The sequence below is a fragment of the Pseudomonas sp. NFXW11 genome (assembly GCF_049887815.1).
In the GTDB taxonomy this organism is placed as follows: domain Bacteria; phylum Pseudomonadota; class Gammaproteobacteria; order Pseudomonadales; family Pseudomonadaceae; genus Aquipseudomonas.
The window spans coordinates 229,716-344,073 of record NZ_JAGEKI010000001.1 but is presented as its reverse complement, the minus strand read 5'-3'; the positions used below and the strand labels follow the sequence as shown (position 1 = coordinate 344,073).

General features: G+C 62.6%; 103 protein-coding genes and 2 pseudogenes (1 of these 105 running past the window's edge). 52 read left to right on the top strand and 53 right to left on the bottom strand.

Going from position 1 to position 114,358, the window contains the following annotated elements; translation table 11 throughout:
* The 11 genes from J4P02_RS01565 to J4P02_RS01515 form a co-directional block, all read right to left on the bottom strand.
* On the bottom strand, window positions 1–1,286 hold the 5' portion of the coding sequence (locus J4P02_RS01565) for a hypothetical protein (protein ID WP_426187077.1). It extends 1,090 nt beyond the left edge of the window; only the first 1,286 of its 2,376 coding nucleotides appear in the window; the start codon lies at window positions 1,284–1,286; its stop codon lies off the left edge, out of view.
* 6 nt (window positions 1,287–1,292) lie between these two features.
* On the bottom strand, window positions 1,293–3,953 hold the full coding sequence (locus tag J4P02_RS01560; protein WP_426187074.1) for a DUF6603 domain-containing protein: 2,661 nt from the start codon (window positions 3,951–3,953) through the stop codon (window positions 1,293–1,295).
* Window positions 3,954–3,995: 42 nt separating this feature from the next.
* Complete coding sequence (locus J4P02_RS01555) at window positions 3,996–6,671, bottom strand: hypothetical protein (protein WP_426187071.1); 2,676 nt, start codon at window positions 6,669–6,671, stop codon at window positions 3,996–3,998.
* A 242-nt stretch (window positions 6,672–6,913) separates the two neighbouring features.
* Entirely contained in the window at window positions 6,914–8,158 is a 1,245-nt protein-coding gene (locus J4P02_RS01550) for a TIGR02270 family protein (protein WP_426187068.1), read from the bottom strand.
* A 25-nt stretch (window positions 8,159–8,183) separates the two neighbouring features.
* Window positions 8,184–9,047, bottom strand: a complete 864-nt coding sequence (locus tag J4P02_RS01545; RefSeq protein WP_426187065.1) for a hypothetical protein — start codon at window positions 9,045–9,047, stop codon at window positions 8,184–8,186.
* A complete protein-coding gene (locus J4P02_RS01540; RefSeq protein ID WP_426187062.1) occupies window positions 9,044–9,961 on the bottom strand; it encodes a DUF4150 domain-containing protein in 918 nt (305 codons plus the stop codon). Before J4P02_RS01540 ends, J4P02_RS01545 begins: the two co-directional genes overlap by 4 nt.
* Window positions 9,958–11,022, bottom strand: coding sequence for a 3-oxoacyl-ACP synthase (locus J4P02_RS01535; protein ID WP_426187059.1), 1,065 nt, complete (start codon window positions 11,020–11,022; stop codon window positions 9,958–9,960). Before J4P02_RS01535 ends, J4P02_RS01540 begins: the two co-directional genes overlap by 4 nt.
* Window positions 11,019–12,161, bottom strand: a complete 1,143-nt coding sequence (locus J4P02_RS01530; RefSeq protein WP_426187056.1) for a DUF2169 family type VI secretion system accessory protein — start codon at window positions 12,159–12,161, stop codon at window positions 11,019–11,021. The genes J4P02_RS01535 and J4P02_RS01530 overlap by 4 nt, the downstream gene beginning before the upstream one ends.
* Before the next feature lie 11 nt (window positions 12,162–12,172).
* Complete coding sequence (locus J4P02_RS01525; RefSeq protein WP_426187053.1) at window positions 12,173–12,625, bottom strand: DUF6484 domain-containing protein; 453 nt, start codon at window positions 12,623–12,625, stop codon at window positions 12,173–12,175.
* 16 nt (window positions 12,626–12,641) lie between these two features.
* On the bottom strand, window positions 12,642–14,819 hold the full coding sequence (locus J4P02_RS01520; protein ID WP_426187050.1) for a type VI secretion system Vgr family protein: 2,178 nt from the start codon (window positions 14,817–14,819) through the stop codon (window positions 12,642–12,644).
* Between the two features lie 146 nt (window positions 14,820–14,965).
* A complete protein-coding gene (locus J4P02_RS01515; RefSeq protein ID WP_426187047.1) occupies window positions 14,966–15,907 on the bottom strand; it encodes a LysR family transcriptional regulator in 942 nt (313 codons plus the stop codon).
* A 176-nt stretch (window positions 15,908–16,083) separates the two neighbouring features.
* On the opposite strand from J4P02_RS01515, the gene J4P02_RS01510 reads away from it, so the two are divergent.
* A complete protein-coding gene (locus J4P02_RS01510; protein WP_426187701.1) occupies window positions 16,084–17,214 on the top strand; it encodes a serine hydrolase domain-containing protein in 1,131 nt (376 codons plus the stop codon).
* Between the two features lie 71 nt (window positions 17,215–17,285).
* Here the strand turns inward: J4P02_RS01510 and J4P02_RS01505 are convergent, their stop codons facing one another.
* The 3 genes from J4P02_RS01505 to J4P02_RS01495 are packed head-to-tail and all read right to left on the bottom strand — an operon-like array spanning window position 17,286 to window position 18,727.
* Window positions 17,286–17,855, bottom strand: a complete 570-nt coding sequence (locus tag J4P02_RS01505; RefSeq protein ID WP_426187044.1) for a TetR/AcrR family transcriptional regulator — start codon at window positions 17,853–17,855, stop codon at window positions 17,286–17,288.
* Window positions 17,856–17,903: 48 nt separating this feature from the next.
* Window positions 17,904–18,305 (bottom strand): PaaI family thioesterase, encoded by a 402-nt coding sequence (locus J4P02_RS01500; protein WP_426187041.1) that lies wholly within the window; start codon window positions 18,303–18,305, stop codon window positions 17,904–17,906.
* On the bottom strand, window positions 18,302–18,727 hold the full coding sequence (locus J4P02_RS01495; RefSeq protein ID WP_426187038.1) for a PaaI family thioesterase: 426 nt from the start codon (window positions 18,725–18,727) through the stop codon (window positions 18,302–18,304). The genes J4P02_RS01500 and J4P02_RS01495 overlap by 4 nt, the downstream gene beginning before the upstream one ends.
* A gap of 374 nt (window positions 18,728–19,101) precedes the next feature.
* Here J4P02_RS01495 and J4P02_RS01490 point away from each other — a divergent pair, with 374 nt between their 5' ends.
* From J4P02_RS01490 to J4P02_RS01475, 4 genes are read left to right on the top strand one after another with little or no spacing between them, the layout of a single operon-like run.
* Complete coding sequence (locus J4P02_RS01490) at window positions 19,102–19,410, top strand: hypothetical protein (RefSeq protein ID WP_426187035.1); 309 nt, start codon at window positions 19,102–19,104, stop codon at window positions 19,408–19,410.
* Window positions 19,407–19,715: a LysR family transcriptional regulator gene (locus tag J4P02_RS01485; protein WP_426187032.1), complete on the top strand. Its 309-nt coding sequence runs from the start codon at window positions 19,407–19,409 to the stop codon at window positions 19,713–19,715. The genes J4P02_RS01490 and J4P02_RS01485 overlap by 4 nt, the downstream gene beginning before the upstream one ends.
* A complete protein-coding gene (locus tag J4P02_RS01480; protein WP_426187029.1) occupies window positions 19,708–20,217 on the top strand; it encodes a transcriptional regulator in 510 nt (169 codons plus the stop codon). Before J4P02_RS01485 ends, J4P02_RS01480 begins: the two co-directional genes overlap by 8 nt.
* Window positions 20,218–20,248: 31 nt before the next feature.
* The gene (locus J4P02_RS01475; protein WP_426187026.1) at window positions 20,249–20,674 is read left to right on the top strand and encodes a GNAT family N-acetyltransferase; all 426 of its coding nucleotides are present in this window, start codon (window positions 20,249–20,251) and stop codon (window positions 20,672–20,674) included.
* Between the two features lie 55 nt (window positions 20,675–20,729).
* Here the strand turns inward: J4P02_RS01475 and J4P02_RS01470 are convergent, their stop codons facing one another.
* Window positions 20,730–21,353, bottom strand: coding sequence for a TetR/AcrR family transcriptional regulator (locus tag J4P02_RS01470; protein ID WP_426187023.1), 624 nt, complete (start codon window positions 21,351–21,353; stop codon window positions 20,730–20,732).
* A gap of 144 nt (window positions 21,354–21,497) precedes the next feature.
* Between J4P02_RS01470 and J4P02_RS01465 the strand changes: the two genes are divergently transcribed.
* Window positions 21,498–22,220: an SGNH/GDSL hydrolase family protein gene (locus tag J4P02_RS01465; protein ID WP_426187020.1), complete on the top strand. Its 723-nt coding sequence runs from the start codon at window positions 21,498–21,500 to the stop codon at window positions 22,218–22,220.
* A gap of 22 nt (window positions 22,221–22,242) precedes the next feature.
* Here J4P02_RS01465 and J4P02_RS01460 read toward each other — a convergent pair whose 3' ends face one another.
* The 4 genes from J4P02_RS01460 to J4P02_RS01445 all read right to left on the bottom strand — a co-directional run bounded on the left by J4P02_RS01460 (window position 22,243) and on the right by J4P02_RS01445 (window position 30,402).
* A complete protein-coding gene (locus J4P02_RS01460) occupies window positions 22,243–27,720 on the bottom strand; it encodes an AAA domain-containing protein (protein WP_426187017.1) in 5,478 nt (1,825 codons plus the stop codon).
* The gene (locus tag J4P02_RS01455) at window positions 27,708–28,910 is read right to left on the bottom strand and encodes a M48 family metalloprotease (protein WP_426187014.1); all 1,203 of its coding nucleotides are present in this window, start codon (window positions 28,908–28,910) and stop codon (window positions 27,708–27,710) included. The genes J4P02_RS01460 and J4P02_RS01455 overlap by 13 nt, the downstream gene beginning before the upstream one ends.
* 186 nt (window positions 28,911–29,096) lie before the next feature.
* Window positions 29,097–30,017: an NAD-dependent epimerase/dehydratase family protein gene (locus J4P02_RS01450; protein ID WP_426187011.1), complete on the bottom strand. Its 921-nt coding sequence runs from the start codon at window positions 30,015–30,017 to the stop codon at window positions 29,097–29,099.
* Between the two features lie 31 nt (window positions 30,018–30,048).
* Window positions 30,049–30,402: a hypothetical protein gene (locus J4P02_RS01445; RefSeq protein WP_426187729.1), complete on the bottom strand. Its 354-nt coding sequence runs from the start codon at window positions 30,400–30,402 to the stop codon at window positions 30,049–30,051.
* Between J4P02_RS01445 and J4P02_RS01440 the strand changes: the two genes are divergently transcribed.
* Entirely contained in the window at window positions 30,401–32,092 is a 1,692-nt protein-coding gene (locus J4P02_RS01440; protein ID WP_426187699.1) for a SulP family inorganic anion transporter, read from the top strand. The genes J4P02_RS01445 and J4P02_RS01440 overlap by 2 nt on opposite strands.
* A gap of 74 nt (window positions 32,093–32,166) precedes the next feature.
* Here J4P02_RS01440 and J4P02_RS01435 read toward each other — a convergent pair whose 3' ends face one another.
* A complete protein-coding gene (locus J4P02_RS01435) occupies window positions 32,167–32,826 on the bottom strand; it encodes a hypothetical protein (RefSeq protein ID WP_426187008.1) in 660 nt (219 codons plus the stop codon).
* A 338-nt stretch (window positions 32,827–33,164) separates the two neighbouring features.
* On the opposite strand from J4P02_RS01435, the gene J4P02_RS01430 reads away from it, so the two are divergent.
* From J4P02_RS01430 to J4P02_RS01420, 3 genes are read left to right on the top strand one after another with little or no spacing between them, the layout of a single operon-like run.
* Window positions 33,165–34,025, top strand: coding sequence for an RNA ligase family protein (locus J4P02_RS01430; protein ID WP_426187005.1), 861 nt, complete (start codon window positions 33,165–33,167; stop codon window positions 34,023–34,025).
* A 14-nt stretch (window positions 34,026–34,039) separates the two neighbouring features.
* The gene (locus J4P02_RS01425) at window positions 34,040–35,185 is read left to right on the top strand and encodes an AAA family ATPase (RefSeq protein ID WP_426187002.1); all 1,146 of its coding nucleotides are present in this window, start codon (window positions 34,040–34,042) and stop codon (window positions 35,183–35,185) included.
* Entirely contained in the window at window positions 35,182–35,583 is a 402-nt protein-coding gene (locus tag J4P02_RS01420) for a hypothetical protein (protein WP_426186999.1), read from the top strand. Before J4P02_RS01425 ends, J4P02_RS01420 begins: the two co-directional genes overlap by 4 nt.
* A gap of 166 nt (window positions 35,584–35,749) precedes the next feature.
* Here the strand turns inward: J4P02_RS01420 and J4P02_RS01415 are convergent, their stop codons facing one another.
* Window positions 35,750–36,331: a helix-turn-helix domain-containing protein gene (locus tag J4P02_RS01415; protein ID WP_426186996.1), complete on the bottom strand. Its 582-nt coding sequence runs from the start codon at window positions 36,329–36,331 to the stop codon at window positions 35,750–35,752.
* Window positions 36,332–36,487: 156 nt separating this feature from the next.
* Here J4P02_RS01415 and J4P02_RS01410 point away from each other — a divergent pair, with 156 nt between their 5' ends.
* From J4P02_RS01410 to J4P02_RS01390, 5 genes are all read left to right on the top strand, one after another.
* The gene (locus J4P02_RS01410) at window positions 36,488–37,381 is read left to right on the top strand and encodes a DMT family transporter (protein ID WP_426186993.1); all 894 of its coding nucleotides are present in this window, start codon (window positions 36,488–36,490) and stop codon (window positions 37,379–37,381) included.
* A 6-nt stretch (window positions 37,382–37,387) separates the two neighbouring features.
* A complete protein-coding gene (locus J4P02_RS01405) occupies window positions 37,388–37,786 on the top strand; it encodes an SDR family oxidoreductase (RefSeq protein ID WP_426186990.1) in 399 nt (132 codons plus the stop codon).
* 107 nt (window positions 37,787–37,893) lie between these two features.
* Complete coding sequence (locus tag J4P02_RS01400) at window positions 37,894–38,151, top strand: hypothetical protein (RefSeq protein WP_426186987.1); 258 nt, start codon at window positions 37,894–37,896, stop codon at window positions 38,149–38,151.
* A 143-nt stretch (window positions 38,152–38,294) separates the two neighbouring features.
* Window positions 38,295–38,798 carry a hypothetical protein gene (locus J4P02_RS01395; protein ID WP_426186984.1) on the top strand — a complete coding sequence of 168 codons (504 nt, stop codon included), beginning with the start codon at window positions 38,295–38,297 and terminating at the stop codon, window positions 38,796–38,798.
* Window positions 38,799–38,800: 2 nt separating this feature from the next.
* Window positions 38,801–39,310: an Imm15 family immunity protein gene (locus J4P02_RS01390; protein ID WP_426186981.1), complete on the top strand. Its 510-nt coding sequence runs from the start codon at window positions 38,801–38,803 to the stop codon at window positions 39,308–39,310.
* 65 nt (window positions 39,311–39,375) lie between these two features.
* Here J4P02_RS01390 and J4P02_RS01385 read toward each other — a convergent pair.
* A pseudogene (locus J4P02_RS01385) lies at window positions 39,376–39,474 on the bottom strand (SAM-dependent methyltransferase); the annotation flags it as partial.
* 9 nt (window positions 39,475–39,483) lie between these two features.
* Entirely contained in the window at window positions 39,484–40,113 is a 630-nt protein-coding gene (locus J4P02_RS01380) for a hypothetical protein (protein WP_426186978.1), read from the bottom strand.
* A 446-nt stretch (window positions 40,114–40,559) separates the two neighbouring features.
* Here J4P02_RS01380 and J4P02_RS01375 point away from each other — a divergent pair, with 446 nt between their 5' ends.
* Window positions 40,560–40,775 carry a hypothetical protein gene (locus J4P02_RS01375; protein WP_426186975.1) on the top strand — a complete coding sequence of 72 codons (216 nt, stop codon included), beginning with the start codon at window positions 40,560–40,562 and terminating at the stop codon, window positions 40,773–40,775.
* A gap of 102 nt (window positions 40,776–40,877) precedes the next feature.
* Here J4P02_RS01375 and gspD read toward each other — a convergent pair whose 3' ends face one another.
* From gspD to J4P02_RS01290, 17 genes are all read right to left on the bottom strand, one after another.
* Window positions 40,878–43,118, bottom strand: coding sequence for a type II secretion system secretin GspD (gspD, locus tag J4P02_RS01370; RefSeq protein WP_426186972.1), 2,241 nt, complete (start codon window positions 43,116–43,118; stop codon window positions 40,878–40,880).
* Entirely contained in the window at window positions 43,115–43,651 is a 537-nt protein-coding gene (locus tag J4P02_RS01365) for a hypothetical protein (protein ID WP_426186969.1), read from the bottom strand. The genes gspD and J4P02_RS01365 overlap by 4 nt, the downstream gene beginning before the upstream one ends.
* Window positions 43,648–44,247, bottom strand: coding sequence for a type II secretion system protein GspM (gene gspM / locus J4P02_RS01360; RefSeq protein ID WP_426186966.1), 600 nt, complete (start codon window positions 44,245–44,247; stop codon window positions 43,648–43,650). The genes J4P02_RS01365 and gspM overlap by 4 nt, the downstream gene beginning before the upstream one ends.
* Window positions 44,222–45,319: a PilN domain-containing protein gene (locus J4P02_RS01355; protein ID WP_426186963.1), complete on the bottom strand. Its 1,098-nt coding sequence runs from the start codon at window positions 45,317–45,319 to the stop codon at window positions 44,222–44,224. The genes gspM and J4P02_RS01355 overlap by 26 nt, the downstream gene beginning before the upstream one ends.
* A complete protein-coding gene (locus J4P02_RS01350; protein WP_426186960.1) occupies window positions 45,316–46,029 on the bottom strand; it encodes a general secretion pathway protein GspK in 714 nt (237 codons plus the stop codon). Before J4P02_RS01350 ends, J4P02_RS01355 begins: the two co-directional genes overlap by 4 nt.
* Window positions 46,026–46,634, bottom strand: a complete 609-nt coding sequence (locus J4P02_RS01345; RefSeq protein ID WP_426186957.1) for a prepilin-type N-terminal cleavage/methylation domain-containing protein — start codon at window positions 46,632–46,634, stop codon at window positions 46,026–46,028. The genes J4P02_RS01350 and J4P02_RS01345 overlap by 4 nt, the downstream gene beginning before the upstream one ends.
* Entirely contained in the window at window positions 46,631–47,011 is a 381-nt protein-coding gene (locus J4P02_RS01340) for a type II secretion system protein (RefSeq protein WP_426186954.1), read from the bottom strand. Before J4P02_RS01340 ends, J4P02_RS01345 begins: the two co-directional genes overlap by 4 nt.
* Window positions 47,008–47,472 carry a GspH/FimT family pseudopilin gene (locus J4P02_RS01335; RefSeq protein ID WP_426186951.1) on the bottom strand — a complete coding sequence of 155 codons (465 nt, stop codon included), beginning with the start codon at window positions 47,470–47,472 and terminating at the stop codon, window positions 47,008–47,010. The genes J4P02_RS01340 and J4P02_RS01335 overlap by 4 nt, the downstream gene beginning before the upstream one ends.
* A gap of 2 nt (window positions 47,473–47,474) precedes the next feature.
* Window positions 47,475–47,897, bottom strand: a complete 423-nt coding sequence (gene gspG, locus J4P02_RS01330; RefSeq protein WP_426186948.1) for a type II secretion system major pseudopilin GspG — start codon at window positions 47,895–47,897, stop codon at window positions 47,475–47,477.
* A gap of 12 nt (window positions 47,898–47,909) precedes the next feature.
* On the bottom strand, window positions 47,910–49,121 hold the full coding sequence (gene gspF, locus J4P02_RS01325) for a type II secretion system inner membrane protein GspF (RefSeq protein WP_426186945.1): 1,212 nt from the start codon (window positions 49,119–49,121) through the stop codon (window positions 47,910–47,912).
* A 2-nt stretch (window positions 49,122–49,123) separates the two neighbouring features.
* The gene (gspE, locus tag J4P02_RS01320) at window positions 49,124–50,824 is read right to left on the bottom strand and encodes a type II secretion system ATPase GspE (protein WP_426186942.1); all 1,701 of its coding nucleotides are present in this window, start codon (window positions 50,822–50,824) and stop codon (window positions 49,124–49,126) included.
* Between the two features lie 70 nt (window positions 50,825–50,894).
* The gene (gene plcR, locus J4P02_RS01315; protein ID WP_426186939.1) at window positions 50,895–51,491 is read right to left on the bottom strand and encodes a phospholipase C accessory protein PlcR; all 597 of its coding nucleotides are present in this window, start codon (window positions 51,489–51,491) and stop codon (window positions 50,895–50,897) included.
* A gap of 17 nt (window positions 51,492–51,508) precedes the next feature.
* Complete coding sequence (locus J4P02_RS01310) at window positions 51,509–53,698, bottom strand: phosphocholine-specific phospholipase C (protein WP_426186935.1); 2,190 nt, start codon at window positions 53,696–53,698, stop codon at window positions 51,509–51,511.
* Window positions 53,699–53,964: 266 nt separating this feature from the next.
* Window positions 53,965–54,408, bottom strand: coding sequence for a phospholipase C accessory protein PlcR (gene plcR, locus J4P02_RS01305; protein ID WP_426186932.1), 444 nt, complete (start codon window positions 54,406–54,408; stop codon window positions 53,965–53,967).
* A 390-nt stretch (window positions 54,409–54,798) separates the two neighbouring features.
* A complete protein-coding gene (locus J4P02_RS01300; protein ID WP_426186929.1) occupies window positions 54,799–56,805 on the bottom strand; it encodes a neutral/alkaline ceramidase in 2,007 nt (668 codons plus the stop codon).
* Window positions 56,806–57,713: 908 nt separating this feature from the next.
* Entirely contained in the window at window positions 57,714–58,547 is an 834-nt protein-coding gene (locus tag J4P02_RS01295) for a hypothetical protein (protein WP_426186926.1), read from the bottom strand.
* On the bottom strand, window positions 58,519–60,582 hold the full coding sequence (locus J4P02_RS01290) for a DEAD/DEAH box helicase (RefSeq protein WP_426186923.1): 2,064 nt from the start codon (window positions 60,580–60,582) through the stop codon (window positions 58,519–58,521). The genes J4P02_RS01295 and J4P02_RS01290 overlap by 29 nt, the downstream gene beginning before the upstream one ends.
* Before the next feature lie 287 nt (window positions 60,583–60,869).
* Here J4P02_RS01290 and J4P02_RS01285 point away from each other — a divergent pair, with 287 nt between their 5' ends.
* On the top strand, window positions 60,870–61,349 hold the full coding sequence (locus J4P02_RS01285; RefSeq protein ID WP_426186920.1) for a hypothetical protein: 480 nt from the start codon (window positions 60,870–60,872) through the stop codon (window positions 61,347–61,349).
* Between the two features lie 53 nt (window positions 61,350–61,402).
* Window positions 61,403–61,726 (top strand): hypothetical protein, encoded by a 324-nt coding sequence (locus tag J4P02_RS01280; RefSeq protein ID WP_426186917.1) that lies wholly within the window; start codon window positions 61,403–61,405, stop codon window positions 61,724–61,726.
* 116 nt (window positions 61,727–61,842) lie between these two features.
* Here J4P02_RS01280 and J4P02_RS01275 read toward each other — a convergent pair.
* Window positions 61,843–62,692, bottom strand: a pseudogene (locus J4P02_RS01275) (transposase); the annotation flags it as partial.
* Window positions 62,693–62,794: 102 nt separating this feature from the next.
* Between J4P02_RS01275 and J4P02_RS01270 the strand changes: the two are divergent.
* Window positions 62,795–63,955, top strand: a complete 1,161-nt coding sequence (locus J4P02_RS01270) for a DUF3800 domain-containing protein (RefSeq protein WP_426186914.1) — start codon at window positions 62,795–62,797, stop codon at window positions 63,953–63,955.
* A gap of 79 nt (window positions 63,956–64,034) precedes the next feature.
* Here J4P02_RS01270 and J4P02_RS01265 read toward each other — a convergent pair whose 3' ends face one another.
* Window positions 64,035–64,466, bottom strand: a complete 432-nt coding sequence (locus J4P02_RS01265; protein ID WP_426186911.1) for a hypothetical protein — start codon at window positions 64,464–64,466, stop codon at window positions 64,035–64,037.
* Window positions 64,467–64,824: 358 nt separating this feature from the next.
* Window positions 64,825–65,229, bottom strand: a complete 405-nt coding sequence (locus J4P02_RS01260; RefSeq protein WP_426186908.1) for a DUF2251 domain-containing protein — start codon at window positions 65,227–65,229, stop codon at window positions 64,825–64,827.
* Between the two features lie 297 nt (window positions 65,230–65,526).
* Here J4P02_RS01260 and J4P02_RS01255 point away from each other — a divergent pair, with 297 nt between their 5' ends.
* On the top strand, window positions 65,527–65,796 hold the full coding sequence (locus tag J4P02_RS01255) for a hypothetical protein (protein WP_426186905.1): 270 nt from the start codon (window positions 65,527–65,529) through the stop codon (window positions 65,794–65,796).
* A gap of 87 nt (window positions 65,797–65,883) precedes the next feature.
* Here J4P02_RS01255 and J4P02_RS01250 read toward each other — a convergent pair whose 3' ends face one another.
* Entirely contained in the window at window positions 65,884–66,495 is a 612-nt protein-coding gene (locus J4P02_RS01250) for a glutathione S-transferase (RefSeq protein WP_426186902.1), read from the bottom strand.
* Window positions 66,492–66,818, bottom strand: a complete 327-nt coding sequence (locus tag J4P02_RS01245) for a hypothetical protein (protein ID WP_426186899.1) — start codon at window positions 66,816–66,818, stop codon at window positions 66,492–66,494. The genes J4P02_RS01250 and J4P02_RS01245 overlap by 4 nt, the downstream gene beginning before the upstream one ends.
* Window positions 66,819–66,957: 139 nt before the next feature.
* Here J4P02_RS01245 and J4P02_RS01240 point away from each other — a divergent pair, with 139 nt between their 5' ends.
* The 4 genes from J4P02_RS01240 (at window position 66,958) to J4P02_RS01225 (ending at window position 74,855) form a co-directional block, all read left to right on the top strand.
* Window positions 66,958–67,872: a LysR substrate-binding domain-containing protein gene (locus tag J4P02_RS01240; protein WP_426186896.1), complete on the top strand. Its 915-nt coding sequence runs from the start codon at window positions 66,958–66,960 to the stop codon at window positions 67,870–67,872.
* 183 nt (window positions 67,873–68,055) lie between these two features.
* Window positions 68,056–72,339 carry a YCF48-related protein gene (locus J4P02_RS01235; protein WP_426186893.1) on the top strand — a complete coding sequence of 1,428 codons (4,284 nt, stop codon included), beginning with the start codon at window positions 68,056–68,058 and terminating at the stop codon, window positions 72,337–72,339.
* A 398-nt stretch (window positions 72,340–72,737) separates the two neighbouring features.
* On the top strand, window positions 72,738–73,817 hold the full coding sequence (locus J4P02_RS01230) for a GNAT family N-acetyltransferase (protein ID WP_426186890.1): 1,080 nt from the start codon (window positions 72,738–72,740) through the stop codon (window positions 73,815–73,817).
* A gap of 51 nt (window positions 73,818–73,868) precedes the next feature.
* The gene (locus J4P02_RS01225) at window positions 73,869–74,855 is read left to right on the top strand and encodes a fatty acid desaturase family protein (RefSeq protein WP_426186887.1); all 987 of its coding nucleotides are present in this window, start codon (window positions 73,869–73,871) and stop codon (window positions 74,853–74,855) included.
* Between the two features lie 84 nt (window positions 74,856–74,939).
* On the opposite strand, the gene J4P02_RS01220 is transcribed toward J4P02_RS01225, so the two are convergent.
* Complete coding sequence (locus J4P02_RS01220; RefSeq protein ID WP_426186884.1) at window positions 74,940–75,776, bottom strand: enoyl-CoA hydratase/isomerase family protein; 837 nt, start codon at window positions 75,774–75,776, stop codon at window positions 74,940–74,942.
* A gap of 267 nt (window positions 75,777–76,043) precedes the next feature.
* Between J4P02_RS01220 and J4P02_RS01215 the strand changes: the two genes are divergently transcribed.
* The 4 genes from J4P02_RS01215 to J4P02_RS01200 all read left to right on the top strand — a co-directional run bounded on the left by J4P02_RS01215 (window position 76,044) and on the right by J4P02_RS01200 (window position 79,091).
* The gene (locus J4P02_RS01215) at window positions 76,044–76,496 is read left to right on the top strand and encodes a GNAT family N-acetyltransferase (RefSeq protein WP_426186881.1); all 453 of its coding nucleotides are present in this window, start codon (window positions 76,044–76,046) and stop codon (window positions 76,494–76,496) included.
* Between the two features lie 74 nt (window positions 76,497–76,570).
* Complete coding sequence (locus tag J4P02_RS01210) at window positions 76,571–77,470, top strand: LysR family transcriptional regulator (protein WP_426186878.1); 900 nt, start codon at window positions 76,571–76,573, stop codon at window positions 77,468–77,470.
* A gap of 88 nt (window positions 77,471–77,558) precedes the next feature.
* Window positions 77,559–78,359 (top strand): helix-turn-helix domain-containing protein, encoded by an 801-nt coding sequence (locus J4P02_RS01205; RefSeq protein WP_426186875.1) that lies wholly within the window; start codon window positions 77,559–77,561, stop codon window positions 78,357–78,359.
* 87 nt (window positions 78,360–78,446) lie between these two features.
* Window positions 78,447–79,091 (top strand): LysE family translocator, encoded by a 645-nt coding sequence (locus J4P02_RS01200; RefSeq protein WP_426187697.1) that lies wholly within the window; start codon window positions 78,447–78,449, stop codon window positions 79,089–79,091.
* Between the two features lie 65 nt (window positions 79,092–79,156).
* Here J4P02_RS01200 and J4P02_RS01195 read toward each other — a convergent pair whose 3' ends face one another.
* A complete protein-coding gene (locus J4P02_RS01195; protein ID WP_426186872.1) occupies window positions 79,157–79,531 on the bottom strand; it encodes a c-type cytochrome in 375 nt (124 codons plus the stop codon).
* A gap of 410 nt (window positions 79,532–79,941) precedes the next feature.
* On the opposite strand from J4P02_RS01195, the gene J4P02_RS01190 reads away from it, so the two are divergent.
* The 5 genes from J4P02_RS01190 (at window position 79,942) to J4P02_RS01170 (ending at window position 84,922) form a co-directional block, all read left to right on the top strand.
* Window positions 79,942–80,913, top strand: a complete 972-nt coding sequence (locus tag J4P02_RS01190; protein ID WP_426186869.1) for an alpha/beta hydrolase — start codon at window positions 79,942–79,944, stop codon at window positions 80,911–80,913.
* A gap of 150 nt (window positions 80,914–81,063) precedes the next feature.
* On the top strand, window positions 81,064–81,669 hold the full coding sequence (locus J4P02_RS01185) for an SCO family protein (protein WP_102865242.1): 606 nt from the start codon (window positions 81,064–81,066) through the stop codon (window positions 81,667–81,669).
* Window positions 81,669–82,139, top strand: a complete 471-nt coding sequence (locus J4P02_RS01180; RefSeq protein ID WP_426186865.1) for a copper chaperone PCu(A)C — start codon at window positions 81,669–81,671, stop codon at window positions 82,137–82,139. Before J4P02_RS01185 ends, J4P02_RS01180 begins: the two co-directional genes overlap by 1 nt.
* A gap of 325 nt (window positions 82,140–82,464) precedes the next feature.
* Complete coding sequence (locus J4P02_RS01175; RefSeq protein WP_426186862.1) at window positions 82,465–83,997, top strand: hypothetical protein; 1,533 nt, start codon at window positions 82,465–82,467, stop codon at window positions 83,995–83,997.
* Window positions 83,984–84,922 carry a hypothetical protein gene (locus J4P02_RS01170; protein ID WP_426186859.1) on the top strand — a complete coding sequence of 313 codons (939 nt, stop codon included), beginning with the start codon at window positions 83,984–83,986 and terminating at the stop codon, window positions 84,920–84,922. Before J4P02_RS01175 ends, J4P02_RS01170 begins: the two co-directional genes overlap by 14 nt.
* Before the next feature lie 3 nt (window positions 84,923–84,925).
* Here J4P02_RS01170 and J4P02_RS01165 read toward each other — a convergent pair whose 3' ends face one another.
* Entirely contained in the window at window positions 84,926–85,549 is a 624-nt protein-coding gene (locus tag J4P02_RS01165) for a class I SAM-dependent methyltransferase (protein WP_426186856.1), read from the bottom strand.
* Window positions 85,550–85,616: 67 nt separating this feature from the next.
* Entirely contained in the window at window positions 85,617–86,534 is a 918-nt protein-coding gene (locus J4P02_RS01160) for a LysR family transcriptional regulator (RefSeq protein WP_426186853.1), read from the bottom strand.
* Window positions 86,535–86,695: 161 nt separating this feature from the next.
* Here J4P02_RS01160 and J4P02_RS01155 point away from each other — a divergent pair, with 161 nt between their 5' ends.
* Together J4P02_RS01155 and J4P02_RS01150 are read left to right on the top strand one after the other, a co-directional pair.
* The gene (locus J4P02_RS01155; protein WP_426186850.1) at window positions 86,696–88,387 is read left to right on the top strand and encodes an AMP-binding protein; all 1,692 of its coding nucleotides are present in this window, start codon (window positions 86,696–86,698) and stop codon (window positions 88,385–88,387) included.
* 28 nt (window positions 88,388–88,415) lie between these two features.
* The gene (locus J4P02_RS01150; RefSeq protein ID WP_426186847.1) at window positions 88,416–91,688 is read left to right on the top strand and encodes a carboxyl transferase domain-containing protein; all 3,273 of its coding nucleotides are present in this window, start codon (window positions 88,416–88,418) and stop codon (window positions 91,686–91,688) included.
* A gap of 12 nt (window positions 91,689–91,700) precedes the next feature.
* Here the strand turns inward: J4P02_RS01150 and J4P02_RS01145 are convergent, their stop codons facing one another.
* Window positions 91,701–93,047 carry a DUF6687 family protein gene (locus J4P02_RS01145; RefSeq protein ID WP_426186844.1) on the bottom strand — a complete coding sequence of 449 codons (1,347 nt, stop codon included), beginning with the start codon at window positions 93,045–93,047 and terminating at the stop codon, window positions 91,701–91,703.
* A gap of 25 nt (window positions 93,048–93,072) precedes the next feature.
* The gene (locus tag J4P02_RS01140) at window positions 93,073–94,488 is read right to left on the bottom strand and encodes an MFS transporter (protein ID WP_426186841.1); all 1,416 of its coding nucleotides are present in this window, start codon (window positions 94,486–94,488) and stop codon (window positions 93,073–93,075) included.
* A 226-nt stretch (window positions 94,489–94,714) separates the two neighbouring features.
* On the opposite strand from J4P02_RS01140, the gene J4P02_RS01135 reads away from it, so the two are divergent.
* From J4P02_RS01135 to J4P02_RS01125, 3 genes are all read left to right on the top strand, one after another.
* The gene (locus J4P02_RS01135) at window positions 94,715–95,374 is read left to right on the top strand and encodes a helix-turn-helix transcriptional regulator (protein WP_426187695.1); all 660 of its coding nucleotides are present in this window, start codon (window positions 94,715–94,717) and stop codon (window positions 95,372–95,374) included.
* 4 nt (window positions 95,375–95,378) lie between these two features.
* Entirely contained in the window at window positions 95,379–96,857 is a 1,479-nt protein-coding gene (locus J4P02_RS01130) for an alpha/beta hydrolase (protein ID WP_426186838.1), read from the top strand.
* Between the two features lie 88 nt (window positions 96,858–96,945).
* Window positions 96,946–97,443: a sn-glycerol-3-phosphate transporter gene (locus J4P02_RS01125; protein WP_426186835.1), complete on the top strand. Its 498-nt coding sequence runs from the start codon at window positions 96,946–96,948 to the stop codon at window positions 97,441–97,443.
* Between the two features lie 50 nt (window positions 97,444–97,493).
* Here the strand turns inward: J4P02_RS01125 and J4P02_RS01120 are convergent, their stop codons facing one another.
* Window positions 97,494–97,961, bottom strand: a complete 468-nt coding sequence (locus J4P02_RS01120) for a hypothetical protein (protein ID WP_426186832.1) — start codon at window positions 97,959–97,961, stop codon at window positions 97,494–97,496.
* Window positions 97,955–98,410, bottom strand: a complete 456-nt coding sequence (locus J4P02_RS01115; RefSeq protein WP_426186829.1) for a glucosaminidase domain-containing protein — start codon at window positions 98,408–98,410, stop codon at window positions 97,955–97,957. The genes J4P02_RS01120 and J4P02_RS01115 overlap by 7 nt, the downstream gene beginning before the upstream one ends.
* A 323-nt stretch (window positions 98,411–98,733) precedes the next feature.
* On the opposite strand from J4P02_RS01115, the gene J4P02_RS01110 reads away from it, so the two are divergent.
* The 14 genes from J4P02_RS01110 to J4P02_RS01045 all read left to right on the top strand — a co-directional run bounded on the left by J4P02_RS01110 (window position 98,734) and on the right by J4P02_RS01045 (window position 114,195).
* Window positions 98,734–99,750, top strand: coding sequence for an iron ABC transporter substrate-binding protein (locus tag J4P02_RS01110; protein ID WP_426186826.1), 1,017 nt, complete (start codon window positions 98,734–98,736; stop codon window positions 99,748–99,750).
* 4 nt (window positions 99,751–99,754) lie between these two features.
* Window positions 99,755–101,359, top strand: coding sequence for an ABC transporter permease (locus J4P02_RS01105; RefSeq protein WP_426186823.1), 1,605 nt, complete (start codon window positions 99,755–99,757; stop codon window positions 101,357–101,359).
* The gene (locus J4P02_RS01100; protein WP_426186820.1) at window positions 101,356–102,426 is read left to right on the top strand and encodes an ABC transporter ATP-binding protein; all 1,071 of its coding nucleotides are present in this window, start codon (window positions 101,356–101,358) and stop codon (window positions 102,424–102,426) included. Before J4P02_RS01105 ends, J4P02_RS01100 begins: the two co-directional genes overlap by 4 nt.
* A gap of 83 nt (window positions 102,427–102,509) precedes the next feature.
* Window positions 102,510–102,722: a FecR/PupR family sigma factor regulator gene (locus J4P02_RS01095; protein WP_426186817.1), complete on the top strand. Its 213-nt coding sequence runs from the start codon at window positions 102,510–102,512 to the stop codon at window positions 102,720–102,722.
* A 482-nt stretch (window positions 102,723–103,204) separates the two neighbouring features.
* Entirely contained in the window at window positions 103,205–104,344 is a 1,140-nt protein-coding gene (gene arnB / locus J4P02_RS01090; RefSeq protein WP_426186814.1) for a UDP-4-amino-4-deoxy-L-arabinose aminotransferase, read from the top strand.
* A gap of 5 nt (window positions 104,345–104,349) precedes the next feature.
* On the top strand, window positions 104,350–105,369 hold the full coding sequence (gene arnC, locus J4P02_RS01085; protein ID WP_426186811.1) for an undecaprenyl-phosphate 4-deoxy-4-formamido-L-arabinose transferase: 1,020 nt from the start codon (window positions 104,350–104,352) through the stop codon (window positions 105,367–105,369).
* On the top strand, window positions 105,366–107,372 hold the full coding sequence (gene arnA, locus J4P02_RS01080; RefSeq protein WP_426186808.1) for a bifunctional UDP-4-amino-4-deoxy-L-arabinose formyltransferase/UDP-glucuronic acid oxidase ArnA: 2,007 nt from the start codon (window positions 105,366–105,368) through the stop codon (window positions 107,370–107,372). Before arnC ends, arnA begins: the two co-directional genes overlap by 4 nt.
* Complete coding sequence (arnD, locus tag J4P02_RS01075) at window positions 107,372–108,256, top strand: 4-deoxy-4-formamido-L-arabinose-phosphoundecaprenol deformylase (RefSeq protein WP_426186805.1); 885 nt, start codon at window positions 107,372–107,374, stop codon at window positions 108,254–108,256. The genes arnA and arnD overlap by 1 nt, the downstream gene beginning before the upstream one ends.
* Window positions 108,253–109,902, top strand: a complete 1,650-nt coding sequence (gene arnT, locus J4P02_RS01070) for a lipid IV(A) 4-amino-4-deoxy-L-arabinosyltransferase (protein ID WP_426186802.1) — start codon at window positions 108,253–108,255, stop codon at window positions 109,900–109,902. Before arnD ends, arnT begins: the two co-directional genes overlap by 4 nt.
* Entirely contained in the window at window positions 109,899–110,243 is a 345-nt protein-coding gene (arnE, locus tag J4P02_RS01065; protein WP_426186799.1) for a 4-amino-4-deoxy-L-arabinose-phosphoundecaprenol flippase subunit ArnE, read from the top strand. The genes arnT and arnE overlap by 4 nt, the downstream gene beginning before the upstream one ends.
* Entirely contained in the window at window positions 110,240–110,653 is a 414-nt protein-coding gene (gene arnF / locus J4P02_RS01060; protein ID WP_426186796.1) for a 4-amino-4-deoxy-L-arabinose-phosphoundecaprenol flippase subunit ArnF, read from the top strand. The genes arnE and arnF overlap by 4 nt, the downstream gene beginning before the upstream one ends.
* Window positions 110,650–112,011, top strand: a complete 1,362-nt coding sequence (locus tag J4P02_RS01055) for a UDP-glucose dehydrogenase family protein (RefSeq protein ID WP_426186793.1) — start codon at window positions 110,650–110,652, stop codon at window positions 112,009–112,011. The genes arnF and J4P02_RS01055 overlap by 4 nt, the downstream gene beginning before the upstream one ends.
* A complete protein-coding gene (locus J4P02_RS01050; protein WP_426186790.1) occupies window positions 112,012–113,637 on the top strand; it encodes an ArnT family glycosyltransferase in 1,626 nt (541 codons plus the stop codon). It abuts the gene before it with no gap.
* 42 nt (window positions 113,638–113,679) lie between these two features.
* Window positions 113,680–114,195, top strand: a complete 516-nt coding sequence (locus tag J4P02_RS01045) for a GNAT family N-acetyltransferase (protein ID WP_426186787.1) — start codon at window positions 113,680–113,682, stop codon at window positions 114,193–114,195.
* The last annotated feature ends 163 nt before the right edge of the window (window positions 114,196–114,358 follow it).

Sequence of the window (114,358 nt, the reverse complement as noted above, 5' to 3'; positions counted from 1 at the left end):
AGGTCGATGATGTGATTGAGCTTGCGCCGCCAGTCCATCAGGTTGGTGGCAAACGCCCGATTGCTCAGGGCCATGAGCCGCCCGGTCTGCCAGGCCACCGAGTAGGAGAGGTCGAACAGCCCGGTTTGCGGGTCGAAGATCACCCCATCCGAGGCCGAGCGAAACGGTTGCAGGGCGGCCCCCCGGGTGAACTGGTCGGGCTTGTACGGCGCCAGGGGGCTGCGGTACCAGGACAGGGTCTTAGTGCCATACAGCGCGTTGTATTGCAGCGGCACATAACCGTTGCCCAGGGCCTTGCTCGCCACCTTGCCGGGGGAGCTGTCCTGGGCCAGGGCTTCGGCGCTCAGCGGCAAACGCAGGCTCAGCCCGGTGTTCTGCTCGCTGGCGCTGGACACCAGGTTGAGCATGAAGCTGCTGAAGCTTTCGCCATGGTCGGGCAGGCAGGTGAACGACCAGCTGTAGAGCGAGATCAGGCGCACGCTGTCGATGCCGGCGGGAAAGCTCGCGCCTTCGCCCAGGTAGGGCTTGAAGCCTTCCAGCGACACCAGGTGCACGTACTGCCGGGTGGGCTGCTCGGGGTTGATCGGGAAGCGGTTGCCGACAATCAGCGAGAACCAGCCCGAGTGGGTCATCTCGAGGATTTCTTTGTGCTCCATGTTCACCTGGCGCACATGGGCCAGGCTGCACAGTTCGCTGTCGGCCGGGGCGGCGCTGTCCAGGTGGGGCACCAGGGCGAGGAAGGTGGCGCTGGCAATATCGATGCTGTGGACAATGTCGTCATCGCTCTGGCCGTGGTCCAGATGGGCGATGCGCGGGCCCAGCAGGCCTGCGCTGTCGATATTGCGCACCTGGCCCAGGGGCAGCGCCGCGGCCAGGGTTTGGGTCGGCGAGGAGACGCTGTTCTGCGGCACGCTGATCTGCTCGGCATCAAGCACCAGCAGGGCCATCCACGGCGCGCCGCTGGTATCGCCGGGCTCCAGCAGATGCTCCCAGGGCAGGGCACGCTTGTTGAGGACGATTTGCGGCAGGTCGTTCTCGTACTTGCCGCTGCTGCCATTGGCCGGGAACACCGATTGCACGTCCTTGTCCGTGAGGCCGAAGCGCGGCGCCTGCACCGAGAAATTCTGGGTGCGTTGCACCTGCTGTTTGTGCGCGTCGTAGACCAGCTCCTGGGCGAAGCTGATGCTGTAGTCGCCGGCCAGCAGCGGCGGCACTATCTTGTCGAAGAACTCGATGCTGCCTGGCGCCAGGTCGGCGCTGCGGCGAATGGGGATGGCGCTCTTCATCTGCTCTTATTCCACCTGTGCAAGGGGCAGCGGGCCAATCAGCGGATCGCTGGCGAAGTTCGATTGCGCGTCAAAACCGCTCATGGCTTCATCCAACAGGGCAAAACCGCAGAGCGCGTTGAGCGCGCTGACGATCTGGCCGCGGGCGCTGGCGGTCTTGGCAATGGCCGGGTTGATCACCGCACCGCGGGCGTCTGCGATGATCGCCGCGCTGTTGGCTACCACCGCGGCGCTGGCCGAGATCGGCAGCCAGGGCAGGGTCTTGCTGCCCTCGGGGTAGAGGGTGAAGTAGGTGAAGGCCTTGAGGATGTCGATCGGCCCGGTATGGGCTGGCTGGTAGGTGGCCAGGGCCGACAAGCCGCGCACCCCCACCAGGCAGTCGTCGATCAGCTTGGCATTGGGGTCGACCTTCGACGGCTGCTCCACCGGTGCGCCCCACAGCGCCTGGGGCAAGGCCCGGTTGAACGGCTGCGGGGTGTTCCAGGTGATGGGGTTGCCGTCCTCGGAAACGATGCTCAGGCTGGCCAGGGAGGAGCTGATGCTGCCCACCCGCATTGGCCGGATCGCCAGCGCCCCGGCCTGGGAGTGCAAGGTGCTGCCGGCCACGCTGAGCTGGGTGATGGGCACCGCCGAGGTGGCATCGAAGACGAATTCATCGGCACGTACCAGCCAGCGCACGCTGCCGTCGCTGTCTTGCACCTGGTTCAACAGGCCATTGCTGATGGTCAGGTGGCACAGTTCGGCCTGGCTGGCGGTGTTCTGCTCCTGGGCCTTGAGCGACAGCGCCGCGCTCTGCCGGGGTTGGGCCAGCATCGCCTTGAAGTCGTCCCAGCCGAGTTTCTGTTCGCCCGCGCTGTCGCTGGCGCCGAAGGGCACGCTGAAGGAGATGATCCACAGGTGGATATGCACGATGCCGCCAGTGGGCGGGCCATGCAGGGCCACGGTGGCGCCCAGTTCGAAATGCAGGGTGGTGCTGACGAACAGAAAATGCACGTGATAGGACACGCCCACATCGACGCCGATGCCGGCGGTGAAATAGAAGGGTTTCCAGTAGATCAGCAGGTCGGCGTAGGCGGTGAACCAGGCCCGCAGGTTGCCCGACTGGTAGACCGCTTCCAGGCTGCCGCCGGCCATGATGCAGGACGGGGTCAGGGCAAAGTAGGCGCCGCCCTTGATCAGCACTTCGCTGGACACCGGCCAGTTGAAGCCCAGCCGCGCCACCACCGGGTAGTAGTCAGGTTGCTTGAAGGCCGGGTGGTAGCCGCCCACGGTGAACACGAAGTCACCGGCGTGGGGGTTGTCGCCGAACCAGCTGTAGAAGGCAAAACCCCCCGTCAGGTGGCAGTTCTGGTCCAGCACGTAGGAGTTCGGCGACAGCGCCGCCTCAGCCTTGAACAGGCCTGCATCGGGCTGGAACACCACCTCCAGGTCCAGCTCGACATAACCGTAGGTGACCCCGGTAGGCGGGAAGGAGCCATAGGATTTGCCCAGCACCAGGATCTCGAATTCCTTGCCCACCTCCAGCACCGCCACCACATTGGAGTGGATCAACTCGAAGGAGGTGAACTGGATGCCGGCGGCGAACCAATACTCACCCAGCTCGGGCTGGATATAGCGATTGACCTTTTCCAGCACCTTCTCCAGCTGCGACGCCGCCGGCAGGCCGCTGCCGGACAGGCCCAGCTGGGAGGGATCGCTGAGCCCCGCCAGCAGCGGAAAGCTGCCCACTTCGGCAATGCTCGGCACCTGCACCGAACGGTTGTAGCCGAAACCTGCCGACAGCCCGGTGACAAAGAACGCCGGCGGTCCGCCGATGGCATGGTCGAGGAAGGCAAAGCCGAACAGCGAGTTGTCGGTATGGCCATTGCTGGCGATCGAGGTGAAGGAGCCCAGGGCCATCAGCGCCAGGTCCGCGGTGCGCAGTTGCAGCGCGCCGTCGTATTCCGGGCGGCCGTTCTGCTCGCTGATCAGCAGGCCGCCCTCGATGCTCAACGCCGCGGTGGAAAAGGCCACGTCCAGGCCCTTGAGGCCCATCTGGATGTCGTCGAAGCTGCCCAGGCCGAAAATCGGCACCGTTGCCGAAAGGCCGCTGAGCTCGATGCTGAAGCTCGAAGTGGCCAGGCCGGCGTCGAGCAGCACCTGCACATCGTCGCCGATGCTGTTGAAGCCGATGCGGCCGATATGGATGGGGCCGATGGACTTCTGGATATTGATCCAGAAAATCGAGCCCTGGGGCACGTTTTGCGGCGCTGCGCCCTGGTCGGCGCTGGCCAGCCGCGCGTTGCTGCCCGAGGGCGGTGCCAGCGCAGTTAAGGGCGGTGGATTGCTTGAACCGGACAGCGGCAGCTTGAGCCGGCTGATGCTGTTGCCCCCCAGCACCAGCTCCAGTTCGAGGACGAACTGGTCACTGTCGCCGCTGCCGCCGAAGGCATGTTCGAAGGCCAGTTGGAAGTCCTTGAGCACCACGGCGGTGTCGGCGAAATCCTGGCTGACCAGGGGCATATGCCGGGACAGCACCAGGTCCTCGACCTTGAAACCGCCTTTGACCTTCAGCCCCTGATCGTCGTAGAGGCCGAAGAACAGGGTGCCGGGGACAATCACCGGCGACACTTCGACCGAGGCGATGCTGGTCTGGGCTGCGGTTGTCAGCTTGCTGGGGGTGGCCATCCTTGGAAACTCCTGAGTGTGCGGCGCCTGGCGGTTCGATCCTTAGGGGGTGTACTTGATCCAGCCGCCCCAGCCGGGTACCCGGGGGAAGTGGGCGGCATCGAGCCAGGGATAGACCGGAGGACGTCCGGCGTACACCGTGGCGTTGAGCTGGGTGGCCAGCTCCTGGCCGAGGCTGCAGCAGCCCAGGGGCAGGGCACTGAAACAGATCATCAGCTTGACGATGGGCGCGCGCCCCTGGTTGGTACGGATGTTATTGAGATGGGCGGCCAGGTAGGGCTGCGCCGCCAGAAACCGGGCGAAGTCGCCCTTGGCCATGGGCCGGGAGAAATCCACCCGGGCGCCGGTGGCGTCGAAATGGGTCAGGGCCGGGAACACATAGCGGCCGATGCCGTGCACGCCGAGCACCAGGTCTGCCCGGCGGTCGGCCGCCGGTGCCGGCGCCGGCGGTGCTCCAGTGGCATGTTCAAGCCAGAACAGCCGTTCGCGCATGGTGTTATAGCCATTGTCCATGTCCCGGAACTCGGTCCATTTCACCAGGGCCAGGGACAGGCCATTGGCCGGCAGCGCCGCCGGGTCATTGAATTGGGTGGCGTACACCGCCATCGACCAGCCGGGCAGGGCCACCGGCAGCCCCGGGTTGGGCAGGGGCAAGGGCGTGGCATTGCTCATCACCGCCGGCAGCGCCGCCGCCAGGCCGTTCATGGCGTGCAGGTTGGCCTCGGCCAGGGACAGCGGCACCGGCAGGCAGGCGCCGCCACTCAGGCCGCCCATGAATTGCAGGCCGCAGCCCATGGCGCCGCCGCCCAGGCCACCGATGGCGCCGCTGACCAGGGCCAGGGGGTCGTCGAAATCCAGCTGGCCGGTCTTGGCGTAGTTCTTCACCAGGGCCGCCACCACCGCGCCGCCGCCGGCGCCCAGGGTCAGTACCGAGCCGAGCATGATCAGTCGCAATTTCTGGATTCGCGCCGAAGGCGTGGGGCCGTTCTGCGCCCAGCTGGCGAACAGCTTGTTGCCGATCAGGGTGGAGATGAAGGCGCCGGAAAAGGCCCCGGCAAAACCCGAGAGCAGGTCCCACTGCACCTCATCGGCGCTGAGGTTCTGCAGCATGCCGAACAGGCCCTGGGACACTCCCGCCGCCACCCCGCCGACCATGGGCGAGGCGATCAGCCCGGTGCCGAAACTCAAGACCCCGGCGATGCCGATGATCAGGGTGGTGACCCCCGACAGCGCCGAAGCCACGCCCACCCGCCAGGCCGGCGGCGCGGCGGCCAGGGCCAGGTCGCTGGCCACCGCATTGGCCGGCAGGCTGGCCAGCATCAGCGCGGCGTGGGGCGAGTTACCGCGGATCAGGTCCACCAGGGTGGCCGGGGCCGTGGTGAACTGGGTGAGGCTTGGCGGATCGCTGAACACCGCCTGGAACTCGTCGCCCTTGCCTTGAACCTCGAAAGCGACAAATCCCAGCAAGGCGCCGACAAAGGCGATCAAGTCCCCCAGGGTGAAGGTCTTGCCGGGGAAGTAATGCTTGTAGAGGGCAATGAAGAAGGCGTTCTGCACCGGTTGCTGCAGGTAGCTCTTCAGGCCCAGCTGGCCCACCAGCGCGGCCAGTTGCCCGGAGCCGAACACCCCGTGCAGGGCGGTCATGGCCTCATCGACCTTGAACAGCTGGAAAAAATCACTGATCACGCTGGAAAACGGCTTGCTGCCGGAAACCGCCTGCAACAGGTCGCTGACCCCCATCTCGGTCAGCGACACCAGCTGCTTGGCGTTGAGCAGGTTGGCGAAGGGCGCGAACAGCTTGCCCAGGGCCTCGAAAGGATCGGGATCGGTGCCACTGGCGCGCAGGTTCAGCACCGGCATGCTCAGCGCCTGAGCCTGCGACGGGGAGAAAGGATTGAAAAAGCCCTGCACGTTCAACTGGCGCAACAGCAGTCGGCGCAGCTCCGGGCCGTCTCCCGGGCCGTTGGCGGGCGAACTCAGCAGGTTCACCGCAGCCGCCGTCGAGGGGCTCTGATTGTGCTGGGCGATAAAGTGGGTCAGGGGCTTGTCGAAGACTTTGTCGAGATTCTGTTGCTGGGTCTTGATCTGTGCACCCAGGGCATCGAGGACTTTTTCGCTGGCCACCTCTGCCACCGCCGCGACCATATTCGGCAACTGGTCGCAGAGGTTGTCGAGAAAGGTGGCGATGGCGTTCTTCGCCGCAATCACCTCGGACAAGGGGTCGTTGCCCGCGGCGCTGGCCGTGAGCTGCAGCGGTTGTATCCGTGGGGTGTCGAGCTGCACATAGTGCAGGGCCTGGTCATGGGTACTCACCAGCACCCCGTCGCCGGTATGGCTGACCTGGCTGATGGGCATCGTGCAACTGATCAGGGTGCGGAACCTTTTCAGGCGCAGGGTCTGGGTGGCGAGGAGTTGCTGGCTGTCTTGCACCTGGGCATGCAGCAGCTTGTGCTGCTGGCCATCGATCACCACCAGGCACAGGTGCAAGGTCCCGGCCACCGGGCCCGGCGCCTGGGTGCAAGAAACGACCTGGGGATTGCCCGGTTCCAGGCGAATGCGGATCGCTGGTCGGGCCAGCGCCAGCGATTGCAGCCAGAGCAGCCCATCCTGGGAGTTGAACAGGTACTCGCTCGTCTCGTCGGCCAGGCGGCCGTGGTCGCCTTCCGATGACAGTTGCTGTGCGTCCATGCGGTCCTCGTCGCGGCGTGAACTGGCCATTAGCTAGCCTGCCGTGGGCTGGAACTCTAGACGCTGGCCCTTGCCCGTCAAGCGCCGCCGGGGCGGGGCCGCAGCCTGCTGCCCAGGCGTGCAGCAGGGCACTGCAGGCCAGGGCCCAGGAACGTGATCGAGGGAAATGAAGCACTTAGCTCGCTTGGGTTTGCTGACGGACAAGCAGCTGAGAACCGAACGCGATAGTGGCGCACTGCCGCTATTGCGAAAGATCATGACTCCGCCCCGAGTTAACCGGCTGCCAATAAGGCCTTTTGGCGCCAGGCCGGGGCGCTGGTGGGGAACAGCGGTGCATTCGGTTGCCAGCGGGCCAGGCCATAGGCGGCGGCAATACGCTGGCGTTGCCCGCCCTCCAGCAGCGCTTGCTGGAAGGCGCCGGCGCTTTGCACCCGCCCCAGGATATGCCCGACACCCTCCTGCAAATGCCCGGCATGGGCCTGCCACCAGGCGGCGACACGATGGGGGTCGGGCCAGGGCAGGTGCTCGTCGGGGTCCATCAGCACATTGCCGTCCTCGGGGTCGTCGTTGGGGCCGGCATCGAACTCCGGCAGTTCCTGCAACTCCAGCGCCTGCTGCGCCAGGTCGACGCCGGTGATCAGGCTCAAGGCTTCGCCGGCGACCCGGGCCAGGGGCAGGTCGCTCATCTGCTGGATCAGCCAGGGCACGCTGAACGGATCACCCAACAGGCCAATCGCCTGGATGCCGATACGGCTGTGCTCAGGGCGCTGCAGCAGTTGCTTGACCCAGGCAATGCTGTGCTCCCGCGGTTGCCAGGCGAGCAACACGCAGAGTGCCGGGTACTGCCAGGCCCCGGCGTGCTCGGCGAACCCCCGCAAGGGCTCCAGGGCCCGCTCATCGCCCATTTGCGCGCAGGCCCAATTGGCCCAGAAGGCTACGGCCGGGTCCTGGTGTTGGCTCTGGGCGGCCAGCAGCGGCAGCCCATCACGCCGTCGCAGTTCGCCGGCGGTACGTGCGGCCCGCGCCAGCACCAGTGGCTCGTCCCGGGACAGTTCGGCAAGCAGGGCCGGGCCCGGGTCCTGGCGATGCATGCCGCAGGCGGCCAGGCCGAAACAGCGGAACAGGGGATCGGCGGCGCCGAGCAGGGGCTCGATCCAGGGCGCCAGTTGCTGCCAGTCGAGCCAGCCCAGGGCCATCAGGTAGCCGCGCCGGGTGGGCAGGGCGTTGCGCGCGTGTTCGCTGAGCCGCGTCAGCGCCGGTTTATCGCGGGTTTCGAAGGCCAGCAGCACGCTGGCGAACATCTCGCCCAGGGCCTGGTTATCGAGCTGGGCCTGCAGCACCTGCAGGGCACTGGGTGGGGCAAGGCGCAGGCCATCTAGATGGGCGGCCAGGCGTTCGTCCAGTTGCCCGAGGTCGGCAAGGTCGTAATGGGGGGCGTGCACCGCCTGGTCCCGCAGCAGCATCAGGAAACTGGCTTCCTCGGCGTGTTGCTCGAGCATTGAAGAAATGACGGCCATAAGCTCTCTGTTGTGCGCTGGCGGCTTACTCGACCCGCTTGCCGAAGAAGTAGCGTCGACCCGGCTCGAAGTGCTGGGGCGCAGCCAGGTAGCGATCGAGTATGGCCGCCGCATCCAGGGGCTGGAAATCGCCATTGGCGGCATAGAAACGACAGCAGTCGACGCCGCTGTACACCTCGAAGGTGCGCCGCCAGAGCAGGAAATTGCTCCAGTCGAGCCACTCGTCACCTTCCTGTGGCACCAGGGACTTTCTCATCAGCCAGGCCTGCTGGTTGAGGTCCACAGGCGCACCGCCAAGGACCGCAATGCGGTCGCTGCCAAGTTTCTGGATCAACTGCTCGAGTCGGGCATTCACCGCTTCGGCATAGGCGCTTGGGGCAAGCGGGCTGGCGTAGAACTCGGGCTCGTCGGCCAGGGGGTCGAGCAGGTTCGACAGGTTGGCTTCCACGGCCTGGCGATCGGCGCTGCGCTCCAGGGAGCGCCAGGCTTCGAGCATGAAGGGAATCAGCCACAGCACCCCTGACCACTGGGCGGCCAGGCAGGCCTCGATACGCAAGTAGGGCGGGCCTTCGAGCATCAGTTCGGCGAGAAAGTCCAGGTCCGGGTCAAGCCCCGCATCGGCGGTCAGGCCCAGGCAGGCCGAGACCAGGGTCGGCGCGCTGTCCGGGTCGAGTATCCATTTCCTGAGTTCTGCAATATGGCTGTAGTCCCCCTGCTTGGCACGCTCCAGAATCGTCGCCAGGGCCATCCAGGGATCGCTGTCCTGCCATCCCTGGGGCGCCAGCAGCGCCGCCGGAGCAGGGCTGGCGTAGTGGTAGCCGCGGCCTTTCCAATAGAAGCAGCCTTGGAGGAAGTCGGGTCTCAAGCTGTATTTGTAGCTGCTGGTCATTGCCCTGGCCCTCGGAAGATCTTAGCGCGGTTTCCTTGTAGCTCGCTGAGCTGCTTTTCGAGCTTTGCACACTTGCGGCCGGTAGGCGCGAGGTTGCCTGGCCCGACGGGACAGCCACCAGCGGCTTTGGGCACTCGGTGAGCAACCGGCTCACGCTGTTTCACGCCCTTCCATTCTGCGTAGGCGGGTCTGTTCATGGTCCAGTCGTTCTCAATGTTGGTCTTCTCTCTGGAGGTGGTCTTGAAGTATTTGTTGCAGCCACTCGGCGGCTTGCCGGCGGGGGGCAGCAGGTGCTGGCACTTGGCACTGCTTCGCACCTTGGCCAGCAGTGCCGCGTTCCCAGGGTTTTGCGCAGTGCCGTAGAACTCGGCTTCGGACATGTATTGACCCTTGGCCTGGGCCTTGGAGTGCGCCGCGCCGCCACAGCATTCGCATTTGTACTTGCCGGGCACCTTGGAGTCCTGCTGCACCGGTGCGTACTTGGCGGTGTTGACCATGGGCACCGCGGCGTTGGCGGCGGGGCTGGCATGGTTGGAGGTGGTCAGGTCGGTGTGGCGGTCGATATTGCGGCCTTCGAACAGCACATCCATTGACCAGGAAATGAAATAGGTCTTGCCGGTGATCACATGGGTGATGACCCCGGCGCCCTGGCTGCGGGTGGCCGCTTCATCGCCCAGGGGCGAGGTCTTGTAGAAGGACTGGTCCTTGAGCATCACCTCCTTGCGGCCGATCTTCACCGTCTTGCTGCCTTTTTGCATGTCCTTGGAAAACGAGGTGTCGGGGTAGGGCACCGGAATCGGCCCGGCCGGTGGCGGCGGGGGTGTCAGGCAGACATCCGGAAAGGCGGCGATGACCTTGCCGCCACCGGCCTTGCAGGCAATTTCATCGCCATTGGTGTACACCTCGCAGCTCATCGGTTACCCCCATCTGCATGGATATCGCGCAGCACCGCGGCCGCCCGGGCGCCGCCCACTGCACTGGCCAGGCACAGCGCGTTGCTGCCCGGCGCATAGCCTTTGCGAAAGGCCTGGTCGGCCAGGATCAACTGGGCGATGGACGCCATCGCGCCGCTGTCGCCAATGGCTTCGGCCCAATGCCACAAGGGCTGGTCCTGTTTTCTGACGGTGCGCAACAGCCGGGCCTGCATCAAGGGCAGCTCCTTGAAGCCATATTGCTCACCGGTGACATCGGACAAGCGCAGGTCGATCTGGTGCAAGCCCAGCCCGGCCTGGGCCAGGGCGGCACGCGCGGCGGCAGTCAGGCCATTGGCCCGCAGGGGCTTGCCGGACAGCAGCGGCGCATCTTCCTGGCCCAGGCCCAGGCCGCTGATGCTCAGGCAGGTGTCGGCCTGGCGCTGGGCGTGCACCAGCACGGCGGCGGCGCCTTCCCCCGGCAACAGGCCATCGCGGTTGCGGGTGGTTTTCAACCGGCGATCCTGGTCCAGCCACTGCAGGGTCTGGGCGTTGAGCAGCGAGTCGACCCCAGCCACCACACAGGCCGGGGCCAGGCGTTGGCCCATCAGCCGGGCGGCCTCCTGCAGGGCATTGAAACCGGCGACCTGGCCACTGGGGAAGATTCGCGAGTGGCCCGGATGGAAGGCCACCCCCAGCCGTGCGGGCAGCGCCTGGATAATGCTCTGTGCCAGCGCTCGGCTGTTGCCCCCCGGGCGTTCCGGCTCGGCCAGGCACAGCAGCAAGGGCACCTGCTGCCAGTCCAGTGGTGGCGCTGCCTGCAAGAGTTCGCCCAGCGCCTGCAGCATCAGCTCGGTTTGGCGCACCACGGGCGCCAGGGTCAGCTCCAGGTCGGGCACCGCCGCGCCGATGATGGCTTCGCCGGCGTTGTCATAGAACCCCAGTTCCTGCAGCGCCGAGAGCCCGGCGCGCTTGGCGGCGCAGGCGCTGGCGGCGCACAGGCCAACCGGGCAGGTCAGGCCCACGGCGCTGATAAACAGCTCGCTACCGAGCATGGGCGTCATGCCGGGTCTTCGGTGGCAGGGTCGGTCGCCTGGCTCCAGGCGATCAACTGCTGCAGTGACGTGAAATGCTGCTTGCCACGCATGCGTGCTTCGCTGGCCCGGGCCTGTTCGAAGCGCCGGGCGCTTTGCCCGACTATCACCTGGGCGACTTCCCGCAGATTGCGGGTCAAGGGCGATGCGGCGCGCCAGGTCAGGGCCAGGCGATTGGCGTCGGGCTCGATCAACAGGGTATCGACCACCGCGGCCAGCTCGCGGACGGGCTCATCGTGAAACACCAGCAGCACCGGCAGCTTGAGCCTGGCCGGCAGCCTGAATGCCAGGCGACCGCTGTGGCTGAGATTGAGCAGCGCCACTTCTTCACCGCCTTGGGGGTAGTCGATCTGCTGGTCCGGCGGGGCGGCCTGGAAGTAACGCAGGTCGAAGTCCTCGGGCAAGAAGGGGTATTGCTGATCGAGCCAGTGCTGGTCATAGGTGCCGGCCCAGCCGATGCGCGGGCGCCAGGCGCGCCCCAAGGGACCGAAGGCCATGGGGAGGTAGTCGCCGTCGGCGCGGGTTACCGGGCGTTCCAGTTCCTCGGTATTGGGCAGCGGCAGGCCATTGATCTGTTCGGCCTCGGCACTGGGGTAAAAGCCCACGCCTACCGGGTTGCTGGGGTACCACTGGTGCTGTCCGGGGTCTGCCTGGCTGCGATCGACCCCGCCAAAAGCCTGGGCGTAGGTGATCGGCATGTGGCTAAAGGGCTGGGGCGAGCTGACGCCGTAGGACAGTCCGCCGACCTGGTAGTAGCGCTTGCCGACGACCCTGAAGGCCTTGACCAGCGTGCCTATTTTCAACGCCACGTTCACCGCGGTGGCCGGCTGGCCGTTGGGCGCATGGCAGTGCCCATTGAGCAGCACATCGCAGCGTGGCTTGTGCAGGGCGAAGTCGTTTTCATAGAGCGCCGGTGACTCTCCCGGTTCGCCGGCAAACACGTCGGCCATGATCGGCGGCGCCTGGCTGGCGAGCAGCCGCGGCTCGTGCCCGGGGTGCTGGGGAAGGGCGTAGCTGCCCTTGGCCACCACCACCAGCCACTCGCGGCCCTGGTTGTCGGTCGAGGTGCTGTAGCCGGCACTGAACCGGCTCTTGTTGAGCAATTCCATGGCCTGCCGCCTTAGTTGATCTGCACCGACGCGCCCTTGATCCGGTTCACCCCCGAGGACCGACTGGAGAGGTAGGCGCCGCGGATCAGCACCTTGCCCTCGCGGGTGAGGGTAATGCTGGCCTGGCCGCAGCGCAGGACGATTTCCCGCTCGGCGCACAGTTCCAGGCGCTGGCCATCCAGCAGGGCGACGCTCTGTGGCGCGGCCTCCGGCAAGCGCTGGATACGCCCGATCACCAGTGGCCGGGTCGGGTCGCCGGCCTCGAACATCAGCGCCACCTGGGCGCCGATATCCTCACGACGCAGCGCGGTGGTGGTGCGAGCGGCCAGGCCCGCCTCATCCGGGCAGCCGGGGAAGGCCACCACCGGGGCATCGGCCCCGGGCACGTCCAGCAGCACCCCCAGCACCACGCCATCGATCCGGGTCGCGGTGGAGGAGGCGGGAAGGCAATGTTCGACGCTCATGGCTGAGGCTCCAGGGCTAGTTCTGCAGAATTTTCTGGCCTTTGACCACGACATTCCTGCTGGCTTTGATGGTGATGGCGCCGGAGCCATCGATGCTGATGTTCTTGCCGCTGATGGCGATGCTGCCGTCCTTTTTCAGGGTGATGCTGGCCGCGCCCGTGGTCAGGCTGATGGAGTCGCCGGCGTTCAGCGCAAAGTGCTTGCCCACGTTCAGGCTGTCGTCCTGGCCGATATCGCTGCTGCGCTCGCGGGCCACCTGGTGCGACTCGCTCTGGCCGATCCGGGTGCTGTGGTTGCCGCTGATCTCGAGCGCTTCGTTACCCTGGACCTGTTCATCGCGGTTGCCGCCGATACTGATGCGCTCGTTGCCGCCCACGTCTTCGCTGCGGTGGCTGCCGATGCTGATGTTTTCGGTGGCACCCACCTGTTCCTTGCGGTTGGCGCCAATGCTGATGTGCTCGTTGTTGCCGACGCGCTCGGTGCGATTGGCGCCGATGCTGATCTTTTCGTCATTGCCGACATCCTCCGTGCGGTTGACGCCGATGGAGATGGTTTCGTTGTTGTTCACGGTTTCCGTACGGTCGTGCTTGATGCGCACGGTTTCATCGTTGTCGACGGTCTTGCTGCGGTCATGGCCCACCCAGTGGGTCTCGTCGTTCTCGACTTCGATGTCCTGGTTCTTCTCGGCATGGATAAACAGCTGCTCGGCGCCTTTCTTGTCCTCCATGCGGATCTCGTTGAAATTGGCCGGCGAGCCGTCCTTGCTCGAACGGCTTTTCACCCCGCTCTGGGTGGCATTGGCCGGCAGCTTGTAGGGCACGGTCTGCTCGGCGTTGTACACCCGGCCAGTGATGATCGGCCGATCCGGGTCGCCTTCCAGAAAGCTGACAATCACTTCCTGGCCGATCCGCGGCAGCTGCATGGCCCCCCAGTTCTTGCCGGCCCAGGCCTGGGACACGCGAATCCAGCAGGAGCTGTTTTCGTTGGACTGGTCATGCCGATCCCAGTGGAAATGCACCTTGACCCGGCCATGCTGGTCGGTCCAGATCTCCTCGCCGGCGGGGCCGACCACCACCGCAGTCTGCGGCCCGCGGACAATCGGCAGCGGAGTCAGGGGCAGCGGGCGAAAGGCCTGGCTGGCATCCAGGCAGTCGAGCTCGCTGACGAACTGTTCCCCCAGCTCCGCCTGGCCGCTTTCGTAGGGTTCCTGGCGGATCTGGTAGCGCGCCAGCAGCACCAGGTATTCGCGGTTCTGGTCGGCGCGCTCAAAGCCGCTCAGGGTGAACAGGTGGCCGGCGCCCAGGCCACGGGCGCGCCCGCGCAGTTGCACCCGCTCGAACTGGCTGTGAATGGCTTCGATGCGGGTGCGGGCGTAGTGCTCGCCGTCGTTGCTCTGCAGGTATTCGCCGGGGTAGTCGTAAAGCGGGTAGTCGCTGTGGCTGTGGTTGCGCGGCACGCTGGAGCGCACTTCGAGGCTGGCGCGGGGCCGCAGGAAATCGTAGTCGTTGAGCGCCAGCGAACCGGGTTGCACCTCATGCGCCATCTGCCAATCGTAAAAATGATCGCGCTCGCGCATTTGCTGGTCGGGCGGGAAGAAGGGCACCGAGGCGTAGCCCGGCGCCGTGGCGTGGGCGCCATAGGCATCGGCCAGCACCAGCACATGGCGATCCTGTTCGTGTCGGAAGTAGTAGTAGATGCCTTCCTGCTCCATCAGGCGGCTGACGAAGTCGAAGCTGCTTTCGCGGTACTGCACGCAGTATTCCCACTCGCGGTAACTGGCGCTCAGGTTGTCTTCGAAGTCGGAGAAACCCAGGTCGCGAAACACCTGCTTGAGGATGTCCGGTACCCGTTGGTTCTGGAAAATCCGGCAGTCCGAGGTGCGCGTCAGCAGCCACAACCAGGGCCGCAGGCTGACCCGGTAGGCGGCGAACTGGCCGCTGCCGGCCAACTGCCGGCAACTGCTGACAATGCCGTGGAAGTAGCGCCGGGCGCCACCGTACAGCTCCAGGTTCAGGCTTATCGGCTTGCCCAGCAGTTGCTCGAAGCGGATCGCCCGGTCTTCGGAGACCAGATCCAGCTCGTAGTGGAACAGGCGCCCCAGCTCTTCGCTGCCCTGCATGCTCTGCAGCACCAGCACATCGCCGCCAAGGGGGCTGTCAACCTGGACCAAACGCTTGCTCTGGGTAATGGTCATGTGCGCTTTGCTCTGCTCGTGCAGAGGCGATCTCCCTATCGGCCTGGCGATGCTCTTGCGGGGCTGGCGCGGTTCACTTGCCGTCAGGAATGGCGGCGCCCCTGAACGAACAAGAACCTGTCTGAAGATAGGTGAGCACCGGCGGCTTATTCATTCTCTTTGGCGATTGGCATTATTCCGGCAAGCGATAAACCACCAGAATCATTCGGGAAGACCCGGGCGCAGAGGAAATCCACCAGGGCCCGGACCTTGGGCGAGGGGTGCTTGCTGGCGGGCCAGAGCACATGGAACACCCCGGTGCGCTCGCTGTGCTGCTGCAGAATCGCGCGCAACCGGCCATCCGCCAGGGGCTCGCGGATGGCGAACTCCGGCAGGTAGGCAATGCCCAGGCCCTGCAAGGCAAAGCACAGGCGGGTCTCGATGTTGTTGCAGATCATCGAGGTGGGCAGTGCCAGTTCCGGCTCGTCGGCGTCGCGCCGCAGGGTCCAGGGCTCGAGCTTGCCGCTGTGGGGAAAGCGGTAATGCAGGCACCGGTGCTCGAGCAGCTCGACAGGCACCCTGGGGGTGCCGTGCTGTGCCAGGTAGTCGGGCGAGGCCACCAGCAGCGAGCGGAAGCTGCCAAGGCGGCGCGCGGTCAGGCGTGAGTCGCTGGGCTCGCCGGTTCTGAGCACCAGATCGAAGCCTTCCTCGATCACATCCACCAGGCGGTCGCTGAAATCCAGGTCCAGCTCGATCTGCGGGTAATCGCGCATGAAATCCCCCAGCACCGGCAGCACCAGGGAACTGACCAGGGGCAGGCTGACCCGCAGGCGCCCGCGGGGCGCTGCCTTGGCCTGGGACAGTTCCTGCTCGGCCGCTTCGATTTCCGCCAGAATGCGCCGGCTGCGCTGCAGAAACAGGGCGCCTTCGGCGGTCAGGGTGACGCTGCGGGTGCTGCGATGAAACAGGCGCACGCCGAGTTTTTCCTCCAGGCGCGCCACGCTCTTGCCCACCGCCGAGGCCGACACCCCGAGCAGCCGGCCGGCGGCGACAAAACTGCGGGTTTCCGCCACCTGCACAAACACCACGAAGCCATTGAGGCTGTCCATCAGTCACCTCGATTACGGACAGGAAGTTCCGCGCAAAGCGGAACTCTACTCCACTTTTTCTTTAATCCGAGGCTTTCTAAGGTGACGCAAGTATACATCGACCCAAGGAATTTCCCGTGGCGCTTCCCTCGTCTCCATCTCTTGCAAGCCTTTCACCGGCACCGCTGTGCCCTCGTATCCAGGCTGTGACCCAACAGGCGCTGGAGGATCGGCGCCTGGTGGGCGCCGTGGTCCTGGTGGCCCGCGACGGTGAACTGATTCACCGCCAGGCCCTCGGCTGGGCGGATCGCGAGGCGGCCCGGGCGATGTCGGTGGATGCGCTGTTTCGCCTGGCTTCGGCGAGCAAGCCGATCGTTTCGGCAGCGGCGCTGGTGCTGGTGGCGCAAGGCCGGCTTGGCCTGGATGACAACCTGGATGCCTGGCTGCCGGAGTTCCGCCCAAGGCTGGCCGACGGTCGAGCCGCGCGGATCACCCTGCGGCAACTGCTCAGTCACGGTGCAGGGCTTGGCTATCGCTTCCTGGAAGAAGGGGCGGATGGCCCTTACGCCCGGGCCGGGGTGTCGGACGGCATGGATGCCTCCGGCATCGACCTGGAGGAAAACCTGCGGCGCATCGCCAGTGTGCCGCTGCTGTACGAGCCGGGTACGGCCTGGTGCTATTCCCTGGCCACCGATGTGCTGGGGGCGCTGATCGAACGGGTGCATGGCACGCCGCTGGGGGTTGCAGTACGGCAACTGGTGACCGGCCCGCTGGGCATGCAGGACAGCGATTTTGTCGCCCGCGACGTGCAGCGGCTGGCGAGCGCCTATGTCAATGACGGGCCGCAGCCCCGCCGGTTGGCGGAGGGCGAAAGGGTTACGCCCTTCGAAGGGGCGGTGGGCATCGTCTACAGCCCCGGGCGCATTCTCGATCCGCTGGCGTTTCCTTCCGGAGGCGCGGGCATGGCCGGCACCGCCGAGGATTTCCTGCGCCTGCTGGAAGCCTTGCGCCAGGACCGCGGCGCGCTCCTGCCCAGTGAACTGGTGGCGGAGATGGCCCGGGACCAGACCGGGGGCCTGGAGCTGCCCAATGCCCCGGGCTTCGGCTTTGGCCTGGGGTTCTCGGTATTGCGCGACCCGCGCCTGGCGGGCTCGCCCGAATCCCCCGGTACCTGGCGCTGGGGCGGTGCCTATGGCCATTCCTGGTTCGTCGATCGGGCCCTGGGGCTCAGCGTGGTGGCCTTTACCAACACCCTGTACGAGGGGATGTCGGGACGCTTTGTGAACGACCTGCGCGACGCGGTCTATGGGGCCTTGGCGGAAGGCTGATAAGCGCCTTTCCACTTCGTTGAAGCAGCATCTGCGGCGCGGCAAGCGGACAAGGCGCCACGCCTGGAGGGTTACTCCGGCAGCAGCGCCCTGAGTTCACCCTCGGTTGCATCCAGCGCCGAAAGTGACTGCTCGGAGCGGGAAATGGCCACAGCGCCCTCCAGGGCACACAGCACCAGCCAGGCCCTCGAGGTCGCCGCAGCCGCCGCGACGCCGTCGGCACGCAGCGCGCCTTCGATGCTGGCGTGCCAGGCGCGCAGGACCGAGCGGCACTCGGCATGCACCGGGGCCAGCTCGGCCTCAATGCTCAGGGCGGTGGAAAATACCGGGCAGGCCTCGGCGAATTGAGAGTGCTGCAGCCAGTTGCGCAGCGTCGCGGTGAAACGCCCCAGCACATTGCGTGCATGGGGCGCTTGGCTGCCTGCCTGTTCGAGAAAGGCCTGCACTTCACGGCCGACAAAACCTATGGCAGCACTGGCGATCTGCGGCTTGCCGTCCGGGAAGTAGTGGTACAAGGAGCCTTTCGGCGCCTCGGAGCGGGCGATGATGTCGCTGAGCCCGGTGCCGGCATAACCTCGGCTGGCAAGCAAGCTGGCGGTAGCGCGGACGATACGTTCGGCAGCGTTGGACTTCTTCGGCAAGCGTGACTCTCCAGGTGGCGATTGCGGCGGCGTAAGCATGCCCGAGCTTCAGGGAAGATGAAACACACCACTGGCGCTGGCCACCAACCGTTCACCGGCACGAATCCGCGCCGAAGCGAAGGCCATGCGCTGGCCGAGTTTCTCCACCTCGGCATGCACTTCAAGCCAGTCGCCGGTGCGCGCCGCGCCGCAGAAATCGACCCGCAAGCCCACGGTCACCATGGGCTGGGGCGGCTCGCGGGAAAAGGCCATGGCATAGCCGAGACCGACATCGGCCAGGGTGCTCAACAAGCCGCCATGTGCCGTGCCACCGTGGTTGCAATGCTTGTCCTCAACCCGTACCGCCACCACCAGTCGCCGTTGATCATCCCGCCGACAGTAGAACGGGCCGAGGAGGTCGAGCAACGGGCTGCTGCGAAACAGCGGCCCAAACCCCTCAGGGGCACTCATGCCGCACCTGCCTTGGCGATGGTGGCGAGCGCCACCGCTACGTGTTTCTCCCGTCCCTGGTCGACCGCGAACACATCGGCCTGCACCACCAGCAGCCGGCCGCCGGCCTTCAAGACCTTGCCTCGCGCCCAGAGACGCTCGCCCTTGGCAGGTGCCAGCAGGTTCAGCTTGTACTCGGCAGTCACCACGTCTCCCGCCAGGGAAGCGGCTGCCCAGGCGCAGGCGCTATCGGCCATGAAACCGACAATGGCGCCATGCACAAAACCATGGTGCTGGTGCATCAGTTCAGGTTTGACGTCTATCTCAAGCTCCGCCAAGCCCTCGGCGAATTCCCTGACCCTGGCCCCCATGGAGCGGGCAAAGGGGGTGATGGCGATGATCTGTTGCAGTTGCTGGCGCATATCAGCCGGAGTCGCGGTCATGGGAGGGCTCATTTCTATATAGACTGGTCTAGATAAAATAGACCCGGAATTCACCTGCTGTCTCCCTCCGGAACCCGTCATTGGCTCGATGAATGAGCAGGCATAACACCGGCTTTGATCGCGCCTTCTGCCACGGCTGGTCCTGGGTTGCCCTCACTGAAGGTCGCGACGAGACTGTCAAAAATTATGAGTCATATTTGACTCATAAGAATCCTTATGGCTTCATGTGCTCGTTCCAACGGCCGGGTGCAATGACACCCGGCGCCTGGACAGCGCAAGCACAGAAGCACGGCGGCTGATTCCGCCAGGCCAATGCAAGAAGGCTTGCGACCCGGCTCATGACCCTGTGAGCACAACATCTGGAGGTCCAAGTCATGTTGTTGAGCAAAGCTGTCAGTACAGTGAAAATTCTGGTTTCTCCTGTTATCGACCTGGCGCGAAAGAGTGATATCCGCGAATTGATGGCTCGACTCGGGATGCTGCCCGGCTGCCTCTCTTTGGGCCTTGTCCAAAGCAATGACGACCAGGAACTCTGGGAGTTGCGCAGTCAGTGGGCGAGTCAGGAGTGCATGCACCACTACTTTTTTGCAGAGGACCTCGCCGACCTGGTCCAGATCCTGGTCGGCTACTGCAGGGAAATGCAATTTTCCACTTCCTTGGACACAGGGGAAAACTGTAAATGATCTTTGACGAGCAGTTACTCCGGAAAATCGATCTCAACTCCCTGGTCACCTTCATGGTGATTTACCAGGAGCAGAATGTTTCCCGTGCGGCGCAGCGATTGAGTGTCACCCAGCCAGCCGTGAGCAATTCGCTGCGCGAATTGCGCTACCGCTTCGAGGACCCGCTGTTCATTCCTCGTTGCCGGCATATGGAGCCGACACCCTTGGCCAGACACATTGCCGAAATGCTTGAGCCGGCGATGCAGCTGATGCAGCTCGCGTTGCGGGTCTTGCTCGTGTCCGAGAAGGAATCAGCCAATGTCTAACAGCCCAATCTTCGTAGTGCTGCTTTTCTTTGGCATTTTCTTCTCGGTGAACGCACAAGAATCGCCACCGTCGGCGCAAGTGGTGATGAGTGAGAACAAGGAAAAGATCAAGAACCATCTTGAGGCCCTCAACTACAACCGTAAGCTGATGGTGGCGGAAAACATGCAGCTCGATGACCAGAAGGCGGAAAGTTTCTGGCCCATCTATAGCCGCTACCGCAATGAGATCGACTTCACCAGCAGGGCCTACTTCAAGCTTCTGTTCGAATACGCCAGGGCCCACGCCTCCGGCTCTGGCTCCGTGACCCATGAGGATGCCGCAGGGCTGATCAAGTCGCACAAAACCCTGGTGGCAAGGCAGAGAATGACCCTGTTTCGCTATGTGGACGAGGTTTCCAGAAAGATGTCGCCAGTGACAGCCATGCGTTTCCTGCAGATCGAGGAGCAACTGGACGCGACGGATGTATTGAGGCTTGGCCAGCAGGTGCCATTGGTCGAGTGATGTGTTTCCTAACAACCTGAAGGACCAGTGAATGAGTACGCGTATCGAAGTCAGATTCAACCCGGGGGCAGACGAGCGCTCGGCCATCCTCAGGCCCTTGCGGGCTCATAATCTGGCCAAGGCCGGCGATTCGAAAGCACAATCGATTGCCTTGCTGGTTCGTGATGAGCACAGCGACGAAATCATCGGCGGGCTCGCTGGCGAGATTTTTTATCGCTGGCTGTTTATCGAGCTGCTGGCCATACCCGAGGAAACGCAAGGGCAGGGCACGGGATCACGGCTGATGGACATGGCTGAAGACATTGCGCGTGAACATGGCTGCGTCGGCATCTGGCTCGATACCTTTGATTTCCAGGCTCCCGAGTTCTACCAACGCCATGGCTTCAGCGAGTTCGCTCACCTGGATAACTTCCCGCCAGGACACAAGCGTTTTTTCTTTCAGAAACTATTGGCCTGACGCAAGGTTTCCCTCCAAACGCTGGGTGCAGTTGAAGTCGGTGGCTGTGCTTCGATCAGCCGCGCTGCCCGATCAGGAACAACTGCTCCAACCCTTGCAGGGTGCTGTCGACAAAGCGCTCGTTGCTGGTGTCGGCGGGGAACTGCAGCACCTTGTGGATGACCAGCGAGGCCAGGCCGTGGGTATAGGACCAGCTGGCAAGCGCTGCTCGTCGCACTTCGGCGCTGTCGACCTGGCGCTCCAGCAGCTCGGCGATGATCCGCCGCAGTTCGCCAAAGGCCTCTTCGCGGGCCTGTTGCAGTTCGGCAAGCATTTCGCCATCGGCGAATTCCGGGCCGAACATCAGCTGGTACAGGGCCGGATTGCTTCGGGCGAAAGCAAAGTAGGCCAGGGTGGCATTGCGCAACCTCTGCGAACCCGGGCTCTGCGCATCCTTGGCGATAAGCTCCCGGGCCAGCTCGCGGAATCCTTGGGCAGCCAGATGGCCGATCAGCTCCGCCCGGTTGGCATAGTGGTGATAGGACGCGGTGGCGCTAACCCCCACTCGCTCGGAAACCGCCCGCAGCGAAAGCTTGGTCGGCCCCACCTCTTCGAGCATCTCTCGGGCGGCCTCCAGCAGCTGCGGGGCCAGGTTGCCCACATGATAGGTAGCGCGAGTACGGGGAGTGGTCTTGGACATGGGCAAGGGCGTGTATCGAGCAAAAAAGACGGGCTGGATCTTAACATGGGGAAATATCTTTACAGCGTAAAGGCGCGCTCTTAAGTTGTGCTGCAGAACACCGCCGCTGCGGCTGAAGAACCTGCCCCTATCGATGACATCGACATGCTTGAACTGCTGAGCAAGATCACCTTGGGGCCGTTGCTGCTGGCCCAAGGGCACTATGTCCGCTGGATCACCCCCAAGTTGCCGGAGGCGGATGGCCTGCGCAGCGGCGAGACGGGGCAGGGCACGGCGCTGCGTCTGCTGATCCTCGGAGACTCTGCCGCCGCAGGAGTGGGCGCCGGCACCCAACAGCAGGCGCTGGCCGGGCGCCTGGTGACGCAATTGGCGAAAAACCATCGGCTTGACTGGAAATTGCTGGCGCAATCCGGGCTCGATTCGCGAGAGCTGGTGCAACTGCTGGAGCGCAGCCCTGCCGATCGCTTCGATGTGGTGGTGGTTTCAGTCGGGGTCAACGACGTGACTGGCAATGTCTCGCTCAATGCCTGGGATGCGGCACTGAGTCGGCTGGTCGCGCTGTTGCGCGGCAAGTTCGGCGCCTCGCTGATCATTTTCTCCAGGCTGCCGCCCATGCATGCCTTTCCTGCATTGCCCCAACCCCTGCGCTGGTACCTGGGAGGCCGGGCCAAACGCCTGGATCGGCATCTGGCCACGCTTGTGGAGCGTCATCCTGGCTGCGCACTGCTGGAAAACGCACTGCCGTTACGCCAAGCGTGGATGGCCCCGGACGGGTTTCACCCAGGGCCCCCTCTCTATGCCCTGTGGGCCGATGAGGTGATGACGCTGTTGACTCGCCATTGGCAGGCCAGCCGCAGCCAGGCCTAGCCATGGCGAGGCTCGCCAACACCTATGCCGGATCGGCGCCGCTTTCCCCGCCCTGATCGAGGGCCGCCTGCTCCTGATAGCCCTTGCGCAGTTTCTCCGCGATCAGCTTCTGGGCTTCACGCAGGGCCCGCTCTGGGCTGTCGAGGGCCTTGATCAGGGTCTGGCCCTTGCTGCCGATGCGGCCGAAATGCACCACCACCTCCGCCTCGGCAACGCCGATACGCCAGAACTTGTTGGAGTTGCCTTCACCGAAGGTGAACTCGCGCATCGGGATCGCCGCTTCAGCACTTGGCGCAGGTTCGTGCTCAGGGGCTTGCGCCGGCACTTCCGGTTCCGGCTCCGGCAATGCCGGCGCCTCATCACCGCGGAGCAGCGCTTCGATGCGATTGAGCACCTCTTCCGGGGCCCGCAGCCAGTCGTGACTGAGCACATCGATAATCTTCCAGCCGAAGCTGCGCAGCACGCTCGGGCGGAAGATATAGCGCTCGCGCACATTGGCCGCGGCCGCCGTATCGCCGTCCAGCAGAATGCCCAGGCTGAAGTGTTCCCCTGCGGCGTCGCTGATGGCCAGGTCGCAGCGCAACTGCGAGCGTCCGACATACTCCTGCACCTGATGCCCACGCTTGCGCAACGCGCAGGCCAGGGCGTCGCGCAGGCTGTCCCGGGGCAGGCTGAGGGCGAAGGATTGCTTGGCGCCCGGATTGAGGTTGGCGAGGATCCCCTGGGAGCGCGGCGCGTCGCCACTGGCGCTGGCCTGGGCGAACTGCAGGAACGCGCGCAGCGCCGCGGCACCGTCGTTGTGGGTGTTGGTGATGGCCTGGGCCTCGATGCTGGAGACGATCGCCATGCGCTGGCGTGCCCGGCTGAAGATCACATTGAGGCGTTTTTCCCCGCCGCGCTGGTTGATCGGGCCGAAGTTCATCAGCATCTTGCCGTTCGGTCCCGGGGCGTAGCAGATGCTCAGGATGATCACATCGCGTTCATCACCCTGGACGTTCTCCAGGTTCTTCACGAACAGGCCATTGAACTGCCCGGCGTCTTCACGCACGTACTCGCGCTCAAGGCGGGTGGCAAAGGCCGAATCGCTGGCGGCCAGGTCTTCCAGGGCCTGCTCGATGGCGCCTTGCTGGGCTTCGGAGAAGGCCACGATGCCCAGGCTCAGGCCGGTTTCCCGTTGCAGCAGTTCACGCACCAGGTTGGCGATATAGCGCGCTTCGGCCAGGTTGCTCCGGCTGAGGTAGACGCCATCACTCATCTGCAAAAAGCTGATCGGGCTGTCGAGCAGGATGTCGGCGCCCCGGGTCACCGCCTGGGCATCGGTGGAGTCCAGGGTGGCTTGGGCCGGGGCCGGGCGTTCGATACGCCGGTCGGGAATGGTGATCAGCCGCCCCTCGTAGAACGCCGCGTTGGAGAAGCTGATCAAGGCTTCGTGGCGGCTGCGGTAGTGCCAGGCCAACAGGGTCGCCGGCAAATTGCGCGCGGCCTGGCTCAGCAGGCTGTCGGCATCGAGGTTGATTGCAATCTGTTCGCCGTCTTCCACGGCAAGCAGTTCGTTATCACCCTGGTCGCCTGCGCTGGAGAAGAAGTTGGTCGGCGGCAACTGCATCTCGTCACCCACCACAATCACCTGCTGCGCCCGGCTCAAGGCCGGTACGGCTTCTTCGCTGGGGATCTGGCTGGCCTCGTCGAAGATCACCACGTCGAACAGGTCCGGGGTCAGCGGCAGGGTGTCGGACACCGACAGTGGGCTCATCAGCCAGATGGGCTTGAGGTCGTTGATCACCCGGCCACTGTCGCCACTGGCCATTTCCCGGATCGAGCGATAGCGCATGGTCTTGCCCAGCTCATGCTCCAGCTCGCGGCGACCCTTGGCATAGGCTTTCTTGAACTCGCGAGCCTGGGCGTCGAGCTGGGTCACTGACATTGCCGAGTGCTTCACATGTTGCAAAAAACGCTGGTGCAGGTTGGCGCTCAGCATCTGGGCGTTGTGCTTGAGCAGGCCGCTCTCGGCCTGGCTGGCCTGGCGCGCGGCCAGGTTCAGGGCCGGGCCGTCGAAGCGCGCCATCTGTGGGTTGGCGCGATACAGGCGAGTCAGGTTTTCCTCGGCAATCAGCCCCTCCAGCACCGTTTGCGCCAGTGCGTGCTGCTGCAGCGCCAACAGGCACGCCGGATCTGCCCGGTGCAGCTCGTTGAGCAGGGGCAGGGTATCGGGCAGTTCGTCGAGTTCTTCCCGCAGATCCCGCAGGAATTCGGCCAGCTGCCCGAGGCTTGGCGGCGCTTCGAATACGCAATTGTTCGCCAACAGCTCGGCCAGGCGCGCCACGGGCTGGCGCAGGTTCGCTTGCTGATGTACGGCGGACAGGGCATTGGGGTTGCCCCGCAGGCCTTCGACCCACTGGCGCAGCAGTGGCGATGCACTGAGTTGCTGCAGCAGGGCCTGCAGGCTGTGCACGAACAGCTCGATGTCCTGGATGCCATAGTGGCTTTGCAGGCGCTGCTGTTCGGCCAGCAGCTCGGCGCTGGCGCGGTGTTCGCCGGCCAGGTTGTCCAGCAGGCTGCGGTAGCTGGGGCGGATCGCGTGCTGGCTGAAGTCATAGCACCGTTGCAGTTCACCGCGCAGCCGCCACCAGGACGGTTGCAGCCAACGCAATAGCGAACCTTCCAGGCGTTGCGCCAGGTCCAGGGCGGCCTGGGTGTCCTGGGGCGCCAGTTTGTCGCGCCAATGGCGGGTGTTTTCCGCGGCGTTGTGCTGCTGTACGGCCAGCGCCTGCAGCACCGCCTGTTCGGCGTGCAGCGCCTGGGAACCTGCGGAGCCCGGCTCCAGCAGGTCGAGGTGCGTGGCCAGGTTGGCGCCGCTCAGTTGCTCGGCGGCCTGGGTCAGGGCGCAGGCATCCGTCAGGGCGCTGTCGCTGGACAGCAGGCCGGCAGATGACTCGAGAAATTGCTCGACACTGTCCATCAAGCCGCTGGCTTCATCTAGGAACGCCTTGAGCTGGCCATAGGCATGTTCATGGGTCACCAGCCTCGAGGCCAGGTGGCTGAACGGGTGACGGGCAAAGCTGTCGAGGCCGAAGCGCTGGTTAAGGGCCAGATAGAGGCGGCCGATAAGTTCGCCCTGGGCCTGCCAGTGACGCCATTCGGGCAAGCGTTCCAAGGCTTCGGGCGGCAGCTTTGGGCTAACCGCCGGCCGTGCAATCAAGTGCCGCACCAGCTCGCGCACCGAGCAGGCCAGGGGCTCCGGCACTCCGGCCATGGCCTGTTCAAAGCGCTCGATCAGGCCCAACTGCTGCTCCAGGGTGGCCAATGCGGCGTTGCGTCGGGCCTGCACCTGCGGCGCTTGGGCATCGCCGGCAATCCAGCGTTCGTAGCACTCGCGCAGGTTACCGACAAAGGCCTTCTTGTCGGTCTGGGAATCGTGGATCAGGCAGCACAATTCCCCCAGCTCACTTTGTTGCAGGCGATGGAACACCACATCCAGTGCCGCGCGTTTTTCGCAGACGAACAGTACCCGCAAGCCACGCCCGGCGTAGTCGGCAATCAGGTTGGTGATGGTTTGCGACTTGCCGGTGCCCGGCGGCCCCTGAATGATGAAATTGCGCCCGGTGCGGGCCAGGCTGACCGCGGCATTCTGGGTCGCGTCGGCGGCGACCACATTCCATTGTTCGGGGAGCGGGATCGAGTCCGGGGTCTGGATTTCAACTTCCCGCGGTTCGATGGAGAACATCCGGTCGAAGGCTTCGTTCTGCGCCGGCTCGTCGATCAATTGCGCGTAGTCGCGCACCAGGGACATCTTGCGATAGTTGAAATTGGCCAGGGTCACCTGGGTCAGGTCGATGTCCCAGGCATAGCGGTGCCCCTGATCCTCGGGCAGGGCGAAGGTGCTGTTTTCGCTGCTGCTGGCGGCCATTTGCGGGTGCTGGGTGCGCAGCGAGGGCTTGGCGCCCACCGCCATGCGCAGCGGCAACTCGCTGGGCAGCACCTTCTGCTGGAACAGTTGCAGGCCCAGCGGCCGGTAGTCTTCGCGGTCGTAGCTGAAGTCCGGCTTCACCAGGGGCATGGCCGAGCGCTGGCGGGCGCGGCGACGCTGGAAATGGTGCAGGTGCTGCACGGCTTTCTGGTGGATCAGTTCGATTTGCGGCTTGCTCTGCAGGCGCAACTCCACGCCCGGCTCGGTCAGTTTGATCTGCCGCGCGATATCGGCATGGATGTCTGCCACGGAGGTCTGTTGCAGGTCGATGGTTTCCGGCAGCTGGATGTCGTAGAGCTGACGCAGCTGATGGCGCAGTACCGGGTTGAACTCGGCCTCGGTTTCATCGCACTGCAACATGAACTGGTCGCGCACGCCCTTTTTCCGTGTCAGCTCCACCGGCAGCCACAGCAGGGGGGTGAGGATGCGTTCCTCCGGCGTGTCCTTGAGGTTGTGCCAACGCATGAAGGCCACCACCAGGCGCAGGTTGCTGAAACCGAACTCGGCGCGGTCGCGGCGGGTTTCCTGGATGATGCGTTCCAGGGACGACTGCAGCCAGGCCTGGTCCTCGAACCGCAGCCATTGCTGCAGGCCTACGGGCTTGCCGCTCAATACCTGCTCGGAAAAACCACCGAAGGTTGGCTGCCAGGTGCACAGCGCTTCGGGGCGGATGCTTTCGATACGCATCACCAGCGGCACGCTGGCCACGGTCAGGTTGACACTGGCCTGGGTCGCCCGGAAGTGCAGCAGGCGATTGCGCCGCGACAGGTCGAACAAGCGGTTGCGCAGGTGTTCCAGCACCACAGTGCGCCGCGACGCCGGGCCTTCGGCCTGGGCCAGCACGCGCTCCACATCCAGGCTGGCCGGCTGCTCGCGCCAGGACTCCAGGCGCCGCGCCAGCGAGCCGACATCCGTGGCCCGCTCGTGGCGGTTGAGCTCGGTCATCTCGACAATCAGGTTGGCCAGCACCGGATTGAGCCGGCCATTGAGCTGGAACAGGTTGCGCCGGTTGCGGGCAAAGCGCTGGAGGTCGTCACTGTCGGCAAAGTCCAGGCCGCAGGCCAGGCAAGCCAGCATCAGGCCGAGCTGGAAGATATCGGTGATTTCATCGTGGTGCCCCAGGCGCTGCTCCCAGCTGTGCAGGTCCGGCAGGAACACCGGATGGTCGATGGCCTGCTGCGGGTCTTCCTGGACTTGCAGGTCGGTAATGGCCACGCCGCTTTCCGAGTCCCGGGTCAGGCGCACCTTGCCGACGATATTCAGCGCCGACTGCGGGTTGGGTTGAACCTGGCGGATGGCCTCCAGGGCCAGGCGCGGCGCCAGGCCCTCGGGGTGGCGCAGTTGCAGGCTGCGCTCCGGCCCTTGCAGCACATCGAGGCCGCTGAGCTGGGCCACGCGCCCCTGGTCATGCAGTTGCGCCACCTGGCGCAGCAGCGGCAGCGTTAGAAACAGCACATCGTCGATGGGCAGGGCGGCGCCATCGTGGCTCTGCAGCAGTTGGGCGAAGGTCAAGGGTTGGGTTACTGGGTCCATGTCTCGACCTCCGCTTTCAGCGCGCGAACGATCGGCTCGAGTTCACGTTTGGTTAACTTGATGTCGCGTTTGAGCAGGCTGATGAAATCGTCGGCGCTACCAAGCTGCTTCGCCGTGCGGGCGGCGTGCAGCAATGCCTCGTCCCGCAGCTCGGGGTCCACCAGGCACAGGTCGAGCATGATGAAGTGCAGGTACTCGTGGATGCTCGCGTCGATTCGCTCGGCATTCAGTGTGCCCAGGTCCAGGGGCGTTTCGCTCTCCTGCCAGTCGGGAAAGAAGCCACGTACCTGATTCAGTACCCCCTCCGATTGCAACACCGCAGTGTCGACAAAGCGCGCGATAAATCCGCGGGTGAGGGCGGTTAGCTCGATCTGGTCGGTCACGTCCAGGCGATTGAGCGACAAGGGCCCGCGCAAGCGCCGGTGCAACCAGGCGTCGGTCTGCGGAACCTGGCGCCACCAACTGTCCAGCGCCTGGGAGCGCAGAAAGGTCTCAGGGTGGGAAACGCCCTGGGACAGTTGCGCGCCCTTGCCCTCCAGCTCCAGGGCCTGCTGCAGGTAACTGGCGGCATCGACACTGACAATCCCGGTGTGAATCTTCACCAGCGAGGTAATCGACGCTTCTGGCCCACTGGCCACCAGGGCCGCGCCGCGGTCGGCGTAGATTTCCGTGTGCAGGCTGTACAACCGCGCGGTCTGCTCCAGGCTGGGCGGGGTATGCACATCGGCCAGGGCATGATTGAGAATGCGCTCGGCAGTGAGGTAGTCACCGTCGTGCTCCGACCACAAACGGTAATGAGCCAGCTCATGCCCCAGCAGCGCCAGCAGTTCCCGGGCGTCGAGTCGCTCCAGGATCGGCCCGTAGAACACCACGTGCACTTCACCGGCCAGGTAGTAGAGGCTGGCGTTCATTGCGCCATCGGCGGCCTGGTAGAGGGTGGCGGGGGCTTCGATCTGCAGGCACTGCAACGCGGTGTCACAGGCCTGATAGGCCTGCGGGTGAGTTTCGGGGCTCAGGCGATAGGTGTCGCGCAGCAATTGCGCCCGCACCTCCTGGGCATGTTCCTGCTGAACCCCCAGGGACGAGGCCCAGCTCCACACGGCGGGCTCGCTGGTTTTCAGGTAATCGACCACCTGCCGGTGGTAAGGCAGTGGCGTCAGGCTGCTGATATCCAGCGCGGGGCTACTCATCGTGCGAACGTCCTTGAGGATACGGCTCCATAAACCGCCCCTGGGCAGCAGAGGCTTGGGCTGGCATCCCGGTTTCAGTGATTGGCGATAGACGCGGAGCATACCTAGGGGCTGGGCAAATTACTTGTGAAAGTACAGCGCCCCGTTGAGCAATGGCCAGCCGCCAGGCCAACGCTGCCGGGGTGGCTAGGTGGCCAGGATCTGCTCGAGCCCGTGGCGATAGCGGGTGACTTCGAAGGTCGGGAAGCGCTGCTTGAACTTCGACGAGTCGAACAGGTTGTCGCGCTCGTAGCGTGGCAGCAGTTCCCGCAGTTCCCGCACCTGCCTGGACACCAGGCCTGCGGCCAGCAGTGTCCATTTGCCTAGCACCTTGTAAGGCAGGGGCTTGCCCAGGGTCTCCGCGGCCAGGCCGATGAACTCCTTGTAGGTCAGGCGCTCATCGTCGCAGGGCAGGTGCCAGGTTTGCCCGTAAGCTTCCGGGGTGTTGCCCAGGACGGCCAGGGCGCGACTGGCGTCGGGGGTCCAGATCAGGGTGCGCCGAGTGTCGTCGCGCACCGGCACACGGGCGGTCTTGCCGGCCTTGAGGTTGTCCAGCACCAGGCTGTTGGTGATGCTCTGGGTCTTGCCGGGCCCATAGAACTCCGGCGCCCGGCCGATGACCACGGGGATATCGCCGCGGGCCATTTCCTGCAGCACCATGCTGGCCATGGCCGCCCGTACTCGACCTTTGCGGCCCACAGGCTGGAAAGGGGCATCCTCGGTCAGCAAGCGATCATCCTGGGGGTACATGTAGGTGTTGTCGAAATAGACGAACTTGGCGTTGGCCGCCCGCGTCGCCTCCAGGGCATTTTTCAGCATCCGCGGGAACTGCTGCTCCCACATCCGGGTGTCGGGCGGCAGGCCGGCGGTGAAATACACGATGCTGCTGCCCTTGACCGCCTTGGCGGCCTGGTCGGCATCCAGCAGGTCCGCCGGCGCCAGGCTGTCGCTGGGGTTGATCTTGGCCGGGTGGCGACTGACCAGTCGCAGGTCGTCGGTGTGGGTGCTGAACAGCTCTCGCGCCAGCTCCAGGGCGATCTGCCCGCTGGCGCCCAAAATGGTTTGCATGCTGTGTCCTTGAGTCGTTGGAGAAAGTCGGTCAGTCAGGGCGCGCAAACGGCGTTCGAGCCTCGATCACCTGCGGTGCAGGGTTGGCTTTTGAGCTTAGCGAATCCGCGCTCGCTTGCAGCTTGGGCCCATGAATGACCCAGTGCTGCGAGGTGACTGAACCACGGCAAAACTCTAACTTTAAAGTTAGCTTCAAGGTCAAGCGGTGGCTGGTTCCAGGTTCATCTGGGGGGCTGCGTTGGATGGATCGACGCAAAAGCTGCTCCAGCTCATGGTTATTGGTCGCTTGATTCGTTTGAATAGCACCCCGCATCGCCTTGCCAAACAAGAGGGCGGCCAGAGCGCAGCCAAAGAACAAAACGCAATATTCAAAAGGACCTTGCATCTTGCTATCCCGCTACCTGTCAGGCTTGTCCAACTTGTTGCACTACCGCCGCGAATGGTTGCGCGCCGACCTGCGGGCCGGGTTGTCGGTGGCCGCGATCCAGATCCCGATCGCCATCGCCTATGCGCAGATTGTCGGCCTGCCGCCGCAGTACGGGCTGTATGCCTGCATATTGCCGATGATCGTCTACGCCCTGATTGGCAGCTCGCGGCAACTGATGGTGGGCCCCGACGCCGCCACCTGCGCCATGCTCGGCGGGGCCGTGGCGCCTTTGGCCATGGGCGATCCGCAGCGTACCGCCGAATTGTCGATGATGGTCACGCTGCTGGTGGGCCTGATGCTGATCGCTGCCGGCATCGCCCGGGCGGGCTTTATCGCCAGTTTCTTCTCGCGGCCGATCCTGATCGGCTACCTCAACGGTATCGGCCTGAGCCTGATCGACGGGCAAGTGGACAAGGTGGTGGGTTACAAGATCGACGGCGAGGGTTTCATCCCGGGTACGGTGGAATTCCTGCAGCGCCTGGGGGAGACCCATGGCCTGACCCTGGCCATTGGCCTGGCCAGCCTTGGCCTGCTGATCTGGCTGCCGCGACGCTACCCGCGTCTGCCGGCCGCCCTGGTGACAGTGGCAGTGTTCACCCTGCTGACCGGGGTGTTCGGCTTCGACCGGCTCGGGGTGGCGATTCTTGGCCATGTGCCAGCGGGAATGCCTGAGCTGTCCTGGCCCAAGATCAGCCTGGAGGAAAGCAAGAGCCTGCTGCGCGACGCTCTGGGTATCGCCACCGTGAGTTTCTGCAGCGCCATGCTCACCGCCCGCAGCTTCGCCGCGCGCCATGGCTACGCAATCAATGCCAACCATGAGTTTATCGCCCTGGGGGTGAGCAACCTGGCCGCCGGCGCGTCCCAGGGGTTCGCCATCAGCGGCGCGGATTCGCGCACCGCGGTGAATGACATGGTCGGAGGCAAGAGTCAGTTGGTGGGGATTATCGCCGCCTTGGCGATTGCGCTGATCCTGCTGTTTTTCACCGCACCCATGGCGTGGATCCCGCAGCCGGCGCTGGGCGCGGTGCTGCTGATGGCGGGCTGGGGCTTGATCGACGTCAAGTCCCTCAAGCAGATCTACTCCCTCAGCCGCTTCGAATTCTGGCTGTGCCTGCTGACCACCGTCAGCGTGCTGGGCCTGGGGGTGCTGCCGGGCATCATGTTCGCCGTGACCCTGGCCATCCTGCGCCTGCTGTACAGCATCTACCAACCCACCGACGCGGTGCTGGGCTGGATGCCGGGCATCGAAGGCCAGGTGGATATCCGCCAGTACCCGCAAGCCCGTACCGTTCCCGGCCTGGTGGTGTATCGCTTCGACGACGCGATCCTGTTCTTCAACGCCGATTACTTCAAGATGCGCCTGCTCGATACCGTGCAGCGCGAGACCCAGGCCGAGGTGGTGCTGTTCGATGCCGAGGCGGTGACCGATATCGATGTCAGCGGCATCGCGGTGCTGCGGGAGATCCGCGAGACCCTGGCCGCCCAAGGCATCTATTTCGCCATCGCCCGTGCTCGCGGCACCTTCCTGGCAATGCTGGAGCGCTCGGGGATGACCCGGGAAATGGACAGCCAGCTGCTGTTCGGTTCGGTGCGTTCAGGCATCAGGACCTACCGCATATGGCGCAATAGCATGCGCGGCAAGCAGTGATGCAGAGCAGGGTGGCCGGCAGGGGCTGGCCCCCCGCCGGCGCTTGATCGACGCTCAGCCGAGCATCAACGGCATCACTGGGTGATGGTCATGCTGCTGGTGGCCTGGACCGAGCCGTAGCGGATGCGCGGATACGCCGGATCGGCGTAGCTGAAATCCATCACCGTGCCCATGGAGCCGAAGTACAGGGCCTGGCAGCTGAAGTTCACCGCCACCTGGCCGCCGTAAGGGGTCACCCCGATGGCCACCTGGGTGGGCCCGGTCCATTCGATCTTGCAGCCCAAGGTGCCGCCTGCCGCGCCGGCATTGTAGCCGCGGCAATTCAAGGTGGCGTTGCCATTGCTGGTGGCAGGGAAACCGGCCCATTTGGCGATGGCCAGGTTGGCCGAACAGGAGGTGTTGATGGCGCTGGCGCCCGGCGCCAGCTTGTAGACCCCGGACGGTGGCGCAAGTGTTGCCGTGACCGGCGTCAATGGCAGCGGGCCAAGCTTCAAGGCCGCCTGGTTCGCCACCACGGTGGTGGGCGACGGCGGGAGTTTGCACACCACCACGGCGCCGACGTCGTCGGACTTCTTCAGCTCACCCAGCGTCGTGATGTCGGCGCCACCCTTCGACTCGCAGAAGAGTTTGCGTAACTGAGCCTTTTCTTCGCTATCCGCAGGGGAGGAAGCCTGGGCCAAAGGTGCCAGTGCCAGGCCAATGACTCCAGCCATCAGCCAGCTTGAAAAATTCATGATCGATTCCTTATCGAGGTTATGACTGCAGCACCCTATGAGCGCCAGGCGGTTTTTTTCATGACAAAAGCTCGGGTGTTGCGCGCTATCAGGGAAACCCTGGCGTTGCGCTTTCAGGGCTTGACCGGGTGCCGCTATCTGCTGTTGAATGCGCGGCCTAAAGCCCCCGCAACCTTTTCTCCAAGTGGTGAAGCCAGTGCCCTACGCCAGCCAACACGCCTGATACCGACGACGGTCCATCCTGCCTGATGGCTGCCCGCGCCCGTGCGCGGCGGCACTGCATCACTATGCCTGCCTGATCCTGTCGTTGGTTTTTCCCTATTCTTGAGGACAAACCCATGCACACGGATATTCGTGCCACCGCGCACAACCTGGAACTGCTCAAATACCCCCGCACGCCCCACCTGGAAGGCTCGCGCCTGCAGGACGGCGACACTGACGCTGGCCAGGTGCGCTATGCCGCCCTGGCCGGGCAGTGGCTGGTGGTGGAAGAAAAACTCGACGGCGCCAACGCCGGCATCAGCTTTACCCCGGGCGGCGAGTTGCGCCTGCAGTCGCGCGGCCACTACCTCACCGGCGGTGGTCGCGAGCGCCAGTTCAATCTGTTCAAGCAGTGGGCCTCGGCCCACGAGCACTGGTTGCTGGAGCGCCTGGAAGACCGCTACGTGCTGTATGGCGAGTGGCTGCACAAGAAGCACTCGGTGTTCTACGACCGCTTGCCGCATTACTTCTGCGAGTTCGATGTGTGGGACCGCAGCACAGGGCTGTTTCTTTCCACCGCGGCGCGCCGGCGCCTGCTCGAGGGCGGGCCGGTGCTGTCAGTGCCGGTGCTGTACGAAGGCCCGGCGCCGCGGCGGCATGCCGAGCTGATGGCGCTGGTGAGCGACTCGCTGGCCAAGACCGCTCGCTGGTGCGAAGTGTTCGAGCAGGTGGTGCGCCGTGAAGGCCTCGACCTGGCTCGAGCCTGGCGCCAGTGCGATCGCTCCAGCCGCATGGAAGGCCTGTACCTGAAACTCGAAGACCAGCAGCAGACCCTCGGCCGGCTGAAGTGGGTGCGTCAGGATTTTGTCCAGGCCATCCTCGATGCCGACCAGCACCATGCCAGCCAACCCTTCATCCCCAATCAACTGGCCGACGGCGTCGACCTCTATGCGCCGCGCCTGTCCATGGACTGGCACGGCCCACGCCACGGTTACTGAAGGAGCATCCCGAAATGGATATTCGACACCTGCAACAGCTGGTCCCCGAGCCGGGGCGCGAGATGGATGCCGCCGCCTGCCTGGCGGCCATTCCGGCCCTGGTGCGCCTGGCCGACACCCCGCAAGACCCCACCTACCACGCCGAGGGCGATGTGTGGATTCATACCCGCTTGGTGGTCGAAGCCTTGCTGGCGCAATCCGCCTACCAGCAGGCCAGCGCCGAGCAGCGTTTTGTGCTGTTCTTCGCCGCCCTGTTGCACGACATCGCCAAGCCCGACACCACGGTGATCGACCCGGATACTGGGCGTATCGGCCAGCCCGGCCACTCGCGCCGCGGCGCGGTGGATGCGCGGCTGCTGTTGTGGCGCGCTGGCGTGCCTTTCGAGCTGCGCGAGCAGATCTGCCGCATCATCGCCGTGCACCAGGTGCCGTTCTTCGCCCTGCAGGGCGATCGCAGCGGCCGCAGCGCAGAGTTCCTGCTGCACAAGCTGTCGTGGGAGCTGCCGGTATGGATGCTCTGCGCGGTGGCCGAGGCCGATATGCAAGGCCGCGATTACGCCGGCAAGTCCGATGTGATGACGGCCATCGAACTGTGGCGCGAACTGGCGCTGGAGGAGGGCTGCCTGCACGGGCCGCGGGCCTTTGCTGACGACTACACGCGCATTCAGTACCTGCGTGGCGCCCGGGTGCACCCTGACTATCCGCTGCATGCGCCGCAAGGCTCGGCGGTGGTGATGCTCTCGGGCCTGCCGGCCAGTGGCAAGGACACCTGGACCGCACAGCATTACCCGGATCTGCCGGTGGTGTCGTTCGACGACGCGCGCCAGGCCCTGGGCCTGCGCCATGGGCAGAACGAGGGCGCCGCCGCGCACTACGCCATCGACCGGGCCAAGGCCCTGTTGCGCGAGCACAAACCCTTTGTGTGGAACTCGACGCACCTGTCGGCGCAGATGCGCAACCGCACCCTGGACTTGCTCTACGGTTACGGCGCGCAAGTGGAAATCCTCTACCTGGAGCGCCCCGAGAGCGAGATCATGCAGCGCAACCAGAAGCGTGACACCTCGCTGCGCAACGAGGATATCCGCCGCATGCTGTTCAAGTGGGAAGTGCCACTGCCGACCGAGGCGCACCGGGTGGTGTATCAGGCGGTGACCGGGTGAACCGCGAACCCGCGTCTAGCCCGACCGAAGGGGGCCAAGTGATAACTGAAAAAATGCAATGCATAGAGGCTCTTGAGGGGTTTTTAGATAGGGTCTATCTAGGGGCTTCAAGAAGCCAGGGCAGGGCACTAAGCAGGAATCGTGGTCATTACGAATACCCGGGTGAAAAGTTCTGTGCCTACGTGTCGATTTTCCCCCATGAAGTTGAGCTGGTGTTTGAAGGTGAACGCTTAGAGGGTGGAACCTTCGTCGTGAACTTGGACCTGTGCACTCCTGATGGAGAAATACTGGCCGGCACCATTGTTTCTGCACGCGGTAGCTGTGGGGAGGTTGAGGCGGTGCTTGGCGCGTCGGAAGCGCTGGTGCTGATTGAACTCTTGAGGTTGCTTGAGGGTTGAGTCTCAGTGCTTGCGGGAGGTGAGCACCTGCACAACAACAGTGGTCAGTTGTTATCAGTTGCTCACCCTGCCTCAGGCCGGCAGAGGCAAGAACAGGAGACGCAACAAGATCAAGCCGGCCCCGGGCGACTTGGCAATCCCTTGATGGCTTGCCGCTTTCGAAGTGTCAGGGATGCTCAATCACCATGACCGCTGTGGTATCAACATCGAATGCCTCAAACACATGGGGCAGGTCTGCCGAATAGCTGATGTAGTCACCGGCGCACAAGCGCACCGGGCTGTTGGCCGGGCCGACGTTCGCGGCGCCAGTGCACAATATGACGTGCTCGACTGTTCCAGGCGGATGCGGTTGTGACAGGCGCGCCTCACCGGGCTGAACCTTGAGCCGGTAGATATCACGCTGCATGCCGGCAGGGCAGTCGGCGAGCAAGGTAGCGGCGTAGTTGGACGCTTCGGCATAGGCCGTCATTCCTTCATTGGCGCGAATCACCCGCAGATGCTGCTGGGGTTGTTCGAATAACCGCGTCACCTGCAAACCCATGGCCATGGCCAGCGCCCACAAGGTCTCGATGCTGGGGTTGCCGATACCGGACTCCAGCTGTGAAAGGGTTGATTTCGCTACGCTGGCGCGTTTGGCCAACTCGGTTACCGACAGCCCCGCCAGTTGCCGCTCACGCTTGATCGCCAGCGCCAGGAGGCCGATGCGGCTGAGGGAACTGCCGGATGAATCGTTCGTTATATCGTTCATTTGTTCTTTAAATCATCCTTAAATGGGTTGACGCACCGGTGCGCGTTGTTCACTATGCCGGTCGCTAGTTCATTATATCGTTCATTTTGTCGGCCGTAGAGCCGGCATCAAGGCGGCTCAGGTTACGGCATCGCCCGCAGCAAGGAAGCAGTTCAAATGAAGCCAGAAGCCCGTGGGGCAGTGGAAATGACGTTGGCGATGGCGATCTCCGGCACGGTGGGCTGGTTTGTCATCATGTCCGGGCAAGCCCCGCAAGCCGTGGTGTTCTGGCGCTGCCTGTTTGGCGCCATGGCGATGTTGGTCGCGTGTCTGGCGCTGGGCATCTTCCAGCGCTCGCGGATGGATGCAGTGCAGTTTCTCCTGGTGTGCCTGGGCGGCGTGGCGCTGATGCTCAACTGGGTATTGCTGTTCAGTGCTTATGGTCATTCATCGATCGCCATTGCGACGGTGGTCTATCACATTCAGCCGTTCATGCTGGTTGGCTTGGGCGTGGTGCTCTTTGCCGAACGCCTGAGTGCGGCCAAGGTAGGTTGGCTGCTGCTCGCGTTCGCTGGCCTGGTGTTGATCGTCGCGGCGAAAAACAGTGGGCAGACGGCAGGAACCGATTACCTGGTGGGGGTCTGCCTGGCCCTGGCCTCGGCCTTCTTCTATGCCGTGGCGGCGGCAATCACCAAGCGCCTCAAGACACTCCCCGCGCACCTGATCGTACTGATTCAGCTAACCGTCGGCGTGTTGCTGCTCGCACCCTTCCTGGATTTTTCCGCGACCGACATGGTGGGTGAAACATGGAGCTATCTGGTGATCATCGGCGTAGTCCATACCGGCATCATGTCGACGCTGCTCTACAGCGCTATCCAGAAGATCCCCACTGCACTGGTGGGAGCGCTGTCCTACATCTACCCGATCGTTGCGATCCTGGTGGACTGGATTACCTTCGGTCATCCCCTGGGGTTGCTGCAGATGGCCGGTGCCACGGCCATCCTGTTGGCCGCGGCGGGGATGAATTTTGGCTGGACCCTGACACGCTCCAAGCGCCAGGAAGCGGTTTGAAGCCTGGTGCGTCAACGCTCGGCCAGCGGCGGACTTGGCCACGAGACGGTGGCTGCCGGCGAGTTTTTCCTGCACATGGAGGGGCGAGCGGTCTACGAGCGGGCCGTGACTCGAATGGCCGCCTCGGCCCAGGCCGTGCTTGATCGGACGCAATGGTCGATGGAGCAGGTCGACTGGTTCGCCTCCCGCGGTGTGCGCTGCAACGCCGTAGCGCCTGGCTTCATCGACACCGACATGACCCGCAAGCTGAACGAGCGCAGGGTTGCCCAGGTGCTGGAACCTATTCCAATGCAACGATTCGGCACGGTTCAGGAGGTGGCCAAGGTGGTGGCTTTCCTGCTGTCTGATGATGCTGCCTACATGACGGGCCAGGTGATGGTTGTGGATGGCGGACTGCTGACTTGAGATCACCATTCGCTGGCTATCCCTCAACCCATGCGCCGCTGATCGCTGAGGGCATCCGCACAAGTGATGCTTATGGTTTAAGCGTTTTCTGAGACAGAGGAACTGAAATGAACGTGCAGGCACTGCTCAGATATCTGGTGCGCCCCAGCAAACAGAGGAGCGATCTCTTTTTCTTGATACTCGCCGCTATTGTGGGCGGTGGCGCCGGCCTATTGGTGGCTGAAAAGATCTCAGCTGATATCGGAATTCCGTTTTTCTTCTTCTCCACGCTCTTTCTGCATTTCACTTGGCGTACGCCAATGGCCAGAGGTGTTGACCCCCACGACCGAGCTAGAGTGGCGAATATTGATCGGGATGGCAGATAAACAACTGCATGAATCGAAGATGGCGGGAAGGGCCAGAAAGCGTTACATCAAAAGCCACAAGGAACGATGGTAGGATTATGCAATTTTGCCCCTTGCGCTCAAGGGGGTTATGCGCAGGCTTAGGGTAAAGGTGGAGCGGTAGAATGATTGATAGCCTGGAAGTTCGAGCGTTCGACTGCCTTGAACAGGCGTTACTTGATGCGGGCGTGTCTTTCAGCGAAATGACACGTCAGTATGCTCTCTATCTGCGCGGCCTGATTGACAGTGGGGCGCTCGCCAGTATCTCTGATGCTAAGTTGCAGGCGCTGATTCCGTATATCGAAGAAGGTATCCAGCGAGAGCCCATAGAAAACGATGGAGACTTGCGAAAAAAGCTTGCGGTAGAACTCTGGGAGATAGAGGAGCAACACCGTAAATCAGATGAAAACTTCGCCAACCTCATACGTTGCGTGCTTTTTTGTCTTGAGACGCAAGAGCGCTGGATTGAAGAAGAGGCATGGGATGCGACACCTGTCTATCTTTATTTTCTGGTTCTAAAAAAGATACTGCCAGGGGCAAGACAAGGCTTTATCAATAATTTTCAAGATTTTATTGCGTGTCGCGAAAAGCAGGCTGCTCTAAACAAGCAGGGATTGGGCGCCCACTAAAGATGAAGTTTGCAGATTTTTATAGCAGGATAATCAGTAAAGAAGCGTACAAGGATATGGATGTATTCTTTGAGATCCATGAAAGCTTTGAGGAGCTGCCGATTGTATCTAGATACAGTCGCTTGGACTTTTTAAGGCAAGAGATGAGCAGCGGCGCAGTTGCCGATTTCCTGACAGGGTTCGCGGTGTTTCTTTTAAATACGTTAAGGTTGCTGGAGGCTTCAAGAGATGAAAATGTCTTTTTTGCCCTGACCTTTACAGACTTTGAAGGCCTGGAGGAGCAAGGCATCCTCATCCCTAATATATTTTTTTATCAGCAGCCCGCCGCGGCCGTTTTTTTGCAAAAGCTACAAGAAAAAGCACAAGGGCACGCGTCGCGGGAGATGACAGACGTCAAAAGGCATTTCTCTAACTGCGGGGCAGAAACAGCCTTTGATTTTTATGAAAGTCGATTTTATGACGCCGCTTGCGCAGAGGAACTTGTAAGGGTCTTTGCTGTTCCCAGGGCTTGATGAGTGAATAGGATTCGCTGTCTGTTGGCGTCGATAGGATTTCACCCAGAGGGTAGGGGGCCTATACGTCCTACTCCTTCGGCGACGCTGAGCACCGGCCCAATCAGCAGCCCGGCGTGCTCTGCCAGAAAGGCATTTGGCTCCGTTCCATAGACATATTCATCGAGCCAGAGTTATTTCCTGGGAAAAACTTTACATATGCTTCCGTCCGACAGAGCTTCGGTAATAATCACTCCATTGTCAGTGTGGGTTAATTGGTAGTATCGGTTTTTGATGACTTCATCTGTTAGCCATGATGCTTGGTTTATTGAGGTGATTTTGTTGTCTTGGTAGCTGTAGTCTAGTTCAATGTATTCGTCGCGACGGTTCAAAAAATATGAATTAATTATTGTACCGCTTTCGAGTTTTGCCCATTTCACAAAGTTTAGGTTGGCTTCTATGTCATTGTCTCGGGAGCTGCCAAAGGTAAATTCAATTGCGTGATCTGGCGCATAAATAAAAAATCGCTTGTAAACCAGCCAGTACCCTTCTCTAGAATTGTGCTCTGCATATTCCGTCTCGCTGATTATTTTTCCATGCTTGTCTAGGTGGTAACACTGCTTGTTGTTTCCCGGTTCTGACTCCTTTTTTAGCATTCTTCCTGCTTTGTGGCCAAGTAACTCTGCATTGTAAGGAAGTAAGTCATAGGCAGGCATTACTCCAGTTCCCCACTGGGTTGATATTGACTCTTGCTCCACCCATTTTAAAAACGCTGGATATTTATTTCTATTATCTTCAAATAGCGATTGTAAAGTATCTTTCATTGCGAGCCCTTATCTCACGGCAGGGAAGATCTTTCCGTTCTTAAGCTGGTCTTGGAACTTGGCCAGCCGTGCCTCAAATTCAGCTATCGACTTTGAGCCCTTCAAGGTAATCAAAATATGCTGTTTGTAAGCAATGTCATGTACGCCCTTCCTGAGTGGTAAAGCTCCCCGCCGCCGGATCGTAGTAGAGGAATGTGTTGTAGTACAGCCCCGTCTCACGGTGGAGGTACTGCCCCTGTAAACGCGGGTTTGTTCCACCAGGTTCGGTGATAACGCTTCAAAACCGCCCCGCGCGGTATAGTAGACGCGCCCCACCCGATTGAATGGGTCGATCCGCACGAACATGGACCGGGTAGTCGGAACTCAGGGCGAGACGCAAGTCAGGATCGGTACACAGCACAACACCAACCAAGCCATCGCTGCTTTCCAGAGAGATAGAAACTGATATGCAATGCCCAACCTGTGGCGACTACGGCGATCTGGTCATCGTCAAAGTGAAAAAAACAGGCGAAGAAGCCCTGGTCTGTAGCGAATGCGATTCACTGTGGACAGCCATTGAGGCAGAGCCGCTCGGCGAGACCTTTCTGGACGTCGCCGACTTTCTGGCAGAGCGCAATCTCGAGCCGGATTGGGACGAGCTCGAGCTGGTGCGCAGGGCCTGACGAGGGACCGCCGAATACGGGGCGCGGGCTCAGTGTTGGGACGATGCGCCGATGGCAGGGGTGGCCCTTCGCACAGTTCAGGCTTTTCAGCGTCTTGATATTTCAGAGTTTTTGCAGCGGCTGGATCAGCTGGAAGCGCTGGCGATACTCATCCGTCACCTGGCGCGCCTCGCTGTTGCCGGTGATCACTCGAGGGGTGATGAGCACGACCAGTTCCGATCGGTCGTCATTGCGGGCGGTGGTACCGAACAACCACTTGAGCCCTGGCACCTTGCCCAGATACGGCACGCTGCGATTGGCCTCTGCCTGGTTCTGCTTGATCAGGCCTCCCAGCAGAACAGTCTGGCCGCTTTGCACGGCGACTTGGGTAGACACCGCGCGGGTCGAGATGGTTGGGTTGGCCGGTGGCGTCGTCGCTGTCCCGGTGCCGCCACTGGCGGGCGTCGTGGCGTCGCTGACCTGTTGCTGGATGTCCATGTACACCAAGCCGCCGGGGTTGATGCGTGGCACCACATTGAGGATCACCCCGGTCTGCACGTACTGCACGGAGCTGGTCTGGATGGCGCCGACCCCGGTATTGATGGTGGTCTGGCTGATCGGGATGTTGTTGCCTACCTGGATCCGCGCTTGCTGGTTGTTCATCACCACCAGCGATGGCGCCGAGAGCACCTTGGTGTTGCCGCTGGTTTCCAGTGCGCGCAAGGCCACCTGGAAGTTGTCGCTGACAAAGGAGTAGAACAGCGAAGCCGATCTCACCTCGATACCGCCTCCGCCCAATGCCCCCTGGCTGCCCGAAGTGTTCTGTACGCCAGGGGTGGTGGAGTTGCCCGCCAGGTTCCCCAGGTACCATTGCACGCCTTGCTCCAGAGAGCCTGTCAGGCTGACTTCAAGAATGCGTGTTTCGATCTGCACTTGCAGTGGGGTGTTGTCCAGGCGTTGTATCGCCGACTCGATTTCAGCCCATTGCGCCGGCCGGCTGCGCACCAGCAGTTGGTTGCTGCTTTTCTGGGCCGTGATGCGCACTGAATTGTCGAATGTTTCGCTGCTCGTGGCATTTGCGCTCTGCGCCTGATCCTCGCTGCTGGCCTCGAACTCTTCTTCCGGCTGTGCCGCGCTGGTGTCTTCAGCGTTGCCGTTGCTACCTATCCCATTGATGCCCGATGGCAGGCCCGAAACAGTGCCGCTGCTGTCATTGCCAGTGCCATAACCATTGCTCGACAGGGTGACCGTACGCAGGCCGGGCGCTACCTGGGCGGCAGGCTCATCGGTGATTTTTGCATTGCCGTAGATCTGCCGCAGGTACTTGGCAAGGTCGGTGGCCTTTATGTTGCGCACGTCATACACGTACATTTGCGGTTCATTGCCGCCGCCCTGGTCAATGGCTTCGATCCAGCGCCCGACATCACTCAGGTACTGCGGCTGAGAAGAGATCACCACAATGGAGTTGGTGCGTTCAATCGGCAGGAAGCGCAACATCCCGGCCAATGGTGTGGCGCTTTGCGCTCCGAACAAATGCTCCAGGTCGGGCATCAACTTGCTGACGTTGGCGTGCTTGAGCCCGAAGACGCTGACGGACATGCCCTTGAGCCAATTGACATCGAAGGTGTCGATGGTCTGCTGATAGTTGTTCAGCTCATCGGCAGTGCCCGCCATGATCAGCAGGTTGCGGGCGGCGTCGACCTGTACGAAGGCATTTTCCCGGGCCATGGGCTGCAGGAGCTTTTGCATTTGTGCAGCGGAAATATAGTTGAGCAGAAAGAACCGGGCCGTCATGCCACTGCCGGGTTGTGGCAATGTCAGCTGCGGCGCGAGCTGGCCGGCAAGTGCCATGTTCGCCGGCAGCACGACGTAACTGCCGTTCTGCCGGATGATGGCGTTCTTGGTCAGTGCCAACAGGGTTTCCAGGATCGAGAACGCCTGGCTTTTGTCGACGGGCCTGGAGGTCGAGAAGGTTACGTCGCCCACCACACCGGGGGCGATACTGTAGTTCTCCTTCAGCACATCACCGAGGATGGTGTTGGCTACGGCCTGGATCGACACATTGGCGAAATTGAAGGTTACGCCTTGCTCTGGCGATGCCGTAGCGGCACGGGGCAGCGCTAAGGTTTTTTTATTGATGAATTGCTGGTTGCCCTGGACCACCCGGGTCGTGGTCGGCGGTGTGACGGTCGCCAGTGGCGCTGCTTTTGGCACCGGGGCCGGCAGCGGTGCGCGATCAGTGCCGGTGCCAGACAAGGCTTCCTTGATCAGGCTGTCGTCCCGTGCACTGTCGGTGGCCGGTGTTGTACAACCGCAGAGCACTATCGCGCTGGCCAAGCCAGTGTAGATGAATCGTTTTCTCACAGTTCGCTGTCCTTGGACGTGTCAGGCAAAGAGGGGAGAGACGGTGTGTTCTGCGGCACTTTCAATAGCAGCAGCTTCAGCGTTTGGGTGTTGGCGCCCTGGGCCAACGAGACCTGTGTCGGTTCAATCCGCACCACTCGCCAGCCATTGGGCAGTTGTTGCTGTTCGAGGGCCGTCAGCTGTTGCCCATCGCCAGTCTTGAACAAGGCCTTGCGCAGGGCTCCGGAAGCGATCACGCCGGTCAGGCTCAGGCCACTGAGCGAGGAGGGCGCCTTCTCGGTGGCTGGAGAGGGGGGCGGATCAGCCTGCCTATGGGCGTTGAACAGTGGCTTTTTCCATGTGTATTCATACGCTGACAGCGCCACGGGTATGGGATCGGCAGTGACGGCCGCCTTCACCGGGGCTGCTGACGGATTGAGTGGGGGTAGCCACTGAACCTCCGCGCCAACGCCGTTAAGCAACATCAGGAATACCCCCAGCAGGCCCAGTACGGCGGCACCGAGCCAACCCAGCGAGGGCGGGAAGCGGGTCATGGCGTCGCTCCTTTTCGCGTTGGGTTTTGCAGGTAAGCGCTGACCAGCAGTTGCGCGGTCAAGCGATTGGCGCCGGCAAGCTGGCCCCGGCTTTTCTCGATCCGCAAGGATTCGATGAACAGCGAGACTTTGCCGTTTTCCAGGCGATGCACCAGGCCGGCCAGTGGCTCGATGGCACATTCGAGGTTGATCCGCACACTGACTTGCCGATAAGGCCCTTGCTGAGTGACGGGCACCGGAATTCGATTGGTCAGCGTGCAGCCACCGCCCACCGTGGCGAATACCTGCAAATCGGCGGCGATCAACTGCATCAGTTGTGCGGTGGCCGCGCCCATGTCGGAATCGGCCAGCAGGTTTTCATTGCCCACTGATGAGCCCCTGATCTGCGCCAGCGAGTTCTCCAATGCAGGCCGTTGGCTGGACAGTGCCACGTAGCGTTGCTGGTTGTGGCGTAGCAGCGCCATCTCATCGGCAATGGCCAACAAAGGCTGGCTGAACCAGGCATGCAAGGTCAGAAAGTACAAACCGACCAGGCTCAAAGCGGTCAAGGTCAAGGCCAGGACTCGCTGGCTAACGGGGGTTGGTCGCAGGCGCATGACTGGCCTCCGCTTTGCGTAGTGTGGCGAGCATGTTGAAGCGGTCCAGGCCGGTGACAGGGTCTGCCTGGATGGCGCCCTGGAAATTGATGCCTTCCAGGCTGCGGCAGGCTTTCATGGCGCTGATCAGGGCGCTGGCCTGGCTGCTCTGGCCGATCAGGCTGAGCTGACCGTCAGGGTTGATGGTCAGGGACTCCAGGCTGGTGTTCAGCGGGATGCATTGGCTCAACTCATTGAGCAGCGCCGCCATTGAGGTGGTTTGTGCCCGCCGTTCCACGACATAGCGTTGAGCATCGAGGGTGTCGTCGATCTGCTGCTTGAGTGCCTGGACCTGTTGCGTTTGCTGTTGCAGGGTCTTGACCTGCTGGCGCATGTATTCAAGGGCCTGTTGGCGGTTGTGCAGCCAGAGTTGCAGGCCGGCCAGCGCCAGGACCAGGGCGATCAGTGCGAGGGCCGGAAGTGGCTGGATCAGCGAGCGGCGTATCTGGGCGCGGCGATGGGGTGCCAGCAAGTCGAGGTGCAAACGTGTGCCGTGCTCATCCAGCACATCAACCGCCATGATCGAATGACCGGCCTGTTGCGCCTGATCAAGCAGCGCATCCAGCCGTTCACGGCTGACCACGGCCAGGCGAATGCGGATCAGCGAGTCGTGGGCAGAGGGCAGGCGGACATAGTCGAAATAAACCTGGCTGGCCTTGAACGGGGTGTATTTGTCCATCTCGAACGACAGCATGGAGCTGAGGTCCTGGGCCACTGCCGCCGGCAGCGACACTTCATGGAGCAAGCGCTGGTGAGGCAGCAGGACCAGGACCGATGCCGCCGAGGTCGATGGGGCGAGGGCCGGTTGCAGTTGCTCAACATCCCCGGTGCAGAAACGCTCGTCCCGTGAAAACAGCAACGGCTGCTTTTTCTCGGGGTTGAGCCTGGCTCGCCAGGAGGCGGGCAGACAGGCCAGGAGCTCTGCCCGCCACCACGCAAGGAATCCAGGCAGCGGCGACCCTTGCCAGCGCAGCAGTATCCAGCGGATCAGCGGCTGTAGCCGGTCAGCCAGGGGCTGGATCAGCAGATTCATTCTTTCCAGCGCAGCACCCGATACGGCCGTTGACCGCTTCCTTGTGGTGAGAGAAAAACCACGGCCTCCAGAGAAGCCGAAACCTGATTGTCCAGCGTCGCCAGCACTCGCACGTTGACCACCGATTCGGGCCCCCGCGGGAGCGCGACCTTTGGCCGTGGCAGTTTGAGCAAGGCCAGCAGTTCGGGGCTGGCCGCATCCACATCCGGCACCCCAAGGCCGGACCATAACGTGAGGTGCGGCAGTAAGCGCTCATACAGGCGCGCCTCCATGCCCGGTAGCTGCTGCAACTGTTCCAGCGCTTTAAGGGGGCCAGCACTGCGCAGCTGGCCCAGGCTTTCACTCCATTGCCGAGCCTGTTCGGAAGTTGCCCCGAGGCCATGGGCCAGGCGCGCGAAACTGTCCAGCGCGACAAAGTTCAGGTCCAGTTTGCCGCGCTCGCTGCTGACTTGGAGGCTCAGGGTGGCCTGTTCAAAGGGCAATGAATAAACACGCCCGTCAGCCACTGTGCGCGCCGGGTAGGCAAACAACCCTTCGATCGCCAACCCCAGGCCCGCTTGCGCGGCCAGCAGGGCGCGGCTGTGTTGCAGTGCAAAAGCGCTCTGGCGGTTTTCCAGGCGCAGGATCTCGACCAGGCTGCCCATCATCAGTCCCAGCAGGGCGATGGCCCACAAGACCATGATCAATGCGGCGCCGCGTTGGCGACTCATGGGGTCACCTCGGAATCCAGGCGCAATGCCACGATTTGTGTGGGCCACAGGCCGGCTGTGGGAGCATCGACGTCGATACGCACGGCTTGGGGCAGCCGGTCCGGCCAGGGCCAGCGCTCCAGCCAGTCGGTCGGTTGGCGGTTGGGGTCCAGGCCTCTGTAGCTCAAGCGCAGATCGTGAATCTCCTGCACCAGGATCTGGGGATTGCCCCAGGGATGCAGCCCATCCGTGCGGTCCTGGCTGAAACTGATTTGCAAGCGACTGACGCTAGTGCCGGGCACCGCTTCAAGGGTATGCACCTGGACGCCAGCCGCGAGTTGCCCGGGCATCGGGGCAACGAAACGCATGCGTTGTCGTTCGCCTTCGAACACCTGTTCTTGATCCCCAGCGTGGCCAAAATCTTCGGCCAGCGCCTGTTGCAGTGCGCTGCGCAGAAAGTTCTGCGCGGTCCTCACCTGGGTCAGGCGATCGGTGTGTTTTTCGCTGAGCAGTAGCAAGTGGTTAGCGGAGCCCAGGGCGGACCCGATCAACACCATCAGCAAGCCGAGGAAACTCAGGGCCAGCAGCACTTCCAGCAGCGTAAACCCGCGTTGGCCTTGCCTCATGGCATGCCCTCCGCTGGACGCTTGATGGCCTTGAGCGTGACAAAGCGTTCATGCCGGCTGCCCTTGACCAGCACGAGTTCTAGCTGGGAAAGGACAATGGCCCCGTCAGCGCGAAGTGGGGCGGCGCTCAGGCGCCATTGGATACCGTCACGACTGCCTTCCAGGTGGGCGCCGCTGCCCAGGCTTTCTCCATACTCGGCCATCAGCGAAGTGGCCATCAGCGCCATTCGGGTTGTCTGCCCATCCCGCGCCAGTGCCTGGGTGGCGTAACCCAGGGTATTGAGTACCACCGCAAAGCCAATGCTCAGGACGACAATCGCCGCCAGTAATTCGATCAGGGTGAAGCCACGCTGCTGGCTGGGAGGCAAAGGCGTCATGGCTGCTGCCTATCCAGCCAGCTGACCCGTCCGGTGAGCCAGTCGATATCAATGCGCGACGCTTGGCTGCCTCGCGCCAGATACAGGTGCCCGCCAGTGGAGCCACCATTGGGGTAGAAGGTGATCAGCCCGACTGGCCCTTGATCGCTATCGGCAGTGGCCGCCGTCGTCAGGCGCAGGGTCATGCCGTCCGGCAAGTGGCGCGGTGCCTTGCCTGGCAGCTGATAGCTGTTGCGCAGTACATCCAGGCGCAGGGAGGCCGGTTGTCCAGTGGTGATGGCCTGGCTTCGGACCTGGCGCAACGCCAGGCTCAGATCACCTTTGACCTGACGCTCCTGGGCACTCTTGAGCCCCAAGGAGACACCCGAGGCCAACAGGCCGAAACCCACGGCAACCAGGAGCAGCACCACCAGCATTTCCAGGAGGGTGAAGCCCTGTTGAGCCGGCCGGATGGCAGGCATGACTATTCCCAACTGCCCAGGTCCTTGCTGTAGCCGTCACCACCGGGCTGGCCATCCTGACCGTAGAAGATCAGGTCGAACGAGCCGTGCTGGCCGGGTGTGCGATAGCCGAATGCATGGCCGAACGGGTCTTTGAGATCACTGGCCTTGGCATACGGGCCGTTCCAACTGGCGGCATTGGCGGGGCGGGCAAGCAGCGCGCCGAGAGTGGGCGGCGGTGACCCGGCGTCCAGCGCATAGCTTTCAATCTTCATCGACAGGCTGGCCAGTTGCGCCTTGCCGGCGCCGTACTTGCCCTTGTCGACATTGCCGCCCATCTGGCGAGCGACGATGGTCGCGACTATACCGAGCAAGACAATGACCGCCAGCATCTCCAGCAAAGTGAAGCCGCGTTGGCGCTTGAGCAGTGAACGAGCTGTTTTCATTGACGTCTCCGGTTAAAGGTTACTGGTCAGGCTCATCAGCGGCAGCATGATGGCCAGCATGATCACCGCCACCAACGCCGCCATGACCAGGGTCAGGCTGGGAACCAGCGCGGCCAGCAGGCGGTCGATGCTGCGCTTGGCCTCTTCATCGAAAATGCTCGCCACTTTCAACAACATGCCGTCGAGCTTCCCGGACTCTTCACCCACTTCGATCATCTGGATCGCCAGGTCGGGCACCAGTTGTTCAGTTTCCAATGCCGTGGACAGCCGCTGACCGTCCTTGACCTTGACCGTGGCGTTTGCCACGGCGGCGTTCATCGCCAGGTTATTGGCGACTTGCCGGCTGATGTCCAGGGCATTGATCAGGGGTACGCCTTGGGCCAGCAAGGTGCCCAGGGTACGGGCGAACCGTGCGGTTTCGAGGCGCTTCAACAAGCCGCCGGCCAGGCGTGATCGCAGCAGGTGCCGATGCCATTGCAAGCGATTTGCGGGCCGCCCCAGGTAGCTCAGCGCTGCCCAGGCCAGCCCGAGAAACAGCGCCAATGCATGCAGGCCATAGCTGGAAAGAAACTGCCCGAGGTCGAGGATCAGCTGGGTCAGCAGCGGAACAGGCACCCCCAGGCCCTCGAATATCGGCACGAACTGCGGGACCACATAGGCCAGCAGCAACACCAGCGAGCCGAGCACACCCACCACCAGGAAGGCCGGGTAGATCAAGGCGTTGATGACTTCGGTGCGGATGGCCTGCATCCGTTCCAGGTAGCTCGCCAGTTGCCCGAGGCTTTGATCCAGTACCCCGGCGGTTTCACCGGCGTGAACCAGGCTCAGGTACAGCGGGGTAAAGCACTGTTGTTCGACAGCCATGGCGGCTGACAGCGTCTGCCCGGCCTTGACCCGGTCGCGAATGCGTTCGATCAATTGCCGAGCCGCGGGTTTGCCGGGTTGTCGGATCAGGATACTCAGCGCCCGTTCCAGCGGCTGATCAGCCCCGAGCAGCGTCGCCAGTTGCTGGGTAAAACGGCTGAGTTCCTCGCGACTGAAATGGGACGAGCGCAACCAGGAAGGGCGAGACCAGCCCGAGGCGCCGCTGGCGCGTTGTATCCGCAGGACCAGCAGGCCACGCTCTTGCAGCTGGCTCGCGGCGGCCTGCGGGTCGCTGGCTTGAAGATGGCCGTTGAGGGTGTTGTGGTCGGCATCCAGTGCCTTGTATCGATACTCTTCCATGGCTAGTCATTGCGCGTGATGCGCAGTACCTCTTCCAGTGAGGTGATACCCGCCAGGGCCTGGCGCAAGCCTTCCTCATGCAAGGTGCGCAAACCAGCAGCGCGAGCGGCCTGTTCCAAGGTAGCGGCGTCGGCGTGACGCATCAGCAGCGAGCGGATTTTTTCATTCATCACCAGCAATTCGGTGACCGCACTGCGTCCGCTGTAACCGGTTCCCGGTGCATCGGCCCTGGGGCGGTACAGCCGGATCGGACGCTCATCGGTGTAGCGATCCAACTGGTGCTCGGCGATGAGTTCCGCCGGCGCCTCAAAGGCTTCGCGCCATTGCGGGTCCAGCCGTCGCACCAGGCGTTGAGCGAGGATCCCGGTGATGGTCGAGGCGATCAGGTAGCTCTCCACGCCCATGTCCAGCAAGCGGGTAATACTGGCGGCGGCGCTGTTGGTGTGCAAGGTCGACAACACCAGATGGCCGGTCAATGACGACTGAATGGCGATCCGACAGGTTTCCAGATCGCGTATTTCACCGATCATGATCACGTCCGGGTCCTGGCGGACAATCGAGCGCAACGCGCCGGCGAAGTCCAGGCCGATGGCCGGCTTTACCTGAATCTGATTGATCCCGGCCAATTGGTATTCGACCGGATCCTCGACGGTGATGATTTTCCGTTCGCTGGTATTGAGCCGGGTCAGGGCGGTGTACAGCGTGGTGGTCTTGCCCGAGCCGGTGGGCCCGGTCACCAGCAGAATGCCGTGGGGGCGGTCGAGCAAATCGAGGAGTTGCTGCAGCCGCTGGCCATCGAAGCCCAGGCTGGGAAAATCGAAGGTCACCTTCTCCCGGTCCAGCAGCCGCATGACCACGGATTCGCCGTGGCGGGTCGGCACCGTCGAGACCCGCAGATCCAGCTCCTTGCCTTGAATCCTCAACATCATGCGCCCGTCTTGTGGCAGGCGTCGTTCGGCGATGTCCAGGTGCGCCATGATCTTGATCCGGGAAATCACCGCTGCCGACGAACTGACCGGAGGCGCCTCGCCTTCCTGCAAGGTGCCATCGATGCGGTAGCGCACCTTGAGCTGGTTTTCGAAGGGTTCGATATGAATGTCCGAGACCCCCAGTTCGACCGCGCGTTGCAACAACAGATTGACGATCCGGATCACCGGGGCTTCGGAAGCCAGGTCCTTGAGGTGTTCGATATCGTCGCTCTTGTCGAGGCTCTCGCCGAGGTTTTCGATCAGCGTGCCCATGGCCGAGCGGCCCTGGCCGTAATAGCGCTCGATCAATTGTTCAATCTCACTGCGCAGGCCAATCGACAGGCGCGCCGTGAGCTGGCTGGCATATTCCAGAGCCAGGATCGGATAGCGCTGGGTCGGGTTGCTCACCAGTAGGTGCAGTTGATGGTCGAAGGGTGGCAAAGGCACCACGCCGTAGTGTTTCAGAAAGCGTGGCGATACCTCCGGCAGACCACCTTCCAGCGGCGCTGCGTCGCTGCCATGCAACAAGGGAATGTCGAGCAGTGTCGACCAGGCCGTTGCCAGATCTTGTTCCGAGAGCCGGCCGAGTCGAATCAGCAGCTCGGGCAGGTCGTGTTGTTGGGCATCGCCCTCTAGTTGCCTGGCTTGTGCAACCTCGGCACCTTTCAAGTGCCCCTGTGCTACCAGCCAATCGATCGCTTGCGTGGTCAGTGTGGGTGAATCGGCTATGGCCATCAGCGGGTTCCGTTGGTTAACAGACCTTGTCACCCCATGACGACCGTGGGTCACGGGGTGACAAGGTGCCTTAGTGGCTCAGCGGCTGCGGGGCACTGCTGCCGAAGATCTCCAGGCGCAGCGCCTGGAGTTTTTCCTCGATGGCGGCGCGCCGTGCCTCGTCGCCATCGACGCTCTGCAGTACTTGGTCGATCGCTTGGTTCGCGGCCTGCTGGTAGGCATCCAGTTGCTGGCGCTGGGCAGGCGAGGGCAGAGCCGGGGGTGTGGAGTGGTCTTTCATGTCCATCCAGAGGCTGTAGTTCAGGCTCTCCCGTGACTTGGGGTCGGACTCGATATTTGGCGTCAGTCGTTCGACCTGGGCATAGGCGGTCTTCACGTCCTCGCCGTTGCTGACCGAGGTTTTCAGTTGGTTGATCAAGCGCTCGGCAGTCTGCCGGCGCTCGGCGGCCGACAAGCTGTTGGCGGTTTGCGAAAACGCGGTGATTTGCTGTTCCAGCGACGCGGGAACCTGGCTGTCGGAGGCTGGCGCAGGCACCGCCGGCGTGGCATTGCTCAATGGGCTTGAGGCAACGCTGGGCGCTTGTTCCACGATCTGGTCCGCTGGCTGGCGAAAGAGCACCAGATAGGCAATCAGCGCCGCACACACCACTAAAAGAATGGCTTTCATCTTGAAGGTTCCTTTCATCAGGACGGCATGATGTCCAAGAGTGGATCGGTGCGGCTTGGCAAGCCGGTTTCAACATGCCCAGCGAGCCGTCGAGAGAAGTTGCTTTCGGTGTTGGTGGCCGTGAGGGTCAGGTCATACCAGCCGGAACTGCTGCGCAGCAACCAGGGATCGGTCAGGCTTTCACCCGGTTTGAGCTCAAGAATGTGCAGCGTATCGCCCTTGTACGCAGGGTTGGATTTCACCGTTACCGTACATGCCAGCACCCCGGTATTCTTGATCGTCAGGACAATCTGCGCCCCCTGGTAGCTGACTGAAACTTCAGGCCGGGCGAGGGTCTTGGCCAACTGGTTATTGCCAGTAAATTCCCGATAGAAGCCATTCGGTGCACGCACTTCAAAGCCGTAGCGACCGTTCGCGTCGATGCGGTCTTTGAGGTTTTCGATCAGGGTCTGGCCGCGGCTTCTAAGGTTTGTGGCCGCATGGACATCGTAGCTGGTCACCGTATAGAACGCCGGGGCGCCCCGTTCGTTGGAGTGCACCTGAAAGACCGCCGCCGAACGTGCGTAGGGGTTTTCCGGCAAGACCATGCCGTCGTTTCTCAAGTTGAGCAGCAGGCTGCCATCGCTGGCGGCGACACTGACCTCGGCATGCATCTGATAGGGCACTGCCAGCGCGTCACGCTGGCCGGTTTCCTGGCCCGGCAAGGTCGTCGGGTTGGTGTAATAAGGGTAGGAGCGATAGTACTGCTTGTAGTAGGCGTCATCCTGACGGGCCTTGGTTTCAGTCAGGTTGGTCAGGCTGGCGGGCACGCTGCCATCGGCTTTCCCGGTAAAGTCGAATAGCGAGGTCAAGTCACCGCAAACCGCCCGGCGCCAGGGGGAAATATTGTCCGCGGTGGCGCCGAAGCGTTTTTCGAGGAATCTGAGCACCGAGGTGTGATCGAAGACTTCGGCACTGACCTTTCCACCCCGGGACCACGGCGAGATCGCCAGTACCGGCACCCGCGGACCCAAGCCAATGGGCAACTGGGTGGCGCTTTCGATTTCGCCTTGGGTGTCGACGGCCGAAATGCCGGTGCCCGGTTTCCATGGCGGTACGGCAGCGGACACATGGTCGAAATAACCGTCGCCTTCATCGTAGTTGATGATGAACACGGTCCTGGCCCAGACCTTGGGGTTGCAGGTCAAGGCTTCGAGAATCGTCGACACGTAATATTCACCGAAGGAGGGCCCCCACCAAGGGTGTTCCGAATAACAGTACGGCGGCACTATCCACGACACTTGCGGCAAGCTGTTGTTTTGCACGTCCTCGCGCAGCTTGGCCACCCCGCGAGCGACCATGGCTCGTTGCCACAGATCGGAGTCGGGTTTTGCTTCCTTGAAGCGCTTGAACCAGGCCAGGGCATTGCAGTCGTAATTGTTATCGGCCTGTATGAGCCACTTCCATTTGGGGTCAAGGTAGAGCCACCAGAGCGAAGACGACTGGTAACCGCCTTCCTGGTAAATACGCCAATCGATATGGGCTTCGCTCAGGCGTTCGGGGTAGGTGGTCCAGTCCACGGAACCACTCACACCTATGGTGCCGTCGCCCATGCTGTTGGTGTATTGAACATTCTTGCCATCGCCGGTAGGCGCGGTGCGTCCGGTCATGTGATACAGGCGATTGGGGTTGGTGGGCCCCATGATCGATTGGTGGTAGGCCTCGCCCAAGGTAAAGGCGTCTGCCAGGGCATAGTAGTAGGGGATGTCATCCCGCTTGAAATGGCCCATGGCGGTGTAGTCCTGGATCGCCGTCCACTGGTCGTTGCGGCCTTGGTTCCAGGTGCCGTGAAACGCCGACCATTCGTGGTTCTGCGAGCCTAGCCATTGGGCGTGCACATTCTTTGTGTCGAAGTGATAAGGCAGGTATTCGGTGGTTTTGTAGGTTTGATGCATCACCGACTTGCCATCGGCGCGCTTGAGAACCCGGGGGTCGTTGAATCCGCGAACGCCATTGAGGTGGCCGAAGTAATGATCGAACGAGCGGTTCTCCTGCATCAGAATGACCACATGGTCGACATCCTGGAGGGTGCCGCTGCGCACATCCGGTTCAATGGCCAGTGCGCGTCGTATGGTTTCGGGAAAAAGTCCGGACATTCCGGCCAGCGCTGCAGCCTGTGCACTGCCTTTCAAAAAAGTACGACGATGAAACTTTGGGGCGTCGGTCATCGATAAGCTTCCTGTAAGGTGCGCAGGGGTAGCACCCTCATAAAAGGTCGACCTTATTGTTCTTTCTTGATGTTTTTATTAAATAGACCGCTATTACGGGGTATGGCTATTTTCATGGACTCAGTAAGCGCTTTCTTGTAAGAGGTCCCTATCGTTTCTAATCTGCGGGCTACGCCTCAAGTACCACCAGGGCATTAAAGGACAAAAAGCGGACTTTGAAAGACAGTATTTAATTTTTAAATAACTGGCGAACCACTATCTGCCCTTTATTGCAACAGGAACTGAGGTTCTTCCATGCCAAATATCTGCTTGCGCAGTGCGCTGAGCTTTTCTTCGATAAGGCTGTGCTGTTGTTCTTCGCCTTCAACGCTACTGAGCACCTCATCAATCACCTGTTCAGAGGCTTTCGCGTAGATGCCGATCTGCTCGCGCTGAGCGGAGGAGGGGACGGGCGGCGGGGTATGGCTGTCCTTGAGTTCCATCCAGAGCTTGTAGTTCAAGGCTTCCAGAGGATTGGGCCGAGGCTCGATGTAGGGCGTCAGTTCCTGGGCGTAGGTGTAGGCCTGGTTCAGATTCGCCCCTTTGGCGACAGCACTCTTTATCTCCGCGATCAAGTTTTCCGCGCGTTGCTTGCGCTCCGCCTCCGGCAGCGTGCTGGCAGACCGAGAAAACGTGGTGATGTTGGCGACTAGTACTTTGATGTCATCCATGATCAGGTTCCCTGAAGAAAAGAGCGCGTGTGTTGTCGAGCACGAGCCAATCAAGTCCCTATGCGCAGTAGCCCGTAGAGTAGGGTACACGTATTACAGAACAACTCATGAACACCCAGATTATTGGGCAAGACCGGTACTTGTTAATAATGACTGTCGGGTCAGAGTGACGACAACTCAAGAGAATCCGGGCTCAAGTCCAATGTGGTGAGTGGACAGTTGCTTTCAGCTATCTTGAGTTGCGATATTCAAGAGGACCATCTTGAAAGCGACGCTTATTGATAGTAGATGCGACGAGAGTATCAAGTGCAGGCCAGAGGACCTGCACTTGAAGTATCCCTGATGAGCAAAGACGAACCCTGCCAAGAAGAACTTGTTACCCATCGAAGTTCAATCAGCCACTACTTCAAACTTTCGGGTGGATCCGGTAAAGGCGCTGATGGTGCCCCAGACATTTTTCTGATCACCGCTATGGCTGATGTAGTAGTAGCCGGGCTTGGCATCCTGGGGAATGTCCCAGGAAATAGTCGCCTTCGATGCGGAAATACCGACCCGTTCCCAGCGGTATTTGGTTTCCCAGTCGTTGTCGGTCGCCACCCGTATCGCCGGTTTATCACGGGTGGGGTCAGCTGAGGTGTAGTACAGGCTCAGGAAGGTATCTTCGGTATGCAGGTTGTTCTTCGGGTGCCCAGTGACAAAGGCCACCGTCACGGTTTGCCCGCGGTGGTAGATCTTTTCCGGTTGCTGCAACACATCACCAAACGATTTGCCGATGTAGGGGGCATCGGTGACGACACCGGTCTGGAAGTTCAACAAGCAGCAGGAGAGGTCGGGCGGCGCGGCAGTACTGGTGACCGGCTGATTGTCACGCATGGCACTGGCCATGTCGCTGAACAGTTGTTGATAGGCGGCCTGGCTCCAGGGACCGAAGATCGTCGAGCCGCCTTCATATTCCTGGGCACTGTATTCTTCGCGGGTGGTGACGTAACTGGCGTAGGCGTTGGCATAACCATTGAAGATCACATGGTTGATACCCATGGGGGTGACTATGGCTTGTACCGCCCGGCGAATGCGCACGCCGGACATCACCGTAAACTCGGCCGGTGCGCCCAGCACGGCGAGCTGGCCGATGCGGAACATCTGGATAGGCAGCACATTGGGGGTCCAGGGGAAGGGCTTTTTGTCGCCAGTGTCGGCCAGTATCTGTTTTTCAGCCTGGCACTTCTTCAGCTCTTTGGACGGCGCACCGGTCAGCAAGCCTCCGAGGAAAGACAGCAGCGGATTATTGCTTTCACTGATGCCCAGCGGGCCAGGGCCATCTTCCGTACTGCCAGCCACCAGGCTGCTGCCCAAGGCGGCAATACAGAGCGTCTTCGGTGTGCCATCCGTGTAGTCAGGGCGTACGCTCAGGCCGTGAAAGTCGACAAACTGAAAGCGCTTGTCGAGCCCCCCGGTAATTTCCTCGGTCGGCCCGGTGGCCAGTTCATAGGCTTTGTTGAACTGCCTCAAGCCGATTTCCTTGGTGTTGGCAAACTCGTCCTCGGTCGGCCCGGAGCCTGGGCGCAAGTTCAAGTTGGGCGACAAGTTGCCGGCATTGGTCTGGGCAAAGGCGGCAATAAACCCAGGTTTTTTACTGATGTCGTGTTCCCAGTGGTAAGACGCATAGCCTTTGTTATCAGAAGAAATCAGATGATTGTTATTGGTCATGGATGTGGCATGTACAGGGAACCAACTGATGACGCCGGCAATCTCGCCTTGTTGGTCGACGAACTTCAATACCGTCATTTCCGGGTCGATACCGCTGGTGTAGCCGGCGGCATCCGGATTGCGCTGGTGGGAGAGCAGCGATCTGTTCTTGCTGGCATTGTTGAGATCACCCTTGGCATAAAACAATCGGCCAGGCTGCATCTGTTGATGGGCCTGTTCAATTGAACGCACGATGCCATCGACAATCACGTTAAAGGTCTTTTCCTGGAAGCCCAGTACCGACAGGTCGTAGATCGTGTAATGGGAAAAGCCACCGGGACCTGAGTGAGTGTGAGTGGCCGCCAGCATCACATTGTTTTCGTTATAGATCCCTGGGTACTTCTTCTCCAACTTGCGCACCACACTTTGCTGCACCGCTTGAAAAATCATGCCCAGGTCGGTGTTGACGTACACCAGCCGCTTGCCCGTGGCCGCCTCCTCAATGATGAAAGCCCTCGACCATTGCCGCGTATGAATACCGGCGGTCTTCTGCTCGGTGGAGGAGTACCCCATCATCCCGACTTCAGCTGCTTCGCCGGTAATATCGGCTTTGCCCAAGCCAAATCGATAAGGTTGTTCGCCAGCAAAGCCGGTTGAACATAACAAGCAGGTGATGACAACGAGAACAGAACGATACCGTCGGATACTCATTTGAATCTCCCTGTGTATTGTTTTTGTGTGCGAAAGATAACCCAGCGTTGCCAGGCTCGTTGGAAGCGAGCCTGCACTGAAGACCGAGCCGCTGATCAGGAGTGGGTAGAAACTAGAACAGTCCGGTTCCGAGGGATGGGGTATTTACGGACATAAATGGGACTCTTACGGACAAGGGTTGAGTACCTTCAAAGAGCGAGGCTTTGTCAACGGGTGGAGTGGTGTTGCAGGGAATCAACCATGGATGGGGCAAGGATTGCCAAGGGCATGTGCGCAAAGAGTGCAGCGATCTATGCATTCATCATTTCACAAGTGGGCGATGTCAGATGTTCATAAGCAGATCAGCAGCCCAATAATACAGGCTCAGCGCCCCTGAAATGAACGCAACTGTTCATCGATTGATGTTCATAAACCTGACTTTATTGGCCTCAGTTCAAGGCAAAGAAGTTTCTACGAAGCTCGGGGCCGATTCACGCTGACGCGGCTGCAGACACAGCGCGCCAGTGAGATTGGGCAACTGCTGTCGCATCAGTGGGTACCGGTCTGACTTACGCAAGGTGAGTTGGGCGGACGCTTACTCGTTCGAGGCAGAAAAGCAAAGAAAAGCGCGACCGAAAGGTCGCGCTTTTTGTTTGTTTAGGCGAAACGGAATACTTATGGGCACTGACGGAGCTGCCCTCGAGGGCCCACAAGTAAATCCATCGACTGGCTTGTCGTGGGCTTCTAGATGATGCCTTGGGACGCAAGCTGCCCGCAGTGGTCGGAAAGCCCATGAGGCGTTAGGCGTCCCCGAGAGGAGAGGGCTTTCTGGATCTTGCGTGCTACAACGCCAGGGATTCACGACGCTGGCGTCGCAGCTAGCAGCAGACGTCAGCGGACTAGGTCACTATCCCGCTGACGTAGGTGCGTTACGGGCTAACGATGACCTTGATGTCCGATCCCGAAATGCTCTTGATATATGAGTAGCTCGTGCCCAAGACGGCAAGCTGCTCCTTCGACACCTTCTTCGCTGATATCGCGGGTTGCACGATGACAAATTTGAAGATCAGCTCGTGGTCGTGGCATTTGTTGCGCAGTATCTCCAGCTGCTGAGGCGTGCCTTTCAGGATTCTGTCGAAGTCCTTGAGCAGTGATTGCTGGTAGCGATCCATCAATCGGTTGAAGAACTTATCGCCGGTGTACAGCCATTTCACGGATCTGGACGCTTGACCGCATACCTCATAGACGTCGGCAACGCGAGCGCCTGGCGCGGCGATGCCATCCGTCATTGGGCAGAATTTGCAGTGGTAGAGGTCTACGTAAATCGCGTCCTTGCTTTCCCGGATTGCCACTAGGTCAGCGATTTCGCCTTTGCCGTCATCGTTGAAGACGATCGAGTATTCGTCAGCGATCTTGGCAAAGGTGAAGCCTTGTACAGAGTCCTCACGTCGCTCCGCACGCATGGACTCGTGATGGATTTTCGTCGTTCCCCAATTCCATGGTTCGAGCAAGCCGGCAGGCAGTTTTACATCCACGCTGTTGAGCGAGTATTGACGGTAGTTGCCCTGCACCATGGAACCGTCGGACTTGAGCAATACAAGCGGCTCTCCATCCAGGTAGGAGTCCAGTGGGATTTCGTGGGGGTAAAGAATCTTCACACCTGGGCAGGACGTCTTGTATCCGTCCTCCAGCAGCTTGATTGAGATGTTCGTGAGGCGACGCTCCTCGCCATCGTTACCCGCAACCAAGACGGGGATATCCAACGTCCGCGCGCCGTTGCTCGTTTTCGATCGCGATCGACACAGGCCAGTCGGCGTAAAACAAGCCTTCTGGCCATTTGCCCTTGATTTGCTCAACACGCATCACATTCTTGAGTACGTCGGTAGGGTCGATGGTGTCATCGTTGAGTTTGACCGACATGCGCTTGCACCACTCGACCCAGTAGTTGATCGGAGAGGAGTTCATCTCCCAGATCTTGCCTTTGTGCGAGCAGCCCACGGTGGTTCGTTCTCCATCCTCAAAACCGGTGGCGAAGATGTTGGATTTTGTCGCGTTGCCCGTCTCGATATCGCTGATCACTTGATTAATATCGCGCCCCACGTGCATTGTGAACCGCAGGTCTTTCCGGGCGCGGGATAGGCCAACGTTCTGCAGTTTCATCAGCTTGATATCGTGAAGCGTACGGAAGGTCGGCTCACCATGGATGCGACGAGGGTCTTTGGCCACCAGGTTGAGAAAGCGAGTTGCCTGGGTGTCGTCACCTGAAGTGTGAACAAAGAGGGTTTTCTGCGCCTTGTTATAGAAAGCGATGTACAGATTCCAGTTGGTATCGACGATTTCTTCGGTCTGAGCCCACCCAACCAACGTCTCTCGCCGAGTCACAGCAATGACCGTATCGGCCTCGTCGTTGATGGAGATGTACTGAAGTGTCTCCCTGCGCCCGTCCAGGCTATGCGCACGATGCGGTGTCCATTCCTTGGGGGAAAGGTGATAGGCCACGGCGCTAATTTTGGGGTTCGGGTTCAGTCCAAAAATCACTTGGGCATCGTCACCGTCGGCAAACTGCTCGTTGAAGCCCGCCTTCTTAACTTCCCGGGTGACCTTTTGCTCACTCACATCACGAATGACTGCCCCCCAATCAGCACTTTCCTTGTAGAGGGCAGCCATCTGGTGGTCGGTCTTCTGGTTGGCGATGTTGGCAACAAACTTGGCGTCACCAAGGGCCGCATCAACCCTCGTTAGCCGGCCAATAAACTGCAGAGTCACAGCAGGGCTTTGGTGTTGATCATGTATCGCGGCGATTTTCAGCTCGGGCAGATCAAAGCCTTCGCCGAGCATGTCGACACAAACAATGATCCGGTATTTTTTCTTGACGATCTCCGCCAGAACCCTGGCTTGGTTCGGCACCTTGCTGTGGATCAAGACTGGCGTCAGGTCGGCGTGTTGCTTGTAAATCTTAAACAGGTCTGTCGCACGCTTGTGCGACTTGGCCCGTACCATCATCAAGTGGTTGTACCCCGCCTTGAGGTCTGCCCTGAGCAGTTCAACGGCCTTGTCTGCAATGGCCTGATCGGACAGTTTGAGGTTGTATTCTCGTACCGGGTGAAACTCAATACCTTTGAAATAGCCATCGAGCTGGGCATCCCGGAGCGGGTAGTTGTAGATGATCCTGCCATCAAGAGCCAGGCCATCCTCCCGGAATGGCGTCGCCGTGAACTGAATACAGGGTTTGCCTCTGAAGGCTGTTTTGATCCGGCTCCAACTGGTCGCCGCAACGTGGTGGGCTTCATCGATCATCAGGTGGCTGCACATTCTCACCAGCGCACCTAGGGCGGCCTCGTCGAACAGCTGCAGGGCTTGAGGAGTGGCCACGATGATGTTGGCGGTAGCCAGCTCAGCTACCTCCGCCTCAGACATCTTCGAGCCGACGGCAGTAACGATGGGATTGCGCGCCGTGTCGGATACAGCGCCCACTGTACGAAGCGTCTTCATCTCCGTGCACTTGCCCACCAATTGAGTCCTGAGGGCATCCGAAGGAACCAGAATCAGCGTTCTTGCCATTCTCGCAGCGATGAGCAGCGCGAGCATGGTGTCGGTTTTCCCTGTGCCCGTGGGCATGACTACGGTAGCCGTGGAGGAGGGATCGACCACCAGATGGCCAAGGGTTGCATAAAGCGCAGCCAGTTGGGGCTTTCGCAGCCCAGGCGCCTTCGTCGCGGGGTCGTCGAGACTGAAATTGAAGAGATGGTTTTGCCAGCTCTGGTAAACATCCGAATGCGTTACTACTACGTCGTCCATGGCGATTACCTGAAGGCAGAAAGGGCTTCTTAGGGTGGCGATACGGTAGCACGCCTCAATCGCCGGCATGAGTTGACCCGGCCAGACATATTCTGAGCGGGCTTTGGGCGTGACGGGAGATAAACTTCCAGGCTCATCACCTGGTCTCCAGTGGTGAAAAGCAGATGCTGAAACTCGCTTGAGGGTGGGCATTCGTGGTTGAGAAGACGTTGGATGCCCGGCAACCTGTCTAGTCTAACGGTATGCATGATCAGGTTACCGGTAGGGGAGATGGCACAACCAAGCACTTGACTGCATTCGAAAAAGAGGCTTTTATTCTGTCATCTAACGCCTTGCTTTTAGGTGCGATTTTGGACAAACCCGCTGATATTTCGCTAACGCGTGCCTATGAGAGGATTCAAGCTCTCTTGGGTGACGACGTACGTGCGAAAAATGAAGATGCGGATGCACCAGCGGGAAATGAGACCAGTAGTTTTGTCGATCTGATCGAAACCAAAGCCAGTAGCCAGGAGCTCGTTGACAAAATCCTCGGCTGGGTGAGCGCTGCGAGAGAGATGGCGCGGCGCGCCAATCAGCAAATGGCTGACTTTCTCAAAATTGTCAACAAGATCCGACTCTCAGCATTCATCCTTTCTCATCTTGAGCACTTTGATCTTCATGCTCTGTTGACCAGGATTCGCAACTTTCTAGGGCTCCGTGCCTGCATCCGTGTGCCCCTTTTCGAGTATGGGGCTGAACTCTGCGAGTACCGTCACCGTTTTCGCTGAAACCTCGAACTCTAGCAATCTAACTATTGACTTGACTTCGAGAGATTCAGACCATGACTGCTCACATGCATGCATCGTTTTACACCGCTACGCTCAACACCGCACTTGGCCCAGAGGAATGGCTATTGCCGGCTAGGAGTTTTGCTGCAGCTGAAACGGTACAAATCCCCTATGGCTGCACTTTAAATTTCGGCCAGTTTATATGGCTTGAGCTGCAAGATTTCTTCGAAGGGGAGTATGGATACACCTTCGTATTTCATCACAACAATCAAGTGTGGTCTCGCGATAGTACCCACTTTGGCCACGACTATCTTTGTGAGCGCTTCATTGGTGTGATCAATGATTACATCAAAAGCCAGCAAGAACCGTATTGGTGAGGTAACGGGCGCTTAGCGCAGACTGTGTGAAAACGCAGTCTGCCAAGGTCAAAAACCAATGCCCCGACTTGTCGGGGCATTGGTTTTTCTACGGGACGCCACGAAAAAAGGGCTTTTCAGCCCATCAATGCCATCAACTGATGTGCGCCCATCACCTTGATCGCTCTTTTCAGGTTATAGGCCTGCACCGCCAGTGCCATTTCGGCTCTGGCGCCTTTCAGCTGTCGCAGCAAGAACCGGCCATTGCCAAATAGCCATTGCTTGAGGTTGCCGAAGGGGTGTTCGACGATGGATCGCCGGCTGACCATCATTTCCGGATGAGCCTGCATTCGCAGCTCCATCCGCTCAAAAGCGGCTTCATGAGCATGGCGCGTGACGTAGCGGCGGCTCGCTTTGGTGCAGTGGCTTTTTAACGGGCAAACATTGCAATCGGCGATAGGTGCCTGATAAATCCGGTCACCTTTGTTCATCTGCTTAAGCGTTAACAACTTGCCGGCAGGGCATTGATAAGCGTCGCTTTGCTCATCGTATTTGAAGTCCGTACGATCGAAAAACTCCGCATCGCCACCTTGATTGTTGACCGATCGATTAGGGGGGGTACGAACGCCGTGATGTCCGCGTCTTCACAGGCTTGAAACTGTTCGCCATTGGAGTAACCGGCGTCGGCAGTGACGTTTAATTGCGGTTGCTGCAACTCAGCTTTAGCGGCTTTTGCCATCGGCTCAAGCTGACGGTTGTCGATGCCTTGCTGAGTGACTTCGTGGTGCAAAATCAGACAGTGTTTGCCATCCACGGCACTTTGGATGTTGTACGTCACGAACTTGCCAGAAGGCGTGCGTATTTTTTGCGCATCGGACTCGCCCACAACGTGTTGAACCAGACCTTGAGCTTCCATCAGCCCTTGGCAGGTCTGGTTATTGGCCTTTTTATCTGTAACTCACGAAGCGCTGCCTGCACCGCCGAACGGTGATGGCACTGTGAGGATCTGAGACCGGCAGGCCTCGGATTTTGCGGTAGCATGCTTGATACACCAACGCTTCCGCGCGCTGGGATTTAGGGAGCAGGAAAGTGGGAAGGACATTCGCTTTCGTTGATGAGTCGGGTAATCATGACCTGGATACCTCAAAATCAGGTAGTTCCGGATTCTTCGTGGTTTGCTCGATTCTTGTCGCAGAGAAGGATCTACCTCGGGCCTATGAACATGCTGAGGCACTCAGGTCACTGCACTTCCAGACGGGTGAGATCAAGTCCAGCAAACTGAACGCCAAGAATTCGAATCGGCGCGAGAAGATCTTGGTCGACCTCTCCGAGCTGCCGTTGAAGCTCTATTTCACGGTCGTGGACAAGGAGCGGGTGTATCAGGACGGCGGCTTGCAGTTCAAACAGTCCTTCATCAAGTACGTGAACAACCTTCTATATGCTCGTCTTTTCAACCATTGCCCTGACCTACATATGACGGTTGATGAACATGGTGGGCCAGAGTTTCAGGCCAGTCTGCGAGACTATGTCGAAGCACGATACGCTGATGATCTCTTCGGTGATGCAGCGTTCCAGACCAAAAGCAGCAAGGACGATGTCCTGATCCAGGTAGCTGACTTTTTCGCCGGTACCGTCGCCCACATCTATGAGGGCAAAGCCTCCGCAGAGGTCGTCGAGGCCTACAAGAATATCTTGCGAGGCTCCACGTTAGGCCTGTTGGAATGGCCACCTCAGTACCAACCGCTTATCCCGCCGCCAATGGATGATGAGGCGTATGCCAACCACCGGGTACACCAACAAGCGTTAAAGCAAGCAGACCAATTTCTTTCCAGAATTGGTGATCACCCCGATGAAGATGATCGCTTGCAGCTCTGCATCCTGGACTACCTGCGTTTCAGAAGTGAATTTGTCAGTGACGAGTACGTCTCCACCGGCGACATCGCGAAGCACCTGGTCGACAGGGGTTTTCAGGGGCTTACGGAGCAGAAAATCAGATCGAGCGGTATCGCCAAGCTTCGCGACGCCGAAGTGATCATCGCCAGTGCTGTAAAGGGCTACAAAATTCCGCGATCACGTGCTGATATCAATGATTTCCTAGAGCTGGCATCGAGTCAGATTCTTCCGCTTCTGGATCGGGTCAAGAAGGCTAGGGATGTCTATAGACTCAGCAGCGTGGGGGAATACGACATCTTGGCAGCGGAGCAATTTGCCCAGCTCAGGAAACTGCTCTCATCGCTTGAGGTGCTGTGACGGCATGAGTCAAAGAGGGGGAGGCGGGGACATGCCTAGGGTTTGCCGGACGCATCGACGTATCGACCGACAGACAGGTTTAGCAGCGACTCCACCCTCGGCCGTATGTGCGACAACCTGCAGGGTTACTGGGTGCACGCCGATTACAGCCGCTGATCTGGAGTTGAGTATCTGTCAGGCTTCGGTAACGAGTGCGGTCTGGCAGAGCATTGATGATATGGCTTTCAAAGCGCCGCTCAATGACGTCGGCGACATCTGCAAATACGACCTCGATGTTAGCCTGGGTGGTTGAGTTCTGGCGGGCGCGCGGAATGTAACGGGTGACGCACCAGGACAGATACCGCTTCAGCAACCGCAGGTACTGGTCACGGGTACGCGGATCGATCTGAGGAAAAGCTGCCGTTTCAGCTTTGCCAACTCGGGCGACAAGGTTGTCGGCCTGACGGCCGCTTTGGAGCCAGATGGCGTAACCATCCAGCAACGCCAGAATCGACTCGAAGTGGCAGGCCAAGATGGCGTCATTAATGGCGCCGCGTCTCCGGTTTGCACGAGCAGCGGTACACGCAGACCTGAAGAGAAATGGCACTGAATCAGTTTCATCGGCAACCCCCTCATTCAATTAATCGCCATGAACACGGAGCACATGGCCCGTTGAGAGAGTGGATGCCAGAAACGGATTTGTCGAATCAGTACCTTACGAGGCTCATGAACGTTTCTAGCATAGCACATCATTTAACATAATATACATTATGCGTAATTATATAATGCGCCACCAAGGTCAGTGCAGGCCGGATTTGAAGCTCCGGCCTGCTGGTTTGCATGGACATCACGCAGGAGAAAAAACCAGCCTGGCTAACCCCGGCTTTTCATCAGGCAAACAACGCTAGCGCCGCTTCATCCCACTGATGACCCGCTTCGGACCAACCTTTGCCGACCTGCTCCGGGAATCCGGATCGGCAATATCCTTGCCTGGCATCGAAATCAAATACCGCGTGGGGATAATCATTGATCAGCAGCACCGCCTTGCAGTGATCGGTCGACCAGCCGATCTTCACCACCGAGGGCTTATCACTGTCAGAAACATCGGCGACGTTGTAGATATGCAGCGCATCGTTAATCGGGTTGTCGTCGGCCGCCGTATCCAGGGCGTAGAAATAGCCGGTGTCTCCGTCGTCTTCGAAAACCACGGCGAAGGAACCTTCCTCCGCAGGCGCCTCGAGCACCAATTCCTGGCCTACCTTCAATTCACTTTCTGCTGCTAGATAAATGGGCATTGCGGCGATCCCTGTCCCTTTGAGTGTTAAAGAGCGCGCATGATGACAACCCGGTGTTATCCCGGCAATCTCCGGCGCTAAGGCTTCTCAAGCTAGCACTCATCAAGCGCTCTCCTTACGAGCAACCCCGGATTTTATCAACTTGTCAATAGTATCGATGAGCGACTGTGCGCAACGCTGTACGGTAGTAGGCTTTCATGGCGTAACAGCATGCGAGTGCTCGATCTGTTCAGTGTTGTTAAAGGCAGGTCAGGCCATTGCATAAGGCACATGTCAGATAACTGAAAGGATTCGAACATGAAAAAGTCCATCACTGCTCTGGCGTTATCCGCGACGCTCGCTTTAACCGCAACTGTCGCGAACGCTTCCGTGCATCCGACCACCATCAAGGCTCCCCAGACCGTCAATCAAACGACAGCTGCTAATGACACTCCTTTTGGAACCCAGCAGAAAGCTGGCGAAATCCAGATGGCCAGCCTGGCCAGAAGTTGTTCCGATGACCGATATTCCTGGTGGGAATACAGCGGTTGGGAAATCGTCGGCTGCCTCGTCAGCGGCCAGTGGTAATGATTCAGACGGGCCTGGTGCGCGACTTGTGTGGCAAGCACGCCCCAGAGCCCGTTGTAGGCTCCCCAGGTTCAGAATCGCTACAGGTCACACCTGCGGATAGCGCTTGAACAACTCACTCTGCTCCAGACGCCGCGCATGTTCGGCAAACGCCGGAAAGTCACCGGCCTTGACCACCTCGGGCAGCATCAATTGCATAAACGACCAGGCCACTGCACTGGTGATACCCGCCTGATCAGGTCGTTCGACGGATGTCGGTTGCTGCGCGGCCAGCAACTGTTCCAGTGCGCCACAGGCGGCCAGCAATTGCCCGGTTACCCGTGCAACCCAGGGGTGGTGGAGCTTCTCGCTCGGCCTGAGGTTGTGTTCATAGACGATTTGCACGGCCTTTTCGCATGCCGCCAACGCCAGCCCGAGGACTTGCAGCGCCTGGGCCAATGCCTGGGGTTGTTGCGGTAGCAGCTTGGCATCTGCGCGGCTCTGGGCCTCGAAATAATCGATGATCAAGGTCGAATCCATTAGCAATGTGCCGTCATCGAGCACCAGGCTCGGCGCCTTTACCACGGGATTGATCCTGGAAAAGGCCTCGAAGGTGCTGAACACCGACAACGGCTCATGTTCAAAATCGACCCCGAGCCGATCCAGGCTAATAGCCACTCGGCGCACATAGGGTGAGTCCAGCATGCCAATCAGTTTCATCCATTGATTCCTTGGTTGATGGTGAGTTGCAGTGCCAACGGCGCTTGTCTGAAAGACCAGGAACGTCGATTGGTGCGCTTGGCGCTGTCCGTCTCGACAGGCGCCAGTTGCAGCACGCCTTCGCCATCGATCAGGGCCAGCCCGGCTGGCAGTCGCACCTGCTCACCGGGGCCAATGGTGAAATCGCTGCCCGCGCTGCTGATCCAGTGGCGACCACTCACTGCCTGGGTGTAGATGTCCTGGGCAAAGCACAGCTTGAGCAGTTGCCTCCTGGCCAGTGACACCCGCAACCACTGCGGTTCGTCAGCAGAACGCTGGCCCATCGGGGCTGGACTGGCTATCCGTGCATTGCCCATTGCCTGATCCTCTTGCGCGCCTGACACTTCACTGCGCCTTACAGTAATCAGAAAAAACCGCCTAAAATATCGGTATTTTTTCGCATAAACCGTAAGAAGATCTTACATGTCCGACATTCCACCCATCACTTGCCTGCGCAGTTTCGAGTCGGTTGCCAGGCTGGGCAGTGTCACTGCTGCCGCCAAGGAACTGCATGTGACCCACTCGGCCATCAGCCAGCAAATCAAGGTGCTGGAGGAACTGCTCGGCGTGACCCTGTTCGTGCGCCAGGGCCGAGGCCTGCGGGTCAGCGAGGACGGCCGCTTGTACGCCTTGCAGATCCGTGCCGCGCTGGGTGGCATCGCCGAGGCCACGCGGCTGGTCAAGACCCAGCCCAGAACCACCGAGCTGGTGGTGGCGGTACTGCCCTCCTTCGGCTTGAACTGGCTGCTGCCCCGTTTGCCGCGCTTCCAGCAGTTGCATCCACAGATCGGTATTCGCCTACAGGCCAGCCTGGCGATCTCCAACCTGGGCCAGGAATCTGTCGACCTGGCAATTCGCATGGGCAAGGGCGATTGGGACGCACAGCAACAACGCTTGCTGTTCCACGATGAAACCCTGGTGGTGGCAGCGCCGCATTTCAATGGCGGGCACTTGCCGCAGAGCACGGAAGAAATTCTCACCAGCCCCATCGTGTTCAATACCGAGTCATGGCAGCCCTGGTGCCAGGCCGCGGGCCTGGATATCGAGGTGCCGCGCAGTGGGCTGTGCAGCAATGATTCAAACCTGGTGCTGCAGGCCGTGCGCCTGGGCCAAGGCATCGCGCTGGAGCGGCGCAGCCTGGTGCACGACGCCATCCTGCGTGGCGAGCTGGTGCAGATCAGTCCCCATAGCGCGCCCTACCCCTACCCTTACTGGCTGGTGCTGCCCAACCGCGAGCATGTCCAGGTTCACCAACAGCTGTTTGCCGACTGGCTGAGCGCAGAGGTCGAGCAGTACTTGAGCCAGCTGGACCAGAGCAAGGCTCAAGCACCAGGCTAACCCCGCACTCGGGCGCCCAGTGGTAGCCGGCACTGCATGACAACCAGCCAAAGTTAACTATTACTAGTTGATCAGGCTGATTCCCGGCTTTGGCGCCGGGCCGTGCAAGGAGCGCAGAAGATGCAGGTCCAACCGTCAGATACAGCCCCTGCACGCAGCAGATCGCTGCTCAATATGCGCCCCATGCTGGGCTTTCTGGCATTGCTGGTGTTGGGCGTGACGTCCATCACCGCCTGGTGGCAGGCGCCCTCGCCCTTTCCCATCAGCCACCAACAAACGCGGCTGGAGTGGTTCACCACGCCCATTGAGCGCAATGCACCGCTGCGCCTGCCGGCCATTCCCTCTTCTCTGAACGCCGTAAACACCCTAGGCAACCAGCGGGCCTGGGCCGTGGGGCTGGGGGGCGGGATTTTTACCAGCACCGATGCCGGCAACAGCTGGGCATCCCAACCCTCACCCGTGAAGGCCAACCTGCGTGGCCTGCATTTCCAGGCCGACGGACGCCAGGCCTGGATCGTGGGTGATGGCGGCACCCTGCTCAGCAGCGACGACGCCGGCGCCAGTTGGCGCGATCGTTCGTTGCAGCCGGCGCGTGATGGCTTGATCGATCTGCTGGCGATTGAAGTCAACGAACGCACTCGGCAAATCTGGGTAGTCGGTGCCCTGGGCGTGCTGTTGTCGAGCAATAACGATGGCAGCACCTGGCGACGCGAGCTTATCGGCCAGGCGGATGCCAGCTCGATCCGCTTCAGCGCAGACGGTGCCCGCGGCTGGATCACCGCACGGGGCACTGTCCTGTTCAGCACCAATCAGGGAGCTACCTGGACGGCTGCGGCCATGGCCGGGCCTTCGGCCAAAACCGGCGGTCCGGCGCCACAATTCAAGGCGGTCTGGTTCACCGGGCAGTACGGCTGGGCCGTGGGGGAAAACGGCGTCATCGTCAGCTCCTCGAACTATGGCCGCAACTGGTCGGCGCCCCAGGCAACGCCCACCCGGGTCACCTTGAACAGCATTGTCGGCAGTAACGAAGGGCTCTGGGCCGTGGGCGACAAGGGCACCCTACTGTTCAGCGACGATGGTGTGTCCTGGCAATTGCTGGACAGCGGCACCCAGGCGGACCTGCGCGACCTGGCCTTGTTCGCCAGCCCGCAGCAAACGGTGCACAACAGCCTGCTGCTGCCCTGGCTGCGCGCGGCGAAACGTCAGCGCCTGATGTGCGATGGCCGTAATCTGCCGTCAGGCGAAGCCTCGGGCCTGCCCGATTCGGTCTCTTCATCCGCCGAGCAAAGCGTGCTGCCACCCTTGCCTGAGCCGTTCACCGGGCAAACCGAGTCAGCGCCCGAACCGACACCTGTGGCCCCGGTAACCAGCGACCCAAGCCTGGGCCGCAACCTGCTGTCATATGCAGCAACGGGGCCCGGCATTGCGGTGGGCGACGCCGGCACCATCATCACCCGCCGCAGTGACGGCCTTTGGGCCCCGCGGAGCAGCGCCGCGCATAGGCTGCTGCGCAGTGTCCAGGTCAGTGACAACGGCAAGACAGTGATTGCCCTGGGCGATTCCGGCACCCTCCTCAGCTCCCGCGATGGCGCTGACAGCTGGTACAGCAACACCGACTTCGCCAACCAGCGCCTCAACGGCTCCCACCTTACGGGTGACGGCCTGGGTGCCTGGGCCGTGGGCGATAACGGGCGGATCCTGTCCAGTCGCGATGCCGGAGCCAACTGGAGCGAGCAGGCCAGCACCACCAGCAACGATCTGCTGGCGGTGGATTTCGACGCCTCCGGGCGGTTCGGCATCGCCAGTGGACGCGAGCGCACCCTGCTCTACACCCACAACGGCGGTGATACCTGGGCTGCGGCCCACGAGCAGAGATCGCCCGGCCAGAACCCGCCGGAGGCCTTTGGCACCTTCTACGCGGTGCACCTGGATGCCGCCGGGGTCAACGCCTGGGCCGTCGGCGATCAGGGCCTGATTGCCAGCAGCACTGACGCCGGCAAAACCTGGGATGCAGTACAGATGCTGCCCTCCCCCCTAAGCCAGTCGGCAGATCAGCCATTGTCTGCCCTGGCCATGAACCTCAGGGCCGTGGCGTTCCTTGCCGATGGCCGCACCGGCTGGATTGCCGGTGACAACGGGGTGATCGCCAAGACCCTCGACGGGGGTGCCAGCTGGCGAGTCAAGCACCGGCAGGACGGCGTTGCCCTGAGCGGATTGCAGATGCGCGACGATGGCACGGGAGGCTGGGCCAGCAGCAGCGACGGGCTGATCCTGGTGTCCACCGACCAGGGCGAAACCTGGGCCCCGGCCCACAGCGACAGCGCGTCGCCACGGCTGGCCCTGGCCATGGCGCAGAACGGCGTCAGTGGCCTGAGCGTGGGTTATCCGCCGGCGCTGTGGCGCACCACCGACGGCGGCCAAAGCTGGGCCAGCCTGCCCTGGCCCCTGAGCCACCGGCAGTACCCGGCGCCCTGGTTCTGGTTCGCCCTGGCGCTGTGCGCGCTGCTGGTGTGGCTGATGTTTCGCCCACGACCCAGCGATGACAGCGGCGCCGCCGCCATTGCTGCCACCGATGCCCCCACCGATGACAGCGACAAAGACAGCCTCGGCGTCGCCCCGCTGGCCCGGGGCATCTCCCGCTTCCTGCGCAACACCCGTACCGAGCCGCCCTTGACCCTGGCCATCTCCGGCGGCTGGGGCGCGGGCAAAAGCAGCCTGATGGCGCTGATCTGCCAAGACCTGCGACGCTACAAGTACCGCCCGGTGTGGTTCAACGCCTGGCATCACCAAAGCGAAGAGCAGTTGCTGGCCTCGCTGCTCAACGCCATCGACCAGCAAGGCTTGCCGTCACTGCTGTCCCTGGATGGCTGGGCGTTCCGTCTGCACCTGCTGTGGATCAGGTCGCGCCGGCATCTGCTGCTGGCCCTGGGGCTGGTGGCGGCGGCCTCGTGCCTGGTGAGCTACCTGCTGACCCATCCACTGGATGAGTGGGGGCGACTCTGGCAATGGCTGCAGAGCCTGGTGGCCATGCAAGACAAGGGCGTGCAACTGAGCCGCAGCGATGTCGGCAAGCTGCTGGGCCAACTGGCCACCGGCCTGGTTACCTTCAAGACCCTGCTGAGTTCGATGAAGGCCTTTGGCGTGAGCCCGGCGACGCTGCTGTCGGACACCGCAAAACGCCTGCGCACCAGTGACGGGCAGAGCCCAACCAGCTTTCGCTCGACCTTCGCCCGCCAGTTCGGCGAAGTGACCGAGGCCCTGCCTTATCGCACAGTGATCGTCATCGACGACCTGGACCGCTGTCGTCCGGAAATCATCCTGACCATCATGGAAGCGGTGAACTTCCTGGTCACCTCTGGCCGTTGCTTTGTGATTTTCGGCATGGACACCTGCTACATCCGCACCGCCCTGGGCCTGCACTTCGAGAAATTCGCCGATGAACTGGCGCTGCGCCAGAAGCGCGACAACCCCGAGCAGCCTGAGCCCTCGGCTGCGGAACGACGCTGGAACTACGCCGGCAACTACCTGGAAAAACTGGTCAACCTGGAAATCCAGGTGCCCCAGCACGCGGACCTTTCGCCACTGCTGCGCTCGTCCCCAAGCGACAGCGCCCAGACCCGCAGCTTTATGCAGAGCGTTGGGCATTTCTGGCCTTTCTATCTGTTTGCCCTGGTCATGACCCTGGGGATCGCCACCGGTAAGTTCATCCAGTTGCCGCTGTCTCCGGCACCGCTGCAGCCGCCGGCAAGCGTCGCCAGCACGGTGCCGACCCCGGCTCCGGGGCCGCAAGGCGACAGCCTGGGCAAGGGCCCAACTACAAGGGTGCAACTGCCCCCCACCCTCAGCAACACGAAACAGCCGTTGCAAACACAAGACCTGCACGTGCAGGCCAGCCAGCACCACCCCATGGCCATCTGGAGCCTGGCCGCGGCCTTGCTGCTGTTTGTCCTGTTCAGCCTGGGCGTGGGGCTGTATCGCCTGCGTACCAGCATGCGCCAGGTCAACGACTCCACGGCCTTCAACCAGGCCCTGGATGCCTGGTTACCCGTGGTGCGCAAGCGCCATGCCACGCCGCGGGCGATCAAGCGCTTCATCAACCGCATCCGCTATCTGGCCATGCTGCAGCAAGGCGAGAAGCTGGATCGCTCGCTGTTCGATGAACTGCTCAGGCGCCGCCCCGCCAATGGCCCGGGGCGCAGCCGGGCCGTGCAGGAACACCGCCTGGTGGCGCTCGGCGCCCTGCACGAGATCTACCAGGAGCGGTGGCGTCACGGCGTCAAGGAACACCCAGACGACCTTGCCTCGGTGATCGACGACTACCGGCAAAGAACCCGCTCGGAGTGGCCACCGGCCGATGCCGAGCTGGACGCCTTCGAAAGCTCGCTGCGGGGCGTGCGGGTGGCCGGGGAAGTGCAATTGCTGGCCGATGATGAACCCGGTGCGAGCAGCGCCAGCTACAAGCAGTAGCGCCCACCTTGAGCCACCCGGGATTGGCGAAAGCGCCTGACCAGGCGCTCTGTGGGGGTTTGCCGGGACACGGGCCGCAGCGGCAAGTATGGCCGCACCCGCCGAGTCTCTATAGTCCGTGCGCAGCGGCCTGGAAGGACTCCAGGTCGCTTGCACGCCATCGGCCAATCAACAGGAGCAGCACTATGTACAAGATCAAGGATGATGCGTATTCCCCGGGTATTGAATCTATCCAGCAGCCCTCGTCGTTCGTTCTGACCGCCCTCCGCGCCCATCGGTGCCTTTAGCGGCGCCCCGCCGCTGCCCCCAGCAACTTTGAATCTTCAACATTCCGCGCCGTGACCGCCCAGCCAGTCACCGCGTTTGCGTGCCTCAAAACAAAATAGAACGGGTGTGTCATGACCGCGACAAGCTTTCCAGATCAGACTGCTGCCAACCTCTTGCCTATCGAGCCTGCAAGCCCGGCCTTTACCTTTCGCAGGGGGCATAGCGAGGATATCGAGCGCCTCGCCGAATTGTTCCAGAGCGTCTATGGGCAAACCACCCATCCGTGCCAGAAGCCTGGCTATATCCGCAGTTCGATGGGCTCCGGGCAGCAGCAATGGTTCGTTGCCGAAGAAGATGGGGCTATCGTCGGCTGCACCTGTATCGCTCGGCGCCCATGGAACCTGGCATGGGAGGTGTGCCATGGGGTGATCCGCCCCGAGGCCCGACGCAGCGGCGCCATCTCCCATCTGGTCGGGCTCAGCCTGGAGAACCACCAGCCCGCCCCCCTGGAGCTGGGGTTCTACATCACCCGCAATATCGCCAGCCATGCGCTGATGAAAAAGATCAAGCCAGCACTCCTGGTTGGCCACGACGGCGGCCCGGACAAGGTCGACGGCATTCGCGAATATCACCTGACCGCCATTCACCCCCCCATCCGGGACGGCTTTGTGCATGTCGCTCCCTGGTATGTCCGCGAGCCCTGCGCCGACTTTATCGGCCACTACCTGTACCCCTCATTGCAACTGCTGCCAGCGCCGGGCAACTACCCGCAAACCTGCCTGAGCGGCGCGCCGGGTGGCACGCGGCATGGGCAGCTGGGTTATACCCATGACGCCGAAGCCAATGCCCTGATGATCTCCGGCCAGGCGGGAGCCAGCGCCTCGGAACAGGAAGTCCTGCTGGAGCTCAATGCGCTGTTGCACGCCTGGAAACAGGTGGAATACGTGAACCTGCATATCCTCGCAGACAAGTTGGACCTGCTGGCCGAGCTGATGAAACTGGGCTTTGCGATCACCGCCTACCTGCCCGCCTGGCACCTGCAGGCAGGCGCTCGGTACGACTGCATCATGCTGGTCCGCCAAAGCTTTGCCCAAGCGCCGCACAGTCATGGTTTCGATGATGAGGTGGCCTTCTTCGATCAGGCCTACGCCCGGCTAGCGGACGGCCTCTGCAGCCTGTGCCCCGCACACAACCTGCCAACCGCCATTTAACCGACCAGGGGCCGCAAGGCCCCTGGCAGATGACTCCTGGAGATATAAAAAGTGACCAAAGAACAATGGCTTAGCGTTAGGAAACAGATTCCGGATGGCGCCAAGCAACCCTGGACCGTGCTGCTCTGGACGGTTGACCTGCTGCTGCTGGCACTGGCCTGGAACCTGTGGCTCGACACCTCCGTGGGCCTACAGGTGCTGGGCCTGGTGCTGGCGGGCTTCGCCACCTTGCAGATCTACCTGATCCTGCATGAGGCCCTGCACGGCGCGGTCTCGGAAAATCGCAACCTCAACAACTTTATCGGTCACTGCAGTGGCTGGTTGATCGCCTTGCCCTTCCTGGTTCGGCGGCGCTTCCACATGGCCCACCACACCTGGACCGCGCACCCGCTGAACGATCCGGAAAACCGCGGCATGATCGAGAAGTTCGCGGTCATGACCAAGCAGCAGGAGCGGACCCTGGAATTCATGTGGAAGCACTGGATCCCGATGATCGCCGCCAATCATTTCCTGCTGAACTGGCGCGCGCCCTTTATTGCCTGGGCCAAGGGCGACACCACGCCACGCATCGCCAAGGAAAAGCGTTTTGCCCGCCTGTACCTGGTGGGCTACCTGATGCTGGCCGGGGTGGCGCTGTATTTTGGCCACCTGGCGGATCTGCTGCTGTTCTACCTGATCACCTGGCTGTTCCTGTTCTTCATGGTGGAACTGCTGAACCTGCCCCACCACGCCGAGGCCCCGTTGCTGGCCAAGGATGCCGAGCGCCTGCAGTACTGGGAACAGGACCTGGTGTCCCACGACTGCAAGAACCTGCCGATCTGGTCGCGCCTGGTGATCCTCAATTTCAACCTGCACATCGTGCACCACGCCTTTCCATCCGTGCCCTGGTACCGCCTGGCCGAAGTGCAGAAGCTGCTGCACGAGAAAGAACCCCAGCAGCCTGCGGCGACGCAGATCAGTGAATGGGACTTTGCCTGGACCAACCGTCGCCGGCCGTTGTTGAAGCTGATGGGCCACTTCTTCGACCACCGGGCCTGAAACAGCAACGACAGGCCTCGCGCATCGGGGCCTGTCGCCGGGCTCCCTGCAGGCCGGGCGAGCCTTTTGGCCTGGCAAGCAGCTTCACTGATCGCGAACAATCCCCGGCGTCATGGGTGACATCTGTGCGTCGCGGTCCGGGTGATCGCGTTCGAGAAAGCGCCGTAGCCCCTCCTCGGTTTCCGGCTGATGAATCGAGCGGTTGAAACACTGGGCCTCGATCTTCAAGCCTTCATCCAGGGGCAGTCCATAACCACGAATCGCCGCCTCTTTGTCCGTTCGCATGGCGGGTTGCGGCAGGCCGGCGAGGACTGCGGCCAACTCCATCGCCCGTTTAAGCGAACGTCCGCTGGGCACCACTTCATTGACCAGGCCAATGCGGTACGCCTCTTCAGCGTCGATCACCTTGCCCGTGAGGATCAGCTCCATGGCCCGGCCCATGCCGACAATCCGCGGCAGACGCTGGGTGCCACCATCGGCCAGGCCGATATTCCAGCGCCGGCAGGTGACGCCGAACGAGGCATGCTCTTCCGCGATGCGCAGGTCGGCAAAACACGCCCATTCCAGGCCACCGGCATAGGCCACGCCATTGACCGCGGCGATCACCGGCTTGTAGATATCGGTCCAGCGGCTTGGGCCGATGATCCCCGGGCGTTCACCGCGGTCATGGGCGGCCATCTCCTCGGCATCGACCGGCACCAGTTGCGCGGCGGCCTTGAGGTCACCGCCGGCGCAAAAGGCCCGGTCGCCGGTTCCGGTAATGACCGCGACTCGCGCGCTGTCATCGTCGCGAAACCGGGTCCAGGCCTCGATCAGTTCCCGATGGGTGAGCGGGCCGATGCAATTGCGCTGTTCAGGACGATTGAAGCGAATGACCACTACCGCCCCATGCTGCTCGTAGGCAATTTCCTTGAAGTTCATACAGGCTTCCTTTGCTGGTCGTGGCGTGGCCTGGCGAAGCCCGGAGGGCTGGCGCAGCGGCGCCTGGCAATCGATTGCAGGTTGAAAAACAGTGTAAATGGTCTTTTCATCCTGGGATAAAAATCGCCCAGGCCCCGGCAGTCGCTCCACCAGGCCCTGGATCGGCGGCAGTTAATGCCAGCTTGGCGATCGCGCTATGTATCGCCCCTCTGCCTGCCCGCAGAATGCGCCGGCAGACAACACCCAGTATTGGAGGTGAAACCCGATATGCCGATGAATGTACAACTGCGTGAAGTCGATCACGGCAACTACGAGCAGCTCAGCGACCTCGAGGTGTTCGCCGAACAAGAGGACTATGTTGCATCGAACCTCTGGTCCCTGGCCCAGGCCGCCTACGAGCCGCAGTGCACGGCGCGCGCCATCTATCATCAGGATCAGCCCGTGGGCCTGTTCCTGTGGCATGCCGCCAGCCCGCACAAGGTCGCCATCTGGCGCTTTATGGTAGACAAGCAGCATCAGCACCAGGGCATTGGTCGCCAGGCCCTGGGCCTGCTGCTCGAGGAATTGCGCCGCAGCCCCGGCCTGACCCAGGTAGAGATCTGCTACAACCCGGAAAATCCCCTCGCCGCCCCCTTCTACGCCAGCTTCGGCTTCCAGGAACAAGGGATGGACCAAGACAACGAAGACATGCTGGCGCTGTTGCAACTGCCGGTGGCTTGAAGCGCCCGCGCCACTTCCCTGGTGCAGAACAAGCGCATTACCCTGCGCAATCACTCCACCCATACCCCTCAAGCATGCTCACACAACTTCGCGACATGGACCTGCAACTGCTGCGCCTGTTCGTCACCATTGTCGAATGCGGCGGCTTCAGCGCCGCCCAGGGCAAGCTGGGCCTGGCCCAGTCCACCATCAGCACGCAGATGGCCAAGCTCGAAGTACGACTGGGCATACGCCTGTGCGAGCGCGGCAAGAGCGGCTTCCGCCTGACCCCCAAGGGCGAGCTGGTGCTGGCCTCGGCCCGGCGCATGCTCGAAGCCCTGGACAGGTTCACCCGTGAAGCCCGGGACGTATCGCAAAGCCTCTTGGGCGAGTTGCATATCGGCATTTCCGAGCGCCTTGCCCCCCGGGAAGCGGAAACCATCGCCCGAGCCCTTGGCCAATTCCGCCAGCGGGCACCGGAGGTGGTGCTGGAGATTCTCTCGGCCACCCCGGCGGACCTCGAGCAGCAGTTGCTGCGCAACCAGTTGCAACTGGCGATCGGCTATTTCTCCGGCAACCAAACCGCCCTGCACTACGAGCCGCTGTTCAGCGAGCGGCAGAGCCTGTACTGCGGCCAGGGCCACGAGTTTTTCCGCCACCCGCCGCCAGATCCGGCCATGCTCCGGGCATCGAGCCAGATCGCCAGGCCGTACAAGACCCAGCCGTTGCACGCCAGGATGCTGTCGCCCAAGCGCACCGCCATTTCCGAACAGGTGGACGCCGACCTGATCTTTATCCTCTCGGGTGCTCACCTGAGCTTTCTGCCCACCCATATTGCCGAGCCCTGGGTCGCCGGCGGCAAGCTGCGAGCCCTGTTCGAGGACAGCCTCAGCTATGACGTGACCTTCTACCTGGCCACCTCGAAAAGCCGCGAGCCCGGTGAGGTGCTCGAAGTGTTCAAACAGCACCTGTTGCAGGCGTTCAAGAACCCCTGAGACCGCGCATGCGGTTTCGACTGCGCCTCTTCTACGCCAAGCGCAACCCCGTTACTCTTCGCCCCTGCCATTAGCCAGGCCATCGACCATGAGCCCTACCGCCCAATTCTGGCGCGACCCGCAACTGCCCTATGCGGAAAGCCGCCGGGCTTGCGACAGCCGCGCCAACTACAAGGCCCATAGCCATCCCAGCGTCTCCATCGGCGCGGTCGATCAGGGCCGCAGCCTGTTCACCGGCGCCAGCACCGGCCCGACGCTGATCCACCCGGGCAGCCTGGTGTGGGTGCCGGCCCACTGCACCCATGCCTGCAACCCGCAGCCGGGCCAGGCCTGGAGCTACCAGATGCTGCATCTGGACGCCGCTTGGCTGCAGGGCATCTACCAGGAGTTGCAGCTCAGCGCACCGCAGCAGGTAGTGCTGAGCAACGACCAGGCGCTGTACCGGCACTTCTGCCGACTCAACCAGCTGCTGTTCGCGGATGGCGACTGGCAGGACAAGGAAGCCGCACTGATCGAGTTCGTCGGTGATTTCCCCAGCCACGGGCATGCGCTGATGCGTCCGGCTGCCGAACCGGCCCGGGCCTCGGCCGCTGTGCGCCGGGTCATGCAGTTGCTCCAGCAGGAGCCGCAGGAGCCCCAGCCCCTGGAGCAACTGGCCCATATCGCTGGCCTGAGCCGCTACCAGCTGATCCGTGCCTTCAGGGCCGCCAGCGGCATGACGCCCCACGCCTATCAACTGAACCAGCGGATCATCCAGGCCCGCGCCTCATTGCAGGCCGGCGAGGCTTCGGCGGCCCTGGCCCAGCGCCTGGGCTTTGCCGACCAGGCGCATTTCCAGCGGGTGTTCAAGGCCCACGTCGGGGTTACCCCAGGCTCGTACAAGGCCTGAACCGCGCGCAATTTTCTTCAATACCCAGCAACCGCCTCGCCAGCAGACTTGCAGCCCTTCCCAAGGTTTGTGGATGTCTTGCTCATGATTCAACAGTTTCTGCTGGTTGCCGCCGCGCACTTTCTCGCCCTGCTCTCCCCCGGCCCGGACTTCTTCCTGGTGGCGCGGCTGTCCATGGCCGCCGGATGGCGCGCGGCCACCGGCGCCTGCCTGGGCATTGCCCTGGCCAATGGGGTGTTTATCGTCATGGCGTTTGCCGGGGTTGCGGTACTGCGCCCGGACAGCCTGTGGTTCCTGCTGATCCAGCTGGCCGGCTGCGCCTACCTGCTGTACTTGGGCGGGCTGTTTATCCGCCATGCCGGCGGCAATTCCCTGGCCGGCATGGCCAGTACTGGCCAGCCCCAGGCACTGGACCGCGCCAACTGGCGGCGTGGCCTGGGCCAGGGATTTCTCTCGGGCATTCTCAATCCGAAAAACGCCCTGTTCTACGTCAGCCTGGCGTCACTGGTGGGTGCAGCCACCAGCGGTGGCTGGAAGCTGGTCTATGGGCTCTGGATGTTCGCCGCGGTCCTGGGCTGGGACCTGCTGGTGGCGCTGGCAATCGGCAACCGGCCAGTGCGCGAGCGCTTTGCCCGCGCCCTGCCCTGGCTGGAGCGAATCACCGGAGTGCTGTTGATCCTGCTGGCGCTGGGGGTGATAGGCGCCAGCCTTTACCGGGTCATTGGCAACTAAGCTCTGTTTCAGGTCGCTAAGTACGGCGCAATATTGGAGAACTCAAAAATGGACCAAGAGTAAAATCAACTCTTTGAAATCACTTCAATCATGTATTGATTCAAGTCCCGCAGATCCTTGATGCTCCAGGCGTGGGGCGCGATCTTCACGCCATTTTCCTGCAAGGTCTTGGGAATCAAGTTGCCATTGGGACGCAGCACCACCGATGAAACAATAACCCCCGGATAGTCCTTCAAGCGCTTCTTGAAAGCGGGCTTTGTCAGATCGGGCGTAGGTGGATTGCTCTTGTTGGCCAAGGGCCCGCTACCCTTGATATCGGCGCCGTGGCACACCGAGCAGCGCTGCAGAAAGAGGGTTTTGCCATTGCTGTTATCCGCGAAGGACAAGGGCATTTGCAACAGTGATAGAACCCCAAGCACAGTGATGGACAGCAACTTCATATAGAGGGCCTTATTGAAATCAGATCTGAATCGAGGGCAAACCCCGCGCGCACAGCTGTGATGAAATGCAGACTTATAGTTTGAATGCGCGAAGTTCTTTGGAAGAAAAGCCAAACGAAAGAGTGGAAGTTTCTATAACGGCGGTATGCAACATGCTAATCCCTTGAGCACTTATAATTTTATTGTTTGCCGCGAGTACGGCTTCTTACTGGCGGCGACACTTTCAATATTGTTTCTGAAGATGTCAACACTGAAAAATAAATTGACCAGGGTGCGGGCACATCAGGCGCCCAGTCGAAGCAACTGAAATGACAGTTCATTACACAAAAACACATCAATACAACAATTAATTATCGTTTTACGATAATTATCCGCTAGCCTTGCCCTACCCTCCACCCAGAGATCCCGGCATGCCAGTCAAGTCCTTGCGTACCTTGCTGATCAGTACTCTGTTACTCCTCGCCACGTCCCTGGCAGCGGCCGAGCCGCAGGCGGTTGCGGCCCGGCAACTGGCCCGCGGCGACGGCTCGTCGATCACCTGGTACCTGTGGCAACGCCACATCGGCCCGGCACCCAAGGCGCTGCTGGTGATCATCCAGGGCTCGGACTGCAACAGCGTGACCCGCATCCCCGGCGTCTACCGCCACTTGGCCCGGGCCCTGCCCGAGGCGGATGTGCTGACCGTGGAGAAATACGCCATCGAGGCCAGCCTGCCCTACGACCACGACCCCGAACGCGCGGACTGCCCTGCGGCCTATCTGCGCCACGACAGCCCCAGCCAGCGCGCGCAAGACCTGCAAGCGGTGCTCGCTCACTTGCAGCAAGACCGGCGCTATAGCCGTATCGTCGCCCTGGGCGGCAGCGAAGGCGCGGTGGTCGCCCACCTGCTGGCGGCACGCAGCAACCTGGTGCACGCCACCGTGGCCTTCAACGGCGGTGGCCAGTGGTTTCGCGATGACCTGCTGCACGGTCTGGCCAGCAGCCCACAGAACCCTGCGCAGCAGGCCGAATCACGCCGGGAGCTGTTGGGTTTTATCCAGCAGGTGCAACAACAGCCAGCGGCAGACTTGCAAGCCAGCGGCCATGGCGCGGGCTGGTGGCAGGACGTGCTGCGCCTCGACCAACTGGCGCTGTTGCAGGGCAGTCGGGTGCCGGCGCTGATCATCCAGTCCGGCGCCGACGAGGCGGTATCGGTGTCGGCAGTGACTAGGATGATTGCGCAACTGCGCGAACACGGCCGACCCGGCCTGGCGTTTCGCCCCTACCCCGGGCTCGACCATCGCCTGGCCGACACCACCGGCACCAGCCGCATGGCCGAAGTGGTCAGCGATATCGCCCTGTGGTTGCGTCAGTTGCCGCTCGCCAGCCGCGAGCCCGGCTAAGGCGCCTCGCCCTGCTGCAGGGCCGGCCAAGGGCGCCCGGCTGCGACCTATGGCCGCAGGCATTGGTCTAATTAGCCCGCCCCGCGCTGCGTCCGTTTGTTACCATGCGCGGGTTTTTTGCCTGTCTGGCTGTTCAAAGGGCGTTACTTCATGAGTGTTCTGCTGACTCGCCGCACCCTGCTCACCAGCGCCGGGGTACTCGGCCTGGGCCTGCTCGCCGGGTGCGACAACAGCCCCCGGCTGTCCTTCAAATACGGCAAGGACCTGAGCAATCAGATTCTCGGCCGCACCTTCAAGCTCACCGATTCCCAGGGCGAAACCAAGTCGCTGTCCAGCTACCGCGGGCTGATGCCGATGATCTTCTTCGGCTTTACCCAGTGCCCGGCGGTCTGCCCCACCACCCTGGCCCGCGCGGCCCAGGCCAAGAAGCTGATGGGCCGTGATGGCGATCGGCTCAAGGTGGTGTTCATCACCCTCGACCCCGAGCGCGACACCCCCGAAGTGCTGGATGCCTACGTCAAGGCGTTCGATCCGAGCTTCGAGGCGCTGTACGGCAGCCTGGAGGAAACCGCCGCCACCGCCAAGGAATTCGGCGTGTTCTACGAGAAGATCCCCAGCGGTTCGACCTACACCCTGTCGCACACCGCCACCAGTTTCGTCTACGACTCCCGGGGCACCCTGCGCCTGGGTCTGTCGCAGTCACTCAACGCCCAAGAGTGCGCAGAAGACCTGCTCACCGTCATGGAGGTTTGTTAATGAAGTGCCCGTCCCGTCTCTCGTCCGCCCTGCTGCTGATGTCCCTGTTGGGCCTGGCCAATGCCGCCGGCGCTGCCACCTTGGTAGACAACGCCTGGGTGCGCGCCACAGTGGCTGGCCAGCATGCCAGCGGCGCCTTTATGGACATCACCGCCAGCAGCGACAGCAAGCTGGTGGCGGTGGAGTCGCCGGTGGCGCGCATCGTGCAGATTCACCAGTCGAGCATGCATAACGATGTGATGAGCATGCAGCAGGTGGACGCCGTCGCCCTGCCGGCCGGCAAGAAGGTCAGCCTCGACAGCCACGGCTACCACGTGATGCTGATGGAGCTGAACGGCCAGATCAAGGAAGGCGACCTGGTACCGCTGACCCTGATCGTGGAAAACCCCAAGGGCGAGAAAGAGTCGATCAAGGTCCAGGCCCAGGCCCGCGCGCTGAATACCCAGGACCACGGCATGATGATGCACTGAACGGCCGGAAGCTCCGGCCCCGGGGCCAGCAGCCGCGCTATCGAAGCGCGGCTTTTTTTTGCCTGCAACCAGCACCTCGCTGTGGCAGTGCTCGATAGCTGCCCGGCTATTTCCCGCCAGTGACTCAATATGCGAACCTACGCGCCTTTTTCGGTACTGGCTTAAAGCCATTTACCCGGCCGCCCGCCTCTGGATTCAGGGTCACGCCTGGAGCAAGCCTCATCAGGGATTCGAAATGTCGTCACGCGGCACAGTGATTCATGCGCTTTTCTTCAGGACAAAGTCGGGCAACCCGGTCGTCCTGCCACTTACAGATACCTATGAAATGCTGCTGCGTCCCGCCTCGGACGAGGCCAGCGACAACGCCTTGATTCTGGAAATCAACCGCTCCTCCACAAGCCTCCACTCCGAGAACCTAGGGGTGGCCTCCTTCACCACCCTGTATGGCGAGAACGGCAGCGGCAAGACTGAAATGTTGCTGCAGTTATGCGAATGGCTGACGGCTTCAAAGTCATTGTCCAAGCTCGGCATGTTCTGGGAGAACCACCAGGGCCTGCAACTGACCTGCGGCGCCTCGCTGAAAAACCTTGAGCTGAGCTCAAGCCTGCCGATCCAACGCGACGACGGCGCCGCCGTGCCGGAGTTCTCGACGGTGTTCTACACCACCTCGCCCTTTGAAAGAGTGCGTCGCAGCCGACTGCGACGCCGCGGGCTGAAGGACGTCAGCCCACGGTTTGGCAAGGATGTGGAATCCGAACTGGCGGCGGCCTTCAGTGCCTATCCCTATCTCAGGGAACGGGTCGACTTCGTCGGTGAGGCCCAGGTGGTGCTGGAACTCAAACCTTTTTCAATACAGGAGCTGCTGACGGCCTATGGTGGCAACCGCACGGCAAGCAACCTGAGCTCGAACCCGGCACTGAAGAAGAGCTTGCATGACCTGAATCGCACCGGGTCGCCGGAAATGAAATTCATGTTGTCCTATGCCGTGTTGGATTCCGTGGAGCGGCTCACTGCCCTGGATACCGATCAGTTGATCGACGCTTTGCTAGAGATGCTTGAGGACCACCACCCCTGGTTGGACGATCTGTTGAGCAGCAACCCGCCGTCTATCGAGAATCTCTCCGAAGATCCGTTGCTGACCAAGCAATTGATCAAGGCAGGCAAGGCACTAAAGGTGGTCAGGCCGCTCTTCGCCAAGGTCAGCTCGTGGCGACGCAGTTCCAGCCTGGCCTACCTGGACGAGCAGGTCGGTCAGCACATTCGCCAGCATGAAAGCACCCTGGCACACATCAGTGCCATGGGCCTGCTGCGGTTCTCCTTCAAGCAACTGAGTTCCGGCCAGGCCAGCATGATGTCGCTGTACTGTGCCATTGCCCGGGCCATCGGCGAGTTCGAGCGTGAGTCGCCGCAGCGCTTGCTGTTGCTGTGTATCGATGAAGGCGAAATGTTCATGCACCCCAAGTGGCAACGCCAGTACATCTTCGATCTGCTGCAGTTCATCAAGGCGTTCTCTACTGCCCACAGGGCTCATGTATTGATTTCCACCCACTCGCTGATAGTGGCCGCCGACACCCCGGCCGGCCGCCTGTTCGATCTGGACCACAAGCAACTGATCAATGCCTTTGGCTACACCCCCAAGCAGACCCTGCGTTCGGTGTTCGACGTGGGCGATTTCACCGGGGAGTTCAATATGCAGCGATTGACCGAGTTGTCCGATGTGCTGAACCACAAGCAGCGGAATCTCAAGCACATCGCAAAAGCCCGGCGGATCGCCGATACCTTGGCCGACGCAGAGCTCAAGAAGCATGTGCAGCAGCGCTTGGATGTGCTTGAGGGAAACCCGGATGCTCAAGCTTAATATCTCGGCAAGCGCCAGCAGTCAGCACCTGGCAACCTTGGGGCCACGCTTCGACAAGGCCATGAGCGCCTGGGGAAAGTCCTTTACCGGTTACCCGGCCCGCACCAAGGCCTTGCACGCCTTGCTGCTCAGCCAGCGCAAGTCGATCCTGGTCGGCGATGTCAGCCAGCTGCGCCAGGTGATCCAGCAGGTCGAGGCCACGGCTCCGGAGCTGATGCAGTACCTGCGTGAGCGCCCGGCAAAGGACGACCGCCTAAAGCCGATGGAGAAACTGATCACGCAGCTGGGCAAGGTTTTCAACTACAGCAGGTTCATCCTCAAAGACACCGGCTGGAATGCCTACAAGCTGGTCGGCAGCTACAAGTTGCGCATCTGTCCCTACTGCCACCTGCACCATGTCAACTATCACGGGCAAAGCACCGGCACGCCCAAGCAACTGGAACTCAGGCCGCCACTGGATCACTTCCTGCCCAAGTCGATCTACCCTTTTCTCGCGGTGTCGCTATACAACCTGGTGCCGTCCTGCCATCAGTGCAATTCATCGATCAAGGGCGATGACGAACCCGCCCTGGATGTGCCCCATCCCTTCGACAGTTCGAGCGTTCTGGACATGAGTTTCGATATTCAGGCCTCGCCATTGGCGCTGGCCGGGTTGGTCGATGAAAAACTGGCGGTCAAGATCAGCGGCCAGGGTGGCTGGGATGCATTCGCGTGCTTCTTTCATCTTCAGGAGCGCTATCAGTGGTACCTGCCTGAGGTGCAGGAGATGCTCGGACGCAAGCAGGCGATGGATGATGGCGACGCGGTCTTGCAATCGCTGGCGTTACGTCACCGATACATTCTCGGCTTCGACCCCAAGGACGCTGAACAACGCGCCCTGGGTATCTGTCTGAAAGACATCGCGAAACAGCTCAAGGTGCTTTGAGGTTCAGTAGATCGCCCGCGCCAGCCATACCGTCAAGCCGCCACACTGCGGGTCCTGGCTGACCTGTTGCACCACCTCAAAACCATGGGTATCGAGCAAGGTGCAGTACTCCAGCGGCGCCAGGCTGGCGTGGTACAGCGCCTCGCCCTGGAACTCGCCAATGGCCTCGCCGGCCTCCGGGCCGCTGGTGAACATCAGCGCGCAACCCGGCCCGGCATGGCGTTCGAATGTCGCGAACATGGCGCGCTGATCATCGGCAGGCAGGTGGAAGAAGCTGTTCCAGGCGAGGATCCCGGCAAAATCATCTTCAAGGACCAGCTCGCGCATATCGGCCTGCAGCCAGCGCTGTGCGGGAAAGCGCTGGCGGCACAGGCCGAGCAATGCGCTGGAGCTGTCGACACCGGTCAGTTCGCACCCCTGCTCGATCAGGTAGCCGGCCACTGGCTGGCCGGCGCCGCAACCCAGGTCCAGCACCTGTCGGCCCGGGGCCATCTGCTGGAGAAACCGCTGCAGCCAGATCTTCTCGCCGTCGAAGGTCGGGGTTTGGACCTGGGCCTGGCGGCGTTGGTCCCAGGCCTGGGCGTGGCGCTGGTAGAGATCGACGATATTGCGCGCGCTGGGGTGCATGCCGGGCTTTCCATGGTGGCTTCAAGGCCGCCGATTACACCTCAGCCAGCGCTCTGCCACAAGGCTTTCAGCCCTGCCCCGCCAGGCCCAGCAATTGCTCGCGCAGCCAGCGGTTGGCCGAATCGTTGTGCACCTGCTTGCTCCAGTAGAGGTTCAGGCACACCTCCGGCAGGCCCAGGGGCATATCGAGAATGCGGTTGCCCAGCCCGGCGTTGATCAGCCGCGCATTGTCCCGGGTCAGGGTCAGCAGCCGATCGCTCTGGGCCACCAACTGTGCGGCGGTCAGAAAGTGCTGGCAGTGCTGGCGAATGCGTCGCACCAGGCCCAACTGCCCCAGGGCCAGGTCCTCGACGCAGATGCCGCGGCGCCTCGACGTCACCGCCACATGTTCGGCCGCCAGGTAGCGCTCGGCGGTCAGCTCGCCCTGAAAGCCCGGGCCGGCCATTACGCAGAAGGCATCCTGCAGCAGCAGTCGCTGTTGCAACTGCGGGTCGGTGAGGCGTGACAGCTCGATGGCCAGGTCGATGCGCCCGGCAATCATCTCCAGCTTGAGGTCGGCCCAGTGCACGCTGGTGCTGCGGATCTCCAGGTGCGGCGCCACCCGGTTCAGGTGCGCCAGGATCAACGGCAGGATGATCGGCTCCAGCTGTTCGGGCATGTTCAGGGTGAAGCGCCGCCGATCCCGCAGCGGGTCGAAGGCCTGCGCCGGGCTGAGGCTGCGGCGCAGGCCATTGAGGGCGTCCTGGATACCCGGAGCCAGTTGCTTGGCCAGGGGCGTTGGCGCCACGCCGTAGCCCTCGCGCACGAACAGCGGATCGTCCAGTTGCACCCGCAACCGCGCCAGGGCGTGGCTGATGGCCGATTGGCTGAGGTGCAGCACCGAGGCGGCGCGAGTCAGGTTGCGCTCCTGGTAGACCACCTCGAAAACTCGAAACAGGTTCAGGTCCAGACGGCTAAGCCCAGACCATTCATGCGGTGAGTTCATGGTTGTGCCCTCGCAAATTCCACCCGATGCAGGCTAACAGCCCATCATTCAGGGCCCAACCATGTAGCGCATTCATGAATCTCGATGAATAACCATCGGTTCTGTGGCAGGCCCAAGGCTGCCTAAGATAGGTCGGCCCACAATAACAATCAGGAGGCACCATGGACCTTGCGGCCTATCAGCAGCACCTTCACGCCTTGCAGCAGGCCGCCTGGCCCAAAGGCGCGCCACGTACCGCGCAATACCCCCAGGGCCAGCAACCCCTTACCGAATACCTGCGCGCCTGGGCCCGTGAACAAGGCGCCGCGGTGGCCCTGGACTTCTACGGCCACAGCCTGAGTTTCGCCGAGCTGGACCACCAGTCCGACCGCTGCGCGGCGCTGCTCACCGAGCTCGGCGTGCGCCCCGGCGATCGGGTCGCGGTGTTCCTGCCCAACTGCCCGCAACTGCATATCGGCTTCTGGGGCATTCTCAAGTGCGGCGCGGTGTATGCGCCGGTCAGCCCGCTGGCGCGGAGCCTGGAACTGGAATACCAGCTCAAGGACAGCGACGCCCAGGTCATCCTGTGCTTCGATCAGTTGCTCGATGTGGTCCACGCCGTGGCTGAGTCTTGCGGCCTGCAGCACATCCTCGCCAGCAGCCTGTCGGAGTTGTGCCCAGCCACCCCGAGCATTCCCGTGCCCGACCTGCTGCGCGCGCCCAAACGCCTGGACCCCGGGGTGATTGATTTCTACCCGGCGCTGGAGCAATGCAGCACCGCCACGCCCACCCACCGCCCAGCCCTGGACGACGTCGCCGCCCTCAACTACACCGGCGGCACCACCGGCATGCCCAAGGGTTGCGTGCACACCCACGGGCATATGCTCTACACCTGCGCCAGCTTCGTGCCGGTGGCCCTGGGCCTGACGCGCGACAGCGTGATGCTCAATTTCCTGCCGCAATTCTGGATCGCCGGGGAAAACGCCGGGCTGCTGTTTCCCGTCTACGCCGGCTGCCGCCTGGTGCTGCTGGCACGCTGGGACGCCCCGGGCTTTATGGCCGCGGTGCAGCAGTACAAGGTCAGCCATTGCGGGCTGCTGGTGGACAGCGCCGCCGAAGTGCTGGAACACCCCGAGGTGGCGAACCACGACTTCACTTCCCTGCAATCCACTGGGTGCATTTCCTTCGTCAAGAAGCTGACCCTCGACTACCGCCAGCGCTGGAAAGCCCTGACCGGCTGCACCCTGTTCGAATTCAGCTTCGGCATGACCGAAACCCACACCTGCGACACCTTCACCGCCGGCCTGCAACAGGACGACTTCGACCTCAAGAGCGCCCCGACCTTCGTCGGCCTGCCAGTGCCGGGCACCGAGTTCAAGGTCTGCGACTTCGACAGCGGCGCGCTACTGCCCCTGGGCGCCGAAGGCGAGCTCTGCGTGCGTAGCCCGGCGCTGCTGGAGGGTTACTGGCGGCGCCCGGATGAGTCCGCCGCGGTATTGCGCCAAGGCTGGCTGCATACCGGCGACCTTGGGCAGATCACCGAACTAGGCTTTATCCGTTACCTGGGACGGCGCAAGGAGATGCTCAAGGTCAATGGCATGAGCGTGTTTCCCAGTGAGCTGGAAGCCTTGTTCGGCCAGCACCCGCACGTACTGGCCAGCGCGGTGATCGGTCGTGCCGACGAGCGCCGTGGCCAGCAGCCGGTGGCCTTCGTGGTGCTCAAGCCGGAGGCGCCCCAGGACCCGCAAGCCCTCAGCGCCTGGTGCCAGCAGGTGATGGCTGCCTACAAGGTGCCGGAAATCCGCCTGGTCAGTGCCCTGCCCATGACCGCCACCGGCAAGGTCAAGAAGAACGAGCTGGAACAACAGCTCTGAGCCACCCTTATCTAGTGTGAGAATTGCCATGTTCCAGAGTCTGTTGATCGCCAATCGTGGCGAGATCGCCATCCGCATCGCCCGCGCCTGCGCCGACTTGGGCATCCGCAGCGTCGCGGTGTATGCCGAGGACGACCACGCCAGCCTGCACACGCGCAAGGCCGACCTGGCACTGCCGCTCAAGGGCCGCGGGGTACCGGCCTACCTGGATCGGCAACAGCTGATCGACCTGGCCCTGGAACAGGGCTGCGAAGCGATTCACCCCGGCTACGGCTTTCTCGCCGAGAACGCCGACTTCGCCGAGCAGTGCCAGCGGGCTGGGCTGACCTTTATCGGCCCCGCCCCCGAAGTGCTGCAACTGTTCGGCGACAAGGCCGCGGCCCGCGACCTGGCCTTGGGCTGCGGGGTGCCATTGCTCGACGGCATCAACCAGCCGATCAGCCTGGAGCAGGCCGAAGACTTCTTCAGCCGGCATGGCGCGGTGATGCTCAAGGCCCTGGCCGGCGGCGGCGGTCGCGGCATGCGCGCGGTCACCGAACGCAAGCAGCTGGAGCAGGCCTTCGCCCGCTGCCAGTCCGAGGCGCTGTCGGCCTTTGGCAATGGCGCGCTGTACATCGAGCAGTTGCTGCGTCAGGCCCGGCATATCGAGATCCAGGTGCTGGGGGATGGCAGCGGCGCGGTCAGCCACCTGTGGGAGCGCGACTGCAGCCTGCAGCGGCGCCATCAGAAGCTGGTGGAGATCGCCCCCAGCCCGGACCTGGCCGACGACCTGCGCCAGCAGTTGATCGAGGCCGCGCTGCAACTGGCCAGCCGGGTGCGCTACCAGGGCATCGGCACCTTCGAATTTTTGGTCGACCTGCAACTCCCGGGGGCCTTCTACTTTATGGAGGCCAACCCGCGGATCCAGGTCGAGCACACGGTGACCGAGATGGTCACCGGCATCGACCTGCTGCACACCCAGCTGCGCCTGGCCGCCGGCGCCTCCCTGGAAAGCCTCGGCCTCAGCCAACCGCCGGCGCCCCAGGGCTTTGCCTTGCAGGCGCGAATCAACCTTGAGGAGCTGCTGCAAAGCGGTGACACGCGGCCGGTGGTCGGCACCCTGAGCGCCTACGAGGCTCCCAGCGGTCCGGGCCTGCGGGTCGATGGCTACGGTTACGCCGGGTACCCGGTCAGCCCCAGCTACGACTCGCTGTTGGCCAAGCTGATCGTCCAGGGGCCGGACTACCCCACCACCCTGAGCCGGGCCTACCGCGGGCTCTGCGAGTTCCGCCTGGCAGGCGTGCCCAGCAACCTCGGGTTGTTGCAGAACCTGCTGCGCCATCCGGCGGTGATCGAGCACCGGGTCAGCACCACATTTGTCGAACGGCATTGGGCGGCGCTGGTACAGGCCGCGCCCGAAGCCCACCGGCCGCTGTACTTCGCTCAACCGGCGGCGCTTGCCAATACCCCGCGCAAGAGCGTCCAGGCACCGCCCGGCGCCCAGGCGGTAGCGGCCCCTAGTACCGGCGTGCTGGTGTGCCTGGAAGTGGCCGAAGGCGATGAGTTGCAACTGGCCCAGCGGGTGGCGGTGCTGGAAGCGATGAAGATGGAGTTCGAGGTCAAGGCCGGCTTCAGCGGCGTAGTCCAGGCCCTGGCGGTGCAGGTCGGTGATGCGGTGAGCGAAGGCCAGCCGCTGCTGTTCCTGGAACCGGGGGCCGTGGCCGGCGATGCCCAGTGCAACGAGGAACAGCTGGACCTGGAGCTGATTCGCGCCGACCTGGCCGAAGTGCGCCAACGTCACCAACAGCTGCTCGATGCCCAGCGTCCCCAGGCCGTGGCCAAGCGCCGCAAGACCTTGCAGCGCACCGCCCGGGAAAACCTCGATGACCTGCTCGACCCAGGCAGTTTCATGGAATACGGCGCCATGGCCCTCGCCGCCCAGCGTCGCCGGCGCACCAACGAAGAGCTGCAGGAGCTGAGCCCGGCCGACGGCCTGGTGGGCGGTATCGGCACGGTCAACGCCGGGCTGTATGACAGCCAGGTAGCCCGTTGCCTGGCCCTGGCCTACGACTACACGGTATTCGCCGGCACCCAGGGCATGATGAACCACAAGAAAACCGATCGCCTGCTGGGTCTGGCCCTGCAGTGGCGGCTGCCGGTGGTGCTGTTCGCCGAAGGCGGCGGCGGGCGTCCGGGTGACAGCGACTTTGTCGGGGTGGCCGGCCTCGACTGCCACACCTTCGCCGCCATGGCCAAGCTCTCGGGCCAGGTGCCCACCGTGGGCATCGCCTCGGGCCGCTGCTTTGCCGGCAATGCCGCCCTGCTCGGCTGCTGCAGCCTGATCATCGCCACCGCCAATGCCAGCATCGGCATGGCTGGCCCGGCCATGATCGAGGGCGGTGGCCTGGGCAGTTTCAGCGCGGAACAGGTGGGCCCGGTCTCGGTGCAAGGCCCCAATGGCGTGATCGACGTGCTGGTGGCGGATGAAGCCGAGGCAGTGCGGGTGGCCAAGCAGTACCTGAGCTACTTCCAGGGGCCGCGCAATGACTGGCAATGCGCCGACCAGCGCGAGCTGCGCCACCTGGTTCCGGAGAATCGCCTGCGGGTCTATGACATCCGCCGGGTCATCGACACCCTGGCCGACCGCGACAGCGTGCTGGAGCTGCGGCGCCAGTTCGCCCCGGGGCTGATCACCGCGCTGATCCGTATCGAAGGCCGGGCCTTTGGCCTGATCGCCAACAACCCGGCGGTGCTGGGCGGCGCCATCGATGCTGCGGCCGGGGACAAGGCGGCGCGTTTCATGCGTCTGTGCGAAGGCTTTGGCCTGCCCCTGGTGTCACTGTGCGATACCCCGGGATTCATGGTCGGCCCCGAGTCGGAGCGCCAGGCCACGGTGCGCCATGTGTCGCGCATGTTCGTCAGCGCCGCCAGCCTCACAGTGCCCTTCTTCACCCTGGTGCTGCGCAAGGGTTACGGCCTGGGGGCCCAGGCCATGGCCGCCGGGAGCTTCCACAACCCGCTGTTCACCGTGGCCTGGCCCAGCGCCGAGTTCGGTGCCATGGGCCTGGAAGGTGCGGTGCGCCTGGGCTTTGCCAAGGAACTGGCGGCCCAGCCGGACACCGAGTCGCGCCAGGCGCTGTTCGACAAGCTGGTGGCCAAGGCCTACGCCCAAGGCAAGGCGCTGAACATGGCCAGCTACCTGGAGATTGATGCGGTGATCGACCCGCTGGACAGCCGCGCCTGGCTGCTGCGGGGCTTGCAGGCCGCGCCCCGGCCAACGCCCTGGGCAGGGCGTGAACCGCGGTTTATCGATACCTGGTAAGGCGGCGGCCGGCTAGGCGCGCTCAAGGGCGCGGCAGGCCGGCACCAGGTTAGCGTTGGCGTCCCAGGCCACTGGCGCCTGGGCCAGGAACTGTCGCAGCTCGAGCAGCACCTGGCTAACGGACAGGCTGCTGGGCCGTTCGGCGACAAACTTCAGGCCCGGCATGATCTCCTGCACCCCCGGGTAGTGCCACTGCCCGGGCGTGGCCTCGGCCTGTTGCAGGGCCCGGGCGAAGATCGCAAGGTCGCGTCGCGGCCGAGGGATACCACTCACCCGTTCAACCCAGCTTTCATAGCGCTGGCGGATTTCCACCCGCCCCGGGCTGACCAGGGCCAGCACCCCGCAGCGGCTGCGGTTGTGTACCGCCACCGGCATCAGCCCCAGGTAGTCGCCCGGCCCCGCTGCGTAGGGCAGGTGCAGCACCGCAAGATCGATCTCCGGGTACTCCTCGATCCGCGTTTGCGGGTGCGCCAGCAGCGTTTCGCTACGTTGCAGCTGCTCCAGGGCTGGTCGATACAGCTCGGCGTAACGCCCGGGCCGCTCCAGGACATCGGCCATCTGCGGCAGCAGCGCGGCAAAGCGCGCCAGTAGCAGGCGATCATTGCTGCCCGAGTGGTCGCTGGACACCCGGCTGGCCAAGGCATTCAGAGCGAAGCCGCATTGCAGGGCGACGTTCGAGGTGCCACGAGCAAAATCCCCGAGCCGGGCAATATCGATCAGCAGTTGCCGATGCTTGAGGGCATGTTCCGGCGCCAGGAAGGCGTAGACCGAAGCCAGCCCGTCGAGGTCGAAATGGTCGCTGGTGATCACCTCGGCCTGCTCCGGGGCCTGCCCGCGCTGGATAAAGTCCAGGGCGCTGCTGGTGGACAGATTGGCCTTGTAGTCGGCCGGGGTCTTGTTCGCCGGCCAGTGAGACAGGGTCAGCAGGGTCGCCGGGGTGTCGATGGAATCCAGGGAGATATTCTCCCGCCGCCGACTCTGGCCCAGGGGCAGGAAACCGTAGGGGCTCTGGCGCCCCAGGCGCAGCGGTTGCAGGCCCAGCTCCAGCACTGGCTCTTGCTCTGGAATGGCGTATGTCGGGGCCTGGAGCAAGGTGGCGAGCGAAGCCTGCAACTCACCGTGGCCACCCAGGCGATAGTCCAGCCGAGCGATATTTTCCAGCCGCAGGTCCCGCGGGTTGCCATTGAGCACCCGGCAGCCGGGGCCACCCAGGGCGCTCTGCAGGTCGGTGAAACGGTTATCGGCGATGCCGATGGCGCGGCCGCCCAGCAGCCGCAGTTCCAGGTGGGCAAAACGCTGGGCCAGTCCCGGATCGAACTTCCAGCCCTGTTCATCACTGTCCATAGATAAGCGATTCATCGGCAGCTCCTTGGCGAAAAGTGTTTCAGGCTTCAACCAGTGGTTGTGCGTTGCTGCGACGCACCTGGCGCAGGCTGATAAACAACAGCGCCGACAAGCCGGCATACAGGCCGAACAACCAACCGGCGGCCTGGGCCGCACCGACGCTGCCGCCGGTGGAACCGAGCCCCGCCAGGTTGACGATCATGCCGGCCAGCGCCGCCCCCAGGGCGGTAGCCACCAGTTGCACCGTGGTGATCGAGGCCCCGGCCAGCTCTTTCTGATCGGCCGGCGCCTGTTCCAGCACCCGCGACAGCAGGTGCGGCCAGGCCAGGCCAATGCCCACCCCCACCGCCAGCATGGCCAGGCACACCAGGCCCAGGCTCAACGCCGGCGTAGCGGTGGCCGGCATAAACAGGCAGGCCAGGAGCAGCCCGCCCACCACCAGGAAGGGCCCGGCGGCAATCGCCCGGGCCGCGCCCTGGGGCTTGAGGCCGGAGCTGAAGATGGCGCCCAGGGTCCAGCCGGCGGCCATCAGGGCGGCGATATAGCCCGCCAGCAGCGGCGTCTGCCGATGCAGCACTTGCAGAAACAATGGCACGAATACCTCGCTGGTCATGCCCACCACCAGCAACGCCATGGACCCATAGAGCGCCAGCAAGGCGCTGCCGGACTTGAGGCTGTCCCGGGGCAGCAGGCGCTGCACGGAGCGGTTTTCCAGGGCGATCACCCAGGCCAGCAGGGCCAGGCCAACACCCAGGCCCAACACGTTGTACACCAGCGAAGGGGTGATGCTGCCGATGGAAATCGCCAGCACCATGGCGGTCAGCAGCACCAGCTGGCGAGCGGGAATCGGACTGTGCGGCGCGGCCTCGCGGCGTTTGCCCGGCAACAGGGCCAGGGCCAGCAGCATAAACAGCAAGGTGCAGGGCAGCAGCACCCAGAAAGCCGCGCGCCAGGCCCCGTGCTCGGCGAACACCCCGCCCACCGCCGGGCCAATCAGGGTCGCCACGCCCCACATGGCGGAAATCAACGCCATGGCCCGAGGCCACAGCGGTTCGGCGAACACCAGGCGGATCATCGCGTAGGGCAAGGCGAACAGCAGCCCGCCCCCCAGACCCTGGACGCTGCGGCCGAGGATCAACCAGGCCATTTCCGGGGCCAGGGCGCACAGGGCGCAACCGAGCATGAACAGCAGCCCCGCCAGGCTATAGGCGGCCTTGGGCCCCAACAGCGCCAGGGCTCGGGTGGACAGCACCGAGCCGATGATCGAGGCCACCACAAACAGGGTGGTGTTCCAGGCGTAGTAGTCCAGCCCGCCGATATCCGCCACCACCGAAGGCAAGAGTGTGGTGACTAGGTAGACGTTGATTGCATGCAGCGCCACGCCACCGGCCAAGGCTGCGGAGCGCAAGCCGTTGCTACCGAGTAACAGTGCCGACCATCCGGTTGTCGATGCCATGCCCAGCTTCCTTTCGCGTTGTTGGATACTGCGGCACTGTATTACACAAGCAATAGCTTTGATAATTGTTTTTTACCTGGGTTCGCAACATGCTGCGCCAACCCCATGAAAACCGTGACAAGCACGGGGAAGCGGCGGCGCGGCCTGTTATGCTTGGCCGATCCTGCGCGGTATAAAGGCCGCTGATAACCCAACTGCCTATTGGTTAATGGTCCCCATGTCGTCGATGTCCCCGCCTGCCGAGAAAAAGAACCCCGGTGCCACCGCCGAACGCATCCTGTTCCTGTTGAAGACTCGCGGCCCGCTGAAAACCGCCGATCTGGCGCCCCTGCTCAAGGTGTCGCTGGAGGCCACCCGCCAGCAGGTGCAGCGCCTGGTGGACAGCGAACTGATCCGCGGCCAAGTGATGCCGGCCCAGGGCGCCGGGCGGCCCTCGCAGAAATGGGTGCTGACCGAGCAAGCCCAGGCACGCTTTCCCGACACCCACGCCAACCTGACCCTGCAACTGATCGATTCGATTCGCGCGGTGTACGGCGCCGATGGCGTGGAGCGCATCGTCAGCGACATGGAGCGGATCAACAGGGCCGAATACCTGGCGGTCTGCGCCCCGCTGGCGACCCTTGAAGCCAGGGTCCGGGCCCTGGCGCAGATCCGTGAAGTGGCTGGCTACATGGCCAGCGTCGAGGCCGACGGCGATGCCTGGCTGCTGATCGAGAGCCATTGCCCGATCTGCGTCGCGGCCCAGCAGTGCCAGGGCTTCTGCCGCGCGGAACTGCAAGTGTTCCAGGCCGCCATTGGTGAACTGGGCGAAGTGCAACGGGTGGAACACCTGATCACCGGCGGACGCCGTTGCGTCTATCGTATCCAGGCCCCCCAAGCGAGTTGACCCCGTGCCCCTAGCTGCCCTGCCCCGTCTATTCAAACGCGTTGCACTGATCCTCGGCGTTGCCGGCCTGACCCTGCTGGCCTGGCGGGTCTACGACAGCGAGCGCGGCCCGGCCCTGCAACCCTGGCACCGGCTGGTGCCCCACGAACTGACTGCCGAGCAACTCGATCACGCCGACTGGGCAGCCTGGCTCGCGGCCGAGGAGCGGGTGTTCGGCGAAGTCCGCCAGCAGGTCAGCGAAAGGCTGGACCCGTCCCTGGTGCCGCCCTTCAACCGCTACCGCATCGACAGCCGGGTCTACCCGCCAGGTTTCACCACCGACTGGAATCGCTCCTACCTGCTGCGCCCCGCCGGCCCGCCACGGGGTGTGGTGGTGCTGCTGCACGGCCTGACCGATTCGCCCTACAGCCTGCGGCACATTGCCCGGCGCTATGTCGAACACGGCTACCTGGCCATCGGCCTGCGCCTGCCCGGCCACGGCACGGTGCCGGCGGCCTTGACCGATGCCCACTGGCAGGACTGGCTAGCGGCCACCCGCCTGGCCCTGCGCACTGCCCGTGCTGAGGTGCCGGCGCCGGCACCGCTGGATATCGTCGGTTACTCCAATGGCGGGGCGCTGGCGGTGACCTACGCCCTGGATGCCCTCGACGACCCGCAACTGCCGACGGCCCGGCGCCTGGTGCTGATCTCGCCGATGATCGGGGTCGCCGGGTCCGCGCGTTTCGCCGGCTTGGCCGCCTGGCCTGCGGTGTTCCCGGCCTTTAGCAAGAGCGCCTGGCTGAGCCTGCGACCGGAATACAACCCCTTCAAGTACAACTCGTTCCCGGTCAACGGCGCGCGTCAGTCCTGGCTGCTGACCGATGCGCTGCAGGGCCGCATGCGGGCCCTGGCGGGCGACCCGCGCTTGCAGCGGTTGCCGCCGATCCTGAGTTTCCAGTCACTGACCGACGCCACCGTGAGCACCCCGGCGCTGGTCAGCGGGCTGTACCGCCACCTGCCGGCCAATGGCAGCGAACTGGTGATCTTCGACCTCAACCGCAGCCACGACCTCGAAGGCCTGCTGGACCCGGCCAGCCTCACTTCACTGGCCAGCCTACTGCCGCCGCCACCGCGCAACTACGCCACCCGGGTGCTGAGCAATATCGACAGCGGCTCGGCGCAACTGGCGCAAACCCTCACCGCCGCCCAGGCCCTGGACAGTCAACGGCAGCCCCTGGACCTGGCCTACCCGCCCGGAGTGTTTTCCTTGTCCCATGTGGCCCTGCCGTTTCCCCTGGACGATGCGCTGTACGGCACCCAGCCCACCGCCAGCGAGGATTTCGGCGTGCACCTGGGCCGCCTCGCCGCCCGTGGCGAACGCGGCGTACTGGTAGTGCCCATGGATGAACTGATGCGCCTGACCGCCAACCCTTTCTACCCGTTCCTGATCCAGCGCATCGAGGCTGATATAGATCAAGCAACAGTTTCGACATTGATTCGCTGAATACCTGGGTGCTAGCGTCGCTCTCTTTTTCCCCTTGAATCTTGCAAGGGCAAGGCTGCCGATCAGGCGGGCAACAGCGAGGAATCCCATGCAACCATCCACTCACACTCCACGCCGCCTGCTCGGTTCACTCCTTCTCGCCAGCGCCTGGCTGCTGACGGCCAGCCAGGCGGCGCAGGCCGATCAGCAACAGGATCGCTGGTACCTGCAGACCAGCCTGTACACCAATCACTGGCGCAACGATCCGGACCACAACAACCACCAGGACCTGATCGGCCTGGAACGCCACTATGCCGATGGCGAACTGTGGGGCCTGAGCACCTTTCGCAACTCCTTTTCCCAGCGTTCCTACTACGCCTACGTCGGCAAGGCCTGGGAAAACCAGCGCTGGCCGGTGTATGCCAAGCTCAGCGGCGGGCTGATCCAGGGCTACAAGGGTGAGTACAAGGACAAGATCCCGCTCAACGGCCTGGGCGTGGCGCCGGTGCTGATCCCGGCGTTCGGCGCCCATTACGGCCCGGTGGGCGCCGAACTGGTGGTGCTGGGCACGGCGGCGGTGATGGTCAATGCTGGTTATAGTTTCTGAGCTGGCGCCGCGCCGGCATCAGCTGATGGCGCTCGGCTCACCTTTGCCGACTACTTCTCATCCTCGCAACCCAACCCCTGGCGCTGCGCTTCTTCATCCACCAGGGTCTTGCCGGTGCGGTTCATGATCTGTGCCTGCAATGCCCGCAGCTGATTGCCGGCCAGGCGCTTGCAGCTGTTGATTTCCCAGACATCGCCGGTGCTGGTGCTGACCGAGAACAGCCCCCAGTACTCGGTGGCGCCGGCCTTGGGGTCGTTGTAGCCGAGGCTGAAATCGAAATAACCCGGGTGCGGCGGCTTGCCGTTGTCATCCTGCAGGTCGCCGTCGATAAACACCCCGGGCTTGTTCAGTTGATAGTCCTGATGCTCGAGGGCTACCCGCAGCACCTGCTCGGCCTGCTCGCGGCTCAGGCCGCCTTGCTGTACCTGGGCCGGCAGCAAGGCGCCGGCCCAGGCATTGAGAGTGATACTGGCGAGGGACAGGCCCAGCAGCCAGGCCTTGCAGTGGTTGATCAGCACGCCATCCGCCCCCTGACCGCAATGATGATATCCGCCAGGTACTTGGCGAAACCGTTGCGCCCACCCGTGGCGGCGTCGCCGCTGTTGTAGCCGCTGCGCACCAGGGCCTGGGCGAACTCCATGGGGTCGCGCTTGCCGCGCACCGCGGAGCCGAAGCTCTGGGCGAAGGACTGGGCGCATTTCTGGAAGGAATCGAAGCGCGCGACCTTGACCTTGGGGTTGCCCTGGGCCGATTCACTGCCACTCTGCAGCGGCGCCGGGGCATGCATGGAGAAGTAGTTGTTGAGTTCCCGGGCGATCCGCCCGGTGCCGTACTGGCTTTCCTGGGCAGCCAGGCCCAAGAGGTTCTCCACCGGCAGGTTGAGCTGGTCGGCGATCGGCTGGCAAACCGCCTTGTACTTGCTGACAAAAGTCACGGCACTGATGTTGTTGCACAGTTTGGCGCTCACGTTGCTTCCCTCGGTTGACCGGTCAATTCCATTTCATGCAGGTGCTGCGGCGCCGATTATAGAGCAAGCGCGGACTCTTCTGCGCCTGGCTTTAGCAAGCTGTGCCGGCGATCACAGTGGGTTTGGCGGGCAGCTGCGGAAAACTTCTGCGCTGACAGGAATTCACCATAAATTTGACGAATTTTTCTGCTTTGCCGCTCTAGATTGCCTGCCCGTACAGCTGCAAATGATTCCTATTGTTCTGCGCATTCGCGATGCCCGCGCAAGATGCCGAATCACACCGCCTGCCGCCTCGCCAATAACACCCAGGAGCCGCACCGATCATGACCGCAACCGCCCCTTCGCTGTTCAAGACTGCCCTGTTGGCTGCCGCCCTGCTGGCCGCCGGCCACACCTATGCGGCCGCCGACGCCGACGGCATCCTGGTCTACAACGCCCAGCACGAAGGCCTGACCAAGGCCTGGGTCGAAGGTTTTACCCGCGACACCGGGATCAAGGTCACCCTGCGCAACGGCGACGACAGCGAAATGGGCAACCAGCTGGTGCAGGAAGGCCAGGCCTCGCCGGCGGACGTGTTCCTCACCGAAAACAGCCCGGCCATGGCCCTGGTGGACAACGCCGGGCTACTGGCTAAGGTGGCGCCGAGCACCCTGGAGCAAGTCGGCGCGGCCTACCGCCCGGCCCATGGCCACTGGGTGGGGATCGCCGCGCGCTCCACGGTGTTCGTCTACAACCCGGCCAAGCTCAGCCAGGGCGACTTGCCCAAATCGCTGCTGGACCTGGCCACCCCGGCCTGGAAAGGCCGCTGGGCCGCATCGCCGGCCGGTGCCGATTTCCAGGCCATCGTCAGCGCCGTGCTGGAACTCAAGGGCGAGGCCGCGACCCTGGAGTGGCTCAAGGGCATGAAGGCCAACGCCAGCGTCTACCGCGGCAACAGCGCGGTGCTCAAGGCGGTCAATGCCGGGCAGGTGGACAGCGGGGTGATCTACCACTACTACAGCTTCGTCGACCAGGCCAAGACCGGCGAAAACAGCAAGAACACCGCCCTGCACTACTTCAAGCACCAGGACCCGGGGGCGTTCGTCAGCCTTTCCGGCGGCGCGGTGCTGGCCTCCAGCAAACATCAGCAACAGGCCCAGGCGTTCCTCAAATGGATCACCAGCCAACCCGGCCAGGCCGTGCTCAAGACTGGCAAGTCGTTCGAGTACGCCGTGGGCAATGGCGCCCAGTCCAATCCCAAGCTGGTGCCCCTGGCCGAGCTTGAGGCGCCCAAGGTCGACGCGGCAAAACTCAACAGCAAGCAGGCCGTGGACCTGATGACCAAAGCCGGGCTGCTTTAAGCCCATGGCCGACGACCTGTCTCGCAGCCCGCTGGCAATCGCCGGCACCCCGCGCTTCGCCAGCGGCTACCGACGGCGCCTGCCCAGCCAGCGTGCCGCGCCCTGGCTGCTGGGCGCGGCCGTGCTGGTGGCGCTGCTGGCCCTGCTGCCGCTGGGTTTTGTACTTGGCGTCTCACTGCAGACCGGCTGGGACACCATCGCCCAGCTGGTGCTGCGGCCACGGGTGGCGGAACTGTTGTTCAACACCCTGTTATTGCTGCTCCTGACCCTGCCGCTGTGCGTGCTGCTGGGGGTGGCCCTGGCCTGGCTCACCGAGCGCAGCGACCTGCCGGGCCGGCGCGTCTGGTCGTTGCTGGCGGTGGCGCCCATGGCTGTGCCGGCCTTCGTCCACAGCTACGCCTGGGTCAGCCTGTGGCCGGCCCTGCACGGTTTGCCTGCGGCGGTGCTGGTGTCGGTGATCGCCTACTACCCCTTCGTCTATCTGCCGGTGGCAGCCACCCTGCGCCGTCTCGACCCGGCCCTGGAAGATGTCGGCGAATCCATGGGCCTCAAGCCCCGGGCGCTGTTTATCCGCGTGGTGCTACCGCAATTGCGCTTGGCCATTGCCGGCGGCGCGCTGCTGGTGGGCCTGCACTTGCTGGCGGAATACGGTCTGTACGCAATGATCCGCTTCGACACCTTCACCACCGCCATCTACGACCAATTCCAATCCACCTACAACGGCCCGGCGGCCAATATGCTGGCCGGCGTGCTGGTGCTCTGCTGCCTGCTGTTGCTGGGCAGCGAATCAGCCTGCCGGGGCCAGGCACGCTATGCCCGGATCGGCTCCGGCAGCCCGCGCCTGCAACGCTGCGTGACGCTGGGGGCCGGCGCCCGGGTGGCAGCCCTGCTGCTGGTGCTGCTGAGCAGCGCCCTGACCCTGGGGGTGCCGCTGCTGACCCTGGGCAACTGGCTGCTGGCCGGTGGCATCGAGGCCTGGCAGGCACCGGAGCTGCTGCCCAGCCTGCGCCAGACCCTGGAACTGGGCCTGCTGGGTGCGCTGCTCACCACTGCCGCGGCGATGCCCATGGCCTGGCTGTCGATCCGCGCCCCGGGGCCGCTGCTGCGGCTGCTGGAAAGCTGCAACTACATTGCCAGCTCGCTGCCCGGCATTGTGGTAGCGCTGGCCCTGGTGACGGTCACGGTGCAGTACGCCCGGCCGCTGTACCAGACCACCTTCTGCGTGCTCCTGGCCTATGCCCTGATGTTCCTGCCCCGGGCGTTGGTAAGCCTGCGTGCAGGCATCGCCCAGGCCCCGGTGGAATTGGAAAACATCGCCCGCAGCCTGGGTCGCAGCCCATGGCAGGCGTTGTGGCGGGTCACCCTGCGCCTGGCCGCGCCGGGTGCGGCAGCCGGCGCGGCGCTGGTGTTCCTGGCCATCAGCAACGAGCTGACCGCCACCCTGCTGCTGGCGCCCAACGGCACCCGCACCCTGGCGACGGGCTTTTGGGCCCGTACCAGCGAAATCGACTACGCCGCCGCGGCGCCCTATGCCTTGCTGATGATTCTGCTGGCACTGCCGCTGACCGCTCTTCTCTATCACCAATCCAGACGCACGGCGGGCCGATGAACGCTCTCGAACTTCACGCACTGCACAAGTCCTATGGCCGCCAGGCCGCGCTGCAGGACATCAGCCTGAACGTGCCTGCCGGCAGTCGCACGGCCATCGTCGGTCCTTCGGGCTCGGGCAAGACCACCCTGTTGCGGATGATCGCCGGCTTCGAAAGCCCCGACCGCGGACGCATCAGCCTCAATGGGCAGATTCTCGCCGACGGCGGCGGCGCCTTGCCGGCCCATCGCCGGCAGATCGGCTACGTGCCCCAGGATGGCGCGCTGTTTCCCCATCTTCGGGTCGGCGCCAATATCGGCTTCGGCCTGGAGGGCAAGGCGCTGGCGCAACAGCCGCGCATTGCCGAGTTGCTGGAAATGGTCGCCCTCGACCCGGCGCTGGCCCGGCGCTGGCCCCACGAACTGTCCGGCGGCCAGCAACAGCGGGTGGCCCTGGCCCGCGCCCTGGCTCAACGCCCACGGTTGATGCTGCTGGACGAGCCGTTCTCGGCCCTCGACACCGGCCTGCGGGCCTCGATGCGTAAGGCCGTGGCCAAGCTGCTGGGCGATGCCGGGGTGACCAGCATCCTGGTGACCCACGACCAGGCCGAGGCCCTGTCGTTCGCCGACCAGCTGGCCGTGCTGCGCCAGGGCCGGCTGGTGCAGGCCGGCGCGCCGCTGGAGCTCTACCAGCGGCCAGGGGATGCACAGACCGCGCTGTTTCTCGGCGACGCCGTGCTGCTGCCGGCACAGCTGGACGAGGGCGTGGCCCATTGCGACCTGGGGCCGGTGCCGATCGCCAACGCCCAACTCAAGGGCCCGGCACAGATCATGCTGCGCCCGGAGCAACTGCAACTGGATCAGGACGGCCCGGCAAACACGGTGGAATCTGGCTGCCTCGGAGTGGTCAAGGACTGCGACTTCGCCGGCAACAACTGCACCCTGAACATCGCCATCCGCACAGCCAACGGCACCGAACACCTGCTGCCGGTGCGCAGCAGCGGGTTGCATGCAGCCTTGCCCGGCAGCCGGGTACGCATCCGCATCCTGGGGCAGGCCCACGTACTGCCGACAGCGGCTGGCACTTGAGTGCCGGGCGATTGCGCGCCGATACTCCAGCAACGCCCGCCGCTCGCGGGCGCACTGAGCTCCACCCGAGCAAGGACAGAACCATGATCCATCCCGCTAGCGACGCCGACGACCACCTGATGATGCAGGCCGCTCACTGGTGCATGCGCCTGCGCGAAGCCGATTGCAGCCTGCAGGAACGCCAGGCATTCGAACAGTGGCTGCAGGAAGACCCCAGCCATGCCTTCGAATACGCCAAGATGCTCGAGGTCTGGGACCTCAGCGGCCAGCTGGCGCCAAGCCTGAGCGCTCCCTGAAGCAATTTCAGGGGGCAGCGAAGCAGGCATGCACCGCCCGAGGTTGCACCGGGTAGCACCCGTCAGTGCCAAAAAAACTGCGGTTGCACTCTTTTCCAGCGATTGAAAAGGCACTAAAACCCTCAGCAACTGCACACTTTTCAACAACTTCGCTAACAATCTGAACCCTGGCTGTCTGGCTCGCAGAAAAACGGACTTTTGCCCTATTTTTCATATTCGTTTCACATTTTTGCGCTTAATCTCAGCCCCCACAGCCCAGCGTCCAAGTGCAGCACTTTCTCAGCTCACAAAGATAACGCCTTGATCCACATTTACTTTTAACAAACATGGTCTTTACTGAATCGCTGCATGGAACGCGCCGCTGGCTCAACGATCGGAAGTGCCTTGATGACCGCATGCCCTCCCCGCGTTCCATGAACCCTTAAGTTCGCTCGCAACACTCCGTATTTCCGGCATTAGCACTGTGTAAACCCGAGGTAACCATGAACCAGGCTTTCCTTCCCTTCTCGCGCCCAAGCATTGGCGACGAAGAGATCGCTGCAGTGGAGCAGGTTCTGCGTTCCGGCTGGATCACCACCGGCCCGAAAAACCAGGAACTGGAACAGCAATTCGCCGCATCCGTCGGCGCCCGGCATGCCGTGGCACTCTCATCTGCCACCGGCGCCATGCACATCACCCTGCTGGCCCTGGGCATCGGCCCGGGCGATGAGGTGATCACCCCGTCGCAGACCTGGGTCTCCACCGCCAACATGATCTGCCTGCTGGGGGCCACCCCGGTATTCGTCGATATCGACCCCGACACCCTGATGAGCGACGCGGCCACCATCGAGGCCGCTATCACCCCACGTACCAAGGTGATTATCCCGGTGCACTACGCCGGCGCCGCCTTCGACCTGGACCCGCTCTACGCCCTGGCCCACCAGCACGGCATCGCGGTGATCGAGGACGCCGCCCACGCGGCCGGCACCACCTACCGTGGCCGCCCCGTCGGCGCCAAGGGCACGGCGATCTTCTCCTTCCATGCGATCAAGAACATGACTTGCGCTGAAGGCGCGATGTTCGTCAGCGACGACGAGGCCTTGGCCAACCGGGTGCGCATGCTCAAGTTCCATGGCCTGGGGGTGGACGCCTACGACCGCCTGACCCACGGCCGCAAGCCCCAGGCCCAGGTGATCGAGCCCGGCTTCAAGTACAACCTGGCGGACATGAATGCCGCCATCGCCCTGGTGCAGTTGCAACGCCTGGATGAAATCAATGCCAAGCGTGAAGTGCTGGCCAATGCCTACCTGGAGCGCCTGGCGGGCCTACCGGTGCAACCCCTGCACCTGCCCCACTACCCGCAGCAGCATGCCTGGCACCTGTTTATCCTGCGCATCGATGCCGAGCGCTGCGGCATCGACCGCGACGCCTTCATGAAGGGCCTGCAGGAGCAGAACATCGGCACCGGCATCCACTTCATCGCGACGCACCTGCATACCTATTACCGACAACGCTTCCCCGATGTGCGACTGCCCCACACCGAATGGAACTCGGCGCGGCTATGCTCGATTCCCCTGTTTCCGGACATGAGCCTCGACGATGTCGAGCGGGTTGCCGGTGCCATTGAAAACCTTCTGGACTGAAGCCTTTGAAACCTTATCCAATCCAGTTCGTGTCGATCGTGATTCCGGTCTACAACGAAGAACAGAGCCTGCCCGAGCTGCTGCGCCGCACTGAAGCGGCGTGCCGCCAGCTCAAGCACGAGTTTGAAATTGTCCTGGTGGACGATGGCAGCCGCGACGAGTCGGCGAATATCCTGCAAGCCGCCGCCGAGCGCGAAGGCAGCCCGGTGGTGGCGGTGATCCTCAACCGCAACTACGGCCAGCACGCGGCGATCATGGCCGGCTTCGAGCAGTGCCGTGGCGACGTGGTGATCACCCTCGACGCCGACCTGCAGAACCCGCCGGAAGAAATCCCGCGCCTGGTGGCCCAGGCCGAGCTGGGCTACGACGTGGTCGGCACGGTGCGCAACAACCGCCAGGACTCGGCCTTCCGCCGCTGGCCGTCGAAGCTGATCAACCTGGCCGTACAGCGCTCCACCGGCGTGGCCATGAGCGACTACGGCTGCATGCTGCGGGCCTACCGCCGGACCATCATCGACGCGATGCTGGCCTGCACCGAGCGCAGCACCTTTATCCCGATCCTGGCCAACAGCTTTGCCCGGCACACCACCGAGGTGCTGGTGGAACACGCCGAGCGCGAGCACGGTGACTCCAAGTACAGCCCGATGCGCCTGATCAACCTGATGTTCGACTTGGTCACCTGCATGACCACCACCCCGCTGCGCCTGCTGAGCATCATCGGCTTCGGCATGGCCGGCGTCGGCGCCCTGTTCGCCCTGATGCTGATTGTCCTGCGCTTGATCTTCGGCGCCACCTGGGCCGGCGACGGCACCTTCGTGCTGTTCGCGGTGCTGTTCGTGTTCACCGGTGGCCAGTTCATCGGCATGGGCCTCCTGGGTGAATACCTGGGGCGCATGTACAGCGATGTGCGAGCCCGCCCACGCTTCTTTATCGAAAAGGTTTTGCGCAGTCAGCCTGCGGCTCCGGCCAAGGCTGTGACTGTCGACGGTTTAACTTCCACCCATACTGATCAGGTTTCGCCATGAGCAATAAAGCTGTTGTCTTCGCCTACCACGATATTGGCTGTGCTGGCATCGAAGCCCTGCTCAACGCAGGCTATGAGATCGCCGCGGTCTTCACCCACGCCGACGACCCCAAGGAAAACACCTTCTACGGCTCCGTGGCCCAGCTGTGCGCCCGCAAGGGCATCGCCGTGCACGCCCCGGAAGATGCCAACCACCCGCTGTGGATCGAGCGCATCGCCAAGCTCAACCCGGATTTCCTGTTCTCCTTCTACTACCGCAACCTGCTGAGCGAGCCGCTGCTGGCCACCGCCAGCAAGGGCGCGTTCAACCTGCACGGTTCGCTGCTGCCGCACTACCGTGGCCGCGCGCCGGCCAACTGGGTGTTGGTCAAGGGCGAAAGCGAAACCGGCGTGACCCTGCACCGCATGGTCAAGCGCGCCGATGCCGGCGCCATCATTGCCCAGGAACGTGTGGCCATCGAACGCAGCGACACCGCCCTGACCCTGCACCACAAACTGCGTGACGCCGCCGCCAGCCTGCTGCGCGACACCCTGCCGGCACTGGCCCAGGGCAAAGTCAGCGAAACCGCCCAGGACGAGTCCAAGGCCAGCTACTTCGGCCGTCGCACTGCCGCCGATGGCAAGCTCGACTGGAAACGCCCGGCCGAAGAACTGTTCAACCTGGTGCGCGCCGTGACCCAGCCTTACCCGGGCGCCTTCTGCGCCGTGGGCGAGCACAAGCTGATCGTCTGGAGCGCCGAAGTCACCAAAGGCAACGAAGGCCAGGCCCCGGGCCGAGTGATCAGCGTCGACCCGCTGCGCATCGCCTGTGGCCAGGATTCCCTGGTCATCACCTCCGGCCAGCGCAATGCCAACGGCCTGTTCCTTGGCGGCCCGCAACTGGCCAACGAACTGGGCCTGGTGGACGGTTCGCTGCTGCGCGGCGCGGAATCGGGGCGCAAGCCACGTCGCACCCGCGTGCTGATCCTCGGGGTCAACGGCTTTATCGGTAACCACCTGTCCGAGCGCCTGCTGCGTGACGACAAGTACGACGTCTACGGCCTGGACATCGGCTCCGACGCCATCGAGCGCCTGCGCAGCCACCCGAACTTCCACTTCGTCGAAGGCGACATCAGCATTCACTCCGAGTGGATCGAGTACCACATCAAGAAATGCGACGTGGTCCTGCCGCTGGTGGCCATCGCCACCCCGATCGAATACACCCGCAATCCGCTGCGCGTGTTCGAACTGGACTTCGAGGAAAACCTCAAGCTGGTGCGCTACTGCGTCAAGTACAACAAGCGCGTGATCTTCCCGTCGACCTCGGAAGTCTATGGCATGTGCCAGGACAAGAACTTCGACGAAGACAGCTCCAACCTGATCGTCGGCCCGATCAACAAGCAGCGCTGGATCTACTCGGTGTCCAAGCAGTTGCTGGACCGGGTGATCTGGGCCTACGGCGCCAAGGGCCTGAACTTCACCCTGTTCCGTCCGTTCAACTGGATGGGCCCGCGCCTGGACCGTCTGGACTCGGCTCGTATCGGCAGCTCGCGCGCCATTACCCAGCTGATCCTCAACCTGGTGGAAGGCACGCCGATCCGTCTGTTCGACGGCGGCGAGCAGAAGCGTTGCTTCACCGATATCGCCGACGGCATCGAAGCCCTGGCGCGCATCGTCGACAACGACAACGACTGCTGCAACGGCCAGATCATCAACATCGGCAACCCGGAAAACGAAGCCAGCATCCGTCAGCTGGGCGAAGAACTGCTGCGTCAGTTCGAAGCTCACCCGCTGCGTGACAACTTCCCGCCGTTCGCCGGTTTCCGCGACGTGGAAAGCAAGGCCTTCTACGGCGCTGGCTACCAGGATGTGGAACACCGCAAGCCAAGCATCGAAAACGCCAAGCGCCTGCTGAACTGGGAGCCGACCGTGGAGATGAGCGAAACCATCGGCAACACCCTGGACTTCTTCCTGCGTGAAGCCATGCTGGAAATCGCCGATCGCGCCAAAGAAGAAGCACGCTGATGCAGGCAGGTCTGCGCATTGATGTGGATACCTACCGCGGCACCCGGGAGGGGGTGCCACGGCTGCTCGAATCGCTGGATGAAGCCGGGGTCAAGGCCACCTTCTTCTTCAGCGTCGGGCCGGACAACATGGGGCGCCACCTGTGGCGCCTGATCCGGCCGCAGTTCCTCTGGAAAATGCTGCGGTCCAATGCTGCCGGCCTGTACGGCTGGGACATTCTCCTGGCCGGCACTGCCTGGCCGGGCAAACCCATTGGCCGGGACCTGGGGCATCTGATGCGCCAGACCCTGGCCGCCGGCCACGAAGTCGGCCTGCACGCCTGGGATCACCACGGCTGGCAGGCCAACACCGGGCGCTGGAGCGATGCACAGCTGATCGAACAGATCCGCCGCGGCGTCGACAGCCTCAACGATATTCTCGGGCAAGCGGTGAGCTGCTCGGCGTCCGCCGGTTGGCGCGCCGATGAGCGGGTCATCGAAGCCAAGCAACAATTCGGCTTTCGCTACAACAGCGATTGCCGCGGCCAGAGCCTGTTCCAGCCACGTCTGGCGGACGGCAGCCTGGGCGCACCACAGATTCCGGTGGACCTGCCGACCTTCGACGAAGTGGTCGGGCCGGTGGTGGCCGCCAAGGATTTCAACCGTTACATCCTCGACCGATTCAGCGCGGACAAGCTCAACGTCTATACCGTGCATGCCGAAGTAGAAGGGATTCTCATGGCCAACGATTTCCGCCAGCTGCTGGCCGATGCCAAGCAGCGCGACATTGATTTCCAGCCACTGGGCGACATGCTTCCTGCGGACCTGGCCAGCCTGCCCGTCGGCAAGGTGCAGCGCGGCACCCTGGAAGGCCGTGAAGGCTGGCTGGGAGTGCAAGGCGCATGATCAGACGTTGGGCCCTACCACTGCTGCTGATCGCGTTCGGTCTGTTCTACCTGTTGCCCATGGCCACCCACGGCCTGTGGATTCCCGATGAAACCCGCTACGCGCAGATCAGCCAGGAAATGCTCCTGGGTGGCAAATGGGCGTCGCCGCATTTCATGGGCATCCGCTATTTCGAGAAACCGGTGGCCGGCTACTGGATGATTGCCATCGGCCAGGCGCTGTTTGGCGACAACCTGTTCGGCGTGCGTGTGGCCTCGGCCCTGAGTACCGGCCTCAGCGTGGTGCTGGCCTACCTGCTGGCCCGGCGCCTGTGGAACGATCCGCGCAAGAGCCTGGCCAGCGCCCTGCTCTACATGAGCTTTACCGTGGTGGCGCTGCAAGCCGGCTACGCCAACCTCGACCCGCAGTTCACCTTCTGGGTCAACCTGAGCCTGGTGGCGCTGTGGTTCACCTTCGACTGCCGCTCCCGCCGTGGCCAGATCATGGCCTGGGTGGTACTGGGCCTGGCCTGTGGCATGGGCTTCATGACCAAGGGTTTTCTCGCCTGGCTACTGCCGGTGCTGGTGGCCCTACCCTACGCCATCTGGCAGAAGCGCCTGCGCTCGCTGCTGATCTATGGCGGCATCGGCGTGCTGGTGGCGATCCTGGTCAGCCTGCCCTGGGCCCTGGCGGTGCATGCCCAGGAGCCCGACTACTGGCGCTTCTTCTTCTGGCACGAGCACATCCGCCGCTTTGCCGGTGAAGATGCCCAGCACGCCTCGCCCTGGTGGTACTACCTGCCGCTGCTGGTGGGCTTCAGCGTGCCCTGGGTGCTGTTGCTGCCGGCCAGCCTGAAACAGGCCTGGGAACAACGGCGCCTGAACAGCAGCGGTTTCCTGCTGTTGTGGCTGGTGCTGCCCCTGGCCTTCTTCAGCCTGAGCAAGGGCAAGCTGCCGGCCTATATCCTGCCGTGCCTGCTGCCCCTGGCGCTGCTGATGGGCAACACCCTGATGGACCGCCTGGCCGCCGGCAAGACCCGGCTGCTGGCCGCCAACGGCCTGCTCAACCTGCTGGCCGGGCTGCTCGGCCTGCTGGCCCTGGTGTACTTCCAGATGAAGAAGCCGGTGTATGTGGACGAGCCCCAGCACCTGGTGCTGGTGTACGTGCTGCTGCTGGGCTGGATCCTCAGCAACCTGCTGCAGGCCATGCGCCCCCTGACCCTGTGGGCCGCGCCGGCCCTGGGCAGCTTCCTGCTGGTGGCCCTGGCCCCGGCCGCGCTGCCCAACAAGGTGGTGTACAACAAGATTCCCGACCAGTTCATCATCGATCACCTGGCCGAACTGGGTCAGGCCAAAGCCCTGCTGAGCAACGACCTGGGCGCCGCTTCAGCCCTGGCCTGGCGCCTGCGCCGGCCCGATGTGACCCTGTACAACACCGAAGGCGAAGTGAAATACGGGCTGGCTTTTGCAGATGCCGCGCAACGCAAGGTCGACCTGGATCAGGTCCAGCCGTGGCTGGCCGAAGCGCGCAAGCAAGGCTCGGTGGGTGTTGTGATGCGGGTCAAGAGCAGCGACGAAGTGCATGAAGTGGAACTGCTGCCCAAGGATGCCAAGCACTACGAGCAGGGCAATATCCAGATTTTCATCATTCCCCAGAGTCAACCATGAGCCTGCTGCTTTTACTGCTGGCCTGCGGGCTGACCTGCCTGGGCCAGGTGGCACAGAAATTCGCCGTGGAAGGCTGGCGCGACCGGCCGTCCAGCGCCCTGCAGAAACTGCGTTCGGGCTGGCTGTGGCTGGCGTTGTTCAGCCTGGGCCTGGGCCTGCTGGTGTGGCTGCTGGTGCTGCAACGCATGGAGGTGGGCGTGGCCTACCCCATGCTCAGCCTGAATTTCGTGCTGATCACCCTGATCGCCCGCTTCGTCTTCCGTGAGCACATCGACAGCCGTCACTGGCTGGGGGTGGCCCTGGTGATTGGCGGTGTGCTGCTGTTGAGTCGTCACGCATGAGCCGGGCCAAGGGTTTTGCCTTCGCCCTGGGCAGCGTGGCCCTGGTCAGTGGCGCCCAGTTGGGCATGCGCTGGAGCATGACCCGCCTGCCTGCCCCAGAGCAGTGGCTCTCGGCGCTGAGCGCCGGCACGGTGGACCTCGCGGCCCTGGGCGTGGTGTTCGCGGCCATCGCCGCCTATGCCCTGTCGATGCTCTGCTGGCTGCTGGCGCTGCGCGACCTGCCCCTGGGCCGGGCCTATTCACTGTTGAGCATCAGCTATGCCCTGGTCTACCTGCTGGCGGCCAGCCTGCCGCTGTTCAACGAACCCTTCACGCTTTCCAAAAGCCTCGGTGTGGCCTTGGTCATGCTTGGGGTCATCGTCATCAACTCTCGATCTGCACCCGCGACAAGTCCCAGGAATACCCCATGAAAATCAGCGTATTTGGAAGTGGTTATGTCGGCCTCGTACAGGCTGCCGTATTGGCTGAAGTCGGCCACGATGTCATCTGCATGGACATCGACGAACACAAGGTCAAGCAACTGCAACAGGGACACGTGAGCATCTTCGAACCAGGGCTTGCCAGCCTGGTGAAGGAGAATCTGGAAGCCAAGCGCCTGCACTTCACCAACGACGAGAAACTCGCGGTGCAGCACGGCCAGGTGCTGTTCATTGCCGTGGGCACGCCGTCCAGCGAAGACGGCTCGGCCGACCTGCGCTACGTGCTGTCGGTGGGCGACGCGGTGGCCCGCCACCGCCAGCAGCCGCTGATCCTGGTGGAAAAATCCACCGTGCCCGTGGGCACCGGCGACACCCTCAAGGCCCATATCGAAAAGGCCCTCGACGGCCGGCCGCTGCAGTTCGATATCGTCTCCAACCCGGAATTCCTCAAGGAAGGCTCGGCGGTCAGCGACTGCCGCCGCCCGGACCGGATCATCATCGGTTGCGAGCGCGACGAAGTGCGCGAGGTGATGCGCGACCTGTACGCGCCGTTCAACCGCAACCATGACCGCATCATGTTCATGGACCTGCGCAGCGCCGAGCTGACCAAGTACGCCGCCAACTGCATGCTGGCGACCAAGATCAGCTTCATCAACCAGATCGCCGAGCTGGCCGAACACCTGGGGGCCGATATCGAATCGGTGCGCCTGGGCATCGGCGCCGACACCCGCATCGGCTACCACTTCATCTACCCGGGCTGCGGCTACGGCGGCTCATGCTTCCCCAAGGACATGCGCGCGCTGATCCACAGTGCCGAGCAGGCCCATTGCTCCAGCGATTTGCTGCAAGCGGTGGAAGCCATCAACGAACGGCAGAAACACAAGCTGTTCGAGCGCATCAAGGCCTTCTACAAGGGGGACCTCCAGGGCAAGACCTTCGCCGTCTGGGGCCTGGCGTTCAAGCCCAACACCGACGACATGCGCGACGCCCCGAGCCGGGTGCTGCTCGACGCGCTGTTCGCCGCCGGCGCGCAAGTGCGCGCCTTCGACCCGGAAGCCATGCAGGAAACCCAGCGCCTGTACCCGGACGAGTCGCGCCTGATGCTCATGGGCACCCCGGAATCGGTGCTCAACGGCGCCGACGCGCTGATCATCTGCACCGAGTGGCAGCAGTTCAAGGCGCCGGATTTCGACCTGATCCAGCAGCGTCTCCAGGCACCGGTGATCTTCGACGGGCGCAACCTGTACGACGCCGAGCGCCTGGCGCGCAACGGTTTCACCTACTTCCCGATCGGTCGCGGCGAGTCGCGCAACCTGCCGATCCCTTACCAGCAGTGGTCTGAGGCCTGAATGAACAGCCACCCCGGCTCCCCTTCGAACACTCTTCTCTGGCAATCGTTGGGGCTGGGGTTGCTGGCCTTGCTGCTGTTCTGCGCCGGCGCCGACCAGCAGTCGGCGATCGGCTTCGATTCGCGCTTCGTGCTGTTCGCCAAGGAAATGCTGCGCCATGGGCCGGGGTTCTTCCCCACCACCTATGGCCAGCCCTACGCCGACTACTCCAGCGCCACCACCTTGCTGGTGTGGCTGTTCTCCCTGCCTTCGGGGCAGGTCAGCAGCTTCACCGCCTGGCTGCCCACGGCCATGGCCTCGGCCTTGATCGTCAGCCTGGTGTACCGCCTGGTGGCGCCCTATTCCCGCACCTGGGCCCTGCTCAGCGTGGCCCTGCTGTTGCTGTCCAACACCTTTATCAGCGAAACCCGCGCCGTGTCCCTGGACCAGATGCTCGCCGCGGTGTCCCTGGCGGTGTTCTACCTGGGCTACGCCCATGACCATTTCGGCGCCCGCCGGCACCTGGCGGCGATCTTCCTGCTGCTGGTGCTGGGCTTTGCCATTCGCGGGCCCATCGGCCTGGTGATTCCTACCGGCATGCTGTGCAGCTACTACCTGCTGGGCGGCCAGTGGCGCCGCCTGTTCAGCGTCGGCTGCGGCGCCCTGTTGCTGCTGGTGGCCTGCGTGGCCCTGCTGCTGTGGCTGGCCAAGCTCAGTGGTGGCCAGGCCTTTGTCGACGATGTGATCCGCATGCAGTTCATGGGCCGCATGGATGGCAGCGAAGGCTCCAGCGATGTGTTCTATTACTTCACCAGCTCCCTGGGCAACTACGCCCTGGCCTACCCGCTGGCAATCCTGGCCTGGATCGCCGTGCTGCTGAGCCGGCCGGTGGAACAGAGCCAGGCACTGAAACTGCTGCGCCTGTGCACTGCTGCCGGGCTGATCGTAATGATCGGCCTATCGATTCCCCAGGCGAAAAAGGCCCGCTACCTGCTGCCGATGCTGCCCATGGCGGCGATCATCGCCGCCTACCCGTTCCAGGCCGGGCGCGGTCGCGTGATGAACGGGCTGCGGGTACTGATCCAGGGCATTTGGCTGCTGCTGCCGGGGCTGCTGATCGTCGGCCTGCTGCTGTTGCGGCGCAAGTTCCCCGAGCAACTGGCCGAGCTGACGCCGATGCTGGTGCTGCTGGGCCTGTTGCAGGCGATTTCCCTGGGCCTGCTGTGCAAGCGCCAGTGGCGGGTGGTGGGCCTGGCCTACAGTGCGGTGCTGGCAGTGTGGGCTTGCTATATCGGGGTGTTTGAACCGGTGCAGCACCAGCTGTACGACACCCGCACCTTCAGCCGCGCGGCCATGCAACTGATCGACGCCGAACCGGCGCCGGTGGTGCTGCATCGCCTGGGCAAGGACGCCAAGGCGATCAAGTTCATGGTCAACCTCGATCGCGACCTGCAACCGCAGTTCAGCCAGCAGGCCCAGGACCTGGCGCAACTGGCTGGGCCAGCCTGGGTGATACTCGACCAGAGCGACCTGGGCGACCTGCAAGGCACGCCCCTGGCCGGGCTGACCCCGGTGCTGAGCGGGCGTTTCGACAAGAACGACTTCATCCTGCTGCACCTGCCCAAGGCCGCCGCCGCGCAACCCTGAAAGCGTTGCGTGGCGCCCTGCGCCTTACTTACACTCGCGCCCATGACCCTAGAGATCCGCTGGGCGCAAGTGCCCGATACCGCCTTTCTTCCCGCCATCGAACGCTCGGCTGCCGAGCTGTTTCGCAGCGACCCGCAGCTGGCCTGGCTGGCCGATGGCGAAGTCATCGCCAGTGCCAGCCATGCCCGTCACCTGCAAAAGCACCCGCTCTGGGTGGCCGTGAATGCCGATCACCAGCGCTGTGGTTTTCTCAGCGCCCAGGTCTGTGGCCGCGAGCTGCATATCGTCGAGGTGTCGGTGGCCAGCCATTGCCAGGGCCAAGGCATCGGCAAGGCCCTGCTACAGGCGGCCATCGGGCACGCCCGCGAGCAAGGGCTCGATGCCCTGACCCTGAGCACCTTCCGCCAACTGCCGTGGAATGAGCCCTTCTATCAGCGCCTGGGGTTTATCACCCTGGCGGACGCGCAATTGGGGCCGCGCCTGCGCCAGGTGCTGGCCAATGAAACCCTGCACGGCCTGCCCGCCGAACGCCGCTGCGCCATGCGCCTGCCTCTCTAACCCCACCCGCGAAGGCGTCCGCAAGATCAGCGCAAGACTCAAGGTCCCCTTTGCTCGTAGGAGCTGGCTTGCCAGCGAAGGCGTCCTCAAGGCTTGCGCCCAATCCGAGGCCCTCTTCGCCGGCAAGCCGGCTCCTACGACAGCTTTAGGCCCGGTTCAAGCT

Coding starts and splice junctions, on each gene's coding strand:
- J4P02_RS01560 (WP_426187074.1), bottom strand. CDS start 3,953: ATGGCCACCCCCAGCAAGCTGACAACCGCAGCCCAGACCAGCATCGCC.
- J4P02_RS01555 (WP_426187071.1), bottom strand. CDS start 6,671: ATGGCCAGTTCACGCCGCGACGAGGACCGCATGGACGCACAGCAACTG.
- J4P02_RS01550 (WP_426187068.1), bottom strand. CDS start 8,158: ATGGCCGTCATTTCTTCAATGCTCGAGCAACACGCCGAGGAAGCCAGT.
- J4P02_RS01545 (WP_426187065.1), bottom strand. CDS start 9,047: ATGACCAGCAGCTACAAATACAGCTTGAGACCCGACTTCCTCCAAGGC.
- J4P02_RS01540 (WP_426187062.1), bottom strand. CDS start 9,961: ATGAGCTGCGAGGTGTACACCAATGGCGATGAAATTGCCTGCAAGGCC.
- J4P02_RS01535 (WP_426187059.1), bottom strand. CDS start 11,022: ATGACGCCCATGCTCGGTAGCGAGCTGTTTATCAGCGCCGTGGGCCTG.
- J4P02_RS01530 (WP_426187056.1), bottom strand. CDS start 12,161: ATGGAATTGCTCAACAAGAGCCGGTTCAGTGCCGGCTACAGCACCTCG.
- J4P02_RS01525 (WP_426187053.1), bottom strand. CDS start 12,625: ATGAGCGTCGAACATTGCCTTCCCGCCTCCTCCACCGCGACCCGGATC.
- J4P02_RS01520 (WP_426187050.1), bottom strand. CDS start 14,819: ATGACCATTACCCAGAGCAAGCGTTTGGTCCAGGTTGACAGCCCCCTT.
- J4P02_RS01515 (WP_426187047.1), bottom strand. CDS start 15,907: ATGGACAGCCTCAATGGCTTCGTGGTGTTTGTGCAGGTGGCGGAAACC.
- J4P02_RS01500 (WP_426187041.1), bottom strand. CDS start 18,305: ATGAGTGCCCCTGAGGGGTTTGGGCCGCTGTTTCGCAGCAGCCCGTTG.
- J4P02_RS01495 (WP_426187038.1), bottom strand. CDS start 18,727: ATGACCGCGACTCCGGCTGATATGCGCCAGCAACTGCAACAGATCATC.
- J4P02_RS01490 (WP_426187035.1), top strand. CDS start 19,102: ATGTTGTTGAGCAAAGCTGTCAGTACAGTGAAAATTCTGGTTTCTCCT.
- J4P02_RS01485 (WP_426187032.1), top strand. CDS start 19,407: ATGATCTTTGACGAGCAGTTACTCCGGAAAATCGATCTCAACTCCCTG.
- J4P02_RS01480 (WP_426187029.1), top strand. CDS start 19,708: ATGTCTAACAGCCCAATCTTCGTAGTGCTGCTTTTCTTTGGCATTTTC.
- J4P02_RS01475 (WP_426187026.1), top strand. CDS start 20,249: ATGAGTACGCGTATCGAAGTCAGATTCAACCCGGGGGCAGACGAGCGC.
- J4P02_RS01470 (WP_426187023.1), bottom strand. CDS start 21,353: ATGTCCAAGACCACTCCCCGTACTCGCGCTACCTATCATGTGGGCAAC.
- J4P02_RS01465 (WP_426187020.1), top strand. CDS start 21,498: ATGCTTGAACTGCTGAGCAAGATCACCTTGGGGCCGTTGCTGCTGGCC.
- J4P02_RS01460 (WP_426187017.1), bottom strand. CDS start 27,720: ATGGACCCAGTAACCCAACCCTTGACCTTCGCCCAACTGCTGCAGAGC.
- J4P02_RS01455 (WP_426187014.1), bottom strand. CDS start 28,910: ATGAGTAGCCCCGCGCTGGATATCAGCAGCCTGACGCCACTGCCTTAC.
- J4P02_RS01450 (WP_426187011.1), bottom strand. CDS start 30,017: ATGCAAACCATTTTGGGCGCCAGCGGGCAGATCGCCCTGGAGCTGGCG.
- J4P02_RS01445 (WP_426187729.1), bottom strand. CDS start 30,402: ATGCAAGGTCCTTTTGAATATTGCGTTTTGTTCTTTGGCTGCGCTCTG.
- J4P02_RS01435 (WP_426187008.1), bottom strand. CDS start 32,826: ATGAATTTTTCAAGCTGGCTGATGGCTGGAGTCATTGGCCTGGCACTG.
- J4P02_RS01430 (WP_426187005.1), top strand. CDS start 33,165: ATGCACACGGATATTCGTGCCACCGCGCACAACCTGGAACTGCTCAAA.
- J4P02_RS01425 (WP_426187002.1), top strand. CDS start 34,040: ATGGATATTCGACACCTGCAACAGCTGGTCCCCGAGCCGGGGCGCGAG.
- J4P02_RS01415 (WP_426186996.1), bottom strand. CDS start 36,331: ATGAACGATATAACGAACGATTCATCCGGCAGTTCCCTCAGCCGCATC.
- J4P02_RS01410 (WP_426186993.1), top strand. CDS start 36,488: ATGAAGCCAGAAGCCCGTGGGGCAGTGGAAATGACGTTGGCGATGGCG.
- J4P02_RS01400 (WP_426186987.1), top strand. CDS start 37,894: ATGAACGTGCAGGCACTGCTCAGATATCTGGTGCGCCCCAGCAAACAG.
- J4P02_RS01395 (WP_426186984.1), top strand. CDS start 38,295: ATGATTGATAGCCTGGAAGTTCGAGCGTTCGACTGCCTTGAACAGGCG.
- J4P02_RS01390 (WP_426186981.1), top strand. CDS start 38,801: ATGAAGTTTGCAGATTTTTATAGCAGGATAATCAGTAAAGAAGCGTAC.
- J4P02_RS01380 (WP_426186978.1), bottom strand. CDS start 40,113: ATGAAAGATACTTTACAATCGCTATTTGAAGATAATAGAAATAAATAT.
- J4P02_RS01375 (WP_426186975.1), top strand. CDS start 40,560: ATGCAATGCCCAACCTGTGGCGACTACGGCGATCTGGTCATCGTCAAA.
- J4P02_RS01365 (WP_426186969.1), bottom strand. CDS start 43,651: ATGACCCGCTTCCCGCCCTCGCTGGGTTGGCTCGGTGCCGCCGTACTG.
- gspM (WP_426186966.1), bottom strand. CDS start 44,247: ATGCGCCTGCGACCAACCCCCGTTAGCCAGCGAGTCCTGGCCTTGACC.
- J4P02_RS01355 (WP_426186963.1), bottom strand. CDS start 45,319: ATGAATCTGCTGATCCAGCCCCTGGCTGACCGGCTACAGCCGCTGATC.
- J4P02_RS01350 (WP_426186960.1), bottom strand. CDS start 46,029: ATGAGTCGCCAACGCGGCGCCGCATTGATCATGGTCTTGTGGGCCATC.
- J4P02_RS01345 (WP_426186957.1), bottom strand. CDS start 46,634: ATGAGGCAAGGCCAACGCGGGTTTACGCTGCTGGAAGTGCTGCTGGCC.
- J4P02_RS01340 (WP_426186954.1), bottom strand. CDS start 47,011: ATGACGCCTTTGCCTCCCAGCCAGCAGCGTGGCTTCACCCTGATCGAA.
- J4P02_RS01335 (WP_426186951.1), bottom strand. CDS start 47,472: ATGCCTGCCATCCGGCCGGCTCAACAGGGCTTCACCCTCCTGGAAATG.
- gspG (WP_426186948.1), bottom strand. CDS start 47,897: ATGAAAACAGCTCGTTCACTGCTCAAGCGCCAACGCGGCTTCACTTTG.
- gspF (WP_426186945.1), bottom strand. CDS start 49,121: ATGGAAGAGTATCGATACAAGGCACTGGATGCCGACCACAACACCCTC.
- gspE (WP_426186942.1), bottom strand. CDS start 50,824: ATGGCCATAGCCGATTCACCCACACTGACCACGCAAGCGATCGATTGG.
- plcR (WP_426186939.1), bottom strand. CDS start 51,491: ATGAAAGCCATTCTTTTAGTGGTGTGTGCGGCGCTGATTGCCTATCTG.
- J4P02_RS01310 (WP_426186935.1), bottom strand. CDS start 53,698: ATGACCGACGCCCCAAAGTTTCATCGTCGTACTTTTTTGAAAGGCAGT.
- plcR (WP_426186932.1), bottom strand. CDS start 54,408: ATGGATGACATCAAAGTACTAGTCGCCAACATCACCACGTTTTCTCGG.
- J4P02_RS01300 (WP_426186929.1), bottom strand. CDS start 56,805: ATGAGTATCCGACGGTATCGTTCTGTTCTCGTTGTCATCACCTGCTTG.
- J4P02_RS01290 (WP_426186923.1), bottom strand. CDS start 60,582: ATGGACGACGTAGTAGTAACGCATTCGGATGTTTACCAGAGCTGGCAA.
- J4P02_RS01280 (WP_426186917.1), top strand. CDS start 61,403: ATGACTGCTCACATGCATGCATCGTTTTACACCGCTACGCTCAACACC.
- J4P02_RS01260 (WP_426186908.1), bottom strand. CDS start 65,229: ATGCCCATTTATCTAGCAGCAGAAAGTGAATTGAAGGTAGGCCAGGAA.
- J4P02_RS01255 (WP_426186905.1), top strand. CDS start 65,527: ATGAAAAAGTCCATCACTGCTCTGGCGTTATCCGCGACGCTCGCTTTA.
- J4P02_RS01250 (WP_426186902.1), bottom strand. CDS start 66,495: ATGAAACTGATTGGCATGCTGGACTCACCCTATGTGCGCCGAGTGGCT.
- J4P02_RS01245 (WP_426186899.1), bottom strand. CDS start 66,818: ATGGGCCAGCGTTCTGCTGACGAACCGCAGTGGTTGCGGGTGTCACTG.
- J4P02_RS01240 (WP_426186896.1), top strand. CDS start 66,958: ATGTCCGACATTCCACCCATCACTTGCCTGCGCAGTTTCGAGTCGGTT.
- J4P02_RS01235 (WP_426186893.1), top strand. CDS start 68,056: ATGCTGGGCTTTCTGGCATTGCTGGTGTTGGGCGTGACGTCCATCACC.
- J4P02_RS01230 (WP_426186890.1), top strand. CDS start 72,738: ATGACCGCGACAAGCTTTCCAGATCAGACTGCTGCCAACCTCTTGCCT.
- J4P02_RS01220 (WP_426186884.1), bottom strand. CDS start 75,776: ATGAACTTCAAGGAAATTGCCTACGAGCAGCATGGGGCGGTAGTGGTC.
- J4P02_RS01215 (WP_426186881.1), top strand. CDS start 76,044: ATGCCGATGAATGTACAACTGCGTGAAGTCGATCACGGCAACTACGAG.
- J4P02_RS01210 (WP_426186878.1), top strand. CDS start 76,571: ATGCTCACACAACTTCGCGACATGGACCTGCAACTGCTGCGCCTGTTC.
- J4P02_RS01205 (WP_426186875.1), top strand. CDS start 77,559: ATGAGCCCTACCGCCCAATTCTGGCGCGACCCGCAACTGCCCTATGCG.
- J4P02_RS01195 (WP_426186872.1), bottom strand. CDS start 79,531: ATGAAGTTGCTGTCCATCACTGTGCTTGGGGTTCTATCACTGTTGCAA.
- J4P02_RS01190 (WP_426186869.1), top strand. CDS start 79,942: ATGCCAGTCAAGTCCTTGCGTACCTTGCTGATCAGTACTCTGTTACTC.
- J4P02_RS01185 (WP_102865242.1), top strand. CDS start 81,064: ATGAGTGTTCTGCTGACTCGCCGCACCCTGCTCACCAGCGCCGGGGTA.
- J4P02_RS01180 (WP_426186865.1), top strand. CDS start 81,669: ATGAAGTGCCCGTCCCGTCTCTCGTCCGCCCTGCTGCTGATGTCCCTG.
- J4P02_RS01175 (WP_426186862.1), top strand. CDS start 82,465: ATGCTGCTGCGTCCCGCCTCGGACGAGGCCAGCGACAACGCCTTGATT.
- J4P02_RS01170 (WP_426186859.1), top strand. CDS start 83,984: ATGCTCAAGCTTAATATCTCGGCAAGCGCCAGCAGTCAGCACCTGGCA.
- J4P02_RS01165 (WP_426186856.1), bottom strand. CDS start 85,549: ATGCACCCCAGCGCGCGCAATATCGTCGATCTCTACCAGCGCCACGCC.
- J4P02_RS01160 (WP_426186853.1), bottom strand. CDS start 86,534: ATGAACTCACCGCATGAATGGTCTGGGCTTAGCCGTCTGGACCTGAAC.
- J4P02_RS01155 (WP_426186850.1), top strand. CDS start 86,696: ATGGACCTTGCGGCCTATCAGCAGCACCTTCACGCCTTGCAGCAGGCC.
- J4P02_RS01150 (WP_426186847.1), top strand. CDS start 88,416: ATGTTCCAGAGTCTGTTGATCGCCAATCGTGGCGAGATCGCCATCCGC.
- J4P02_RS01145 (WP_426186844.1), bottom strand. CDS start 93,047: ATGAATCGCTTATCTATGGACAGTGATGAACAGGGCTGGAAGTTCGAT.
- J4P02_RS01140 (WP_426186841.1), bottom strand. CDS start 94,488: ATGGCATCGACAACCGGATGGTCGGCACTGTTACTCGGTAGCAACGGC.
- J4P02_RS01135 (WP_426187695.1), top strand. CDS start 94,715: ATGTCCCCGCCTGCCGAGAAAAAGAACCCCGGTGCCACCGCCGAACGC.
- J4P02_RS01125 (WP_426186835.1), top strand. CDS start 96,946: ATGCAACCATCCACTCACACTCCACGCCGCCTGCTCGGTTCACTCCTT.
- J4P02_RS01110 (WP_426186826.1), top strand. CDS start 98,734: ATGACCGCAACCGCCCCTTCGCTGTTCAAGACTGCCCTGTTGGCTGCC.
- J4P02_RS01105 (WP_426186823.1), top strand. CDS start 99,755: ATGGCCGACGACCTGTCTCGCAGCCCGCTGGCAATCGCCGGCACCCCG.
- J4P02_RS01100 (WP_426186820.1), top strand. CDS start 101,356: ATGAACGCTCTCGAACTTCACGCACTGCACAAGTCCTATGGCCGCCAG.
- J4P02_RS01095 (WP_426186817.1), top strand. CDS start 102,510: ATGATCCATCCCGCTAGCGACGCCGACGACCACCTGATGATGCAGGCC.
- arnB (WP_426186814.1), top strand. CDS start 103,205: ATGAACCAGGCTTTCCTTCCCTTCTCGCGCCCAAGCATTGGCGACGAA.
- arnA (WP_426186808.1), top strand. CDS start 105,366: ATGAGCAATAAAGCTGTTGTCTTCGCCTACCACGATATTGGCTGTGCT.
- arnD (WP_426186805.1), top strand. CDS start 107,372: ATGCAGGCAGGTCTGCGCATTGATGTGGATACCTACCGCGGCACCCGG.
- arnT (WP_426186802.1), top strand. CDS start 108,253: ATGATCAGACGTTGGGCCCTACCACTGCTGCTGATCGCGTTCGGTCTG.
- arnE (WP_426186799.1), top strand. CDS start 109,899: ATGAGCCTGCTGCTTTTACTGCTGGCCTGCGGGCTGACCTGCCTGGGC.
- arnF (WP_426186796.1), top strand. CDS start 110,240: ATGAGCCGGGCCAAGGGTTTTGCCTTCGCCCTGGGCAGCGTGGCCCTG.
- J4P02_RS01055 (WP_426186793.1), top strand. CDS start 110,650: ATGAAAATCAGCGTATTTGGAAGTGGTTATGTCGGCCTCGTACAGGCT.
- J4P02_RS01050 (WP_426186790.1), top strand. CDS start 112,012: ATGAACAGCCACCCCGGCTCCCCTTCGAACACTCTTCTCTGGCAATCG.
- J4P02_RS01045 (WP_426186787.1), top strand. CDS start 113,680: ATGACCCTAGAGATCCGCTGGGCGCAAGTGCCCGATACCGCCTTTCTT.